The 115,343-nt window shown below is 37.6% G+C and carries 101 protein-coding genes, 4 pseudogenes and 1 riboswitch (2 of these 106 running past the window's edge); of the genes and pseudogenes, 16 read left to right on the forward strand and 89 right to left on the reverse strand.

What is annotated here, in order from left to right; genetic code table 11:
- Window positions 1–770, reverse strand: the 5' portion of a protein-coding gene (locus MKY46_RS14015) for a DNA polymerase IV (RefSeq protein WP_036119957.1). The gene continues 469 nt to the left of window position 1, outside the view; the window shows 770 of its 1,239 coding nt (coding positions 1–770); it begins with the start codon at window positions 768–770; the stop codon falls past the left edge of the window.
- A 48-nt stretch (window positions 771–818) separates the two neighbouring features.
- Window positions 819–2,216, reverse strand: a complete 1,398-nt coding sequence (locus tag MKY46_RS14020; protein ID WP_340834549.1) for an aminotransferase-like domain-containing protein — start codon at window positions 2,214–2,216, stop codon at window positions 819–821.
- Window positions 2,217–2,344: 128 nt separating this feature from the next.
- Between MKY46_RS14020 and MKY46_RS14025 the strand changes: the two genes are divergently transcribed.
- Window positions 2,345–3,508: an aminotransferase-like domain-containing protein gene (locus MKY46_RS14025; protein WP_036119952.1), complete on the forward strand. Its 1,164-nt coding sequence runs from the start codon at window positions 2,345–2,347 to the stop codon at window positions 3,506–3,508.
- 100 nt (window positions 3,509–3,608) lie between these two features.
- Here the strand turns inward: MKY46_RS14025 and MKY46_RS14030 are convergent, their stop codons facing one another.
- The 5 genes from MKY46_RS14030 to bioD form a co-directional block, all read right to left on the reverse strand.
- Window positions 3,609–3,731 carry a hypothetical protein gene (locus tag MKY46_RS14030; RefSeq protein WP_255358819.1) on the reverse strand — a complete coding sequence of 41 codons (123 nt, stop codon included), beginning with the start codon at window positions 3,729–3,731 and terminating at the stop codon, window positions 3,609–3,611.
- A gap of 371 nt (window positions 3,732–4,102) precedes the next feature.
- A complete protein-coding gene (bioB, locus tag MKY46_RS14035; RefSeq protein ID WP_058844505.1) occupies window positions 4,103–5,098 on the reverse strand; it encodes a biotin synthase BioB in 996 nt (331 codons plus the stop codon).
- On the reverse strand, window positions 5,095–5,655 hold the full coding sequence (locus MKY46_RS14040; protein ID WP_445299962.1) for a biotin transporter BioY: 561 nt from the start codon (window positions 5,653–5,655) through the stop codon (window positions 5,095–5,097). Before MKY46_RS14040 ends, bioB begins: the two co-directional genes overlap by 4 nt.
- A gap of 25 nt (window positions 5,656–5,680) precedes the next feature.
- Window positions 5,681–7,057 (reverse strand): adenosylmethionine--8-amino-7-oxononanoate transaminase, encoded by a 1,377-nt coding sequence (bioA, locus tag MKY46_RS14045; protein WP_340834555.1) that lies wholly within the window; start codon window positions 7,055–7,057, stop codon window positions 5,681–5,683.
- Window positions 7,038–7,742 (reverse strand): dethiobiotin synthase, encoded by a 705-nt coding sequence (bioD, locus tag MKY46_RS14050; RefSeq protein WP_340834557.1) that lies wholly within the window; start codon window positions 7,740–7,742, stop codon window positions 7,038–7,040. Before bioD ends, bioA begins: the two co-directional genes overlap by 20 nt.
- Before the next feature lie 264 nt (window positions 7,743–8,006).
- On the opposite strand from bioD, the gene MKY46_RS14055 reads away from it, so the two are divergent.
- Both MKY46_RS14055 and MKY46_RS14060 read left to right on the forward strand, forming a co-directional pair.
- Window positions 8,007–8,474, forward strand: coding sequence for a hypothetical protein (locus MKY46_RS14055; RefSeq protein WP_340834560.1), 468 nt, complete (start codon window positions 8,007–8,009; stop codon window positions 8,472–8,474).
- Between the two features lie 305 nt (window positions 8,475–8,779).
- Window positions 8,780–9,469: a response regulator transcription factor gene (locus MKY46_RS14060; protein ID WP_036119936.1), complete on the forward strand. Its 690-nt coding sequence runs from the start codon at window positions 8,780–8,782 to the stop codon at window positions 9,467–9,469.
- 30 nt (window positions 9,470–9,499) lie between these two features.
- On the opposite strand, the gene MKY46_RS14065 is transcribed toward MKY46_RS14060, so the two are convergent.
- The 3 genes from MKY46_RS14065 to MKY46_RS14075 all read right to left on the reverse strand — a co-directional run bounded on the left by MKY46_RS14065 (window position 9,500) and on the right by MKY46_RS14075 (window position 17,130).
- Window positions 9,500–14,635: an ATP-binding protein gene (locus MKY46_RS14065; RefSeq protein ID WP_340834562.1), complete on the reverse strand. Its 5,136-nt coding sequence runs from the start codon at window positions 14,633–14,635 to the stop codon at window positions 9,500–9,502.
- 473 nt (window positions 14,636–15,108) lie between these two features.
- Window positions 15,109–16,137 (reverse strand): beta-carotene 15,15'-monooxygenase, encoded by a 1,029-nt coding sequence (locus tag MKY46_RS14070; protein ID WP_340834565.1) that lies wholly within the window; start codon window positions 16,135–16,137, stop codon window positions 15,109–15,111.
- A 99-nt stretch (window positions 16,138–16,236) separates the two neighbouring features.
- Window positions 16,237–17,130, reverse strand: a complete 894-nt coding sequence (locus tag MKY46_RS14075) for an AraC family transcriptional regulator (protein WP_340834568.1) — start codon at window positions 17,128–17,130, stop codon at window positions 16,237–16,239.
- A 107-nt stretch (window positions 17,131–17,237) separates the two neighbouring features.
- Between MKY46_RS14075 and MKY46_RS14080 the strand changes: the two genes are divergently transcribed.
- Window positions 17,238–18,161, forward strand: coding sequence for a DMT family transporter (locus tag MKY46_RS14080; protein ID WP_271910221.1), 924 nt, complete (start codon window positions 17,238–17,240; stop codon window positions 18,159–18,161).
- 154 nt (window positions 18,162–18,315) lie between these two features.
- Window positions 18,316–19,368, forward strand: coding sequence for a Cj0069 family protein (locus MKY46_RS14085; RefSeq protein WP_340834570.1), 1,053 nt, complete (start codon window positions 18,316–18,318; stop codon window positions 19,366–19,368).
- A 28-nt stretch (window positions 19,369–19,396) separates the two neighbouring features.
- Here the strand turns inward: MKY46_RS14085 and MKY46_RS14090 are convergent, their stop codons facing one another.
- From MKY46_RS14090 to MKY46_RS14100, 3 genes are all read right to left on the reverse strand, one after another.
- Complete coding sequence (locus tag MKY46_RS14090) at window positions 19,397–20,029, reverse strand: LysE family translocator (RefSeq protein ID WP_036119920.1); 633 nt, start codon at window positions 20,027–20,029, stop codon at window positions 19,397–19,399.
- A gap of 117 nt (window positions 20,030–20,146) precedes the next feature.
- Entirely contained in the window at window positions 20,147–20,890 is a 744-nt protein-coding gene (locus MKY46_RS14095) for a tetratricopeptide repeat protein (protein WP_340834572.1), read from the reverse strand.
- Between the two features lie 87 nt (window positions 20,891–20,977).
- Entirely contained in the window at window positions 20,978–22,696 is a 1,719-nt protein-coding gene (locus tag MKY46_RS14100) for a methyl-accepting chemotaxis protein (protein ID WP_230593774.1), read from the reverse strand.
- Between the two features lie 202 nt (window positions 22,697–22,898).
- On the opposite strand from MKY46_RS14100, the gene MKY46_RS14105 reads away from it, so the two are divergent.
- The 3 genes from MKY46_RS14105 (at window position 22,899) to nspC (ending at window position 25,863) form a co-directional block, all read left to right on the forward strand.
- Window positions 22,899–23,105, forward strand: a complete 207-nt coding sequence (locus MKY46_RS14105; RefSeq protein WP_036119912.1) for a hypothetical protein — start codon at window positions 22,899–22,901, stop codon at window positions 23,103–23,105.
- A gap of 392 nt (window positions 23,106–23,497) precedes the next feature.
- Window positions 23,498–24,727: a saccharopine dehydrogenase family protein gene (locus MKY46_RS14110; RefSeq protein WP_036119909.1), complete on the forward strand. Its 1,230-nt coding sequence runs from the start codon at window positions 23,498–23,500 to the stop codon at window positions 24,725–24,727.
- On the forward strand, window positions 24,724–25,863 hold the full coding sequence (nspC, locus tag MKY46_RS14115) for a carboxynorspermidine decarboxylase (protein WP_036119906.1): 1,140 nt from the start codon (window positions 24,724–24,726) through the stop codon (window positions 25,861–25,863). Before MKY46_RS14110 ends, nspC begins: the two co-directional genes overlap by 4 nt.
- 331 nt (window positions 25,864–26,194) lie before the next feature.
- Here nspC and MKY46_RS14120 read toward each other — a convergent pair whose 3' ends face one another.
- The 5 genes from MKY46_RS14120 to mce all read right to left on the reverse strand — a co-directional run bounded on the left by MKY46_RS14120 (window position 26,195) and on the right by mce (window position 31,513).
- On the reverse strand, window positions 26,195–26,683 hold the full coding sequence (locus MKY46_RS14120) for a chemotaxis protein CheW (protein ID WP_036119903.1): 489 nt from the start codon (window positions 26,681–26,683) through the stop codon (window positions 26,195–26,197).
- A gap of 25 nt (window positions 26,684–26,708) precedes the next feature.
- The gene (locus MKY46_RS14125; protein WP_089934711.1) at window positions 26,709–27,824 is read right to left on the reverse strand and encodes a M20/M25/M40 family metallo-hydrolase; all 1,116 of its coding nucleotides are present in this window, start codon (window positions 27,822–27,824) and stop codon (window positions 26,709–26,711) included.
- Between the two features lie 661 nt (window positions 27,825–28,485).
- Entirely contained in the window at window positions 28,486–29,439 is a 954-nt protein-coding gene (locus MKY46_RS14130) for a hypothetical protein (RefSeq protein WP_141903615.1), read from the reverse strand.
- A gap of 107 nt (window positions 29,440–29,546) precedes the next feature.
- Window positions 29,547–31,094: an acyl-CoA carboxylase subunit beta gene (locus tag MKY46_RS14135; RefSeq protein WP_340809203.1), complete on the reverse strand. Its 1,548-nt coding sequence runs from the start codon at window positions 31,092–31,094 to the stop codon at window positions 29,547–29,549.
- 5 nt (window positions 31,095–31,099) lie between these two features.
- On the reverse strand, window positions 31,100–31,513 hold the full coding sequence (gene mce, locus MKY46_RS14140) for a methylmalonyl-CoA epimerase (protein ID WP_340834575.1): 414 nt from the start codon (window positions 31,511–31,513) through the stop codon (window positions 31,100–31,102).
- A gap of 125 nt (window positions 31,514–31,638) precedes the next feature.
- On the opposite strand from mce, the gene prli42 reads away from it, so the two are divergent.
- Entirely contained in the window at window positions 31,639–31,734 is a 96-nt protein-coding gene (gene prli42, locus MKY46_RS14145) for a stressosome-associated protein Prli42 (RefSeq protein ID WP_155273190.1), read from the forward strand.
- Window positions 31,735–31,756: 22 nt separating this feature from the next.
- On the opposite strand, the gene MKY46_RS14150 is transcribed toward prli42, so the two are convergent.
- From MKY46_RS14150 to MKY46_RS14195, 10 genes are all read right to left on the reverse strand, one after another.
- Complete coding sequence (locus tag MKY46_RS14150) at window positions 31,757–32,734, reverse strand: aromatic acid exporter family protein (protein ID WP_036122840.1); 978 nt, start codon at window positions 32,732–32,734, stop codon at window positions 31,757–31,759.
- A 184-nt stretch (window positions 32,735–32,918) separates the two neighbouring features.
- Entirely contained in the window at window positions 32,919–33,359 is a 441-nt protein-coding gene (locus MKY46_RS14155; RefSeq protein ID WP_036122837.1) for a BrxA/BrxB family bacilliredoxin, read from the reverse strand.
- A gap of 148 nt (window positions 33,360–33,507) precedes the next feature.
- Entirely contained in the window at window positions 33,508–34,605 is a 1,098-nt protein-coding gene (gene meaB, locus MKY46_RS14160) for a methylmalonyl Co-A mutase-associated GTPase MeaB (protein WP_036122834.1), read from the reverse strand.
- Window positions 34,605–36,758, reverse strand: a complete 2,154-nt coding sequence (gene scpA / locus MKY46_RS14165) for a methylmalonyl-CoA mutase (RefSeq protein ID WP_340834577.1) — start codon at window positions 36,756–36,758, stop codon at window positions 34,605–34,607. The genes meaB and scpA overlap by 1 nt, the downstream gene beginning before the upstream one ends.
- Window positions 36,755–38,458 (reverse strand): methylmalonyl-CoA mutase family protein, encoded by a 1,704-nt coding sequence (locus tag MKY46_RS14170; protein WP_271910236.1) that lies wholly within the window; start codon window positions 38,456–38,458, stop codon window positions 36,755–36,757. Before MKY46_RS14170 ends, scpA begins: the two co-directional genes overlap by 4 nt.
- A 121-nt stretch (window positions 38,459–38,579) precedes the next feature.
- On the reverse strand, window positions 38,580–39,917 hold the full coding sequence (locus tag MKY46_RS14175; protein WP_058844037.1) for a dihydrolipoamide acetyltransferase family protein: 1,338 nt from the start codon (window positions 39,915–39,917) through the stop codon (window positions 38,580–38,582).
- 170 nt (window positions 39,918–40,087) lie between these two features.
- Window positions 40,088–41,071: an alpha-ketoacid dehydrogenase subunit beta gene (locus MKY46_RS14180; protein ID WP_008179931.1), complete on the reverse strand. Its 984-nt coding sequence runs from the start codon at window positions 41,069–41,071 to the stop codon at window positions 40,088–40,090.
- Window positions 41,071–42,087: a thiamine pyrophosphate-dependent dehydrogenase E1 component subunit alpha gene (locus MKY46_RS14185; RefSeq protein ID WP_036122822.1), complete on the reverse strand. Its 1,017-nt coding sequence runs from the start codon at window positions 42,085–42,087 to the stop codon at window positions 41,071–41,073. The genes MKY46_RS14180 and MKY46_RS14185 overlap by 1 nt, the downstream gene beginning before the upstream one ends.
- Window positions 42,088–42,173: 86 nt before the next feature.
- A complete protein-coding gene (lpdA, locus tag MKY46_RS14190; RefSeq protein ID WP_036122819.1) occupies window positions 42,174–43,601 on the reverse strand; it encodes a dihydrolipoyl dehydrogenase in 1,428 nt (475 codons plus the stop codon).
- A 185-nt stretch (window positions 43,602–43,786) separates the two neighbouring features.
- Window positions 43,787–44,881, reverse strand: a complete 1,095-nt coding sequence (locus tag MKY46_RS14195) for a Leu/Phe/Val dehydrogenase (RefSeq protein WP_340834581.1) — start codon at window positions 44,879–44,881, stop codon at window positions 43,787–43,789.
- A 386-nt stretch (window positions 44,882–45,267) separates the two neighbouring features.
- Between MKY46_RS14195 and MKY46_RS14200 the strand changes: the two genes are divergently transcribed.
- Window positions 45,268–45,504, forward strand: a complete 237-nt coding sequence (locus tag MKY46_RS14200; RefSeq protein ID WP_004231186.1) for a DUF2627 domain-containing protein — start codon at window positions 45,268–45,270, stop codon at window positions 45,502–45,504.
- A gap of 46 nt (window positions 45,505–45,550) precedes the next feature.
- On the opposite strand, the gene MKY46_RS14205 is transcribed toward MKY46_RS14200, so the two are convergent.
- From MKY46_RS14205 to nusB, 15 genes are all read right to left on the reverse strand, one after another.
- On the reverse strand, window positions 45,551–46,279 hold the full coding sequence (locus MKY46_RS14205; RefSeq protein WP_101966989.1) for a glycerophosphodiester phosphodiesterase: 729 nt from the start codon (window positions 46,277–46,279) through the stop codon (window positions 45,551–45,553).
- Window positions 46,272–47,843 carry a DUF342 domain-containing protein gene (locus MKY46_RS14210; RefSeq protein WP_036122803.1) on the reverse strand — a complete coding sequence of 524 codons (1,572 nt, stop codon included), beginning with the start codon at window positions 47,841–47,843 and terminating at the stop codon, window positions 46,272–46,274. The genes MKY46_RS14205 and MKY46_RS14210 overlap by 8 nt, the downstream gene beginning before the upstream one ends.
- Before the next feature lie 314 nt (window positions 47,844–48,157).
- Entirely contained in the window at window positions 48,158–48,358 is a 201-nt protein-coding gene (locus MKY46_RS14215; RefSeq protein ID WP_058844033.1) for a hypothetical protein, read from the reverse strand.
- Between the two features lie 400 nt (window positions 48,359–48,758).
- Window positions 48,759–49,550, reverse strand: coding sequence for a sporulation transcription factor Spo0A (gene spo0A / locus MKY46_RS14220; RefSeq protein WP_036122798.1), 792 nt, complete (start codon window positions 49,548–49,550; stop codon window positions 48,759–48,761).
- Window positions 49,551–49,920: 370 nt separating this feature from the next.
- A complete protein-coding gene (locus tag MKY46_RS14225) occupies window positions 49,921–50,868 on the reverse strand; it encodes a SpoIVB peptidase S55 domain-containing protein (protein WP_036122795.1) in 948 nt (315 codons plus the stop codon).
- A 123-nt stretch (window positions 50,869–50,991) separates the two neighbouring features.
- Window positions 50,992–52,683, reverse strand: a complete 1,692-nt coding sequence (gene recN, locus MKY46_RS14230) for a DNA repair protein RecN (RefSeq protein ID WP_340834583.1) — start codon at window positions 52,681–52,683, stop codon at window positions 50,992–50,994.
- 33 nt (window positions 52,684–52,716) lie between these two features.
- A complete protein-coding gene (gene ahrC, locus MKY46_RS14235) occupies window positions 52,717–53,166 on the reverse strand; it encodes a transcriptional regulator AhrC/ArgR (protein WP_004231170.1) in 450 nt (149 codons plus the stop codon).
- A 100-nt stretch (window positions 53,167–53,266) separates the two neighbouring features.
- Entirely contained in the window at window positions 53,267–54,085 is an 819-nt protein-coding gene (locus MKY46_RS14240) for a TlyA family rRNA (cytidine-2'-O)-methyltransferase (RefSeq protein WP_141903606.1), read from the reverse strand.
- On the reverse strand, window positions 54,085–55,986 hold the full coding sequence (gene dxs / locus MKY46_RS14245; RefSeq protein WP_036122781.1) for a 1-deoxy-D-xylulose-5-phosphate synthase: 1,902 nt from the start codon (window positions 55,984–55,986) through the stop codon (window positions 54,085–54,087). The genes MKY46_RS14240 and dxs overlap by 1 nt, the downstream gene beginning before the upstream one ends.
- Window positions 55,987–56,149: 163 nt before the next feature.
- Window positions 56,150–57,031 (reverse strand): polyprenyl synthetase family protein, encoded by an 882-nt coding sequence (locus tag MKY46_RS14250; protein WP_036122780.1) that lies wholly within the window; start codon window positions 57,029–57,031, stop codon window positions 56,150–56,152.
- A 3-nt stretch (window positions 57,032–57,034) separates the two neighbouring features.
- A complete protein-coding gene (gene xseB / locus MKY46_RS14255) occupies window positions 57,035–57,268 on the reverse strand; it encodes an exodeoxyribonuclease VII small subunit (RefSeq protein ID WP_008179899.1) in 234 nt (77 codons plus the stop codon).
- Complete coding sequence (gene xseA, locus MKY46_RS14260) at window positions 57,265–58,623, reverse strand: exodeoxyribonuclease VII large subunit (RefSeq protein ID WP_058844031.1); 1,359 nt, start codon at window positions 58,621–58,623, stop codon at window positions 57,265–57,267. Before xseA ends, xseB begins: the two co-directional genes overlap by 4 nt.
- Before the next feature lie 232 nt (window positions 58,624–58,855).
- Complete coding sequence (locus MKY46_RS14265) at window positions 58,856–59,671, reverse strand: undecaprenyl-diphosphate phosphatase (protein WP_330493210.1); 816 nt, start codon at window positions 59,669–59,671, stop codon at window positions 58,856–58,858.
- 133 nt (window positions 59,672–59,804) lie between these two features.
- Complete coding sequence (folD, locus tag MKY46_RS14270; RefSeq protein ID WP_340834586.1) at window positions 59,805–60,659, reverse strand: bifunctional methylenetetrahydrofolate dehydrogenase/methenyltetrahydrofolate cyclohydrolase FolD; 855 nt, start codon at window positions 60,657–60,659, stop codon at window positions 59,805–59,807.
- A 31-nt stretch (window positions 60,660–60,690) separates the two neighbouring features.
- Window positions 60,691–61,074 carry a transcription antitermination factor NusB gene (nusB, locus tag MKY46_RS14275; RefSeq protein WP_036122758.1) on the reverse strand — a complete coding sequence of 128 codons (384 nt, stop codon included), beginning with the start codon at window positions 61,072–61,074 and terminating at the stop codon, window positions 60,691–60,693.
- Window positions 61,075–61,496: 422 nt separating this feature from the next.
- On the opposite strand from nusB, the gene MKY46_RS14280 reads away from it, so the two are divergent.
- The gene (locus MKY46_RS14280) at window positions 61,497–62,357 is read left to right on the forward strand and encodes a MerR family transcriptional regulator (protein ID WP_340834589.1); all 861 of its coding nucleotides are present in this window, start codon (window positions 61,497–61,499) and stop codon (window positions 62,355–62,357) included.
- Window positions 62,358–62,524: 167 nt separating this feature from the next.
- Complete coding sequence (locus MKY46_RS14285; protein ID WP_058844027.1) at window positions 62,525–63,694, forward strand: MFS transporter; 1,170 nt, start codon at window positions 62,525–62,527, stop codon at window positions 63,692–63,694.
- A gap of 99 nt (window positions 63,695–63,793) precedes the next feature.
- Here MKY46_RS14285 and MKY46_RS14290 read toward each other — a convergent pair whose 3' ends face one another.
- Window positions 63,794–64,204 carry an Asp23/Gls24 family envelope stress response protein gene (locus MKY46_RS14290; protein WP_330493209.1) on the reverse strand — a complete coding sequence of 137 codons (411 nt, stop codon included), beginning with the start codon at window positions 64,202–64,204 and terminating at the stop codon, window positions 63,794–63,796.
- Window positions 64,205–64,329: 125 nt separating this feature from the next.
- Complete coding sequence (locus MKY46_RS14295; protein ID WP_036122750.1) at window positions 64,330–64,656, reverse strand: nucleoside triphosphate pyrophosphohydrolase; 327 nt, start codon at window positions 64,654–64,656, stop codon at window positions 64,330–64,332.
- 105 nt (window positions 64,657–64,761) lie between these two features.
- Here MKY46_RS14295 and MKY46_RS14300 point away from each other — a divergent pair, with 105 nt between their 5' ends.
- On the forward strand, window positions 64,762–65,070 hold the full coding sequence (locus MKY46_RS14300; protein WP_230593833.1) for a hypothetical protein: 309 nt from the start codon (window positions 64,762–64,764) through the stop codon (window positions 65,068–65,070).
- Window positions 65,071–65,903: 833 nt separating this feature from the next.
- On the opposite strand, the gene MKY46_RS14305 is transcribed toward MKY46_RS14300, so the two are convergent.
- The 17 genes from MKY46_RS14305 to MKY46_RS14385 all read right to left on the reverse strand — a co-directional run bounded on the left by MKY46_RS14305 (window position 65,904) and on the right by MKY46_RS14385 (window position 78,618).
- Window positions 65,904–66,668 carry a hypothetical protein gene (locus tag MKY46_RS14305; RefSeq protein ID WP_036122747.1) on the reverse strand — a complete coding sequence of 255 codons (765 nt, stop codon included), beginning with the start codon at window positions 66,666–66,668 and terminating at the stop codon, window positions 65,904–65,906.
- A 269-nt stretch (window positions 66,669–66,937) separates the two neighbouring features.
- A complete protein-coding gene (locus tag MKY46_RS14310; RefSeq protein WP_036122743.1) occupies window positions 66,938–67,339 on the reverse strand; it encodes a hypothetical protein in 402 nt (133 codons plus the stop codon).
- Between the two features lie 372 nt (window positions 67,340–67,711).
- Window positions 67,712–68,212: a hypothetical protein gene (locus MKY46_RS14315; protein ID WP_036122740.1), complete on the reverse strand. Its 501-nt coding sequence runs from the start codon at window positions 68,210–68,212 to the stop codon at window positions 67,712–67,714.
- Window positions 68,213–68,782: 570 nt separating this feature from the next.
- Window positions 68,783–69,151: a site-specific integrase gene (locus tag MKY46_RS14320; RefSeq protein WP_051891660.1), complete on the reverse strand. Its 369-nt coding sequence runs from the start codon at window positions 69,149–69,151 to the stop codon at window positions 68,783–68,785.
- 289 nt (window positions 69,152–69,440) lie between these two features.
- Window positions 69,441–69,836: a hypothetical protein gene (locus tag MKY46_RS14325; protein ID WP_051891659.1), complete on the reverse strand. Its 396-nt coding sequence runs from the start codon at window positions 69,834–69,836 to the stop codon at window positions 69,441–69,443.
- Between the two features lie 87 nt (window positions 69,837–69,923).
- Complete coding sequence (gene accC / locus MKY46_RS14330) at window positions 69,924–71,282, reverse strand: acetyl-CoA carboxylase biotin carboxylase subunit (protein ID WP_340834594.1); 1,359 nt, start codon at window positions 71,280–71,282, stop codon at window positions 69,924–69,926.
- 14 nt (window positions 71,283–71,296) lie between these two features.
- Window positions 71,297–71,800, reverse strand: a complete 504-nt coding sequence (gene accB / locus MKY46_RS14335) for an acetyl-CoA carboxylase biotin carboxyl carrier protein (protein WP_036116828.1) — start codon at window positions 71,798–71,800, stop codon at window positions 71,297–71,299.
- Between the two features lie 200 nt (window positions 71,801–72,000).
- Window positions 72,001–72,555 (reverse strand): SpoIIIAH-like family protein, encoded by a 555-nt coding sequence (locus MKY46_RS14340; RefSeq protein ID WP_036116826.1) that lies wholly within the window; start codon window positions 72,553–72,555, stop codon window positions 72,001–72,003.
- Window positions 72,556–72,915, reverse strand: coding sequence for a hypothetical protein (locus MKY46_RS14345; protein WP_244504886.1), 360 nt, complete (start codon window positions 72,913–72,915; stop codon window positions 72,556–72,558).
- 267 nt (window positions 72,916–73,182) lie between these two features.
- Complete coding sequence (locus MKY46_RS14350) at window positions 73,183–74,094, reverse strand: stage III sporulation protein AE (RefSeq protein WP_036116822.1); 912 nt, start codon at window positions 74,092–74,094, stop codon at window positions 73,183–73,185.
- A gap of 12 nt (window positions 74,095–74,106) precedes the next feature.
- The gene (locus tag MKY46_RS14355) at window positions 74,107–74,484 is read right to left on the reverse strand and encodes a hypothetical protein (RefSeq protein ID WP_036116820.1); all 378 of its coding nucleotides are present in this window, start codon (window positions 74,482–74,484) and stop codon (window positions 74,107–74,109) included.
- Window positions 74,485–74,489: 5 nt separating this feature from the next.
- Window positions 74,490–74,699: a hypothetical protein gene (locus MKY46_RS14360; protein ID WP_012295089.1), complete on the reverse strand. Its 210-nt coding sequence runs from the start codon at window positions 74,697–74,699 to the stop codon at window positions 74,490–74,492.
- An 89-nt stretch (window positions 74,700–74,788) separates the two neighbouring features.
- On the reverse strand, window positions 74,789–75,793 hold the full coding sequence (locus tag MKY46_RS14365) for an NAD(P)H-dependent flavin oxidoreductase (RefSeq protein WP_036116814.1): 1,005 nt from the start codon (window positions 75,791–75,793) through the stop codon (window positions 74,789–74,791).
- A 203-nt stretch (window positions 75,794–75,996) separates the two neighbouring features.
- Window positions 75,997–76,554: an elongation factor P gene (efp, locus tag MKY46_RS14370; RefSeq protein WP_036116812.1), complete on the reverse strand. Its 558-nt coding sequence runs from the start codon at window positions 76,552–76,554 to the stop codon at window positions 75,997–75,999.
- Window positions 76,555–76,571: 17 nt separating this feature from the next.
- Window positions 76,572–77,633: a M24 family metallopeptidase gene (locus MKY46_RS14375; protein ID WP_036116810.1), complete on the reverse strand. Its 1,062-nt coding sequence runs from the start codon at window positions 77,631–77,633 to the stop codon at window positions 76,572–76,574.
- A 2-nt stretch (window positions 77,634–77,635) separates the two neighbouring features.
- On the reverse strand, window positions 77,636–78,070 hold the full coding sequence (gene aroQ, locus MKY46_RS14380; RefSeq protein WP_036116808.1) for a type II 3-dehydroquinate dehydratase: 435 nt from the start codon (window positions 78,068–78,070) through the stop codon (window positions 77,636–77,638).
- Between the two features lie 122 nt (window positions 78,071–78,192).
- The gene (locus MKY46_RS14385) at window positions 78,193–78,618 is read right to left on the reverse strand and encodes a hypothetical protein (RefSeq protein ID WP_036116806.1); all 426 of its coding nucleotides are present in this window, start codon (window positions 78,616–78,618) and stop codon (window positions 78,193–78,195) included.
- 111 nt (window positions 78,619–78,729) lie between these two features.
- On the opposite strand from MKY46_RS14385, the gene MKY46_RS14390 reads away from it, so the two are divergent.
- Window positions 78,730–79,701 carry a DUF1385 domain-containing protein gene (locus tag MKY46_RS14390; RefSeq protein ID WP_051891552.1) on the forward strand — a complete coding sequence of 324 codons (972 nt, stop codon included), beginning with the start codon at window positions 78,730–78,732 and terminating at the stop codon, window positions 79,699–79,701.
- A 52-nt stretch (window positions 79,702–79,753) separates the two neighbouring features.
- Here MKY46_RS14390 and MKY46_RS14395 read toward each other — a convergent pair whose 3' ends face one another.
- From MKY46_RS14395 to MKY46_RS14465, 15 genes and pseudogenes are all read right to left on the reverse strand, one after another.
- A complete protein-coding gene (locus MKY46_RS14395) occupies window positions 79,754–80,224 on the reverse strand; it encodes a hypothetical protein (RefSeq protein ID WP_036116802.1) in 471 nt (156 codons plus the stop codon).
- Window positions 80,224–80,430 carry a helix-turn-helix transcriptional regulator gene (locus MKY46_RS14400; protein WP_036116800.1) on the reverse strand — a complete coding sequence of 69 codons (207 nt, stop codon included), beginning with the start codon at window positions 80,428–80,430 and terminating at the stop codon, window positions 80,224–80,226. The genes MKY46_RS14395 and MKY46_RS14400 overlap by 1 nt, the downstream gene beginning before the upstream one ends.
- A gap of 380 nt (window positions 80,431–80,810) precedes the next feature.
- Complete coding sequence (locus tag MKY46_RS14405) at window positions 80,811–81,749, reverse strand: alpha/beta hydrolase fold domain-containing protein (RefSeq protein ID WP_036116798.1); 939 nt, start codon at window positions 81,747–81,749, stop codon at window positions 80,811–80,813.
- A gap of 329 nt (window positions 81,750–82,078) precedes the next feature.
- A complete protein-coding gene (locus tag MKY46_RS14410) occupies window positions 82,079–83,635 on the reverse strand; it encodes an esterase/lipase family protein (RefSeq protein ID WP_036116796.1) in 1,557 nt (518 codons plus the stop codon).
- A gap of 664 nt (window positions 83,636–84,299) precedes the next feature.
- Entirely contained in the window at window positions 84,300–85,247 is a 948-nt protein-coding gene (trhO, locus tag MKY46_RS14415) for an oxygen-dependent tRNA uridine(34) hydroxylase TrhO (RefSeq protein ID WP_036116794.1), read from the reverse strand.
- 301 nt (window positions 85,248–85,548) lie between these two features.
- Window positions 85,549–85,821 carry a hypothetical protein gene (locus tag MKY46_RS14420; RefSeq protein WP_155273161.1) on the reverse strand — a complete coding sequence of 91 codons (273 nt, stop codon included), beginning with the start codon at window positions 85,819–85,821 and terminating at the stop codon, window positions 85,549–85,551.
- A 526-nt stretch (window positions 85,822–86,347) separates the two neighbouring features.
- The gene (locus MKY46_RS14425; protein ID WP_340834600.1) at window positions 86,348–86,671 is read right to left on the reverse strand and encodes a histidine kinase; all 324 of its coding nucleotides are present in this window, start codon (window positions 86,669–86,671) and stop codon (window positions 86,348–86,350) included.
- 132 nt (window positions 86,672–86,803) lie between these two features.
- Complete coding sequence (locus tag MKY46_RS14430) at window positions 86,804–87,910, reverse strand: C39 family peptidase (RefSeq protein WP_036122975.1); 1,107 nt, start codon at window positions 87,908–87,910, stop codon at window positions 86,804–86,806.
- A gap of 478 nt (window positions 87,911–88,388) precedes the next feature.
- Window positions 88,389–89,071 (reverse strand): annotated as a pseudogene (locus MKY46_RS14435) (TnsA endonuclease N-terminal domain-containing protein); the annotation flags it as partial.
- Between the two features lie 122 nt (window positions 89,072–89,193).
- Window positions 89,194–90,321 (reverse strand): annotated as a pseudogene (locus tag MKY46_RS14440) (vitamin B12-dependent ribonucleotide reductase); the annotation flags it as partial.
- Between the two features lie 61 nt (window positions 90,322–90,382).
- Window positions 90,383–91,039: a restriction endonuclease gene (locus MKY46_RS14445; RefSeq protein WP_340834603.1), complete on the reverse strand. Its 657-nt coding sequence runs from the start codon at window positions 91,037–91,039 to the stop codon at window positions 90,383–90,385.
- A gap of 485 nt (window positions 91,040–91,524) precedes the next feature.
- Window positions 91,525–92,199: pseudogene (locus MKY46_RS14450) on the reverse strand (ribonucleoside-diphosphate reductase); the annotation flags it as partial.
- A 207-nt stretch (window positions 92,200–92,406) separates the two neighbouring features.
- Complete coding sequence (locus tag MKY46_RS14455) at window positions 92,407–93,288, reverse strand: endonuclease domain-containing protein (protein WP_340834605.1); 882 nt, start codon at window positions 93,286–93,288, stop codon at window positions 92,407–92,409.
- A gap of 93 nt (window positions 93,289–93,381) precedes the next feature.
- Window positions 93,382–94,179, reverse strand: a pseudogene (locus MKY46_RS14460) (ribonucleotide reductase N-terminal alpha domain-containing protein); the annotation flags it as partial.
- A gap of 197 nt (window positions 94,180–94,376) precedes the next feature.
- A complete protein-coding gene (locus MKY46_RS14465; RefSeq protein ID WP_036122964.1) occupies window positions 94,377–95,207 on the reverse strand; it encodes a lipoate--protein ligase family protein in 831 nt (276 codons plus the stop codon).
- A gap of 212 nt (window positions 95,208–95,419) precedes the next feature.
- Between MKY46_RS14465 and MKY46_RS14470 the strand changes: the two genes are divergently transcribed.
- Window positions 95,420–95,806 carry a rhodanese-like domain-containing protein gene (locus MKY46_RS14470; RefSeq protein WP_036122960.1) on the forward strand — a complete coding sequence of 129 codons (387 nt, stop codon included), beginning with the start codon at window positions 95,420–95,422 and terminating at the stop codon, window positions 95,804–95,806.
- Between the two features lie 543 nt (window positions 95,807–96,349).
- Window positions 96,350–96,426, forward strand: a riboswitch (glycine riboswitch).
- 164 nt (window positions 96,427–96,590) lie between these two features.
- Window positions 96,591–97,928, forward strand: coding sequence for an amino acid permease (locus tag MKY46_RS14475; protein WP_340834607.1), 1,338 nt, complete (start codon window positions 96,591–96,593; stop codon window positions 97,926–97,928).
- 33 nt (window positions 97,929–97,961) lie between these two features.
- Here the strand turns inward: MKY46_RS14475 and MKY46_RS14480 are convergent, their stop codons facing one another.
- The 12 genes from MKY46_RS14480 to MKY46_RS14535 all read right to left on the reverse strand — a co-directional run.
- On the reverse strand, window positions 97,962–98,927 hold the full coding sequence (locus MKY46_RS14480; protein ID WP_058844017.1) for a glutaminase: 966 nt from the start codon (window positions 98,925–98,927) through the stop codon (window positions 97,962–97,964).
- A gap of 84 nt (window positions 98,928–99,011) precedes the next feature.
- Window positions 99,012–100,427: a M20 family metallopeptidase gene (locus MKY46_RS14485; protein ID WP_340834609.1), complete on the reverse strand. Its 1,416-nt coding sequence runs from the start codon at window positions 100,425–100,427 to the stop codon at window positions 99,012–99,014.
- Window positions 100,428–100,443: 16 nt separating this feature from the next.
- Window positions 100,444–101,664 (reverse strand): MFS transporter, encoded by a 1,221-nt coding sequence (locus MKY46_RS14490; RefSeq protein ID WP_249646103.1) that lies wholly within the window; start codon window positions 101,662–101,664, stop codon window positions 100,444–100,446.
- 333 nt (window positions 101,665–101,997) lie between these two features.
- Window positions 101,998–103,299 (reverse strand): hypothetical protein, encoded by a 1,302-nt coding sequence (locus MKY46_RS14495; RefSeq protein WP_036122937.1) that lies wholly within the window; start codon window positions 103,297–103,299, stop codon window positions 101,998–102,000.
- A 162-nt stretch (window positions 103,300–103,461) separates the two neighbouring features.
- Entirely contained in the window at window positions 103,462–106,329 is a 2,868-nt protein-coding gene (locus tag MKY46_RS14500) for a hypothetical protein (protein ID WP_340834611.1), read from the reverse strand.
- Between the two features lie 180 nt (window positions 106,330–106,509).
- Complete coding sequence (locus tag MKY46_RS14505; protein WP_340834614.1) at window positions 106,510–109,569, reverse strand: hypothetical protein; 3,060 nt, start codon at window positions 109,567–109,569, stop codon at window positions 106,510–106,512.
- 217 nt (window positions 109,570–109,786) lie between these two features.
- Window positions 109,787–112,141: an ATP-binding protein gene (locus MKY46_RS14510; RefSeq protein ID WP_340834616.1), complete on the reverse strand. Its 2,355-nt coding sequence runs from the start codon at window positions 112,139–112,141 to the stop codon at window positions 109,787–109,789.
- Complete coding sequence (gene comX / locus MKY46_RS14515) at window positions 112,114–112,272, reverse strand: competence pheromone ComX (RefSeq protein WP_036125665.1); 159 nt, start codon at window positions 112,270–112,272, stop codon at window positions 112,114–112,116. Before comX ends, MKY46_RS14510 begins: the two co-directional genes overlap by 28 nt.
- A 278-nt stretch (window positions 112,273–112,550) precedes the next feature.
- Window positions 112,551–112,943, reverse strand: coding sequence for an SMI1/KNR4 family protein (locus MKY46_RS14520; protein ID WP_340834617.1), 393 nt, complete (start codon window positions 112,941–112,943; stop codon window positions 112,551–112,553).
- Window positions 112,944–112,978: 35 nt separating this feature from the next.
- A complete protein-coding gene (locus MKY46_RS14525) occupies window positions 112,979–113,920 on the reverse strand; it encodes an ADP-ribosylglycohydrolase family protein (protein ID WP_340834619.1) in 942 nt (313 codons plus the stop codon).
- Between the two features lie 644 nt (window positions 113,921–114,564).
- Entirely contained in the window at window positions 114,565–114,948 is a 384-nt protein-coding gene (locus MKY46_RS14530) for a hypothetical protein (protein ID WP_036125675.1), read from the reverse strand.
- A 372-nt stretch (window positions 114,949–115,320) separates the two neighbouring features.
- A protein-coding gene (locus tag MKY46_RS14535; protein WP_340834621.1) for an imm68 putative immunity domain-containing protein crosses the window boundary here: on the reverse strand, window positions 115,321–115,343 show its 3' portion. 532 nt of this gene lie beyond the right edge of the window; the window shows 23 of its 555 coding nt (coding positions 533–555); its start codon lies off the right edge, out of view; the stop codon is at window positions 115,321–115,323.

Genomic DNA, 115,343 nt, shown 5'->3' on the forward strand with positions numbered 1-115,343 from the left:
TCAGGTAAAGTTGTTGAATTTCCTACGCTTTTCGTATCAAAAACCGCTTCAGGATCGACCATACGTTGATCCACCCCATTAGCTCTTGCCCGCAGTCGCACACCATTCTTTCCTAAAATTTGCTTCATCCTAAACTCTTCCGTTTTCGCCAAATCACCAATCGTAAATATGCCATGTACATTTAATTTTTTGGCCGTACTAGCTCCAATTCCATGCATATCAACAACCTCTCGATGCCAAAGCTGCTGTTCAATATCCCGTATTCGTAGTACGGTAATTCCCAACGGTTTCTTCATATCAGAAGCTGTTTTTGCTAAAAATTTATTTGGTGCAATACCGATAGAGCAAGGTAAATCAAGCTCAGCTAAAATGCGCTCTTGTATTTCCTGGGCAATACTTAATGCATGTTGCTCCTTACTTAACGCTGTCACATCCATATAGCCCTCATCAATCGAAACAGGCTCCACTAAAGGAGTGTAGCTACGAAGAATGGTAAACATTTCTTTGGATGCTTGACGATATTTTTTAAAATCTGGAGGCAATAACAATAGTTCAGGACATTTACGCTTCGCTTCATGGACAGTCATTGTTGTATAAATGCCAAGCGCTCTTGCTTCATAGGAACAGGTTACTAAAATGCCACGTCGCTCTTTTGGGTTGCCCGCAATGGCGATTGGCTTCCCTTTTAAGCTTGGATCATGTGCTTGCTCTACCGAAGCATAGAAACTATTCATATCCACATGAAAAATAACACGCCCTTTATGCGTCATGTCCATCACCTCTTCTCTCTCTTAGCTTTATTATACGCTTGATGACCTTTAGTCAACAAATGCATAATCACCATTACTTTCTAGCAGATCCTTTAAAATAATTAAAGCTTGCTCCAGTTGAGCTTCTGGCGCTGCAATCGCTAAACGTACGGCATTCACTGGCTTTGTATTGCCTACAGCAAAACGTTCCGCTGCATAGACTTGTACGCCGGCTTTGGAGGCTAGCAATTCAAATTGAACTCCCGTAAATTTATCAGGCAAGTATAACCACCTAAAAATACATTCCTCCTCCCCTAAAATGTCGTAATCGCCTAAATATTTATTAACAAGCGCATTTTGCTGCTTCGCATATGCTCGGTGCTTTTCTAAAATCGTTTGTGCCACGCCTTCATGAATCAATCTTGCTGCTAGTTCCAGCATGAGCGGTGACACTGAAATATTGATATTATAGAGCGTTTCCATTATTTTTTTCCTTAATGCTGAAGGTGTCACAAGGAAAGATAAGCGTAAACCTGGCGAGAGCGTCTTGGACAGGCTAGCGATATAAATAACCTTATCGGGTGCAAAAGAAGCAATGGGTGCAAGTGGCTGTTCTTTAAGAAAGCTATAAATCGCATCCTCAATCACAAGCAAATCCTTCTGCCTAGCCACTTCAGCAATCATTTTTCGTGTCTCCACCGACATCGTATGTGTCGTTGGATTATGAAAATCAGGGATCACATAGATTCCTTTAATATGCTCATTTTTACAGGCATATAGCAATCCTTCTCTGGTCATTTCTCCTTGACATTGTTGAATAGCTACAAGCTGTATACCTAACATATTGGCTGCTGTTTTAATACCAGCATAAGTAATGGGATCTGTCCCAATACGGTCGCCTGGCTGAAATAAAGCTGCCAGTGTGCCCACAATGGCATTTTGTCCCCCTGCACCAAGCAAAATAGGCTGATCTGTTTGAAAATTCACCAATTCGAATAGCTTCATCACGGCTTCATTTTGCCAAGCATTGCCCTCAGGCCGACTATACTGAAATAGCTTGCTAAAACTAGGCTCGTTCAACATCTTTTTCATAAAGCGTGCAATATCATCATTGACCAGGTTGTCTGGTAAAACAGAACCCATTTCAATCATAGATGTTGCATGATTGGCTGGCAGTAACATTTTATTGCTAGCCGCATCTGTGGAAACAAATGTCCCGCTGCCAATCGAGGCATAAATGAATCCTTTTTGTCCACACAGCTTAAAAGCTCGTGTAATGGTGCTTAAATTCACATCTAAAAAATCAGCTAATTCGCGTTGTGGAGGAAGTTTCGTTCCTGGCATTAGCTTTCCATCTTTTATGTCTTGTTCCAGTTGGTGCGCAATAGCTATATATAATGGGGCAGAAATATTGCGAATATCTGGCTTCCAACTCATTGGATACTCGTCAAATGAATTAATAGGCATTCACTAAGCCCTTCTTTCTCTTAATTTGCATACAATAGTTTAATTGTCTTGCATACAATGATAATATTGTATGCACACGATGACAATGATATAATTTTTAAAAAATCAGAAAAAAAGGACCGATCATTATGCAATATTCTGAAAGAATCTTAAAAACACCATCCTCATTTATTCGAAATATTTTGAAAGTAACAGATGCAGAGGATGTTATTTCCTTTGCAGGCGGACTTCCAAATCCCATTTCTTTCCCTATTGATGCGTTAAGAGCATCCGTAGATCATGCTATTACGGAAAATGGTAGCCGACTATTTCAATATTCTTCCACACAAGGTTATGCACCATTACGTGAGTACATTGCCGCAAAGTACCAACGCGTGCATGGGCTTGATGTACAAGCTGAAGATGTCTTTATTACAACAGGCTCACAGCAAGCTCTTGAACTGATTAGTAAAGTACTCATCAATAAAGGCGATGGCATTATCATCGAAGAGCCTGGATACTTAGGAGCCATTCAAGCCTTTACATTAAGTGAGCCTACTTTCTATGGGGTAACACTTGAAAACGATGGTCTTAACTTAGAAGAGTTAGAACGTGCGCTACAACAACCAAATGTAAAATTCATTTATACGGTGCCTAACTTCCAAAACCCAACAGGGCTCACATACTCGAAAGAAAAGCGTGAGCAAATTTGCGAAATAGTGGCAAAATACGATGTTGCTTTAATTGAGGATGATCCATATGGAGAGTTACGTTTCCAAGGAGAGCCGCTTCCATATATCGGTGCTGGAAAATTAGATAATAGTATTTTACTAGGTTCTTTCTCTAAAACGGTCACACCTGGTATGCGACTTGGTTTTATCATTACAAAAAATAAAGAGCTTTTACAGCATATTGAAACAGCTAAGCAAGCGTCTGATCTGCATACAAATATTTTCTCGCAATATATCATCTACGATTATTTAGCAAGTAATGACTATTCGGAACATGTCAAAAAAATTATTACATTATATAAAAATCAATCCGAAGCGATGCTTGATGCGATGCAAGAGTTTTTCCCTGCCCATGTAGAATATACAAAACCTGAGGGAGGCATGTTCATCTGGGCAACAATGAAGGATGGTACATCAGCCCTTGATGTATTCCAGAAAGCGATGGAACAAAAGGTTGCCTTTGTGCCTGGAGATCCATTCTATACATCTAAAACGAATGTCAATACAATGCGTCTCAACTATACAAATGCAACACCTGAAGTCATCCGTGAGGGGATTAAACGTTTAGCAAGTATTTTATAAAAATAGTAGCCGTATAAACGCTTTTCATAAGCGCTTATACGGTTTTTTGTTGTTCATAAAAAACAGCCCTCTATCAGGAGAGGGCTGTCTCAAAAGCAATTTATTTTGTATATGTTAACACTGCATTTTTCTTAAATTTTGCTAATGCTTCTGTTGCCTCATTTTTGTTTGTATACTCAAAAATTCGGACATCCTTTTTATCAAATACTGTAATAACCCACATATGAAAAGCTCCCTTCTCCCATTATTTTTGTAATATAACAACCACCAAAATTTGTGAGACTACTTATCAACTGTTTTATAACAATTCCTTACTTGATTCTTATTTTACGCTGTTTTTTTCAAAAAGAAAGCTTTATGTGAAGTTCTTCACAAACTGTTCAATTTCAAAACGCTTTCATTGAACAATTTGTGAAAACCTTTCTTTTATAGGTATAAAAACAGCCAGTGATATCAGATTTATCCGGTACTTTTCAATTTGTATCCACTACTTTACGCTGCCTATCCACCACTTTTTGATTTCTATCCACCTAAAGCAAAAAAACCGCACAGAAGCACGGTTTTGCTGTAGTAGTAGATTTTTCTTTCATAAGCTTAACAAAATGCTTTTTCTTGCTGTTGCGTTAATTCAATCTCGAAGCCTAGATCCTCCAACATACGATAATCACTATTTGCTTCTTGACCAGCTGTTGTTAAATAATCCCCTACAAAAATACTATTGGCTGCATAGAGACCAAGTGGCTGAAGTGAGCCTAGATTGATTTCTCGCCCTCCAGAAATGCGAATTTCCTTTGTCGGATTGATGTAACGGAATAATGCTAAAACCTTTAAACAGTAGCGAGGATTTAATTCCTTTGTTCCTTCCAGCTTTGTACCATCTATCGCGTTCAAAAAGTTTACAGGAATAGAATCAGCATCTAATTGATGAAGGGCACGTGCAATCTGGACAACATCCTCCTTCGTTTCCTTCATCCCAATAATGGCACCAGAGCAAGGTGAAATTCCATGCTTTTTCACTATCTCCACCGTATTAACACGATCCTCATACGTGTGGGAGGTTGTGATGAAGGCATGATGGCGCTCTGATGTATTTAAATTATGATTGTAGCGATCCACTCCAGCTGCCTTTAATTGCTGTGCCTGCTCTTCTTTTAATAAGCCTAGACAAGCACAAACCTTCAAGCCATACTTTTCTTTAATTTCCGCAACTGCCTCGCTCACTACATTGACATCCTTACGTGTTGGCCCTCGACCACTTGCAACAATACAATACGTCCCAATTTTATTGTCAAACGCTCGTTTAGCACCAGCTAAAATTTCCTCTTTTGTAATAAAAGGATATTTTTCAATAGGAGCAGTTGATTTAGAAGATTGAGAGCAATAACCACAATCCTCAGGACAATAGCCACTTTTGGCATTCATAATCATATTCAGCTTTACTTTTTTACCGTAATAATGCTTCCGAATGACAAAAGCACCGTCCATTAGCTGTAATAGCTCATCATCCTTACTATTTAAGAGAGCAAGTGCCTCCTCATTGCTAATGATCTTACCAGCAATTACTTCTTGTGCTAATTGGTAATAATTCATCCTATCTTTTCCCCCTCCACGTGTGAAATGTTCACAGTTCTTGCCGAATGAAATACTTTATACATTCTTTCTGCCAATAGGGCTGATGTTATTGCTAAGCAAACATCAGCGATAATACTACTGAAAAAGCCGATGACAAAAACATGTGACCAGCTTGATTTCATATCTAACCAGAAATTTAATGCTATATATAAATAAGGAATAGCCACTACATAAATAATGATAAGTCCTGTAATCGTTGCTCCAATAAAATGCTTTTTCGTTGGGTTCTCTATTCTTTCAATGATGAACCCAATGACATAGGCAGCTAGGGCAAAGCCAATTAGATAACCAAATGTTGGCTGTAGGACATACGTAAAGCCACCGCCCTGTGTAAAAACAGGTAAGCCTACTAAGCCCACACCGATATAGACAAGCTGACTATAAAAACCATTCCGACTACCCAACAAACACCCTGCTAAAAATACAACAACAATTTGTAATGTAAACGGTACAACAGGCAATGGAATTTTAATAAACGCCCCAATCGCTGTTAGTGCTGCAAACATGGCGATCATGACAAGTGCTAATGTCTGATGTCGCTTAACCAACCTTAGCCCCCCTATCTTGGAAAAACTGTTCGATCGTTTCTTTCGTTGTTTGAATCATGAAGGACATTTCTTCTTCAGAAATAATATAGGGTGGCATAAAATATAAAACATTGCCAAGAGGTCTGATGAGTAGACCTTTTGCTAAAGCTCGCTGATAAATGTGATAGCCAATCCGTTCCTCACTAGCGAATGGTTCCTTTGTCTGTCGATTGGCGACAAGTTCAATAGCTCCCACTAAACCAACTTGTCGATACTCCCCCACATACGAAATATCATGAAAGGCTGCCATGGCTAATTCCCTCATTTGTTGTCCTTTGTGTTGAATCATCTCCATCACTTGCTCCTCTTCAAACATTGTTAACACTTCAAGTGCGACACGACAGGCCAAGGTATTGCCTGAATAACTATGTGAATGTAAAAATGCCTTCATCGTTCCATAGTCGTCATAAAAAGCGTTATAGATTTGATCGGTTGTTAAGACAACAGATAACGGTAAATAACCGCCTGTTAATCCCTTTGATAAACACATAAAATCTGGGGTGATGTCCGCCTGCTCACAGGCAAATAACGTACCTGTCCGACCAAAACCGACAGCAATCTCATCCGCGATGAAATGGACCTCATAGTGTGAACATAATGCTCGTAAGCGCTGCAAATAGATAGGTGGATACATTTTCATACCTGCTGCGGCCTGAATAAGCGGTTCAATAATAACGGCCGTAATTTCCTCATGATGTGCTTGAAGCTGTTCCTCTACAAATTGACTACATGGCGCTTGGCAGCTTGTTGGCTCTTCCTGAAATGGGCAACGGAAGCAATCTGGCCCTTTGGCACGAACAGTATCTAATAAAAGAGGTTGATATACTTCATTGTATAGCCCTACCCCTCCTACCGATAAAGCACCAATGGTTTCCCCATGATAGGCATCTGTCAAAGCGAGGAAGCGCTGTTTCGCTGGTTTTCCTGTCTGCATATGGTATTGAAAGCTCATTTTCAATGCCACCTCAATAGCAGACGATCCATTATCTGCAAAAAAGACTTTATGTAATCCCTGTGGTGCTAGCGCGGTTAATTTTTCAGCCAATTGTATAGCTGGTTCATGTGTAAAATTAGCAAAGATCGTATGCTCCAATGTAAATGCTTGCTCACTTAAAGCTTGGCTAATACGCGGATTGGCATGTCCAAATAAATTAACCCACCAAGATGATACAGCATCCAAATAACGATGATTATGTTCATCATAAAGCCACACACCTTGCCCCTTTTTTATGACGATTGGTGGAAATGTTTCATAGTCCTTCATTTGCGAGCATGGATGCCAAACATGACGTAAATCTCTTAGCTGTAAATCAGTTAATGCTTGTTTCATAGTTAAAAAGCCTTTCAAACAGTGTGGTGTGTGTCATGGCATAATCCATTAGCTGTGACTTGTCCTTCAGCTGTGGAATAATGGCATAAGGTATAGGATAGTACTGTAAAATTGTTTGTATATTGTCTTGTTCTATACTGCTACCCGTATCTCCATTAAAGACAATGCCAAGAATATCAATTTGACGAGCGCGCAATGCCTCCATCGTTAACAATGTGTGATTGATCGTCCCAAGTGATGTCCTTGTGACCAACACGACTGGCAGCTTGCTACTGACAATAACATCAAGCAGAGTCGTACCATTTGGGGCAGTGAAAGGAACAAAGAGCCCACCAGCCCCCTCGCATATCACGATATCGTAAGCATCTTGTAAAAATTGAATTTGCTGTAATAGCTCTTTGACATCAATTGACTGTCCCTCTAGCTTGGCAGCATAATGCGGTGATGCCGCTTCCTTCAATGAATAGCTATTAATATGCTCTTGTTGCAGCTTTTGTAAAGAATGCTTTTCATACATAGCTGTATCATGATAATAGCCATGCCCATTTTCGTATACCTCACCTGTTTGCACGGGCTTATAGGGTGTGACTTGCAAACCCTGCCTTTGCAAATGACACATCAACATAGTAGTGACCATCGTTTTACCAACATCCGTATCTGTGCCTACAACCCAAAAATGTCGCATTGTTAACCTCCCCCTCTTTGTGTTAACTAATAACAATATAAAAGTTAACACATTTAATTTCATTTTGTAAATGCCTATTTGCATTTTCTAAGAAACTCGTTTTAAAAAAGGGAATTTTGCGATAATTTATGTAAAACTAAATCATTATCTCCTAAATCCTACTCGAGGCTACTTATTCATAAAATAAAAAGGATTGAAAATAACGTTGATATTGAAAGGAGTTTCATCTCATCTTGTAGTATTACACTGTATGGGGGTGGTTGTATGTTTGGCATTTTTAAAGAATCCGAGAAGATCATCGATACATATGAACAAGTGCATTCAATTTTAAAATCTTTACTGACCTATGAACTAAAAGAATTACCGACCCGTTATGAATTTTGGTATCGTGTGGCGATACGTCTTGAGGAGTTTCGCACATTACAGATGGAGCATCGAACTAAGATTTCGATGAACTCATCTGTTGGACGCTTTCATCAAACACAATATGAGACCATCACACAAAAATTAGCAAAGTTTGAGCGATTAGCTGATATCTATAAGCTATTTTGTATCGAAGAAGAACGAGCAGGATTAAATCATCGCCTTTATTTTCATCAAGAAGCTATTGCTGCTCTGTATGAGCATATACAACATAAGGAGCTTTACACGTATTGTGACGATGTTCAACAGCAATTTTGGGAGGCCGTCCGTGATGACATGCTAAATGCAATCGCACACCTCGATTCATGATGTTGGAGGAGGCTGGGGCAAAAAGAAAAAATGTTAGACCAAGATACAATCGGTCTGACATTTTTTTGATTTAGGAAGAAATATTTAACTCAATGAGGCGAAAAAACTATTATCTATTTTCGCTATTTTTCAAAATAATGGAGTTCTGCCCCAGCCTCTTGCTGTTTATTAGCCATAAACAGTCCTCCTTGATTGCTTTGCTCTATAGGATATGGCAGTGTTAAAATGACACAAGCGCTAAACCTTCTCTTTCCCATCCGAGATAAAAGTTGGTATATTTTATAATAGGAAGGAGATTTAGTGATATGGTGAACGAGAAGATTTTAATAGTAGAAGATGACATAGATATTATGGAAGTTTTATCGCTAACGCTAGTGAATGCTAACTATACAGTATTAAAGGCACCCTCCCTATCCACTGGTTGGCATCTCGTTGGCACGCAACAACCCGATTTAATCTTGTTAGATGTTAATTTACCGGATGGTACAGGCTTTGAGCTAGCCAAAAAAATCCGAGAAGTATCGGATGCCATTATCATCTTTGTGACCGTCAATCATTTAATTGAACAAAAGCTTGAAGGCTTTGAGGTTGGGGCAGACGATTATATAACAAAGCCATTTATTCCGAAAGAATTATTGGCACGTGTTCAAGCCAATTTAAAAAGAAGAATCCCATCTAAGCAAAATCATGTTGTACATATTGATAATTTATCTATTCATTTTGACGAGAAAAACGTCTATAAAGATGGTCAGCTTCTAAACTTGTTCACAAAGGAAAAACTGCTCCTCTTTTTTCTAATGGAGCATGCGAATCAAGTGATTAGTGTTGACCAGCTCATTGACCATGTTTGGGGCTATGACGGTGTCACCGATTTGAAAACTGTCTCTGTCCATATTAGTACCCTTCGGCGCAAAATTGAAGATGTCCCCTCTAAACCAAAATGGATTCAAACGGTGAGAGGATTTGGCTATCAATTCGTCTATAAAAGAGAGTGATGAGCATTAAGATAAGGCTCATCACTCTTGTTAACTATTTACCAATACTTTCGCTAATGGTAATGTAAAGCTAAATATGCTTCCTTCATTTTCAATGCTTTCAACAAAAATTTCGCCATTATGCTGGTGCACAATTTGCTTACAAATGGCTAATCCGATCCCATGTGAATCGGGTTCATGGATATGGGTAGCTCGATAATAGCTATCAAAGATAAAAGGTAAATCCCTCTCAGCAATACCAACACCACTATCGGCTATCGAACAAATCAAATGCTTGTCCTCCACATGCATGGACAATTGAATACCACCACTTGATGTATATTTCATCGCATTAGTCATCATATTTTCAATCACCTGGTTGATTCTTGTCTCATCAATCAGTAGCTGTGCTTCCTGATGACCATAAAAGTGAGCACTATAGGTTAATCCTGACCGTTTGATGTCATCCTTATATCGATTTGCCATTTGTTGATATAATTCCTTTGCCTTTACCTCTGTATAAGAAAATTCTGCTCTACCCGCTTCTAGATTCGCTAAATCAAACAAGTCTTGAATTAAGCTGTTTAATGATAGTAGCCTTTCCTTACTTCTTAGTAAGTATTTCTCTTTAGCCGCTTCCTCCACGATAACGCCCTCAAGCATCAATTCTATATATCCTAAAGTAGAGGTTAGTGGGGAACGTAGCTCATGAGAAATACTATGCAAAAGTTTTTTGCGTTCCAGTTCATTTTTTTCTAAACGTTCATTCATTTTTTTCAAGTGCCGATTGGTTTCATCCAATTCCTTTGTACGTAGCTGTACTCGCTTTTCTAAATCCCCATATATTTTGGCATTTTCAAAAGATACGGCAATTTGAGCAGCTATGACTTTCAGAAGCTGGACATGAGATGGATGGAAGGCATTTGTCAGCAACGTATTCTCAAAATATAAAATCGAAATAATTTCATTTTGATGAACAATCGGTAAGCAAAGAATAGATTTCGCCGTTGAATAAGATAAAAGAGGATGCTGTGTCTTTTGAGCATTTTGAATAATCACATGTTCTTTGCTTTTAAGAACATAGCGTATAATAGACTGCATATTCGCACTAAAGTCCTCTATTTTTTGTTGCTCATACAGCGTAAAGGCATTTTCCGCAGCTTCTGCCTTTGCCAACACCAGTAGTTGCTGCTGCTGTTTATGAATAAAGTAACCACTATCTGCCCCTACATGCTTTAACAGGGAAAACAATATGTTATGCAGGAGATCCTCCATGCGAATGGCTGTTGCAAAAGATTGGGTCGTCTCAAATACAGTCATCATATCAAACGTGAGTGATTGTCTACGCTGACTTTCTGGTTGGCGATTTACTTGATAATCACTTTCCCATCTTCTAGCAATCGTTTCGGCTCCCCATGCTTGCATGCTTTGAATACCATTTAATATATAGTGTCTTGCTGTTTTCATTTGCTGTTTGGCGCGATAATAGTCTGCTGCTCGTTCATAAGCAAGTGCCACATCTTGGATAAAGCCATTCATTTTTGCTAATTGTATAGCTCGGTCATAATAGAGCTCAGCATCTTTTTCTTTGTTGTTGGAACGGTAATTTTCTGCCATTAATAAGATATAGAGATGCTCGTAATTGGCAGGAGAATAACTGGCCCATTTTTTAAATTTTTTTATGCTTTGCTGTATGTCAGATAGATATAAGCGTCGCTCTTGTGCTTCACCATTGAGGCGCTGCAGAAAATGAAATTGCCACATAGCCCGATAAAAATAATAAACGGTAGAAATCGGTAATGTATAGGTTTCTTTACTTAATTCCTTTAAGTCTATCAAAATCGCTTTTCCTTGCTTTTCATCGCCTAATAAAAAGGACATTTGTAAACGTACTGAATAATGCATGATTTTAATAGCAGGTTGATCCTGTATCGTAAAGGAGTACCCCCAATGTACAGGATGATGTGGATCGTGCAGAGCATTCATCCATCCTCCCATTTCAGCTAAAAAATCAATCGATAAAGTACTTGCATGTATGGAAAATTCATCTTGTTGTCGCCTAATTTCCTGCTGTAAATCTTGAATGGAAGCCCCCTGAATAAGTCGAATAGCGACAATAAAACAAGAGGCTGAGGATACTAAATGATATAAGCCGAGCTCTTGGCTTTTTTGTTGAGCCTCGTTAATATATTGAATGCTGGCTTCATACGGCTCTGTCCAATGGCTGATAAACACCCCATACACATAATAAGTATGTCCTTTGATATAAATACTCTCTTGCGTATCGGCAACGGTGATGGCCAGTTTTCCAAAGCGAGCAGCTTCTTTTATATTGCCAAATCCCGCATTTAAAAGCATGGCATAATTAATCAATACCATGGCACTTTTCGGTGTCGTACCATACTTCAACTGTAGGCGCATGCCTTTCATTAAAAGAATGCCCGTTAAGTTAGGATTTAACAGGAAAGCACTTGCCGTCATATTAATAATTAAATGAATTAATAGATCAATTTCCTTACTATTTGTTGCAGATTGTTGCAATAAATCCTGGTCAGACATATGTCGCAATGCTAATTTTAATAATAGATATTCTTTGAGAAGCTGTGATTTTTTAGGAGCTGCCGTAATTTTCAAATTTGCAACTTGTAACCCCGCCAAGCCTGCTTCTAGACCAATACTAGGATTATCAGATTCAATATATAATATCGTTTTTAAATTATTAATCATCAGCTTTTCTAACACTGTCTCTGAATGCTGCAAAGCTTCTGTTAAATGTATTTCAGAGCGTTCATAGTGCCCTGCAATATATTCACATTCTCCTAAGTTCGCATATAATTTAACAGACAGTTCTCTCCTAGTTATCCAATGATCCGGTGTTAATAGTTCTTTACTAGTTGTAAAAAATTTAAGCGCATTATCAAACAACCCTATTCTTTTAGCCTCTATTCCTAGTTGATAATTCCAGAGAGCCAACTTCTGTTTTTCTTCCCTCGTCAATAATTGCCGGCTGTAATTAAAATGCATAACCATTTCGTTTAAACGATCATGGTCTGCAATCGTTGGAGAATTCTCAGTTAGTAATTGGCCAATTTGATAATGCAGCTTGATGCGCTTTTGTAACGGAATTTCTTGATAGGCTACTTGCTGAATACGATCATGGACAAATTGGAATTTTGTCGAAAATGTATGCAAAATTCCTTCATGTTCAAATGTACTCGCCCATTTATAATGTGCATCTAACGGAATAATAAAACCATTTTCCACAAGTGTTTCTAAATATTTCAATAATGTTTGAGCAGGTAGAGAGACAAGCTTTAAGACATCACTAAATTCAAAACGCTGACCAAAACATGCGACAAGTCGTAAAATAGCATGGACATCGGTCGTTAAATTAGCCATTCTATTCTCAATGAAAGCAAGTAGCTCGTTATTTAAACGAGATAAATTGAATTTCTGACGATTAAACTGCCACTCTTTTGTTGTCGTATTAAAATAAATCGTGTTATCTTGCTGGAGTGAACGGTACGCTTCTTTTACAAAGAGTGGATTCCCTTTGGTCAAATTAAATAATTGTTTAGCAATGGCCTGTATCGTTTGCGGCTGAGCATTGAAAGATGCCTCAAGCCATTGCTGCACATGTTGTTCCTGAAGAAGGGGTAAAGGAATATGGTGACAATTGGAAAAAACAGTGGTTCTTTGCTCACTTTTTTCCTCTGTGCTGTCCTCATTCACTCGGAATGTCCCAATCATCATAAAGTACCCCGCTCGTTGCTGCTCATAAATTTGTGCCATAATTTCAAGCGTACTCTGATTGGCCCAGTGCAAATCATCAACAAACCATACAACCGGTTTCTTTTGCATTGCAAATGTTAATAAAATTTTTTGAATCGAAATAAACGTATAGGAATGGAGCTGTTTTGTATTTTGACGAACCTCCTTTTGAAAGCCTACTTCTTCCTTCACAAACCATTTGAGTTCAGGTAATAAATGAATAAGCTCATCTGTCACAACTAATTTGACTTCCCGGAATAATTTTTTCCATAATTGTACGGATTTTTCACCTTCCATATAAACCAATTTCAATAAATTTCTTAACGGATGAACCACAATGGTATAGTCATTTTCTAATTGTAATTGCTCATACTTCGTTGCAATAAAATAGCCCTTTGCCGCCGCAATTTCACCCTTCAGCTCTTGTACTAGCTTGGATTTTCCATATCCTGCTTGCCCTGAAATAGTGACCATTTTTTTATCACCTTTTGTGACCTGATAAAAGTGAGAGGAAAGCTCTGCAAATTGCTCTTCTCTGCCGTAAAGCTTAGTAGACAATCCCGAATTCAACTGTAAATCCTGTTGACCTAGTGGGAAGTCGTCAAGTGATTTATTTGCCGTAAGTCTATGTTGGATAAAGAGCAAATCCTCTTTCAAACCCATTGCACTTTGATAACGATCAACCGGATTTTTAGCTAAAAGCTTGTCAATAATCTTCCAAAGGAGAGGATGACAACTATTTTGAAGGTTCATCAAGGATTCTGGCTTTTTGGTTAAGATTTCGTAAATTAAATCTACAGCATCCTTTGCTTGAAAAGGTAATTGACCGCCCAATATTTCGTAAAAAATCATACCAAGTGCATATAAATCCGTACGATAATCCACATCTAAATGAAGTCTGCCCGTCTGTTCAGGTGCATAATAAGGTAACTGATCCCGTCTTTCATAGGGATTTTCAATTACAACTGGCGATTCTGCATCATATTTCGAACTAAACTCGGAGCTTAATAATTTTATTTTGAACGAATTTGGATTGATTAATATTTGATTAGGATGAAGGTGCAAATAAAGTAAATTACTTTGTTGCATTTTAATACAAATATTCACAAGCTCAATCGCTATTAGTAGAAATTGATGTAAAGAAATAAGGTTATTTCCGAGTTGCTTTAGGGGCACACCATTAAAATTTTCATAGATAATCGCATATTGTTTATCTATATAATCCATAGCAATCGGCTTCAATAGCCAAGGATTTTGCTCATTGGAAAACAAGGTAAATTCATATTGCAGTTTGGCTCTTGTCTCAGCAGAATTTTGATGAATACTTTTTACGAGTACCAGATTGTTAAATTTCTTCATATACATTCTTTGTAAGTGCCAATCTTGATTAGACTGCAAAAGGATACAATCATTCACAAACGAACCCCCTCTTCTATCTAGTTATACTACCTTCATTTGTTAATTAGAATTCCAACGAAACTAAATCACTATTTATACATTTATGCCAAAAATCGAGGTTGTTTTTCAAGCACATTAAAATGAGGTATACAAGAATGTAAATCTTTAAGATACATCCAGAAATTGTATATTAGTGTATAAGCTTATTATACTATTTTTCTATTGAAGGTTCTTCACCTTTTATTCAATACTCAGAAAATTTCACAAAGCTCTATCTAGTTTGGACACGACCTTTACATTCCCTTTCCTCCTACTTTTGTATATGAAATACTATAAAAAACGAAGGTTAAAATTTGGTTAAATAATATTATTATTTTTACAGGCTATACATAAGCCATCTTTATAGAATGGAACATCTTACTTTTACAGACTTACTTTGAGCGATTCATAAAACGGGTGCACGCATATTAGGAGCACCCGTTTTAGGATAGTTATTTTGTTATTCCTTGTTCAAGCATTTGTCTAAACTCTTGTACTTGATCAGCCTTGATGGCTACTTGATTATAGCGCTTTTTTATTCCTAGCATAAATGTCACTTCTACAGGCTCTTTCATTCTCAAAATGAATTGTGGGTAGGCTTCAGCAAAATCACGGGCTATAAAATCAATCGTATCTTTTGATAATTTTCCTTCTAGCTGCTCCTTATCTTCCACGATTGCTGCAATTTGAGCAAATGGAATGGCAGTTCGTTTCATTAGTCCAAGAGATAAATACAATGTATCATTTGTTACGTAAACAGGATTTAAACGAATGGCCTGCATATCCGCTAAAAAGAAAATCACTGAATACATATTAAAAAGGAGCAAAACAATGGAAAGTACTATTGATTTTTCGTGTAGCCACCAGTGAATACCAATCGTTTCAATGGCAATGCCATGAATAATCATGAGCTGAAAAGCGATGTAGCTCGAATTTTTATGTAAAGTTAAGCCCTGACGTTCTTGTCTTTTCCAACTTGCAAAACCATAATATAGCACTAGCATATCCGCACAAATCATCTGAATGATAGGATGCTTGGGTACATGATTTTCTACAGCTTTTGAAAATGAAAAGAGATCTGGCAATGAACTCCTACGCACTTCCATCAGGATTTGGGGCAAATAGCGCACGAGTGTTGCTAGTACGACAATTTCTAATAAAATAATAACTGATTCCATCACAAAACCTGCCCATGTCACAGCCACAAATGGCTGAAGATGCTCCATGGGAATCATAAAGCGTGCGGCAATACAGCCTGATGCGGCTAATAAAATGGCGTGCTTGAACGAAAACCTTCCTTTATAAAGCATCCATAATACGGGCATCACCACAATAAAGTCGATCAATGACCCCATGACAACCCCATTCGTTTCGATTGGTAAAATGGATACACCCAATCCAGTGTTATAGAGTGTATAATTGCTGGCTAACACGATTAATAACAAGCCTAGCCATATATTTTGCTTACTTTTTAAAACCATCCTTCCCTATCCCCCTCCTTATTGCTAATTTTACTTTATTTCAAATGGTTAATTTTGTATATATTTTGAGTATAAAAGATGATCTTTTTCCAAACATGTTCAATTATTTTTCACACTTAGAAACTTTTTACGGTAAACATGTGGCGAGTAGCCAGTGTATTCTTTAAATTTTTCGATATAGTAACTGACCGTACTAAAGCCTGTATCACCAGCTATTTCGGTTATAGATAGCTCACCATTCCGCAATAATTCTATACTTTTGCGCAGTCGGTATTGTAATAAATAGCTAAACGGCGTCATACCCACTATTTTCTTAAAAAAGCGACTGCATTCGGCGCGACTTATATAGACATGACTTGCTAAATCTTCTAACGTTACTTTTTGTTGATAACGTGCATGTAAAAAATCCAACATTACTTTTGCTCGTTCATGCTGTACGATGGAGGATTGATCCATCATTTCTTCTGTCAGCAAGGATTGAGTTAGCATCGATTCCCAAATGAATAGGAGCTCTCTCCAAAACTTTAATTCAAAAAATACGTCTTGTTCCCGCATCAATGCTGCAATCGATCCTATTTTCTGTGCTAACTCCCCCGTCAGCTTGACATAAGGCACTCGATTTTTTGTGATATAAGGCTCAACATATTTTGGGGCAAAGATACTGCCCTCATGACCAGCTATCAGCATTGGGTCCACATTGACACAATAAATCAAAGCTTGTTCAATTTCATAAGGCTTCGCTTCATGCAATACCGAGGCATTGATAAAGAGCCCCTCCCCTTGTTCTAAAATAAATGCATCTCCCCCTACTCGATACTGAGCTCGTCCACTTTTTAAATAAACAAATTGAATTTCCTTATGCCAATGGAGTGGTAGGAAATCCAACCTCTCTAATTGCATGACCGTTTCATACAAGGCAACGGGAAATTCTTTTGTCTCGTGCAGCGTTAATTCTTGTAAATCCTTTGCTATTTTAATATGCGTCAACGGCATCCTTAACACCTCAATATATTGATATTTTTATACGATTAAATCGATATTTATTTGCAATTCTCTCCTTTATAATCACCTTATATTGATAGTTTAGGAGATGTGAACAAATGAATCAAATCATCCAAAGAAATCGTACCATGGGCTTCCTACTTGTTATATTAGGGGCAAGTTTTTGGGGAATAGGTGGGACCGTTGCCCAAAAGTTATTCCAACAAGACGATATAGAAGTGGGCTGGCTTGTATCTAGTCGGCTACTTTTGGCTGGCCTACTGCTACTAGCTATTTATAAAATAACCTACCGTCATGACTCAATTTTTGTCATATGGCGCACGAAACAGAATGCTTTTAAACAAATTTTATTTAGTTTACTCGGCATGCTCGCTGTCCAATATACCTATATGATGTCTATCGCGATTGGTAATTCTGCAGTAGCCACCTTATTACAATATTTAGCACCGCTGTTTATCATGGCTTATTTTTTACTAACGAGGCAAAATCCATTGACAAAACAAGATGGGATTGCCGTCACACTTACACTTGTAGGAACATTTTTATTATTAACAAATGGCTCCGTTTCAACCTTATCAGTTCCTTTTATGGCTGTGCTGTGGGGCGTGTTATCAGGGCTTTCAGTTGCCTTTTATACTCTCTATGCGATTCCACTTTTGCAGCAATTTCATTCATTACTAGTTGTTGGCTGGTCAATGATTATCGGTGGGGCAGTAATGAGTATTTTCCATCCACCTTGGGCGATTGATGTATCAAATTGGACCTTTTCCACTGTTGCTTATTTTCTCTTTATCATTATTTTTGGCACAATGCTCGCTTTTTGGTTTTATATTGCTAGTTTGCACTATCTCTCCCCTAAGGAGTCAAGCTTACTAGGAAGCCTTGAACCATTAATGGCTGTTATTACGAGTGTCTGGTGGTTAAAAATTACCTTTGGGGGCTATCAGTTTATAGGCACATTACTCATTCTTCTTATGATTTTATACCTCACAGTCTTTCAGAAAAAACAGGTTGAAGCGTAACTTATTCAAAATGTCCCGAAAACAATAGTAAATACCTCCTAAAACAGGACTAGTAATATATAAATTTATACATAAAATTTACATATTTCATCTATCTTTTTTCCTGATTTGTCTACTATACTGAATTTAATAGCAGACAAAAGGAGGTATTTTTATGGATAAAAAAGTTATTTTTTTCGAGGTTGAGGGTGGCACAGATAAAGGACCCGACGGCTATCGCCCAGACACCCTACCGATGGTGGATGCCCTAAAGGAACGTGGGCAAGATGCAGAGGTGCTATTTTTTGATGTCACAAAAAAACAGCAAATCTTTGACTATGTGAAGGAACATGGTGTTGCCTATGTATCGCGTATAAACCCTGGTAACTTACAGCATGAGGAAGCGTATTTTACCATGCTACGAGAGCTGTGCCAGGCTGGAATTATCGGAATGCCACATCCTGATGCGATGATTAGCTACGGCTCGAAAGATGCTCTATCAAAGCTTACATCAACGAATTTAGTACCTGATGATACATATGCCTACTACACTATAGAAGCATTCAAAACGCAATTCCCTATCTCCTTAGCTTCGACAGAACGTGTGCTGAAGCAAAATCGTGGTTCAACTGGTGAAGGTATTTGGCGTGTACAATTGATGAATCCGCTTGCCAAGGGCATCACTGAAGTGCCCCTTAATGCACAAATCAAATGTACAGAAGCGAAAGATAATCATGTTGAATATTGGCAGCTTGGCGAGTTCATGACATTTTGTGAGCAGTATATTACAGGGATGAATGGTATGTTAATCGATATGCGATTTCTTCCGCGAATTACAGAAGGTGAAATTCGCTTATTCATGTTAAGAAACCGTCCTATTTATGTAGTACATAAAAAACCGGCAGATACTGAGGATGCCTTTAGCGCCACACTCTTCTCAGGTGCCCAATATCGCTATGACCAGCCTGCAGATTGGCAAGAGCTCGTACAAAATTTTTTAGCACAACTCCCACAAGTGACGAACCTATTAGGCAATTATGATTTACCATTGATTTGGACGGCTGACTTTATGTTAGATACGAATGAGGCTGGAGAAGATGGTTATATTTTAGGTGAAATGAATTGCTCCTGTGTGGGCTTTACTTCAGAACTATCGCTAGCGCATGAAGTAGCGGAAGAAATTATCGCCTGTATCCATGAGCATCAAGCAGCACTGATGGTACCATAAAAAAGTGCGATCTAGAAGATCGCACTTTTCATATATAAATCTTAATTGCTTGAATAAATTCATATATAAAATAACCAGCAAAACCAATCAATAAGAATCCTGCAACAATTGTAAATGTCTTAATCATCTTACGGTTCATAGCTTTTCGAGTGACTGACACAATGGTCAGCAAACCGATGTCGTGGAGTAAAATACCGCTAAGAACGCCAGCAGCAATAATTAAAAAGTTTGTCGGCTGTCCTTGTCCATAAGATTTAGCTAGCACTACACCAAATACATTGACCCAAAATACAAGATTACCAGGCGAAATTGCGACCAATAAGCCATTAAAATAAGAGGCAAAAAACGATTTGGTTACTTTTTCTCCTGCTAATGTAATATCATGGTCTGCATTCTTGATAGAATCATAGCCTAACAAGAATAAAAAGCCTGCTCCAATAATCCACATAGGAAGTTGGACCATCGGCATAGCCAAAATAGAGGCTAGTCCCATGTATAAAGCAAAAACTAATACAATGTCAATGGTCATGCCACCAAGCCCTACAGCCCAGCCATGCATAAAACCATTTTTGAGTCCTTGCTTTGTCATTTCTACAGTAATAGCTCCTACAGGCATGGCAATGGCAAGTCCTACCAATACATACGCTACATATAAACTCAAAAAAACACTTCTTTCATGTAATCGATAAGCTTCATACGTCCGTTTATCTTTTTATGATAGCATAAATATACTTAAAATCAAATAATTATTAATACTTTGCTAGACAGTTTTTAATCGTTATAGCATTTGCTTTTTCCATTGTGTTAACAGATCACGTGACTTTACAAGATCCATTTTCAATACAACTTGCTTAGCGCTACACCGTTTTTCAGCTTTGTTCCACGCCTCTTCTAAGGCAGGTAAATAGCTTAAATTTTTCGTCGCTGCTACTAGCTGTAAAAAAATATTGCCTTGAATATAGTGCCAACGTGGATTCATCCCATCTAGTAGAATAGCTTCTTCAATTAATCGTAATGCCAGATAGGGGCTGCCCTCCTGACGATTCAAAAACTGGGCAAAAGCTCCCCAATAGAGCGCCTTATTGGGCTGCAATTTGATTGCCTCTGCATACTGTGCTGTTGCCTTGTCTCGTTCTTCAGCAAGAACAAAGTATTCCGCCATTGTATAATAAGCATTCGCCTGTGCTTCAATAGACCCTGCTAATAATTCATCGATTACTTTTCCAAATTGCTCATCATCCTGACTCCCAATATAAGCCGTGAGAACATCTCGTTCTGGATAAGAACCATCTGTGCGTTCTACACTTTGTTTCACCTTTTCATCAGTGGGGTGAGGCATACTCGCATACCCGTTCGCCTCTAGCATGGCCACATGCTGTTGGATGAATTGATAGGCCTCCTCTCCAACCACTGCATGATTCATTATTATTCTTTTAGCCAGTTGATAGCTTTCCTTTACCTGTCCACTCAAAAATAAGTCATTAACTTGTTGAACTTGCTCATCCAGTTGTTTTACCACCATTTAAATCCTCCACTTCACAAAAGACAAATCTTATAGCTAGTGTACCATCTTCGCAATAGAAGCAAAAGACAACTTGTCCTAATCTTTCTACAATTCTTTTAATTTAAACGCTTTTACATGCTGTTCAAGTGTATGAGCCATATGATTTGTTTCATTAGAACCTTGTGCTACCTCATCAATACTTGCTGTTGTTTGCTGTGCTGCTACCGTAATCATATTCATCGTTTCTTCTATATCTCTAATGGATTCTGTTAATTGTTGAATCATTTGAACAATACGAGCTGATTTTTCATTTTCAGCGGTCATAGCATGAGAAAGCATAATCATTTCTTCTACCGTTGTGGCTACTGCTGTGGAAATATTGCCTAAAGATTGCGCGGTTAAACGCACTGTCTCTGTGCCTTTTTCGATATATTGCGTATTATCATTCGTAGATGTCATCACTTGCTGAACATGTTTCATAATGTCTTGAATTAGCTGTTCGACTTGTAAAACCTCTTGATTGGACTGCTCGGCAAGCTTGCGTACTTCCTCAGCAACAATGGCAAAACCCTTCCCATGCTCCCCTGCTCTAGCCGCCTCGATGGAAGCATTCAAAGCTAGTAAATTCGTTTGGGAGGCTATAGTGGCAATAGAAGTAGTAATCGTTTGTATTTTGGTTGCTGACGTGACCAAGTTTTCGACTGTTTGTCGAACTTCACCTGAACCGTTATGAATCAATGCCATATCATTACTTATATCCTTTGCTAGTCGCTCACCCTCTGTTGCTAATTTCATCGTTTGTCGAGCATTCTCAGCACTGTCATTGGCATTGTGCTGTATCATTTGAAGGTCCTCTGCTAAAGATGTCAGAACATCTGTCGCATTTTCAGCATGATGCATCCCTTCCGTCACAGCACTTGTGACCTCTTCGATATTGTTCGCAACACCTTGAATCGTATTACTCATATCGTGCAACGTGGAAGCGGTTTCATCTGAGTTATTAGCTAAAGTATTAGAAGTGGAGCGCATCGTCATAATCATATTTTGCAAATTAGCGGTCATTCGATTTAAGGTATTTGCTAAATCCTCTACTTCATCCTTACTATGAATTTTTGTTTCAGGTACAGCTAAATTCCCATTCGCAATTTCTTTAGCCTGCTGAATTAGCACACTAATCGGTTTCACTTTTCGACGAATTAAAAAGCCTGTAATGATCGAAGCAATAAGCATAGGGAAAATACTTATTAAGATACCATTTCGCACGACATCCCACGTTCGTTCTTTTACGATATTGGCATCAAAATCGATGACACTAATTGCAATGATTTCTTTACTAGAATCATGGTCTTTAAAAATAGGTGCATAGCCTGATAAGCGATCCATACCAGCAAAATTATAGGGCTGTGAGTATGTTGGATGCTTATGTGTAAGCAACATATCAATGGCTTCTTTATCTAAATAAAATGAATCGCCAGGTGCGAGACCTTCCTCAGCTAAATGTTCATCCAGCGCTAATAATGTGCCATCGAGTGCTAAAATATATTGCGTTTGAAAAATGTCCTTATGGCCCGTTGTCCAGTTTAAATCATGTCCAATACGCGCCTGTGCATCTTGATCGCCCTGAATGGCCTTGTCCATTAATGCTGGATCAATTAAACCTGTTGTGATATTGGCACAGCCATAGGCCTCCACGCCAGCAGCATCATATAGTTTATTGTAAGCAGTTATGTATGTAGCGAACGACGTAATCCCTAGCATCACCACTAAAATACCAGCAATAATCGTCCCAAGTTGAAAAGTTAATGAATTGCGTAATTTCACCATTCATCCTCTCCCCTTTCTAATAATCATCTATGAATATTCCCTATTATTCCTCAATCATACTACAAAAAGATGTATTTAAAAAGCATCTTTAATATTACTAATATAATAAAAGTGATGGATAAAAGTTCTGAATTATGCGATAATTGAAGCGAACTCTCTTCATCATGGAGCATTACCATATCATCTAATAGGAGGGCTTGCTATGAATAAACGCTTTCATTTTATATCGCTTGTTACAGGAAATTTGTTAACGATAGGAGCTATTTTTATTTATGCTATGCAAAGTCAAGTGCATGTAGCCCTCAGTACGTATGCTCTTGTGATGGGGTTTTTAAGTACATTACTTGTGGTTTTCTTTTATATATGGGGAGAAGAAAAACAACAGATACCCAATCGCTTTTTGAAATAATTAGCATAAAATTAGCCTTTTTTGACACACTAAAACGATTGAAAGCAGTTGATTTTATTATGCTGTACATCCCTTTTACCTTATAGGGTGAAAGGGATTTTTTATGTACAGCTCAAAAGGTGAGAAAAATAAAGCACATGAAATTCTATGATGAGAGGCTAGATTAGTTTGAACAACTTCATCTAACAAAATCTACAAATGAGCTCAATAAATTAGTTTTTTTCATACACAATTAGCTACTTTCTCGAGGTATTCCCCTCTGATTACGTCTAATTATTGTAGTAAAATAAAAATTTTTGTAGAAATTTTTAAAACAATGATTGAGTAGTATATCAATTTTCTGTATAATCAGCTTGTTTGACAATACTTTATATGAACTTGGGGGTAGACAATTGGGTAAAGCATTGATTATCGGAGCTGGCGGAGTTGCCAGTGTTGTGGTACACAAGTGTGTTCAAAATTCGGACGTATTTGAGGAAATTTGTATCGCAAGTAGAACTGTTTCAAAATGTGACGCTCTAAAAGAAAAACTAGACGGCGGGAAAACAAAAATTCATACTGCACAGGTAGACGCGGATAATACAGAAGAGGTTATTGAGCTTATTAAAGCTTTCGGACCGGATGTTGTGATTAACGTGGCATTACCTTATCAGGACTTAACGATTATGGATGCTTGCTTAGCGACAGGTGTGCACTATGTGGATACTGCAAACTACGAGCCACCTGAAACGGCAAAATTTGAATATAAATGGCAATGGGCTTATAAAGAGAAGTTTGAAAAAGCTGGCTTAACTGCATTACTTGGTAGCGGTTTTGATCCAGGTGTAACAGGCGTTTTCACAGCTCATGCTCAAAAACATGAATTTGATGAAATTCACTATATTGATATCGTGGATGCGAATGCGGGAGATCATGGCTATCATTTCGCAACAAACTTTAACCCAGAAATTAACATTCGTGAAATTACAGCGAATGGTCGTTACTGGAAAGAAGGCAAGTGGGTTGAAACAGCACCACTTGAGAAAAAAGAAGTGTATAACCTTCCAGAAATCGGACCAAAAGATATTTATCTTCTATACCATGAAGAACTTGAATCACTTGCAAAAAATATCAAAGGTTTAAAACAAATCCGCTTCTGGATGACGTTCTCTGAAAAATACTTAACACACTTAAAAGTATTAGAAAACGTTGGTATGACATCTATTGAACCAATCGAATTTGAAGGTCAAATGATTCAACCAATCCACTTCCTTAAAGCGGTATTGCCAGATCCAGCTTCTCTTGGACCACGTACAAAAGGTAAAACCAATATCGGTTGTATCATACGCGGTCTAAAAGATGGGCAAGAAAAAACGTATTATGTCTACAACGTATGTGACCATGAAGAGTGCTATAACGAGGTGGGTTCACAAGCGATTTCTTACACAACAGGTGTACCAGCTATGATCGGTGCTATGCTTGTGATGAATGGCGAATGGCGTAAACCAGGTGTTTGGAATGTAGAAGACTTCAATCCAGATCCATTCATGGATGCACTAAATAAATGGGGTCTACCATGGCAAGAAAGTCATAACCCAGAATTACTTGACCTTGATTTAGATGCAAAGGAATTAAGCCGATGAAACCAATTGATTTTTCAAAAGTTCCATCCCCTTCTTATGTAGTGGATGAGCGATTATTAACAAAAAATCTTGAGCTTTTAAAATCAATTCAAGATCGTACAGGCTGCCGCATTTTACTAGCCCTGAAAGGCTTTTCCATGCATTCAACATTCCCATTAGTTGGGGAATATTTAGCAGGTATTACTGCTAGCTCCTTGCATGAAGCACGTCTAGGCTATGAAAAAATGGGCAAGGAAGTACACGTCTATGCTCCTGCTTATATTGAGCATGAAATGGACGAGCTTCTAGGCTATGTGGATCACATCGTGTTTAACTCATTTAACCAATGGGCTCAGTTCAAAGAGAAAGTAAAATCTGCTGGAAAAACAATTGAATGTGGTATTCGTGTGAATCCTGAGTACTCTGAAATTGAAACAGCACTTTACGATCCTTGCTACACGAACTCTCGCCTTGGTACAACTTTGGCTAACTTCGATAAATCACAGCTTGACGGCATTGATGGCTTACATTTCCATGCGATGTGTGAACAAAATTCCGACACGTTAGAACGTATTATTGAAGTAGTAGAAGAAAAATTTGGTGATGTGTTACATCAAATGAAATGGTTAAACTTCGGTGGTGGCCACCATATTACGCGTGCAGATTATGATGTCGAAAAACTTGTTAACATCATTAACTATATTCAAGAAAAATACAACCTGCTTGTTTACTTAGAACCAGGCGAAGCGGTAGCACTTAATACAGGCTATTTAGTCGCTACAGTACTTGATATTCAAAAAAATGGCATGGACCTTGCTATTTTAGATACGTCAGCAACATGTCATATGCCTGATGTACTTGAAATGCCGTACCGTCCAATGATTATCGGTTCTGGTCAAGCAAATGAATTCGCGCATACGTATCGCTTAGGCGGACTTACATGTCTTGCTGGTGATGTAATTGGTGATTATTCATTTGATCAGCCATTAAAACCAGGCGATCGTCTTGTCTTTACAGATATGGCTCATTATTCTATGGTTAAAAACCATATGTTTAATGGTGTCAACTTACCTTCTATCGTTTCTTATAACGATGAAGAAGGCAGTAAAGTCATTCGTGAATTTAAATTTGAAGACTACAGTGGTCGACTGTCTTAATAACAAACGAAAAGCCCTTCCCAGTTTGCTGGAAGGGCTTTTTATTATGACCATATTGTCAACCTATGAAAAAAGACGATGTCCATAAACATTTGGTGAGACGAGAGGTTGATAGCCGTTCCGCCATGTTGCAAAAGTGTCTTTTCTTTATCTTATGCCTTTATTTAAATGTGAAGGGATTAGTCACAACAAGGCTACTTGAGTCCCGTGGAATAGCTAGCCCCTAGGTTTTGCTCTGCGCGAAAGCAATGCGTCAGCGACAAGCCTTTTCGCCGTACACAAAATCCTAGTGATTGTGTTGTTTTTTCAAAACTAAGAAAACTTAGAGTGCCTATGCCTCCACGTTTTCTTTTTCATTTTCAAGCATTTTGTGTAAATAATCGATAATCTCACGAATGCCATCTAATGAATTGACCAATATTTTTGGATCGACATAAGTAATCATACGGTTCTCAAGATTAGCTACAGCCGTAAAGTAGCGTGTTTTACTGTAATTAACAAGGCCCAATTGTTGAAGTACTGAATCATCAAAATCAAGAATTTCTCGAGCTTCTGTCACCAGTAATCCATAATTAACCACGTCTGTATTTAAAACAATAATACGAGCAGTTGCTGTATTAGATGAGCGGTTGTACAATATTCGTTCAAAATCAAGAACAGGTACAAGCTCACCACGAATTCTTGTAAAGCCTAAAAGATAATTAGGTAAATGAGGGATAGGTGTTACATGCTCTAATTTTTCAATTGAAATTGCTTGCTCCACAGGCACTGCGTATTCCTCTGTCCCACAAGCAAAAACGACTGCTTTCACACTTTCCATGCGGTCACATCCTTCTATTTGACTGTTAGTTTTTCGCCGATTCTTTGACGATTTCTACAAGTAAATCTGCTAATTTTTCTAATTCTTCTACTGGTATTTTTTCATTTGTTGTATGAATGTCTTCATAGCCAACTGATAGATTAACGGTAGGAATGCCAAAGCCTGCAATCACATTCGCATCCGAGCCGCCACCTGAAATACCTAATGTTGGTGTACGATCAATATTGCGTGCAGCTGCGATGGCTACTTGAACTACTTTATCTGTTTCTGTTACACGGAATCCTGGATACATCAGCTTCACTTCTACTTCAGCACGTGCGCCTAGTGAAGCCGAAACTTGCTCAAAAGTTTCCTTCATATGCTTTGTTTGTGCATCTAATTTAGCTTGGTCAATAGAGCGCGCTTCTGCTAAAATTGTCACTTCATCACAAACAATATTCGTCGCTTGTCCACCCTCAAAACGTCCAATATTTGCAGTCGTTTCTTCATCTAAACGACCTAGCTTCATTTGAGCGATACATTTTGATGCCACTGTAATAGCGGAAATACCCTTTTCAGGAGCCACCCCTGCATGTGCCGTTTTGCCAATAATCTTCGCAAAAATTTTCGCTTGGAATGGTGCTGCAGTCACGATGCCTCCCACTTTCCCATCACTGTCTACTGCAAAGCCATATTTCGCCTTAATCATGGTTGGATCTAGCTCTTTTGCTCCAACAAGCCCACTTTCTTCACCAGCCGTAATAATAAATTCAATATCTCCATGTGCAATATTTTGCTCTTTTAAACATTTTACCATCTCTAAAAGTGCTGCTAGACCAGCCTTATCGTCAGCACCTAAAATCGTCGTGCCATCTGATACGATATAACCATCTTCACGTAGAGAAGGTTTAATACCTTTCCCTGGAACAACTGTATCCATATGAGACGTAAAGTAAATTGGCTCCACATCTAATGTGCCTTTTAATGTAGCAATAATATTACCTGCTCCATGTCCATTACGCGTATGAGCATCGTCTTGGATAACTGTAAAACCAAGTGCAGTTAATTTTTCTACAAGAATTGGTGCAATTACTTGTTCATGTTTTGTTTCTGAATCAATTTGAACGAGCTCAAAAAACTCTTCTACTAAACGACTTGTCATGTTGTAAAACTCCCTTAGTTTACGTGTTTTGCCACGTTATAGTATATGTACTATTTTAGCACAAGGTCAGAAGAGTTGAAATCATTGAACAATCCTACCAAACTAAAAAGTCTGAGAAAAATTCTCAGACTTTCCCATATTGTTGAAAAAAGGTGATGCCAATAGCAGAAAAAGAACCTTTAGCAAGGTGAGAGGTTGATGTCCGTTCCGCCAGCGTCCTTTCCAGGGGGCGTCTGATGAGCCCCCGCTTCACTCACTGCGTTCGCTCCAGGGTCTCCTCTATGACGCTAAATACCCTAGGAGTGACGCTGGCTCCACTCCAATCAACCATGTGCAAAATTGTCTTTTCCTTAGCTCATTATTTGTCTTATTAGAGCAAGGATAGGCTCCTATTTTCAATGTGGAGAAGTGATGTGTGACAACCCCCCTCCATAAAGAGTAGTGAATACCTTCTCTTTAGTTGAAAACCTTTACTAAAAAGAAATATTTTTATGGATTGGAGTGGAGGGCTACTTGACTCCCGTGGGATAGCGAGACAGGCGAGCCTCTAAACGGAGCGGTAGCGAAGGAAGCGGCCTGCAACGGAAATCCACTTTCATCTTTCACAAAAGTTCTGTGGTAGTTTTATTTTCCAAAACTATGAAAAATTCTCAGACTTTCCTTAGGCATTGACAATAGCCTCTTTTTCTTTTTCTATAGCTTGTAGGTAGTTATTTGCTTTATTTTGTTTATCCTGTAAGCGCCAAATGGTATTATGTACATCGTCCTGAACCCGTGAAACTTGTTCTCTTGCTGTTGAAATTTTAGAATGGACAGACCATGCAGAAAAAATATCATCAAAGAAGTAGTCAGCAAACTTCACAAACCCATCTGTTTCTACATGCAGCGATTTCGTTGACATCTCATGAACATCCAATAATTCATTATGAAAACGTTGCAACGCGATTTGAGCCCGATGTAAATAGTTTTCTGACTGATCGAGTGCATCATGCTTTAAGTGAGTGGCAATCAGCCCGCCACCAAAGAAAGTATCCCAGGAGGAATAGCCACTAGCCGAATGAAGAGAGGCTGCTGCTTGCCCTAGCTTTGTTAGAGCTACTTCCCCCGCTTCCTCAGCCTCTTGAATTTCTGTTATGAGTTGCTTTGTTACCATTTCCTCATGTGCTAAATGCTCTAGCTTCTTTGCCTGAGCAACATCATGAAGCTGTAAGTACTTTTTCTTTTTCGCATAGATTTGTTGAAGTTCTTGTTGTAACGCCATTTCATCAAATTGAGCTAGCTTATTGGTTACTTGAACACTATCTTCTGTTAAATCCGCTTGCATTTTCTTCGCTTCACTAATCTTTAATTCAAGAACTGCTGCTTTATCAATTTTTTCAGCGCGTAGTTCATCTTGTTGTCCAGTCCACGTACGAATCATATTCATAAATGAGAAGCCATCCAATTTATCAAGTTTTGATCGAATTTGGTTGAGGGCTGTCGTATGTTTGTCTATTTCCTGTTGTGTATAGTGAATCTGCTTATGCAATAATTCGCTTTGCTCGTTTAATCTTGATGCCTTTCTTAGTTGTGCATGAATCTTTTCTTGCTCTGTTTGCAATTGCTTCCATTCCATTCATCTCAACTCCTCTTACTATATCAGTACGGATGGCAAGAAAAAATGTTTCACTTTTTAACAATGAAAAACCTAGCAACTCATTAGCTACTAGGCTTGTACTCATTTTATAGAGGAATATTCCCGTGCTTTTTCTCAGGACGTGTTTCGTGTTTATTTGAAAGCATATCCAGTCCTTGAATCAGCTTCATACGTGTATCTCGTGGATCGATTACATCGTCTACCATGCCGCGAGATGCTGCCACATATGGGTTGGCGAATTTTTCTTTATATTCTTCAATTTTTGCTGCACGTGTTGCTTCTGGGTCATCTGATTTCGCAATTTCACGGGCAAAGATGATGTTCGCTGCGCCAGCAGCACCCATAACAGCAATTTCAGCATTTGGCCATGCAAATACAAGGTCAGCACCGATTGATTTAGAGTTTAAAGCAACGTAAGCGCCTCCATAAGCTTTACGTAAAATCACTGTAATTTTTGGTACTGTAGCTTCTGAATACGCATAAAGAATCTTTGCACCATGTCGAATAATACCGCCATGCTCTTGTTTAACGCCTGGGAAGAAGCCAGATACGTCTTCAAATGTGATAATTGGGATATTGTACGCATCACAAGTACGGATGAAACGAGCTGCTTTATCAGAAGAATCAATATCTAATCCACCAGCAAGTACTTTTGGTTGGTTACAAACAAGCCCTATTGATTCACCAGCAATACGTGCAAAACCAACTACTACGTTCTTCGCAAACTCTGCATGTACTTCCATGAATGAACCTTCATCCACTACCTGCTCAACTACTTTGCGAACATCATATGGACGTGTTGTTTCGATTGGCACTGTATCCACGATTTCTGGACGGTAGTCATCCCCTTCAGGTCGAGCTTGTCGAGGTGCCTTTTCTTTATTGTTTTGTGGTAAATAGCTTAATAGTTTTTTAATTTCTTCAATTGCCTCTTCTTCAGATGGCGCACGGAAATGAGCATTCCCACTTACCGCATTATTTACTTTTGAACCACCTAAATCTTCAGCAGAGATTTTCTCACCTGTTACAGTTTCGATGACTTTAGGTCCTGTTATGAACATTTGAGATGTTTTATCCACCATTAAGATAAAGTCTGTGATAGCTGGCGAATAAACCGCTCCACCAGCACAAGGTCCCATAATAACAGAAATTTGCGGAATCACGCCTGAATAAATCGCATTGCGGTAGAAAATATGACCGTAGCCATCTAGAGACAGAACACCTTCTTGGATACGTGCACCACCTGAATCATTAATACCGATAAATGGTGTACCGTTTTTAGCAGCTAGATCCATCACTGTCGCCATTTTTTTGGCATGCATTTCACCAAGCGCCCCACCAAACACTGTGAAATCTTGGGAGAATAAGTATACTGGACGTCCGTTAATTTTACCGAAACCAGTAACTACACCATCACCAGGGCCTTCCATTTTATCCATCCCAAAGTCTACTGTACGGTGAGTAATAAATGGGTTGATTTCGAAAAATGTCCCTTCATCTAGTAGCAAATCAATACGCTCACGAGCTGTTAATTTCCCTTTTTCATGCTGTTTTTCGATGCGCTCATAGCCACCACCAAGTTCAATTACAGTCTTACGGTCATACAAGTCATTGATTTTGTCGAACATATCCATAATGATCACTTATCCCCTTTTCCACTTTTATCACATAATTCATATAACACCCCGAATGAGGATTTAGGATGCATAAATGCAACCTCTGCACCTCCAGCACCAGGTCCTGGCTCTTCCGATAATAGACGTACACCCTTTTCACGAAGCTCTGCCATACGCTGACGAATTCCTGTTACACCGAAGGCAACATGGTGAATTCCCTCTCCACGTTTTTCAATAAATCCATAAATGGCACTTTTATCACTCATTGGTTCTAATAGCTCTAATTTCACGTTACCTGCGTCGATAAATGCCACACGAACCTGTTGAGATTCTACTTCTTCTACTTTCATCAACTTTAAGCCTAAAGTTTCTGTATAATATGTAATGCGTTCATCAAGATCGCGCACTGCAATCCCAATATGGTCTACTTTCTCCATGGTGACATCTCCTTCTGTTATGGTACATACTCTATTTTACAGATTTTTTTGTCAAAACTCTACTACTTGAGAAATTTTTCAGATTTGCTAAACTATTTATAAGAAAAGAAGGAGCGAACGAGCATATGAGTAATAAAAAATTTCAAAAAATCGTTGTTTATAGCATGATCGCGATTATGCTAATCTCATCTCTAGCATTCGGATTATCCATGTTAGTTTAAGGCAAAGCCCGAGGCGTCCACGTTACTGTGGGCGCTCTTTTTTAGCCTTTAAGCCCTTAAATGACTGCTTTATTTCTAAATACCTGTCCATCTCCTCGATAAACTGATAGAGAGCGGCTTGAGCGATAAATTGTTCATGGTTTTGCGGTAAAGGCAGCTGAGAAAAATCACGTTTTACATGTTCTAATTTTTCTCGATAATGACTTGCCGTATTCCCCGAATGAACATGCTCACCGAGGTCTTGTAAAAAATCTGCCACAATTTCAGCCTCTTGTACTATAACAGGTAGTGTCGTCACTTTTGGCAATACTCGTTCGATAATTTCTAGCTGCTGCTCACGCATATCAAAATACACATAGTAATCATTTTTAAGTCTCATAAAATGGTTTTCAACATCTTTAAACGCCAATGATTTTGCCTCTTCTAGCGTTCGGATTGCTTCAATGATTTCATGTCCATTCCATAGCGTGTCTCCTTGACGTAAATAGGTGGCAATTTCTAAAAAAATCTTGCTGTATAGCTCTTCAATTTTAACTCTGTAGTAATTTAATTCCTTTTGTATGTCTGGCATATACATATTAATGGCAATCCCTGTGCCATAACCGATTGCCATCAACGCTAATTCATTATAAACAAGTGCTAATGAAAAACCTTCAGCAGCATAAATATGCATTATAATTACAACACTAGAAATAAATCCATCTGCTACCTTTAATGATACAATGGTTGGAATGAATAACAGGAGCATGCCTGCTAATGTAAGCGGATGATAAGTAAAAAATTCAAAGCTTACAAAGGCAAAAAGCATTGCCACAATACTCGCGACCAATCGTGTATAAGCTGCATGAATAGATTTTTTTTTCGTTGGCTGCACACATAATATGGTTAGAATACCAGCAGATGCATACGAGGCTAAATCAAAATACTGAGCAATGGCAATAGCGATGGCCGCACCAATTGCTGTTTTTAAAGTTCGATAGCCGATTGAAAATTTCTTCAGGCCGACTGCCTCCTATCGTTTAGTACTCTTCACTCTTTTAGCTAATTATTTAGCCAATATTACAAAAATTTTAGTAATAATGAAACTATCTATACATGATGATAGTAGGAAGCCTACATAGATTCTGTGATCTATGAGGCTTTTCTACTTCATTTGAATTCATTTTTGTTATGCAAGAATAGAATTAAAGCTCATCACAATATTCTTCAAAGTTTGCTTGCAAGTTTGTCACAACGGACATTGGATCATGCCCTTCAATTTCATAGCGACCAACTTCTGCAACTACTTGTCCATCTTTTAATAGAACGAAAGATGGTGAAGAAGGTAGGTGATCTTCTCCAAAATGATAACGTGCCGCTGCAGTCGCTTCTTTATCTTGCCCTGCAAACACTGTAACTAAATGATCGGGACGTTTATCGTAATGAACACATTGTGCCGCTGCTGGACGAGCGATACCACCCGCACAACCACATACTGAGTTCACCATTACTAATGTTGTACCTGGGCGAGTAAACGCCTCTTCAACAGCTTCTGGTGTTTGTAGTTGTTCGTAACCCGCTGCCTCAATTTCAGCACGTGCTGTTTTTAAAATTTCCTGCATAAATAAATCGTAATCCATATTCATATAGCGATAGCTCCTTTCAAGTTCGCGTCCATTCAGCATGATTGCCTATAAAAATTTTTTGACGCTCATCCATCTCTTATCATAGCAGTTTGCAACGAATTTGTGCACCTACTTGCTCATCACAATTCAGTTGAATACTAAGATTCGTTTACTTGTCTTCCTGCTCTTCGTTAAATAAACGATCGACACCTTGTGTGACAGTCAGTTGTCCACTTAAAATTTGACGTTCAAGTAGCAGTACCTGTGCTTTACGCTGTGGATTCCCATAAAATTGATCAATTAAATGGTCGGTAATCATCGATTGAAACCACTCTTTTGTTTGTTGTTGTCGACGAGTAGCCCAATAGTGATTGGCTTCAACAATTTGCTTGAAATCTCCAATTGTCTCCCAAACCTTATCAAGTCCCCGTTTTTCTAATGAACTAACAGGCATTGCTGTAGACATCCAACCGAGTGTAGCGGGCTGTAAAAAATGCAAAATTTGCTTATACTCTGCAACCGTTTTTTTGGCTAAACGAACATTATCGCCATCTGCTTTATGCACGACAATGGCATCCGCTAATTCCATGATGCCTTTTTTCATGCCCTGCAATTCATCTCCTGCCCCTGTTAACACAAGGAGTAGAAAGAAATCAACCATCCCACGGACGTAGGTTTCGCTTTGCCCTACACCAACCGTTTCAATTAAAATCACATCATAGCCTGCCGCCTCACAAACTAACATTGTTTCACGGGTCTTTTTGTGAACACCCCCAAGGGTACCTGCCGATGGAGATGGGCGAACAAATGCAGTAGGCTTCTTAACGAGCTCTTCCATGCGTGTTTTATCGCCAAGAATACTCCCACCTGATAAGGAAGAACTTGGATCAATCGCAAGAACAGCTACTCGTTTCCCCATGTCACAAAGCATTGTTCCGAAAGCCTCAATGAATGAACTTTTTCCCGCTCCTGGAACTCCGGTAATGCCAATTCGAATACTATTTCCTGTATGCGGAAGAAGCTCCTGTAATAATTCTTGTGCTTGCACTTTATGAGTAGCGTTGGCACTTTCAATGAGGGTAATGGCTTTTGATAAATGTGTGCGAGAGCCCACACGTACTTGTTGAGCAAGCTCTCCTACATTCATATTGTCTGCCTTTTTCTTTCGGAATTTTTTAGGTGTGCCATACTGCATACCGTCGTGAGTTGCCTCGACTCCGTCCATGACAAATAGCGCACTGTCTTCCATTCCTTTGTTTTTGTCCATTATTCAGACACTTCCTCATAGCCTAAACGTTTGTAGATTTCTTCAATAATTTTTTGTGCAGATACAGGAATCACTGTACCTGGTCCAAAAATGGCTACTGCACCAGCATCGTAAAGGAAGTCATAATCTTGGGCTGGAATAACACCACCAACAATAATGATAATATCTTCACGACCTAGCTTTTCAAGCTCCGCAATTAATTCAGGCACTAATGTTTTATGACCTGCTGCTAGTGAAGATACACCAATGACATGGACATCATTTTCAACAGCCATTTGAGCAGCCTCAGCAGGTGTCATAAATAATGGTGAAATATCTACGTCAAAGCCTAAATCAGCATAGCCCGTTGCGACCACCTTGGCACCGCGGTCATGTCCATCCTGTCCCATTTTTGCTACTAAAATACGTGGACGACGTCCTTCATTTTCAAGGAATTCTTCTGTCATTTGCTTCACTTCCGCAATTTGCTCCTCATCTGAGAAATTGGCAGAGTAAACACCTGAAATAGAACGAATCACGGCCTTATGACGACCAGAAATCGCCTCGATAGCATCAGAAATTTCACCTAAAGAGGCACGCGCACGCGCTGCATCCACCGCCACAGCTAGTAAGTTCTCTTCACCATCTTGAGCAGCTTTTGTTAAGCGAGCTAAATGTTTTTGAACTTCTGCTTCATCACGTGCTGCCTTCATCGCTTCTAAACGTTCAATTTGTTTTTGACGAACAATTGTATTATCAATATCCAAAATGTCAATTGGCTCTTCTTTTGCTAAGCGATATTTATTCACTCCTACAATGGTTTCTGTTTTAGAGTCAATTTTTGCTTGGCGTTTGGCTGCGGCTTCTTCAACCTTCATTTTCGGAAGTCCTGTTTCAATCGCTTTGGCCATCCCTCCAAGTGCTTCAATTTCTTCGATCAATGCCCAAGCGGATTGCGTAATTTCTTCTGTTAGTTTCTCCACATAGTACGAACCGCCCCATGGATCAATCACTTTCGTCATCGCTGTTTCCTCTTGTAAAAATAACTGTGTATTACGCGCGATACGTGCCGAGAAATCTGTTGGAAGTGCAATCGCTTCATCCAGTGCGTTGGTATGGAGGGATTGTGTGTGTCCCATTGAAGATGCATTCGCTTCGAATAATGTACGAGCCACATTGTTAAATGGATCTTGCTCCGTTAAAGACCAGCCCGATGTTTGAGAATGGGTACGTAATGCTAATGTTTTCGGATTTTTCGGATTAAATGTTGACATCATTTGTGCCCAAATACGACGTGCTGCACGCATTTTAGCTACTTCCATGTAATAATTCATACCGATTGCCCAGAAGAACGATAGACGAGGTGCAAAGGCATCGATATCAATTCCTGCTTTCAATCCTGTACGTACATATTCCAAGCCATCTGCTAACGTATAGGCAAGCTCAATGTCATTTGTTGCGCCAGCTTCTTGAATATGGTAACCAGAAATTGAAATAGAGTTAAATTTTGGCATATATTTCGCTGTATATTCAAAAATATCTGCGATGATTTGCATTGACATAGCTGGTGGGTAAATATATGTATTACGCACCATATATTCTTTTAAAATATCATTTTGAATTGTACCTGCTAATTTGTCTGGTGTTACCCCTTGCTCTTCAGCTGCCACAATATAGAAGGCAAGAACTGGTAAAACTGCTCCATTCATTGTCATAGAAACGGACATTTGATCTAACGGTATTTGGTCGAAAAGGATTTTCATATCCTCAACAGAGTCAATAGCAACACCAGCTTTCCCTACATCCCCTGTTACACGTGGGTGATCTGAGTCATAGCCTCGGTGCGTCGCTAAGTCAAACGCTACAGAAAGACCTTTTTGCCCCATTGCCAAATTTCGTTTATAGAAGGCATTGGATTCCTCAGCCGTTGAGAAACCTGCGTATTGGCGAACGGTCCAAGGACGTGCTACATACATAGTAGGGTATGGTCCACGTGTATTAGGTGCAATACCTGCTACATCGTTTAAATGTTTCACATCTTTAATATCTTCCTTCGTGTAAATATCTTTAATTTCAATCCCTTCATTTGTCATAAACTTGTCGTCAGACGCTTGTGGGGCTTCAGCTGTTAACACTTTTTCTATTTCTACTACATTAAAATTAGGCTTGCTCATCGTTGGACCTCCTTCATGCTCGCAAACACGGACTGTAATTTTTCAATGATGTTCTGTCCTGCGAAAATAAAGCCGTTTAAACCATTTGCTAACCATGCTTCTTCTTCATCTTTAAATTTACCTGCAACATCTATAAGCACATTTGCTGGTTGTGCAGCTAAAATAGCCGGTACAAGTGCCTTTGTATCATCGTCACTGCCTGCAATTACAACATACTTAGCCTCTGTAGCCTGCAACCAAGCAATCGCCTCTTCAGCAGTTGCCACTGGCTCACTTTTTTCTGGAACAAGACCAACTGTATTTAAGAAACCAGCTACAAAATCTGCACGTGGCTTAGAGCTTTTTAATGACCCTAATGCTAAAATACCTGTTCTCACATTAGCTGCTGTCATTTCTGCACGCAACTTCTCAAATGGAACAGCAATACGTTTGATATCAGCAAATAATGGGTTTGTATCCTGCTCAAGTACATCTGCTGGATTTGCATAAATATTCGTTCCAATTAATGATTGCTTACGTGTTGATGCAGCTTTGATTCGAGTATGATAAGTGGTTGCCACTTCTTCCGCAAGCTTGCCAGACGCTATATATTCATCCATCCCGCCAGCAGCCTCGATATCTAAAAATAATGCCCATGCTTCTTTTACAAAGTCTGCTGTTAACGACTCAATAAAATAAGAGCCTCCTGCTGGATCTGTCACTTTCAAGACATTTGTTTCTTCTTTTAATATTAATGATACATTCCGAGCGATACGAATCGATTGTTCCGTAGGCTTCGTTAACACATCATGCGGATGAACAGTAAAGAGATCAGCTCCACCAATTAAACCAGAAAGCGCTTCATTGGAAGAACGTAATAAATTGACATACACATCTAATTTAGAAAAGCTTCTTAGTGATGTTTCAGCAACCGTTGGGATTTTTACACTGTCTGTCACACCATAAGCGGATGAGAACGCTTTCCAAAGTACTTTAAAAGCACGAAGTTTGGCAATTTCCGTAAAGAATTGTGTATCAATGGCAAAGATTACAAAAAACTTCTTCGAGAATGCTTCAAAGCTTTCTTCCTGTTCTGCAAACTTGGCTGCTAATGCAAGTGCATAGGCTAGCTCTTGTACTGCGTTGGCACCTTCATTGTGATAAACGGTCGTGTCAGCACTGACTGAGCGCACGTTCGGAAATGCGTTGAAAGAGATCGGGTCCTTAGAAACAATGAAACCTTTAACTGCTTCACGTTGATCCTCTGCAATATTGTCAAATAATGCTAATAATGGGTCTTTTGTATTTTTAATAGTAATTTTAAATGAATATTCTGAGAAATATGATGCTAATTTGACCAATACTTCTTCTGTCCAATCAAACTTCACACGACTATCCACTGTAATCACTTCATTGCCTCGCGCTAAACTATCTTCAAGCTGTGCAAAAAATGCTTCACTTGTATCAGCGTGAATTTGCTGTGCCACCTGAAACGCTTGACTATTTTGTAGGGAACGGATTGTGGCAACTTGTAAATCAAGCTCTTCTCCAAGCTTAGCTACTAAACTTTCTTGCGTGTAAAGCGGCTGTAATGTAACACCTTCATTTGTTTTGGAAAATAGTGACTCAAATGGTTTCCCTTTTAAAGCTTTGATTGCTGCATCTTGCCAGTCTGAATAGGCTGGTTTTTCAAATTCAATATTTTTCATGTTGTTTGACATGCGGACGCTTAATCAGCTTCCCCCCTTAGTAGTTTCTATTTGTTATTCTACATGACAAATTGCGACTCGAAAAGCATAAAAAAAATCGGAAACCCTTATACAGCAGGTTTCCGACGAGTCATCAGTAGACTGACGTTGAAGATTTATTTGTATTTTCGAGTATTTCTTTCACTCTATTTAGGAATTTACCACATACAAGTCCATCCAACACACGATGATCTAATGATAAACATAAATTCACAATATCACGTGCAGCAAACATTCCACCTGGTAAAACGACTGGTTTTTTTACAATGCTTTCCACTTGAAGAATCGCTGCTTGTGGGTAATTAATGATCCCCATCGATTGAACAGAGCCAAATGCTCCCGTATTATTAACAGTAAATGTACCACCAGTAATGTCACCCATTGCCAATTTACCTGTACGAACTTTATTGGCAAGTTCATGGATTTCTTTAGCAATTCCTTTAATGGATTTTTCATCTGCGTGTTTTATAACAGGCACAAATAGGGCATCATCTGTTGCTACTGCAATCGAAATATTGATGTCATGCTTTTGGATAATTTTATCTTCCGCCCACATTGAATTCAGCATTGGGAATTCCTTTAATGCTTGAGCAACTGCTTTTACAAAGAAGGCGAAATATGTAAGATTAAAGCCCTCTTTTTGCTTAAATTCATTCTTTAAGCTATCACGATAAGACACTAAATCTGTTACATCCACTTCCATCATCATCCAAGCATGTGGTGCTTCATGGACACTTTTTACCATATTATTTGCAATCGCACGACGCACTTTTGTCACTGGAATTTCAATATCTCCAGGATGAACAGGTACAGGTGCAACTGCTTTTTCCACTTGTTGCTGTGGTGCTGTCGGTGCTGGCTCAACTGTAGGTTGCACCGTTGATGAAGTTGGTGCGACATCATTTGCTGTAGGGATATTGCCAGTTTCAATTAGCTTTATCAGGTCTTTTCTTGTGATACGACCACCTTCACCTGTGCCCGTCACTTGATCGAGTGCAATATCGTGCTCCTGTGCAAGTCGAAGAACGGCTGGTGAGTAGCGTACTTTATCTTTACGCGCCTCTTTTGGTGCAGCTGCTGGAGCTGCCACCTGCTGTGGTGCCTCCTGTTTCTTTTGAACACCAGCATTTAAAATAGCTGTGCTTACTGCTGATTTTTTTTCAGCTGGTGGAGGTGGTAATTCGCCCTCTCCTGCTATTTCAATCGAGCATACGACTGCCCCAACTGGCAAGGTTTGACCTTCTTGCGCAAGAAGCTCCGTAATAACCCCTTCAAATGATGATGGGATTTCAGCATTTACTTTATCTGTAACAACCTCTGCTAATGAATCATATTTTTTAACTGTATCTCCAGGCTTAACAAGCCATTTTTCAATTGTACCTTCTGTTACACTTTCGCCGAGCTGTGGCATTGTAATATTTTGAACTGACATCCTTTATTCCTCCCATCAATTAAGCCTAGGCGTCCTTGTACCTGATGCAGCGCTAAAATCATTAAACGTAGATAGGCAATTAGACAAATTTTGACTTACCTACACGTAAGTCAAAATCTGTTCATCCGTCTGAGGCTTTTCGTTTTTTCATTCAGCCTTATTGTGATCTGTTAGAACGCAGCAAGTTCTCGCATTGCACGTTCAACTTTATCAGGATTAATCATAAAATATTTCTCCATTGTTGGTGCATATGGCATGGCTGGCACATCAGGTCCTGCTAGACGTTGAATTGGAGCATCAAGCTCAAATAAACAATGTTCTGCAATAATCGCGGCAACTTCACTCATGATACTGCCTTCTTTATTATCCTCTGTGACAAGTAATACTTTGCCTGTTTTACTTGCAGCCTCAATAATCGCTTCTTTATCAAGAGGATAAACCGTACGCAAATCAAGGATATGAGCGGAAATACCATCTGCAGCTAGACGTTCAGCCGCTTGGAGGGCAAAGTGAACTGCTAAACCATACGTAATTACTGTTACATCGTCCCCTTCACGTTTCACATCTGCTTTACCAATTGGTAATGTGTAATCATCTAGCGGTACTTCACCTTTTATTAAGCGATACGCGCGTTTATGTTCGAAAAATAATACCGGATCTTCATCACGAATCGCCGCTTTCAGTAAACCTTTTGCATCATATGGTGTTGATGGTATGACAATTTTCAAACCTGGTGTCCCAGCAAAAAGTGCTTCAACGGATTGTGAATGATAAAGTGCACCGTGGATGCCTCCACCAAAAGGAGCACGGATGACCATTGGACAAGTCCAATCGTTATTGGAACGGTAACGAATTTTCGCTGCCTCCGAAACGATTTGATTGACAGCTGGCATAATGAAATCAGCAAATTGCATTTCTGCAATTGGACGCATACCATACATTGCAGCACCAATTCCAACGCCTGCGATGGCACTTTCTGCAAGTGGTGTATCTAGCACGCGATATTCGCCGAATTGATCGTATAGTCCATTTGTGGCTTTAAATACCCCACCTTTACGACCAACGTCCTCTCCTAAAATGAAAACACGCTCATCACGTTCCATCTCTTCTTTCATTGCTAATGTAATCGCATCAATATAAGACATAACTGCCATTACATGTCACCTCCGTCCACTGGTGCATAAACATATTTAAGTGCATGCTCTGGTTGTGCATATGGAGCCGCTTCTGCATAATCTGTTGCTTCATTTACTTCAGCCATCACACGTTGTTCCATTTCAGTGCGAATCGTTTCTGTCATAACGCCAGCATCCATCAGATACTTTTCAAATAATAGAATCGGATCTTTTGCTTTACCTTCTGCAATATCTTCAGCCGTACGATATTGACGATCGTCATCATCTGAAGAATGGGCTGTTAAACGATATGTCACCGTTTCAATTAAGCTTGGACCTTCTCCATTACGTGCACGGTCTGCTGCTTCTTTTACCACTTTATACACTTGTAATGGACATTTACCATCCACCGTCACACCCGGCATACCGTAACCAATACCACGATCAGATACTTTGGCACAGCCTAATTGACGTTCAACTGGCACAGAGATAGCATATTGATTGTTTTCTACCATAATAATAACGGGTAGCTTATGAACACCAGCAAAGTTTGCTCCTTCATGGAAATCTCCTTGGTTAGATGAACCTTCCCCAAGCGTAACGAAAGAAACAAAATCTTCTTTTTGTAGACGTCCAGCAAGCGCAACACCAACTGCGTGCGGAACTTGCGTTGTGACAGGAGATGATCCTGTTAGAATACGATTTTTCTTTTGACCAAAGTGACCTGGCATTTGACGACCACCGGAGTTTGGATCTTCTGCTTTTGCAAATGCAGACAACATCAGTTCTCTTGGTGTCATACCAAAATGTAAAACCACACCCATATCACGATAATACGGTGCAATATAATCCTTATTATTATCAAGTGCAAAGGCTGCTCCAACTTGTGCTGCCTCCTGGCCTTGACAAGAAATAACAAACGGAATTTTACCAGAGCGATTTAATAACCACATACGCTCATCTAATCTTCTGGCCATTAACATTGTTTCGAACATAGCAAGTACATCTTCATTTGACAAACCTAAATCTTCATGTTTGATTTGTACATCTTGCATACGAACACCCCTTTCGTATTATAGAGAAATAACTATCTTATCCTATATCCCCACATTTGGATACGTTAGTTATGAAATTCAGAAAATTAAAAATGGATAGCACGATCATCAACCGCTAAAGCAGATTCCACTAAAACCTCATTTAACGATGGATGTGGATGAATAGCCTGACTAATTTCCCATGGCGTTGCATCTAATACTTTCGCTAATGATGCTTCCCCAATTAAATCGGTCACATGAGGCCCTACCATATGAATACCCAAAATATCATCTGTTTCTTCATCCGCAATAATTTTGACAAAGCCCTCTGCCTCACCATTAACTAATGCTTTCCCAATAGCCTTGAATGGGAATTTACCAATCTTTAATGAAAATCCACGTTCTTTTGCAGCACGCTCTGTCAAGCCAATGCTGGCAACCTCTGGATATGAGTAAACACATTTTGGTACTTTCAAATCATCCAATTTCTCTGTTTTACCTGTTGCAATATGTTCAATAGCTGCCATTCCTTCATGAGAAGCAACGTGTGCTAATTGTAAGCCACCAATCACATCTCCTATAGCATACATATGGGATTCCTTCGTTTGATAGGAATCATTCACCTTAATAAAGCCATTTTCAACTTCGATTTCTGTATTTTCTAAGCCAATACCTTGCGTATTCGCCTCACGTCCTACACAAAGTAATAGTTTATCTGCTTCAAAAATTTCTTCTTTATCATCCACCGTCGCTGAAATGAAAACGTTATCATTTTCAATTTTGAATGTACTCGCATCTAGTCGAGCATTTGTCACAATGCGAACACCTCGTTTTTCAAGCTGTTTCGTCACTTCTTTGACGATATCTGCATCTTCTGCTGGTAAAATCGATGGACCGTATTCGACGATCGTTACATACACACCAAAATCGCATAGCATAGATGCCCACTCAATTCCGATGACACCGCCACCAACGATTAATAATGATTTTGGTAATTTTTCTAACGCTAAGGCATGATCTGAATTCAGCACATATTGCCCATCAACCGTTAAGCCTGCCATTCCACGAGGCTTTGAACCCGTTGCAATGACAACGTTTGTAGGAACAAGCATTTCATTTTCATCACCATTGGACATCTCTACAGAAATCGTGCCTGGCATAGGAGAGAAAATAGATGGCCCTAAAATTCGCCCTGTACCCTGATAAACATCTATTTTGCCTTTTTTCATCAGTGTATTCACACCTTGACTTAATTGCTCAACGATGGCTTGTTTTCTAGCCTGAACTTTGTCAAATTGCAATGTCACACCTTCAATATCGACACCATAGTCACTAGCTGTTTTATTAGCCATGCGGTATACTTCCGCACTTCGAAGTAAGGCTTTACTTGGGATACAACCTTTATGCAAGCAAGTTCCGCCTAAGCGTTCACGTTCTACAATAGCTGTTTTCAAGCCCAACTGCGCAGCTCGAATGGCAGCAACATATCCGCCTGTACCTCCACCTAAGATGACAACATCATAATTTTGAGCCATGTTTATTCCCCCTTTTGAGAAAAATGCTAAAGTAATCTATCTATTAAACAACCAACTTACCAATTTTCCAACGGTTAGTTCTTGCTTTAGAAGAGCTTTAGCTTCACTTCATCGAGATCCTTATTTCTGGTTGAAAATAGAAGAAGTCGACAATGCGACTTCTCATAATGTATCAACCATGTCGATTAGCGACCGTGTAAAATATTTTTTTCATTTTTTAAGAATTGGCTGCGAGATTTCGCTACACGAGCGATACGTTCCTCAGCTAAGCGATTCGCTGCCACATATGTTGGAATGCCATCCCGTTTAGAAATAGCAAAGATTTTTTCAATACTATCATAAATACCATCAACGCGTTTCATTGCACGTTCACGATTATAACCATATAATTCATCTGCAACGTTTATCACGCCACCAGCATTAATCACATAGTCTGGTGCATAGACGATACCTAATTCATGCAAATAGTCACCATGGCGAGAATCTTTTAATTGATTGTTAGCAGATCCAGCAATCACTTTCGCTTTTAGTTGTGGAATTGTTTCATCGTTTAAAATAGCGCCTAATGCACATGGTGAGAAAATATCGACTTCCTGCGCATAAATTTCATCGGGTGCCACTGCACTAGCGTTGAAGTCATTAACAACTCGATCAATGGCTGCCTGATTGATATCTGTTACAACAAGTTTTGCCCCTTCATTATGTAAATACTCGCAAAGCTTGTAGGCTACATTTCCTAGACCCTGTACAGAAACTTTTAATCCTTCTAATGAATCGGAACCAAATGCTTCTTTTGCCGCCGCTTTCATACCACGGTAAACGCCATACGCTGTTACTGGAGATGGGTTACCTGAAGAACCAAATGCAGGAGAAATTCCTGTTACATAGTTTGTTTCTTCATGGATTAAATCCATATCCGATACCGTTGTACCTACATCTTCGGCTGTAATATAACGGCCATTCAATCCTTGGATGAAACGACCTAATGCACGAAACATTTCTTCATTTTTATCTTTAAATGGATCACCTATAATGACCGTTTTTCCACCGCCAAGGTTTAAACCAGCTGCAGCATTTTTGTAAGTCATACCCCTTGCTAAACGTAACGCATCTTCAATAGCATTTTCTTCTGATGCATATGTCCACATACGTGCTCCACCTAGTGCTGGTCCAAGTGTTGTATCATGGATAGCGATAACCGCTTTTAACCCTGATGCTTCATCTTGGCAAAATACCAATTGTTCATAATCATACTTTTCCATATACTTGAAGATTTCCATGAAACTCGCCCCTTTGCTTTGGAAAGTGCATCCCCAAATGCCCATCCAATCAAGTTTTATCTAACAATCCTGTCTCCATCGCGTTGCCATCTCAGTAAGACTGAGCCCCTCTTATTCAGTAGGTGTTTAGACCCCAATGTATGAAGAAAAAATTGTTTAGTAATGGATAATATTGCTCCACTTATTTTTACAATACTGACAAATTCACAATTTCGCAACTATTATTACATATTCTTATTTAAGTAAGAATTTTCTAAACATTCTGTTACAGCGGCTACTTTATGTCCTTCCTCGTTTTTATTTAAAAATATTATATTGATTTCTCCCTTCCTTGACATTCCATCATCCACAGGTACAATTAATCATAGGAATAAGGAGGGGTATGCATGGCCCGTTTAGCTGCATTTATTGTAATGCTTATTCCAGGTCTTATGGCTGCAGGTGGCATTAAATTTATGCGTGATACATTATTTGGTAAACTCATTTCACCATTCCCATTTTTATGGCTACAATTTGTAGTAGGTGTTATTTTCTTTGTAATAGGCTTTGGGTTTTTCGCAGGATTTTTACTACATCGCGACCGAAAAAATGGAAAAGTAGCACCACGCTTTCAGAAAAAATAAAAATAGCTATCCACATAAGTCTCACCGACTTACTGGATAGCTATTTTTATAGACGCTGCTGTGCTGCGATGACTCTATCAGGATAATCTGTAATCCAACCAATCACAGCATGGTGTGGATTTGTTAAGAAAGGCTCCGAGCCATCTATTGCATAAAAACGGCATGCTTTCTCACTTGTGACACAAGCCTCTAAGTATCTTGGTTTATAATATCTTTTATGCATATGGACACAGTCAGCCGCTTGATAATCAGCTAGCAAATCCCATTTTATTTTTTTCGTAGCAATAAAAGCTGTTTCATATTCAGGTCTATGCGCTTTCACAATCTCTAGAAGCTCGTAGTGAAAGGACGAAAAATGACTTCCCGTTGGCAGAACTAAGCCTCGAAGGAAGTTAATCAGACCACTCCTATTGTCCAGGATCGTTGATTTTAATTCAATATTCAATGGTAGTTGCTGTTGATTTGCCCATGCTAAAACCGCATCAAATGCTGGTATTTTATACGATGAAAATAGACGTCTCCAAGGCTTTCCTAGTTTAAAGCGCAGAAGCTCCTCTATCGTACAATCACTCACCAGTTTATTGGTGCCGACGAGTCTTGATAACTGTGGATCATGATAGATTACAGGTAATCCCTCTTTTGAAAATTGAATATCTAATTCAATCCCGTCCGCCCCTAGCTCTAATGCTTTTTCAAAAGCCTGAAAGGTATTCTCCAATGCATAAGCAGATGCACCTCGATGTGCAAAGACAGGGATACATGATGAATTAGACATTTAGCTCACCAAATTCGAGCAGGAATTTACCATTCGTCATTTTGCTTAATAACGATGATTTTCTACCAATTTGAATATACGTACCAGGATGTGCCTCTTTTGTTACAATAATTTCTTCTTTTCCGACATGACGCATTTCATCCATTAATATTTTAACTTCACGATCTAATGTTAAGGCTTCAGCCTTTAATTTTGTTAAAGCTTGCTTTGTCTCTTCAAATGAAGCCGTTTGTTCTTTGGACATTTGATTGAGAAATGGCAATAAGCTTTTCATTTTCGTCTCATGGGCAGAAATTTCTGCTTGAATTTCTTTTAGCTGCGCTGCTTTTTCTTGCATGACAGAATTATTTTCTTGCTTATTGATGCTTTCAATTATCAAATCAGTTCGGCGCTCTAAGCGATTGCCTGAAATGGCCGTAACAATAGTATTTTTAGCTACCGCACGTCCCCCAATAATTTTACCTTTTCGTTCGTCCACATAAATGGAATGGGCAGAAAGCTGTGAGCCTAGCGCATAAAAACCAATATGAATACTATCACCTGCAAATAAATTCGCTTCATTCACATGCTTTACAAATATATTGCCCCCTGCTTCCACTATTGTTGAACCGAGTCCAAAAATGCCCCCACGAATATAAACGTCACCCTCAATGGATTTAATAAGCTTGGCACCGCTTACACCCTCTGCACCATCGATGGAAATATCACCAGTCGCAATCACTGTATAGCCACTTGTCACCGTTCCTTTAATACTAAGTGAACCATTAAATTCGAGATTGCCTGTTTCCACTCCAACATCGCCGTTTATAGGAAGGTGTCGGTTTACACCAATCATCCCCTTAACATCATCTAAAACACCGGCAATTTTCGAGCGGATTACAACTTTTCCGTCCTCTTCCACTTCATAGGCAGATTTTGTATCGTATTTTATAGGAAAATCTCGCCCCGGTACAGCAGCAACTACTTCACCTAGCACATTTTTCCCTGCTTTACCTAATGTAGCAGGAATCTTTTCACCTAGCCATGAGCCTTCTGAAATTTCTGAAATGAAATTCATATCATAGTAATCTGCTTTACCGTCGTCACGAATGACCGGCTTTCTCTCTGGTTTAGGTAAGTATGTAATTTGTGCATCCATTCCTGCTACAGGTGGTTCTCCTTGAGCAATTAAAAATGCTTTTCCTGGCTCAGCCTTCGAAATATCAAAATCTAATATTCCATGTACAATGCCTTTTTCTTCAAGTGTTTCATGTACTTGTTGTGTCAATTTTTCGTGATTATTTTGAATATATTCGAGCGTTTCATATATAAAAATAGAGGCTGACATTTTATCACGTGCTATTTCAGCTTCCACATTCGGAAGCCAGCGACCAATTTCAACCAGGCTTGTATTTTGGGTTGACAACACGGTTTTTAAAATTGAAAAATTAGATAATTTAAGTCGTGGATGACTACGTAGAATGCTATCAAATTCTTTTAATGGGAAACCGGCATTAAAAGTAAGCATAAATACCTTGCCATTTTCTTCAGAAATTTCGAAGTTTTCATTTCGAACTAGAATCAAGCTACCTCCTCCTTCCCTCTACATGTAAGTATATACAATCACCTTCCATTTGTTTAGAGACCATTGTCACTACCTAGAAAGAAAATAGTACTACTAAACCATTAATGTATCCGACAATATTTTATTTTTTAAAAAATAAATTAGTTATTTAACACTATTTTTCTGCTTGTTTTTGTGTTTTTTTATTATAATTGCTGATATTTTCTAAGTTATTCCATTAGATTAGATTGAACAATCGTATTCCTAGAACAGGTAGTAAGGGGTTGCATCGCACTTAATCATAGTTCTTTTTAGTTCTTTTATACTACATTTTTTTAATTTTTCAATAGGTCATCAATACATATTTGGCTATTTTCAATATAGTAAGTGGAACCAATTTGTTTCAATTGCTCACGATTCATATAATTCATACTTATTTTACCATCTAATGCGACACGCACCTCAAATAAATTTTCCTCTATTTGTGTGATTTCTAGCGAATTCATTCCATCCAGTTGGAAATTTACAGTTTTCATTTTGAACACCTACTTTATAATTACTTCTCAATCAATGAATGCAATAAAAAAATACCCCAAACGGACGGGGTAGAAAAAATAAACTATTACCAAGCAGTATAACCAAAGTCATAAGTAAAATCTACTGTTGCCTTATTTGCCTATATTTTTATTTGATGTTTATGAAAAGGCGTAGCATTATCTTGAGTCATTATAGATTTTGCTGACTTAAGGTATCTGAAATATTCCCTTTTGCTTTTTTGCGGAACAATCCAACATATAACGGTCCATTTCGATTATAAGAAACATAAAAATACGCCTTTCTAAACAGTGGTTAAACTGTCTAAAAAAGGCGTTATAAAAATATGCAGTATAATTGCTATAATCAGTTTTTCTGTCAATGTCCGCTAAGACTAGGCGTTTAGCTAGCCATCATATCAATGCGGATTTTGTCTGCGATCATGGCAATGAATTCACTATTTGTTGGTTTGGATTTTAAGTGATGCACAGTGTAGCCAAACATCGACGAAATGGATTCATAATTGCCACGATTCCACGCAACCTCAATGGCATGTCGGATGGCACGTTCCACGCGAGATGGTGTCGTATTGAATTTTTTCGCGATTTCCGGATATAAAATTTTTGTCACAGATCCTAGTAGCTCAATATCCTCAAAGACCATTTGAATGGCTTCACGTAAATAAGAATACCCTTTAATATGTGCAGGTACACCGATTTCTTTAATGATGGCCGTAATCGTGCTGTCTAATTGATGCTGATTTAATTTTTGAGGTACTGTCGGTTGTAACACGCTTGTCTTTTTCGGAAGTGTCGCCTTCTGTCCAGCACAATGTAGAATTTTTTGTACCAATTGATCGAATTCAAATGGTTTTAGCATGAAATAGGAAGCCCCTAAATCGACCGCTTGTTTCATGACATCTTCCTGGCCAAAAGCTGTTAGCATAATGACTTGGATGGATGCCATTTTCTCATTTTGATACATGGACTCTAATACAGCTAAACCGTCAAGATGAGGCATTATTATATCTAGAAGTAAAATATCTGGTGTGAATTCCTCAAGCATTTGTAGACAAACTTTCCCATTTGAAGCAGTTGCAATAATTTCTATTTCGGCATGTCCTTGAAAATACTGCTCCATTGTTTTTAATAACTCACGATTATCATCTGCAATCGCTACTTTTACCTTTGTCATTTCAATTCCTCCTTCTGGACTTGCTTTGAACACCTCAAAGCGTTAACCTAACCCCTAAATGCCGTTTTTGGCACACTGTGGAATTTTCGACATTTTTGTTTTAAAAACCTTTTCTATTTCCAAAAATGAGTATGTAGTCCGATACTTTCTTTTTATATCGACAAGTTACGCTAAATAGCTGCAACCTGTCGAATGCTCTTATTACTTATTTTAGATAAAAAATGTAGATAAAACTACAGTTTTTTTAAATATCATGACTCCTTCAGGAAGTTATCAGAAATACTTGTTGAAAAGGTAAAAATCCGCGTAGCTTCCTGCGGCTCTTGCTATGCTCACGGAAAAAAGCGGATTTTTACCATTCATCATTTTTTTAGGAAGATCTTCTTAACATTTCTGCTACAGTTAGTGCTGCTCCTTTTTTCGGCTCCTCAACAAACATATGTGTCACAGCACCGACAAAACGTCCGTCTTGAATGATAGGACTGCCACTCATTCCCTGCAAAATACCACCGGTTTTTTCGATGAGCTTTTTGTCAGATACTAAAAATTCAAGGCGTTCATTTTCAACTTTTGTAATTTCTATTGTAAAGGATTCCACCTTACTGCCTTCAATGGCTGTATAGATTTCAGCTTTCCCAGCTTTTATATCTTTTTCATGCATAATTTCTATGGCTTTGGGCAATCTTTGTTGATAACCCTCTTCCCAACGGCCAAAAATACCATAAATAGTATTTTTATCTATACTGCCTAGTCGTTCTTGGTGCTTTTCAATGGAGGAAATTTTATAGCCTGGTTGACCCGGTGTGCTTTTACGAATTTGTTGGATGGAAGCTAAAAATATGGAGCCTGCTTTAAAAACAGGGGCTTCTTGTAGGGTTGAATCGACAATTTGATGACCTAGTGCACCGTAATTTTTTGTCTCTGGATCAATATAAGTCAGTGTTCCTACTCCATCTGTTTCATCTTTTAAAAAGGAAATGACATGCTCTGCTTCTTGGTCTTGTAACTCCAGTGTAATTTGTTGGCCACCACTATTGATCGTCCATTTCTGTTGGCCATCCTTTGCCACAGCTTGTTTGGCATCAGCAAGAGATTTTACTGGGACATCATTTATTTTTTCAATCACAGCACCTCCCTTCATCCACTGATTGGAAGCTAACAGTACATCATGTGCTACAAATACATGTGATAATTGAAGTTGAATTCCAATCGCTTCGCCCATTGGTATAAGCTTTTTGGCGGCAAAAGCTTGTATAGGCAACACTAACAAAAAGATGAGCATAGGCAAAATGACTAATTGACGCCAATGACGATTCATACGACACCTCCTTTTCATTTTTGTCTTTTTACTATGTGTTGTTGTGCCATTCTTATAAGCGGTAAATATTTGTGCAAAATGAAAAAAGCCAGAAACAGCAGACTCTGTTCCTGACATAAAAATTTAACGCATCTGTTTTTTTCGTTCATCCGCCATTTTTAAAAGTTCCGTTGCATGCTGTAATGTTAAGGCGGTAATTTCTGTTCCGGACATCATGCGACTTACTTCTTCAATTCGAGCATCTTGATCAATCTCTGATAAAGATGTAAATGTTCGATCATGCTCCACTTCTTTTTTTATAAAGTAATGATGATCAGCCATAGCAGCAACTTGCGGTAAATGTGAAATACATAAAACTTGAGAATTAACGGAAATCGCGGCTATTTTTTCTGCAATGGCTTGCGCCACACGGCCACTGACACCCGTATCAACCTCATCAAAAATAATGGATGTAATGCCATTAGAAGAGGAAAAAATGGTTTTTAATGCAAGCATCATGCGCGATAATTCTCCGCCTGATGCAATTTTTGGTAAAGACTTCGGCGGTTCTCCAACGTTTGTAGAGATATAGAAAATGATCTGATCTTTCCCGTTAGCATCAAAATATGGTAATTCATCGAAATTGACAATAAATTTTGCTTTTTCCATATGTAATTCACGTAACTCTGCCATAATTGCTTCACTTAATTGCTGGGCGGCAGCTTTACGTACAGTTGAAAGTTCACTCGCCAGCTCACTGAGCACAGCTTCCATTTCTAACACACGTCGTTCTTTCACTTGCAATATTTCATCACGATTCAACAGCTCATTTAACTCTGTTTTAATTTTTTCGTAATACGCTAAAATTTCTTCCACTGTTGAACCATATTTGCGCTTTAAATTTTGCAATAACGCTAAACGTTGCTCAACCTCATTTAAACGAGCTGGATCAAATTCTAATTCATCTAATACATTTTTGACCTGATAGGCTGCATCCTGCAAGGCATAAAACGCAGTTGTCACCGCTTCAGAAGCTTCTTTAAATTGTTCGTCAACTGTTGCAGCATCTTCTAGCGCGCCCATAGCAGCACCAATCCAATCGAGTCCTTTCGATTCGCCTTGAATGGCCTCATAAGCTGCACTAGAGCGTTCAAAAATTTTATTGAAGTTCATAAGACGGCGACGTTCATCTAGGAGCTCGTCTTCCTCACCTAGCTTTAAATTAGCTTCCTCTAGCTCTTTTATTTGGAATTGATACAAATCAATCCGTTGTGCCATCAATTGTTCATCGATGGATATGGAGGCTAAGTCTTTTTTGAGTAAACGGTATTCCTCATAGTGAGTACTATACGTTTTTTGAATGGGTGACAGCTCTTCCTCTGCAAACTGGTCAAGCAAATTAATATGCTGTTTTTCATCCATCAACTCTTGATTTTCATGTTGACCATGAATATCAATGAGACTTGCCCCAATATCTCTTAAAACGGATAAGGGCACAAGCTTTCCATTTACACGGCAAATACTTTTACCAGATTCATTTAAATCACGGCGTAAAATAACGGTATCTTCTTCTATTTCAATGCCTGCTTCTTCTAATTTTTTCAGAACGGGATGAATGGAACTCGAAATTTGAAATAAGCCACCCAATTCTGCCTTTCTTGCGCCATGACGAATAAATTCAGTATTGCCTCGTCCCCCCGCAAGTAAATGCACAGCATCAATGATAATGGATTTTCCAGCACCCGTTTCCCCTGTGAGTACAGTTAAGCCTTCTGAAAAACTCACTGTCAAATCCTCAATGATAGCAAAGTTTCGAATACTAAGCTCTCTTAACACAAATTGTCACCTCTGAATCAAATTCCCCATTTTTTAAAGCATGTCTAATAAGCGATTTTTTGTATTTTCACGCTCATTTTCATTTCGACAAATAATTAAAATGGTATCATCTCCAGAAATTGTACCTAAAATTTCTGGCCAATCTAAATGATCAAGTAAGGATGCAATCGCATTCGCATTCCCTGGGAGAGCTTTCATCACTAAAAAGTGAGATGCGCCATCAATACTTACAAATGCATCTGCTAATGCACGATGTAATTTTTGGACTGGGTTGAAACGCTGATCTGCGGGCAGACTATATTTATAGCGACCATCCTGTAATGGTACTTTTACTAAATGTAGCTCTTTTATATCGCGTGATACCGTAGCTTGTGTCACATTATAGCCTGCTTCTTTTAAAAAATCGACTAAATCATCTTGTGTTTCAATTTCATGATTGGCGATAATATCCCGAATCCGTATATGTCGTTGTCCTTTATTCAACGAAATCACCTCTTATAAATAATAGTATATGTGTATAATCACCCTACCATTTTCAACAAAAAAGCACAAGAAAAAACACGGCTCAATAAGCGAGCACGTGTTATTTTAAAGAATTATGCGCTTCTTCAACGAGTGCATTAAAAGCTGTATATGCAGGGATGACTTCTTCTCCAATAGGATTCACTAAATGGAATAAAAATTCAATATTTCCTTCTCCACCTGTGATTGGAGAGAAAGAGGCATCCTTCACGACAAAGCCAAGCGTTGTCGCCATAGCGGCCGTCTTTTCTAATACTTCTAAATGTACTTTTTTATCACGAACAATCCCTTTTTTACCAACCTTATCTTTCCCCGCTTCAAACTGAGGTTTCACCAATGCCATAACATCACCACCTGGCAGCAATAATGTTTTTAAGACTGGTAAAATCAGTGACAACGAGATAAAGCTAACATCAATTGTGGCAAAAGCAGGTAAGCCTTCTGATAAATCAGCTGCCGTGGTATAGCGAAAATTCGTTTTTTCCATGACCGTGACACGTTCATCCGAGCGAATTTTCCAAGCCAATTGGTTCGAGCCAACATCCAGTGCATAGCAATGTCTTGCGCCATGTTGTAAGGCACAATCTGTAAAGCCGCCTGTAGAGGAGCCAATGTCAAGCATTAGCTTCCCTTCTACAGACATATCAAAAATTTGCAGGGCCTTTTCTAGCTTCAGACCACCACGACTTACATATTTTAAATCAGAGCCCTTTACTTGTAGCGGTGCATCGACGGCAATTTTCTCGCCTGCCTTATCAATACGTATTTCATTCGAAAAAACAAGTCCTGCCATAATGGAACGTTTTGCTTTTTCTCGTGTTTCACATAATCCACGCTCTACAAGTAAAATATCTACTCGTTCTTTTGGTTGTTTTGTCATTATTTATTCAAACCTACTTGCTGTTTTTGTTGAAGTAATACATGCATACGTGCAACCGTATCCTCTGCAGTCATATGAATTTCTGCAAGAAGCTGATCGACGTTACCATGCTCGATATATTGATCTGGAATTCCCATACGATCAATGAGCGCATTTAAATAACCATGGTCGTGAGCAAATTCTAATACACCACTACCGAACCCACCTTGTAGAACTGCTTCTTCAATCGTTAAAATCGGTTTATGATCGGCTAATATACGGTGCAGCATATTTTCATCCATCGGTTTGATAAAGCGAGCATTGACTACTTCAATGTCGATCCCTTGCTGTGCTAACATGTCAGCCGCTGCCATTGCCATTGGAATCGTTGTTCCAAATGTCAAAATCGATGCATCTTTCCCCTCACGCAATACTTCCCAACTACCAATCGGTAATGCGACAAGCTCATCATCTAGTGGCACACCTATACCGTTTCCTCGTGGGTAACGAAGAGCAATAGGACCACCATCATAATCAATCGCTGTTTTCACCATATGCTGCCCTTCATTTTCATCCTTTGGCATCATAATCGTCATGTTTGGAATATGACGAAGGAACGCAATATCAAATACACCTTGATGTGTTTCTCCATCTGCTCCCACTAAGCCAGCACGATCAATACCGATAAAGACATTTAAATTTGGGCGAGCAATATCATGCAATACTTGGTCATAGGCACGTTGCAGGAATGTAGAATAAATTGCTAGAAATGGCTTCATCTTCTGTGTGGCTAGACCTGCTGCCATTGTTGCTGCATGTTGTTCAGCAATTCCTACATCAAAGAAACGATTTGGGAAGTCTTTTTGAATGCCTTGTAGCTTGGAGCCAACAGGCATAGCGGGTGTAATGGTCACCACACGCTTATCCTCATGAGCAATTTTACGTACCGTCTCAGCAACTAAACTACTCCAAGCTGGCCCCTTGGCCTCAGACTTGACAAAGGCACCGTTTTCAATTTTATAAGGACCTGTCCCATGCCAATTGCCAATAGTATCGTCCTCAGCAGGTTTATAGCCTTTCCCTTTTTTCGTAATCACATGAAGAAGGACTGGGCCTTTCACTTTTTTCGCATAAGATAAAGTCGTTTCAAGAGCCTCGAAATCATGTCCATCAATCGGACCAAGATATTTAAAACCTAGCTCCTCAAAAAACACTCCAGATACCACTAAATATTTTAAGCTGTCCTTCAAACGTTCAGCTGTAGAAGCAAGCTTACCACCTAATACAGGAATTTTATTAATGAGTGATTCTAGCTCTTCTTTCGCTTTGGAGTACTCCTTGGCTGTACGCAAACGACCTAAAACACTGTGTAAAGCACCAACATTTGGTGCAATCGACATTTCATTATCATTTAGTATGACAATCATATTCGTTTTCGCATGCCCAATATGATTTAAAGCCTCCAGTGCCATACCACCAGTTAAAGCGCCATCACCAATGATCGGGATAACATAGCTTTGTTCTTTTTTAATATCACGTGCTGCTGCCATACCCATGGCTGCTGATAAGGAAGTCGAGCTATGACCTGTTTCCCATTCATCATGTTCACTCTCCACGCGCTTTGGAAATCCACAAAGCCCTTTGAACTGACGCAGGGTGTCAAATTGACTCGCACGACCTGTTAAAATTTTATGCACGTAAGCTTGGTGGCCAACATCCCACAAAAACTTATCTTTTGGACTGTCAAACATTTTATGCAGCATTATCGTTAGTTCAACTACGCCTAAATTCGGCCCGATATGCCCGCCTGTGACAGAACATTTTTCGATTAAGAAGGTACGAATTTCTTGAGCAAGTTGCTCAAGCTCCTTCCTATTTAAGTTTTTTAAAAAGGATGGACTAGTTATTTTATTTAAATCCACCTTTCTCACACACCTTTTCAATAAAATATTCACCGCAATTGTGTTTCCACCATTATAACAGTGTTATCAATATGCTAAAAGTACGAACACTCCATTGTTTGCATATTGCAAACGTTCCCACCTATTCTAGCATATTCTTTTCCTTCAACGCCTTAATTTTCTCTTAGTTTTTACGATGAACAATATACGCAGCAAAGTCACGTAACAAGCTGACATCTATTGGTAATTGATCAAGTGCATTAATGGCATGTTGATAATGCTCAGCAAGCTTTTCTTTTGCTCCCTCTAACGTTAATAGTGCTGGGTAGGTGCTTTTATCACTAGCTACATCTTTCCCAGCTGTTTTTCCTAGTTCTTCTGTCGTTCCTTCAATATCTAAAATATCGTCTTGAATTTGGAAAGCAAGACCGATATGATGCGCATATTCCTTCAAAGTAGCACGGTCCTGCGCTGATACATCTGCTAATACAGCTCCCGCTTCAATACTAAAGCGCAATAAAGCACCTGTTTTATTGACATGGACCTGTTCCAGTTCAGCTAAATTCAACTGACGTTGCTCCCCTTCCATATCAAGTACTTGACCACCAACCATGCCTTCTGCGCCTGCTGCTACGCTAAGCAATTGGACAAGTTCAATGCGTTTTTCAGCAGACACTTCCATACGTGCTAAAATGCCAAATGCCAATGTATTTAGAGCATCTCCAGCTAATGTAGCCAGTGCTTCTCCAAACACCTTATGATTTGTTGGCTTGCCTCTTCTGAAATCATCATTATCCATGCTCGGTAAATCATCATGGATTAATGAATATGTGTGAATGATTTCAATTACAGAACCGATAATCAAACCGTCCTGTAGATTTTTACGGTAAAGCTCAAGCACAGCTAAGACAAAAAGTGGACGAATACGTTTACCGCCTGCCTTTAATGAATAAAGCATGGATTCCTTTAAATCCGCTGGTGCATCAATTTTTTCAACAAGTGCATACATGGTTTCTTCAATTTGTGGTATATTGCTTTCGATAAAGTACTTTAATGGCTCATTCATTTCCTAATTCTCTCCCTTTAGTGGATCAAATGCTGTTGTTTCACCAGTTTCTTGGACAATCGATACAAGCTGCTCTTCTGCATGTTGCAGCTTACTATGGCAAAACTTTGATAGCTCCATTCCTTGCTTGTATAAATCAATCGCATTTTCCAATGGCACATCGCCTTGCTCTAGCTGGCGAACGATTTCTTCTAATGCCGTCATGGCTTCTGCAAATGTTTGTTGTTTTTCTGTCACAACGATTCCCCCTCATTCTTTGGCAAGATATTCGTCACTTCAGCCACTACCTTTCCATCATGGAAAGTGAGCGTAAGCTGATCCTGCTTTTGCACCTCAGTGGATGATTTAATCATTTGCTGATCTTTATATGCTACTGTAAAGCCTCTAGTTAGAATGGATAGTGGATTTAAAGCTTCTAATGTTCTAACAGTTGCCTCGAATTGTTGTTGCTGCTTCGCCACATAATACGTCGTAGCACGAGATAATTGTTGGATGCGTGCTTCAAGCTCCCGTTGATGGAAGGCTAGTGCTTTTTTTGGTGAATGTTGCTCCACCGTACTATGTAATTGTTGAAGCTGGGCGCCTTTCTTCATCAAATCCACTTGCATCGCTGTCTGCAATCCGGACTCAAGCTGTGCTAATCTTTCCGTAAAAGGTCGATAAAGTCTTTCGGGCATGGACAATGGATAAGACTGTTGGAGTTTATTTAGACGTTGACGTTCAGCCATAAGTTGCGACCTAACCATCTGATGAAGTTGTGATTTTTGCGAAAGCACACGTTGAAATAATTCCGCCTGATCTGGTACAGCCATTTCGGCGGCTGCTGTTGGTGTAGGTGCACGTAAATCAGCAACATAATCAGCAATTGTCGTATCTGTTTCGTGACCAACTGCGCTAATAATAGGGATTCGACTGTCGAAAATAGCCCGTGCGACTATTTCTTCGTTAAATGCCCAAAGATCCTCGATTGAGCCTCCCCCTCGTCCGACTATCAACACGTCACAGCTTGCCTCCTGATTAGCACGTTGAATATTTTGCACAATATTCGGGGCTGCTTGTGCTCCTTGAACAAGTGTTGGATAAATTAAAATCTCAGCCAGTGGGTATCGTCTCTTTAACGTCGTACAAATATCTCGAATGGCAGCACCGGTTGTCGATGTTAACACACCAATTTTTTCAGGAAACTTTGGAATAGGCTGCTTCCACTCCGGTTTAAAAAGCCCTTCTTTTTGCAATTGCTCTTTTAATTGATTAAAGGCTACAAATAAGCTTCCAATGCCATCAGGTTGCATTTCCTGCACATAGAGCTGATAGGTTCCATAGCCTTCGTAAACGTTTACATCACCGCGAATAAATACTTGCATACCTTCCTTTGGCTCAAATGCTAACTTCGCGGCCGCTGTTTTAAACATGGTAGCCGCTATTCGGGCACCATCGTCCTTTAATGTAAAGTAAATATGACCTGATTGATGAATTTTAACATTCGATAATTCACCCTTTACATATACTTCGCGTAAATGTGGATCGGCATCAAATTTTCGTTTAATATATTTTGTTAACGCTTTTACAGTTAAATAAGAAGCAGAGGACATGTTTTCGGCTCCTTTACTAAAATCAAGTTTTTCACAAAACTACACCTATCATAACATTTTTTACGGTCGTTGACGTGACTAAAATGCAGTTTCGCTAGAAAAAACGACGATGTTTCCTCTATCGAAAAATAACTATAACACATTCCTACACGTTCTCACTATTAGAAACCGTATATTGTAATACATTACAAAACAAAGTCCCATAACATGAGTCGTTATGAGACTTTATATTTTAATAGAATAGTAATAAAAGGGTCCCTACAATAAAGCAATAGTACGTAAAATAGCTAAGTTTACCACTTTTCATAATGCCCATAAACCAACGCATCGCAAAATAAGTCATAATGAGTGTTGCTAGGAAAGTAGCTGCATAGGGCAACGCTAATGTACCTTTATTCGGTTCGTCTAAAAAATCTGTAATCCCTAGGACAACCCCACCCAAACTTACAGGAATATAAAGCATAAAGGAGAAACGTAAGGCAGTATCCTGCTTCATCCCTACGGCTATTGCTGAAATAATTGTTGCTCCTGAACGGCTAATACCTGGCGTTAAAGCAACCGCTTGCCCTAATCCAACAATAATGGCATCTTTTGCACGTAAATCTGCATCTTTTTTCTTGCCACGCATATTACGTATTAACCATAATGCGGCCCCTGTGACAAATAACATGAGCGCAATCGTTGTCATACTGACGTTATCAGCTATGACATCACTTAATAACATCCCTAAAACGCCAGCAGGAATCGAACCAATCACGATATACAAAGCAAAGCGAAAATCTGCATGATACCGCTTTTCACGTGTCTTCATATAAAGAAAAAAGTGGGTAATAAGCCGAACAATATCCTCACGATAAATATACATAATAGCAAGTAGCGAAGCTGTATTTGTTAAAATGGCAAACGTAAAACCTTGCTCCCCAAGTCCAAGTATTTCACTGGCGATCATCACATGTCCACTCGACGATACAGGAATGGGTTCTGTGAAACCTTGGACAAGACCAATGATGATATGTTTGACAATTAACACAATATCGATATTTTCCATAAAAACCTCCTTCTAAGTATGTATGTCCCAAACGTTACATTAGACGTCAAAAACAGCATAAAAGTTCTGAATTTACGTCACATAAAAAAGGCATCTCAAAACAATGTTGAGATGCCTTTTTTCGTAAGGTTATTTATTGTGCAAGCTTATTTTCAGCTGCTTGCACAGCGTTGAATAGTAACATAGTGATGGTCATTGGGCCTACGCCGCCTGGTACAGGCGTAATATGAGACGCAATTCCATCCACTTCTACAAAGTTTACGTCACCGCATAATTTATTGTTGTCATCGCGATTAATCCCTACATCAATGACAACAGCCCCTTCTTTCACATGCTCTTTCGTAATAAAGTTCGCACGTCCAACAGCGGCAATTAAAATATCTGCTTGTTTTGTAAATGAAGGCAAATCTGGCGTTTTAGAATGCGTATAGGTCACCGTTGCATCCTTTTGCAATAATAGTTGTCCCATTGGTTTACCAACGATATGACTACGTCCTACGATGACTGCATGTTTTCCAGCGATTTCAATTCCTGAATACTCAAGAAGCTTCATCACGCCAAACGGTGTACAAGGTAAAAATGTTTCTTGGCCAAGCATCATTTTCCCAACACTGACAGGTGAGAAACCGTCGACATCTTTCTCGACAGCTATCGTTGCAATGACTGTATCCTCATCAATATGTTTTGGGAGTGGTAATTGTACTAAAATACCGTGAATATCCTCACGTTGATTTAAACGTTGAATTTGTGCTAATAATTCCTCTTGCGTTGTTTCTTCTGGTAATTTAATGAGTTCTGAGAACATACCAATTGCTTCACAAGATTTTTGTTTATTTCTCACATATGTAGCTGAAGCTTGGTTGTCTCCAACTAATACAACCGCTAAACCAGGTGTTAACCCTCGTTCTTTTAAACGAATGACACGCTCCGCCACAGCATTACGAATTTCTTGACCAATCTCTTTACCATTAATAATTGCACTTGACATAAACCTTCGTTACTCCTTCCAATTCAACACATTATTCTTGTTCTGTAAATTTAGAAAGTACACCATTGACGAATTTAGATGAACTATCTTCGCCAAATGTTTTACATAACTCGATTGCTTCGTTTAGTACTACTCTTTTTGGTGTTTCAGGCATGTATAACAGTTCGTATACAGCTAGGCGTAATACCGTTCTTTCAATTTTGGGTAGACGGGCAAGTGACCACTTTTCAAGATGCTGTTCTAATGTAGCATCGATTTCCTCCAAATGTTCAGCTGTTCCATTCACAATCTTTTCATAGAAGGCATTGGTAGGTTGACCTTTAATATGGCCCATTGCTTCTTCAACTGTTAGATCCGTGTTGTCTAGCTGAAACAAAACTTGCAACGCTTTTTCGCGTGCTTCATGTCGTTTCATGTAAAGCTCTCCTTCTTAAGTGGCATTAAGGTTTATAATAGCATAAAATCGCCCGAGAAACACGATTTCAAGCAAGTTTTCAATAATCTGAAACCTTTTCCAAGGAACTTTTTGCTTCATTTAGCCTTTCATTCAATTGGAGCTCTCTTCTAATCAAATATGGTTATTCAAAAATGAAGGTTTCATTTCCATAATGGTATACTAAAGAAGAAAATAAAAAGAATCTTCAGAGGTGTTGACAATGCAATATGAGGCTGTATGCACGAGCTGTAAAAAACCATTTAAATTGATGGAAGGTGAGGAGCAATATAAACAAATGAAGGAACGAAAATCTCGCCTATTTTACTGCGAGGATTGCAAGCATAAAATTCGATTTGATGCCATTCGAAACTTCTTTAGCTATTACTAGTGGAGGCCATTTTATGAAGGAACATTATTATACCATTGGTGAGGTTGCCAAACTTTCAAATTTATCGATTCAGACGCTACGTTACTATGATCAAATTGATTTATTTAAGCCTGCTTATACTGATCCCTACACCCATTACCGTTATTATAAAGGCAATCAGCTTTTCTATTTAGACATTATCAAATCGCTTAAATATATCGGCGTTACGCTCGAAGATATAAAAAAAGCACTGACATTAACTTCCGAAGAATTGCTTGCTTTTTTAGCACAGCAAGAGCTACGCATAAACGAAAAGATTTCACGTTTAAACGAAGCCAAAAATACGTTACTGAAAACGAAAAAACAATTACAGGAGCAAATTGATATCCCGATTTTTGGTGAGGTCTATATGCAGATAGAAGAAGCTATGCCCGTTCTGCAAGTGACAACAACTGAATTAACACCAACATCGAGCACGAGTACATATTATGCAACATTAACTAAAATCATCGAAAAGGAAGGCAGTGTCTTAAATAGTCGATATGGTTGTACATATCCTCTTGTGCCCTATAAAGATGTCAATGATATTATTTATGATGCTGTCTTCACTCCTCTTTTAACGGAGCGCACATTTTCGAAGCTTTCACCCAATGTACAGCAAACCATCATCCCTGCTGGTAAGTATGTATGCATTGCCTTTATTTATGACCCCAATACTTATTTTTCGTTCTATGAAAAATTGAGAAATTATGTGTTGGCACAGCAAGAAATTTTTGAATCACAAGTGTATGAGCTATATATGCCAGCAACTCTAACGATGGAGAAAGAAAAGAAATTTATTGTAGAATTAAAGATTAGGCAAAAACAAGAAACAATGATTTCTGCGAAAAAGTAGCTACGGATTCGTATAACTCCTCATGAAAACTTCCAAACTAATAAAAACTTTTAAAAATGAAAACAAATCTTTTGACCCTATAGTTACTATAGGGTTTATCGTATTACATGGAAATAATCTAGTAGATTTAATACAAATGTATCGTGAACAAATAGAAGGAGTACTTTATGAGCAAGAAACAAAATATAACTTTAGCCATTTTACTGTCTAATCTTTTCATTGCCTTTTTAGGGATTGGTTTAGTCATCCCTGTTTTACCAACGATTATGAATGAGCTTCATATTTCGGGCTCTGTCGTTGGTTATATGGTGGCAGCCTTTGCTATCACACAATTAATCGCATCACCAATTGCTGGTAAGCTTGTCGATAATATTGGCCGCAAAATTATGATTGTTGCAGGTCTTTTTATTTTTGGACTTTCAGAGTTTTTATTCGGCTTTGGTCGTTCAGTTGAAATACTCTTTGTCTCCCGTATGCTAGGTGGCGTGAGTGCAGCTTTCATTATGCCAGCCGTAACTGCCTATATTGCCGATATTACAACATTGGCACAGCGTCCAAAAGCACTTGGTTATATGAGTGCAGCCATCAGCACAGGGTTTATAATCGGTCCTGGCATCGGTGGTTTTTTAGCTGAATATGGTACACGTGTACCATTTTATGCAGCTGGAGTACTTGGTCTGTTCGCGGCTATCCTGTCATTTATGTTTTTAAAAGAACCGACACGTGCTACAGACAATGAAGAATCGGCACCATCTATTGTTGGTAGTGTCAAGCGAGTTTTTAGCCCGCTCTACTTCATTCCATTCATTCTTATTTTCGTTCTGTCATTTGGCCTCGCTGCATTCGAATCGCTATTTAGCTTATTCGTCGATCACAAATTTGCGTTCACACCATCTGATATCGCCATTATCATTACAGGAAGTGGTATTGTAGGTGCCTTGGCTCAATTAATACTATTTGATTGGCTGACAAAGAAAATGGGCGAAATTAATGTTATTCGTTACTCACTAATCCTTTCAGCAGTTTTAACATTCGCCATGACGATAGTGAATCATTATTTTGCCATCTTATTTGTTACATTCTTTATTTTCGTAGGCTTCGATTTAATTCGTCCTGCAGTTACTTCCTATTTATCAAAAATCGCCGGAAATGAACAAGGATTTGTTGGTGGAATGAACTCTATGTTTACAAGTCTTGGTAATATTTTCGGCCCTATCTTAGGTGGTATATTGTTCGATGTGAATCTGAACTATCCATACTATTTTGCCACAATCGTCTTAGTGCTTGGCGTCATTCTTGCATTATTCTGGAGAAAGCCAAAGCATATTGAATTATAAAAATGAACGATACACATCTATACAAATGAATCCTAGAGAATCCTCCTAAAAAAGGATTGCCCTTGCGATGAACAAATCATCGTTGGGCAATCCTTCTTTTTATTCATGTACTACAGTTTCTTCTTTTTCGAAATAAATTCCTGTAATATGCACATTCACTTCTGCTGTTTCTAGTGCTGTCATATTCAAAATAGCTTGTCGTATTTGGGTTTGAACTTCCTTCGCTACCTTAGGAATGGCATATCCATATTTCACAGAGCAAAATACATCAATAGCAATTTCGCCAGTTTCCGTTACACCTGATTTAATGCCTTTATTGTGTACTTTTTTACCGAAACGTTCAGCGACACCCGTCGCAATATTTCCACGAGTTGCAGCAATGCCTTCAACTTCATTGACAGCAATCCCAGCTACAACTTCGATCACCTCTGCTGCTACCTCAATTTTTCCAAGCTCTTCTTTTCCAGAAGGTGTTGGTTGTACGAAAGATTGTCCTACTTTCTCTGCCATACAAATATCATCCTTTCCCTTACACATCACAAACAAGTGCTGTACTTACGTTCATTATACTATAAAAAGGAAGGTTTGGCTGTCGAAAGCCGTTTTAATTTATCGATAGAATCGTTGAATTGGAATTATTGATCCTCGACATCTATTAGGTAAACCCCATTTTCAAATCCACCACGTATTATTTTCTTATACTCACGAGTCGCATCTAGCTCTTCATAGCTTACACCTAACACTCTTATGGCTGCATGAATAAGCTCAAGTATATCCGCTAGCTCCTCCATATTTGCTTGTCTATCTTTTGCGTCATGAAATTCTGATGCTTCTTCTATCATCTTAGCTTTTATTGCATTCAATAGCTCATTAGATTCTAGGGCTCGCGCATGATAAGATAAACCCTTCGCTTGAATAATGTCTAAAATCTTATCTCTCACAAGCTTATTGTATACAGGCATCTATTGATTAACTCCCATTCATCCAAAAGTTTTGTACTATCACCAACTTCTATTATATAGTATCATTTCTATAATATAGAAATAGTTTCAGAATAGAGGTGTAGGATGTTACGAAAATGGTTGTTGGGTATTGGGGCGGCTGTCATTATTTTTACAATGCTTATTTTATTATTAGGAAATAGAGCTACTGAAGATACCTTGCTCGCAAAAAATATAATGGAGCAAGCTAATGGTGGCTCAAAAATCGTTTCACTAAATCAATTGACTACTTTTGATTGGGAAAAAGCACAAGTTTATGGACCTTATTTTAAAGTTCCCATAAAGAGAATGAAATTTAGTGTGACAACCATTACACAACGTTACCCCATTTGCTACATTTGTTCTTCCCTCATTATACCAATGATAACCGTCTAAATGATGCGCAACTGGATTTCCACCCTTATTATCAAAACAACATTGGCATGTGTAATTGTCACGACTATAAACATACTTTCTCCAAATTCCGTATCCCTCTATTAATCTTCCTTTCTCTCTTTCTTCCTCCGTTTTATATGGCTTGTAGTTCGGGTTTTCTTCTCCAAATCTTCGCCTGCCATACATAGGATTTTTTTCCCTCTAAAATCTCTTTCTTTATTAATGTACGATGATGGTTAATGAAACGTACATTAAATTCTTCTAAAACTTTTTCTTTATTACATTTAGCGCAATACTTGTAACCATCTCTAGGTTTCAATGGTAAGGGTTTTTTCGTCTTGAAGTGTTTAAACAATCCTTACATATAGTAGAATAAGTTGCTTTTGTTTACTTGACCATTCTTACAAGGGCTTTTGTTTCTCCGCATTTATTGCATTTCTTTGACATTTCAAATCCCCTTTAACATCAAATTAATTCAAAATATATTTTTCTCATATAATACAAAGTTACTATTTTTACCACTCGCAATCAACAAGCAAACCATTAATTAGGTTTGCTGATAAGAAATCATATATCAAATCTGTTCAATCAATGTACGCTCATTCTATGTCGTCATGACATGCTTCGAAGTGCGTGCGGAATGTTTTCCTTTGCTCCTATCCACCTCTAGTATGGCTCTCATGAAGTCCCATTGAAACTGTCAACCCCAATATGTCATTGCTTCATCAAAGTATCTTGTAGCGTGACTATGGACTTCTAACAGGAAAAATAAAAAAGATAGAGCTGTTTGCTCTACCTTCAAATCATTTTAATACTATGCTAATTCCCAAACCTCAATCTTGTATTGTCACCAATATTCCATCTTCAAAATATAAATATTTCCCGTAAGCTGAATACACCCATTGTTCCGATGTTCCATATGAAGTAATTGTTCTGTTAATATCATCGGGTTCACCCCAATTTGTAGCAAGTACCTGCTCTTTTGTCATTCCTATGTATACTCGATTTTTGCTTTCTTCAATTCTCTTAGCTTGTTCTTTTGCTTCTCGCTCAGCACGTTCAGCTTTATAGTTTGCAATTCTTTCACGAGTTTCATCTTTCCCTTTTTGTATAAATGCTTCAATTTCTTCTATATCTGTTGAGAACTTTTGATATATAAGTGATGTAACATTTTCATTTAACTTTTCCATATCTAAAGATAAAAGGATGTAATCGTAATAATCGAACGTTTCGGCTTTTTCAAAATATTTTTGAACAGCAAGATTATATAGTTCAATTGTTTTTTCTGTTGGTTTGATTTCACTATCAGCAGTTTGAATAAACGTATTTTTATAATGAGTAATTGCATCTAAGTAATTTTCTTCTTCGATAAGCTTAACAATGCTTTTTTCTACTGTTTCAGCTTTTTCTTGACGCTTTTGGTCTTCGACTGAAATTTCTTCTGTTTGCTTAGTTTCAATTAATTCTTCATTTTCTTCTAACTTTTTTTTAGTTTCTTCATTAGTACAACCAACAAGAGTTAATAGGCATAATGTTAACATTATAAGCTTTTTGTATTGATTACTTACTTTCACAACATTTACTTTGTTTTTCCGCAATTTAATTCCCCCAAAACTAATACTATGGACTACAAGACTATTTTACTACACTTATTGCCATATAAGTATTAAAATATCAAAATAGTTCCATCTTTAATATCGATAACCTAAGTTCATCAGAATATTTCGGTATAAAACTATGCGAAATCATTTAGCTACTAGAAGACGAACGACCTTAAAGCAATCTATGTAACCAAGTATCTATCTAGCTGTTTCTCGAATCGTCTAAGAGCAGTTCTGAGAAGTTGGCAACAGAAAAAGTACACCAATTAATGATGTGCCAACTGTTCTTGATTAAACTCTACCTGTCCATGGTTACCAAAACCTGAAGGAATTAGCTCACTAATAAAAGCTCTTCGAACCATTGCTTCGTATTCTTCATCTGTTAGGTTAGCACTTTTAGTAGCCTCATGCTCGGCTACTAAAAGTGTGTATTCATCAGGATAATCCTTATAATATTCCTTAAGCTCTGATACCTTTGAATTAACTTTACTCCATTCATCGTTTAAAAGTTCATCATACTCAATAGTTGGATTCATTACCTTCATAAAGACCAAATGAGCTAGATAATGAAATTTTTTATCATAAGAAAGTCCATTTTCATAAGTCGGTTTCTTCACTTTATCGATTAACAGCCTTGAGAAACGCTCTAAACATGCTCTTGCTATCACACTATCGCTTTGAGACTCACATGAAATGAAATCACCAAGAATTTCAATCTCAATTGCTTTATAATACCGCTCAATTCCTAAATTTTCCTTAACAGCTTCAGAAACTTCTTCTCTAACTGCTAAGATTTAATCAGGTACATGATATAAGACAAAATACTTTTGATAAGCTTTATACTCCATTCCATAGGATTGTACTACCTGCTCCTCTAGACTTTTTAACTCCTTTATTTCCAAGGGACTTAAAGTATAGTAAGCATAATCTTTCTCTTTACCTACGGAAACATATCTAGCTTTGTATATTGAAGTTATTGAGATATACTTTTGTTTTTTCAAAGAATCCAAAAGATTTTTAAGAGTGCTGACAAGATTTAATTAATACGATTCCCAAAGTTTGTTAGCAATTCCCCTTACCTTCTCCTTTGGAATAATTGTATCTTTTAGTGTGGAAAAAAGCTCATTTACGAAAACAAGTTTCTGTTGACTATTTTCTGTTAAAAAGAATTTTTGTTTTGCTAACTCTTTATAGGTAGTCTCATACTTTCCACTTGAAGCTAATTCATTCAATTGCTTAATCACGTAAGGCAATAAAATAGCTTCCTCTTCCATTTTGCGTCCATTACGATTATCTATTTTTGGTAATGGTGTATCCCTAAGCCCAATTAATGTATATCTGCGTTTTTTCCCCCTATGCCCGTTAGATTTCACTTCTTCAAAGTAACGCTCTAACTTACTTATTAATGACTTCAGCGTGTTATCAGGCTTTAGACACCCACGATTTTTCCAAGAAGCACTATCAAACTCAGAACCACTTTCCCCTAGTTCTATTGACAGCTTAATTGCTTCTTCTTTAATATCATAATAATTCTTTTGCAAACTCCAGTTGCCACTATCCTTTCATTGTTTATTCCGATTGACGAATTAAACAGTATTGCCTTGACTTAGTGCCTACGCTTCACTTCGTCACTGCAAATGCAACACTATTGTAATTCATCAATCGGTTTCTAGAAGCATCATGAAGCAGCGAACAAGTCCGTTACTCCACTCTTGCTCTTCGAAAGCGAAAATATCTTCACTAAATCACTTTGTCACATTTCAAAAATACAATTAATTTATTAATATATTGTGTTTTAGAAATGTGACAAAACTATCCATTAATAAAATATAAGTGCAAGTTAAAACCTGCACTTATATTAGGGTTTATTTGTCATTCTCCTCTTAGTTGATATTTTTATTCATTTATCAAATAAGAATGTTATTAAAGTAATTATATCACACAAATTACAATACTCAAACATTTTTATAGTTCTTTAGAACTTATCATCATCTACTTTTATACTACAAATAGTCCTTTACACTCATACAAATAATTACTAACTATTAAATGAATTGCGAAAAGGTACTCCCCTAAATTTGATTCGATTACATGGATAACCCGTAGTAAGTCTACAAGTAATCCCTCAGCCCCTTCAATACATCATCAGAGCTTATCCCTAAGTACCTCGTTGTGGTTGATAATGATTTATGAGAAAGCGCCTTACTAATTAAAACAACATCCGCCCCCTTCTTCCTTAAGTTAATTGCATACAACCTTCTAATAGCATGAGCACTGATATTGTTTAACTTGTATTTCTTAGCATAGTAAGAAAGCCTCTTAGTAATTGCACATGGGTTTGATTCAACATCTAGAGAATCACCAAACTTACTTAAAAACACAACTTCATTTCGTTTCTTATAATGTTTACGAATAATATTATTTTGAGTTATCAAACGTTTCAAATACAGTGCTAATTCCTCATCGAAAGGCAATTTCAATACATCACATCCTGGTTCTTCATAATGTCACCTGTCAGTAGCGATGAGTTAGTCTTAAAGTTAATATGTTTCTCTTCTAGCTGTATTAACGTATTCATTCGAATGCCCGTCTTGTATATAGTCAGTATAGCTACCGCATCACGAAACTGAATGAAATTCGTCATATCAAGTAATGACAATAAAATTGACAATTGCTTCTCGTCAGCAGGAAGTTTAATCTTGGTATCAACACGTATACGAACGTCTTTCCAAAAGTTTCTCTCTATACATCCGTTATCGTAAAGCCGATTTAAAACAGCTTTAATGACACGTAGACGGCTTTGTTTCGATACATCTGAAATATCCCTAAGCTCGCAAGCCAACCAAATATAGACTCCAATTTAATGTCATCTACATATTCAATTTTCATTGCATCTACTAAACGTTTAAAAGTATAAATATATTCACTGATCGTCGCTTTACGAACGCCCGACAGACGCATTTGCTCTTTAACAATTAAAAAAGCGCTATTAATTTCTACACCTTTCTTACCATCATGTAATTCAGCTACATCAATCATTAGCTTTGGTGGAGTAATCAGTATCGTGTCTTCCTCTTTAAACGTACCCTCAAAACTTGGTAGCTGTATAGCTTCTGTCACATCTTCTAAATCAAAAATTCCTGTACGCTGACCTTTTCTAGCCAAATAAAAAACCTCCTAACAATTGAATGTTAGAAGGTAATTTTATTGCGATATTTGGAAAGCATTCTATTCCCTAAATCCACAAATCAATTACTTGCTTGTCCCTAAAACATCATTCTCTTCAAGGAACTTCGTATTGAATTGTGCTGATTTGAAGACGTCATTGTTCATTAGTGCTTGGTGGAATGGGATGGTTGTATTGATCCCAGGACCAGATACTTCGAATTCACTTAGCGCGCGGTTCATTTTCGCAATCGCTTCTTCACGTGTATCCGCATGAACAATGAGTTTTGCTACCATTGAATCATAATATGGTGGGATTGTATAGCCTGCATAGACAGCAGAATCAATACGTACACCATAGCCGCCTGGCGTTACATACGTATCTACCGTTCCTGCTGATGGCATGAAGTTTTTATAGGCATTTTCTGCGTTAATACGGCATTCAATAGCCCAACCATTTAATTGAATATCATCTTGTGTGAATGGAAGCTTCTCACCAGATGCGATTTTTAATTGTTGTTGTACAAGATCTACACCAGAAATCATTTCTGTAACTGGGTGCTCCACTTGAATACGAGTATTCATTTCCATGAAGTAGAACTTGTCTTCTTGATAATCATAAATGAATTCGATTGTACCGGCACCTTCGTAGTTACATGCTTGTGCCGCTTTTACTGCCGCAGCACCCATTTCAGCACGACGCGCAGAAGATAGTGCTGGAGATGGAGCTTCCTCGACTAGTTTCTGCATACGACGTTGAACTGTACAGTCACGTTCGCCTAAATGCACTACATTGCCATAGCCATCTGCTAAAACTTGGATTTCACAGTGACGGAAATACTCGATGAATTTCTCTAAATATACGCCAGGGTTGCCGAATGCAGCAGCTGCCTCTTTTTGCGTAATATCAATACCTTTCACAAGGTCTTCTTCTGTACGAGCTACACGGATTCCTTTACCACCACCACCAGCAGTTGCTTTAATGATGACAGGATAACCAATTTGAGCAGCCCATTCTTTACCTGTTTCGATATCTGGCACAATACCAGTACCAGGAACAAGTGGAACGCCTGCTGCTTCCATTGTTGTACGTGCAACGTCCTTGATACCCATAATTTTAATTGAATCAGAGGATGGACCGATAAATTTAATGCCAGCGTTTTCACAAGCTTCAGCAAAATCAGCATTTTCCGATACGAAGCCATATCCTGGATGGATACCATCTGCACCTGTTTTTTCAGCTACACTAAGCAGCGCTGGGAAGCTAAGATAAGAATCTTTTGATAGCTTTGGTCCGATGCAATAAGCTTCATCTGCTAATTTCACATGTAATGCGTCCGCATCTGCTTCAGAGTAGACAGCAACCGATTGAATGCCTAACTCTTTACAAGCACGAATAATACGCACAGCGATTTCGCCGCGGTTTGCAATTAAAACTTTTTTCATTTGTTTTGCACTCCTTACTCAGCTTTTACAAGGAATAGTGGTTGGCCATATTCTACTAAGTCGCCATCTTTCACAAGAACTTCAACGATTTCCCCTTGCACTTCTGCTTCGATTTCGTTGAATAATTTCATTGCTTCTACGATACATACGATTGTTTCATTTCCTACTTTATCACCTGGTTTTACGTAAACTGGTGAATCTGGGTTTGGTGCTTGATAGAAAGTACCGACCATCGGAGATACAATTTTATGTAGCGAAGGGTCGTTAGTTGCTGATGTAGCTGCAGCTGGAGCTTCTTCCACTTTAGCTGGTGCAGGTGTTACTGCTGGAGCTTCTGCTGGTGCAGATTGTTGTACAACAGGGGCTACTACTTCTTTTTTAGGTGCTACAGTTTCTGTAACAATAACATTATTCTTTTTTAGTTTTACTTTTGCGCCATCTACTTCGTACACAAACTCGTCAATTGAAGAAGAATCTACTAATTTAATAATTTCACGAATTTCTTGAATTTTGAACATTTCTAACTCTCCTTATGAAATAAAATCTACTACAATAACTATTCTATATTTTTTCGTATCAATTTGAAATAGTTAAATGAAAATTAAGTAAATATGAACAAAATAAAAGGCTTTCCTTTACTAAACGAAAGCCTTTTCATAACGCTGATATATAACAACTATTTTCAAATTAACTAAATATTTATTTTTTTCTATATTTTTTAATAATTATTTGCACTAAACTTTACTTGCACATCATTTGCGCCTTCCATCTCTGTTTTCACCAAGTAAATAATTTCGTTTGCTTGTGCTTTTGACAATTCTTCAGCCATCACTGTAACAGAAACTTTTTCCCCTTCAGCGCGAACAAACGCATCTGAATAACCTAATGATTTAACAAGCATTTCAAGCATTGCTTCGGCTGATTCACGTTTAATCAGACCATCCATTTCATTAAATGCCTCATTTTTTTCTTCAGCAGAGGATTCCTCTGCAGCAATTTTTTGCGTTAACTGTTCACGTAGCTGACTTCTCTCATCACTTACCTGCATACGCATTTCTTCAAATAAGTGACTCGGTGAAGATACTTCTTGTGTGATATCATTTGTCGCTTCTTTATCAGTAACGCCTGTGACAGCTGTCTGTTGTAGTGTATCATCTGTAAAAATAGTTAGACCATTGAACTGTTTTGCTGGATCAACCAAATAATACACTGAAATGACTGCTACTAAACTTAATAATGTCATAAACCAAACTGTTCTTCTACGTACGCGCATTTACTTTTCCTCCTTATTTTCCATCGGAACGATTATGATTCGATGAATCGGTAACTGCATCACTTGACTGACGACTGCACGAATTTCATTTTTCACAAAGATATCGGATGCACCTTCTGAAACAACTAGCATTCCTGTTACGTTTTTCGCGCTTTGCTCAGTCCCTCGAAAATATTGGCTGAATAGTTTATTGGCCTCTTGGTCATTTGTCATCTCTCCATAATAAAAATAGACTTTAACCTCCCCAACACCTTGCATTGACTTCAAAGTTTGTTCAAGTTTTTCTTCATTGGTGAGTGGTGAACCTTTATCGCTTGTTGAATTCGTCTGATACATAGGTAAAATGATGAATATTCCCATGGAGGCAGCTATCAAAATTAAAACCATCAATGACGTTGTTTTTTTTCGTGTCTTTTCCACATCACTTGTACATTGCCTCCCTTCATCTTCTCTTTTTCAAGTGTATGTACGCTTGTTTCTTCCTATGAATTGATAAATGGAATCTTTAATAGCAATTGCAAAAATACTAACGTGATGACCAATTTTGTTAGTGAAATTATTTCCTTATCATCCGTTAGAAACACAAATATCTGACATACAAAGAGCAATGCCAATAAAAGAATCAATCTATCTCCCCCCTGCCATCACTTGTACGAATACAATGAGGAAAAAACAAGAAAACATAAATGAAAAAGCAATGAGAAATGATACAGCACATAATGTAAATAGCGATTTACTAATTTGTTCTAGTAGTCTACAAATATCATCAAAGGCGATTGGTTCTAAAATAGCCGCCAACAATTTTAATGAATAAGCACTGACAACGAGCTGTACGGTTGGGATAAAGGACACTGTAATGACGGCGATAAAGGCACTAATACTAGTAAGTGAAGATGTAAATTGTGTCATATGCTGAAACATTGAAAAGCTGTCTACAATAAAAGACCCAACAACTGGAATATTTTCCTCAATTAATTTTTTGACGGGTTCCGCTACAGCAGCATTGACACTAAATGCTGCCACACCGCCTGCAGTCATCAACAGAATATAGCAAATAACGGAGGCAGAAACGATACTCATAATCGTAAAACGAATCAACTCAGCGATTCGTGTAAAAGAAATTTCCTTGACTATGACACTGCACACATCAAAGACAATGGCTAAAAGCACACCTGGAATAAGCCACTTACTACTAATAATGGTCAGGACTTGTACAAAAAACAGTAAAAAAGGCTGCCAGGAAGCAATCGCTGTAATACTACTTGATAGAAGAAAGCTTGAAGTTAAAATGGGATAAAATGCTGTAAATAGATGGGCTAGTCCTTGTGCAATTTCATCAATTAATGTAAAAGACTTAACTACAACTGGACCAATCGTTGCTAAAACAATCAGAAAAAAGAGTATCCTTGTCCCTTTTTCAAATTCTGGTAATACCATGTTCACAATCAAAACAATGATGACGTAGCTGCAAAGCATGAGCGTCATCTTTAGCAAGAGAAAGAATGGGTCGATTAAAAACGATAGTATTTGCTCCTGCAATGGCTTCGCTCCTTAGTTTAGCCTTTTTAAAATGGCCGACACCTCCTGTAAAACAGCCAAAAATTCTTTGAACCAATACAACAAAATCACGATTTTTACTGCAGCAAAAACGATGTTCCCGAGCACCTTATAATTATGTTCTGCCAGCAGTAAAGACATCCACTGCCCGACATAGAACATACTTGCACTGATTAAAATAGCTTTCGCATAAGGTAAAAAGGCAAGTGTTTCTAACAGCTGTTTGACGAAAGGCATTAAAAGTGTCGAGAACAACATGCCAAAAAGCAAGAACGAAAACATCACACTTATTAGCGCATGGAGTGGCTGTATAACTTCTTTTATCAGCAATAATAAAAGCAGCATGACAACAGCAACAATCACAATTTCCATTTACATTACCCGGAAGATGTAAGCCATTGGAAGAATGTTAAAATCTCATTAAAAAATAGACGTAAAAATCGAAGTAATTCTGCTGTCATATATAAGTAGGCAATGAAAAAGAGAAAAAATGAAAACTCCTTCTTCCCTGTTTGATCAAAGAAAACATGAAGAAGCGCAACGACTAGTCCCACTCCAGCAACTCTTAATACGTCTTGTAATTCCATTCCTACGCCCCCTCGTGTACAGCAATATATGTCGCTCTACCAAAAAAAAGACCTCTATACATATGTATAGAGATCTTTATTGATAAAATTTATAGAAGCTTTTCTACAATGCTTCTGACAGTGCCAGTTTGCTGTACGAGATAACTCTTTTCGCCCATCCACATCGATAAATATTCCGCATTACCTTGCTCGGCACTTTCTTTACGAATGGTAGTCGTTAAATAGTTTTGTAATGGATAAGGAGCTACTATCGCATCTTTCATACGTTTTGTAAAATCATTCATTAAGCCTCTTGCTGGTTTACCCGTAAAGGCGAGCGTAATCGTTGTTTGCTGTTCTTTCGAAGCTAACACAGCATTTTTATAAAGTGGCGAAATTTCGCATTCATCTGCCACTAGTAACGCTGTACCAATTTGAACAGCCTGTGCCCCGCCCTTTAATGCCCTTTGAATATCCTCTTTCGTCACAAGTCCACCTGCTGCGATAATAGGAATCGCAATTTGTCCAGCTACTTGTTGTAGTAAATCATATAACGGTATTAATTGCAGTGGGGCCGAAAAGGAGCCTCGATGACCGCCAGCCTCTCCTCCTTGTAGTACAACTGCATCCATTCCTGCTTGTTCTACTAGTATAGCTTCCTCTACTGTCGTAGCGGTACCAACCGTATAAATACCATTGTCTTTTAATTGCTGCAGAACCTCTGGAGAGGGCAACCCAAATGTAAATGAACAAATCGCTACCTGTTCCTCGATCACCGCCTGAATTTGACCTGCAAACACTTCCTTCGAAACAACACTTTGTACAGGTGATAATCCTAGTTCATCGTAAAAAGGTTGTAGTGCCATACGGGCTTGTTGTAAAACCTCGATATCAATTTTTGGTTCTTCTTGAACAAACAGATTGACCGCAAAGGGCTTTGCTGTTAACTTCTTTACTTCCTGAATAAATTGCTTTGTTTGTGCACCATCTAAGTAGCCCGCTCCTATTGAGCCTAATAGCCCAGCCTCAGCGCAAGCCGCCACAAATTTCGGGGATGTCACGCCTGCCATTGGTGCTTGAATAATGGGATATGTCATATCAAATGTTTGTAGCATACCTTTCACTCCTTACGATTATTGTAAACAATTCTCCCAGCAATGACCATCTATCTGATGATAGAATCTTGATGGACTCTTAGTAAAAAAGAGTACGTGCTTCTATCTATTATCACATTAAATGAAATGTTTGGCAGGATATGTATAAGAAAAAAATAAAAACCTACCCTTTTTTTAAAGAGTAGGTTGGCTATTATTAATTATTAAGCACGAGAAACGTAAGAGCCTTCTTCTGTGTTAACGATTAAAACATCACCTTGGTTAACGAAGAAAGGTACTTGTACGATTAGACCTGTTTCAAGTGTAGCAGGTTTTGTACCGCCTGAAGCTGTATCTCCTTTGATCCCTGGTTCTGTTTCTGTAACTTCTAATTGAACAGTATTTGGTAATTCAATACCTAACATTTCACCTTGGTAAGATTGAATATGCACTTCCATATTTTCTTTTAGGAATTTTAATTCATATTCAATAGCAGCTGAAGCAAGTTCAGTTTGCTCGTAAGATTCTAAGTCCATGAATACATGCTCGTCGCCTTGTGCATATAGGTATTGCATTTTACGGTTATCAATTTGTGCTTTCTCTACTTTTTCACCAGCACGGAATGTTTTTTCATTCACTGAGCCGTTACGTAGGTTACGTAATTTAGAACGCACGAACGCAGCACCTTTACCTGGTTTAACGTGTTGGAAATCTAACACGCGGTATAATTGGCCATCAACAATAATTGTTAGACCTGTACGGAAATCGTTTACTGAAATCATTTGTGTTCCTCCAAAGTTTATAAAATAATGAGTTCTTTTGACGAATGTGTTAGTAGTTCATTACCCGTTTCAGTGATTAAAATATCATCCTCGATACGGACACCACCGATTCCTGGTAAGTAAACACCAGGTTCAATCGTCACGGCCATACCTGGCTCTAGCACTGTCTCTGAACGCATCGATAAGCCAGGGCCTTCATGTACTTCAAGACCAATACCATGTCCTAAAGAATGACCAAATGCGTCGCCATATCCTTTTTCTTTTAAGTAGTCACGTGCAATCGCATCCGCTTGAATACCTGTTAATCCAGGACCCACTTTTTCAAGTGCTAACAGTTGAGAAGCAAGGACTGCATTGTACATATCTACTAATTTTTCAGATGGTTCTCCAACAGCCACAGTACGTGTGATATCCGAAATATAGCCATTATATAGCGCACCAAAGTCTAAAGTAACAAAGTCGCCTTTTTCAATCACTTTATTCGTTGCAACGCCATGTGGTAATGCTGAACGAAGACCAGACGCAACAATTATGTCAAATGAAGACTGAGTTGCTCCTTGTTTACGCATGAAAAATTCTAATTCATTCGAAACCTCAAGCTCTGTTTTACCAGGCTTGATGAAGCCTAAAATATGTGTAAATGCGTGATCTGCAATTTCACACGCAGCCTTAATAATATTAATCTCTTGTTCCGTCTTAATCAAGCGAATTTTTTCAATTAGCCCAGAAATCGGCACTAAATCTGCTTGAATGTTTGATTTATACAGTTCATATGTGCCATAACTTACAGTATCTTTCTCAAAGCCCAATAATTTGATGCCCATATTGCTTACTTGTGTAGCAATTTCTTCAATGATTGTTGCTTCATGTTTGACAATGCGGAAGTCCTGAATTTGTGCAGCAGCCTGCTCTGTATAACGGAAATCTGTAATAAACACAGCATCATTTTGAGACACAATTGCTACGCCTGCTGTCCCTGTAAAACCAGTCATATAACGTCGGTTATACCCATTTGTGATTAAAATGCCATCGATGCTTTGTTCTTGAAGTGCTTTACGTAGCTTTTGTAATTTCAACATAATCAATTCTCCCTCTCAATAAATGTACGTAGTGCCAGTTCATAGCCTTTCGTACCTAGTCCACAAATTTGACCAAGGCAGGCCGGAGCAAGATAAGAATGATGACGGAAAGCCTCACGTTTGTGGATATTGGAAATATGTACTTCGATAACCGGCACAGAAATTCCTGCAATCGCATCATGTAACGCGATGCTCGTATGGGTATACGCACCGGGATTAAAGATAATACCATCATATTTTTCGTCCTCTGCTTCATGCACCCAATCTACTAGTACCCCTTCGTGATTGGATTGACGAAATTCAACCGTAGCACCTAAAGAAGCCGCAAGATTTCGAACATTTTCTCTAACATCATCCAATGTTTCATATCCATAAATATGTGGCTCTCGTTTGCCAAGTCGATTTAAGTTCGGTCCATTCAAACATAATAACTTCACGCTTCTATTCGCCTCTTTCTATGTACTTGCCATTTATTTTATCATACACCGTGCATTCAGCAACTAATTTCAATTGATGGTTTCATAAATATCCCCTCAAACAAAGGGGATATTTTGTACCATTAACTTCCTTTTTGTGCTGTATGCTCCTTCTGATGAAAATTGGCCGTTTCCAACAAGAAACGTAATAGACAGACAACAATCACTATAAATGGAATGGACAGTTTTTTAAAGGACGTCAGTTGTAATGGTAGATCTAAAGCAATCCACTCCAATGTAATAGTCACAAGAAGACCTAGCAGCAGTGACGAAAAGAAAGCTGGAATGATATAGACATAGCGCATGGTCATATATAAAAATAAGCCGATGATAAACAGCAGAAAGATAAAGAAGGTCCATTGAAATAATTTAGAGCTATCTTCAAACCAATTCCACTTTTTATAAAACCCAATCGGATGCCATTTAATAAGATGGAAATAATGTAAACCCTTTAAGCACAGCGCTAAAACAAGCGCATTTACAAGTGCGGTAATCGTCGCTACTTTCATCATCTAACCTCCTTTTTGCACACTAATGTTTTCCTGAAATGTACGATTAGTGTAGCCATATAGAAAATTTACTATGCGTAACTGTAGAGGTTTTTCACTAAATTTAGTACAATGGTACAGTTGAAATATATAAAGAGAGTGGTGTTAGCCTTGAGCAATTCACCTGTATACGGGGGACAAGCACAATTAGAAGGTGTGATGTTCGGAGGAAAGGAACATACTGTTACAGCCATTCGTCGTAACGATGATTCCATTGATTATTATCATTTTAAAAAAGTTCAAAAGCCTATTTTACAAAAGCTCAAAAAAATTCCATTTGTACGAGGCGTTGTAGCGCTCATTGAGTCGGCTGGCTTAGGCTCTCGTCACATGCAATTTGCAGGGGATCGTTATGATGTGACACCTGGCGAAGAAGAAGATCATAAAGAAGAAGGTTCTAAACTTCAGATGATACTTGGAGTTGCTGTAGTAGGTATTCTTTCCTTTTTATTCGGAAAATTTGCCTTTACATTAATTCCTGTTTTTATAGCAGATTTTTTCTCAAAATGGATTGAAGGGAAAACGGGACAAATTCTACTAGAGAGTGGTATTAAACTCCTTTTACTGCTAGCCTACTTATACTTTATCTCATTAACCCCTCTGATTAAGCGAGTATTTCAGTATCATGGTGCCGAGCATAAAGTCATTAACTGTTATGAGGCTGGCTTAGACATCACAGTAAAAAACGTTCAAGCTCAATCACGTCTGCACTATCGTTGTGGCAGTAGCTTCATTCTGTTCACAGTGTTTGTCGGCATGTTTTTATATTTCTTTGTACCAACTGACCCACTGTGGCTTCGTATTTTAGATCGGATTCTATTAATTCCTGTTGTACTCGGTATTTCATTTGAAGTATTACAAGCGACAAATGCTTGCCGCAATATCCCAGTGTTGCGTTTCCTTGGCTACCCTGGCTTATGGCTTCAATTACTGACAACTCGTGAACCAAAGGACGATCAAGTAGAAGTAGCAATTGCTTCCTTTAATATGCTACGTCAAGTAGAGCAGCAACCTGAAATTGCTGCAACATTGAACCATGAATAATAGAACAGGCAGTCCCAACAAGTGTTGAGGCTGCCTGTTTTATATTATTGCTCTATTTAGTATAAATAAGTGCAGTAAACAGCCCTATTAAATTTGGTAAGATACTGAAAACTAAAAACAGCCAATTATTCGTCATGATGGAGATGCTTGTAAAAATAAGAATGGACGCAGCAATAATACCTATGCCCAGCTTCACTCGAGAAAGCTGAAACGGGATGGGACTAAACATGTTGATGGTCAAAACTCCCCCAATTATCCCCCAACTCCCTAAGTGCACTAAAAGAATACTACCTAAAACCATTGCTGCATTCAATTCAATGCCAAATACAATGAGTGTAAAGAAAATATAAATCGCCGCTAATGTCACATACCACGAATAGGATTTCGCTTTTTGCCAAATATAGTCGTGTAGCTCATCTAAACCTCTATTTTTCTTCGCCTTACTCCGTCCTAACCACCAGCCTAAAATTCCACAAGTCATTCCCCCATACAATCCGATAATTCCTCCGATAGAAATCTCCATCACTCCGTCCCCTCCTCTTCGAATATAAACACTTCTTCAATTGTGCAATTGAAAGCTTTTGAAATATTGTAGGCGAGTTCTAAAGATGGATTGAATTTCTCCGATTCAATTGCAATGATTGATTGTCGCGAGACGCCAACTACTTTAGACAACTCCTCCTGCGTAATCTTTTTCGATTTCCGCAATTCACGAATTCTATTTTTCATAAAGCCTCCTCGTTAAATGTAAAGTAAACTGTACATTTTTTTGATAAGTAAAGTTTACTTTACACCATTTCATATGTCAAGTTGACTTTACAATTTAGTTTTCGTTTAAACAATACAGGAATTCTTATGAAGAACGATCAGGAGACATAGTGAGGGCTATAATTAGAAAAGACACCACATGCTAATTTTGAAAAATGTAGTCAGTTTGTGAAGAAAAGCATCCACCTCCATTTAATAGTTCCACCTCTATCGTACCTATCTACACTGTGAAATAAAGTTAAATTCCAAAATAAGGAATATAAAAAGCGTGTTTTGAATGATGATCAAAACACGCTTTTTTATAGGATTTTTCCGCACCTTTTCCTTTAGCGTTAACCCGCCTATTTCAACACTCGACTATGAATTATATTCATAATTTTCTGTTGAGCATCTAGAGCTACAGGGATAGGCATCACAACAAACACATGATTCATTTGAGGATAAACAAAGGTAGTGATGTCAATGCCTTGTTCGGTTAGTTGTTCATCAAATTTTATGGCATCTGGATATAAACTTTCATGTGTTCCAATAAAATGAGTAATCTTCCCAAGTCCTTGAAAATCACCGTAAATAGGACTAATCAATGGGTCCTTTAGATCTTTATCAGCAGCCCATATCTTTGTAATGACTTCCATTCCTGCACTAGCTAACATTGGGTCCTTTTCTTCATATTCAAGTATCTGAGGATTTTCTAAACTCATATCAACACATGCTGATAGTAAAATAATATCTTGGGGTTGAGGTAGATGATTCTGCTTCAAAAGTTGGACCAGACCAAGTGCTATATTTCCACCTGCCGAATCTCCGATAATGGTCAATTGATTAGAACTTTCAACCGTTTTTAAAATTTCTTTATAGAAATTGAGCATTTTTTGGAAGGTGTCATGATGGTTAAAATGAGGCACTTTCGGATAAATGGGCGCAATAACTTTTGCATTTAACAATTGTGCCATCTTATCCATGAATAACCAATGTAAACTTAAAGGCTGATTCGTCCAAGCACCACCATGTATATAGAGAATAACTTTTTGCTTCAAGGACTTTTGGTCATTTAAAGTGAAGACCTGCATAGCCTCAAAGGTTTGCTCCTCCATATCACTTATAAATTGAACATCTTCCCCTATAACATAAAGCTGACTATTTTCAGTTCCCCTCTCCTCAATAAACTGTTTAGCATTTTCAATACTAGAAAAACTCTTTTTATTACTTTGCGCAAATAGCCATTTTTCAAATTGAACACTTTCTTCAGAACGATCTCCGCTAAAAATTTCTACAGTCATTTTTTTCTCCCCTTTAAGTTTCATCACGCACATAGATTGATAAGAGCCATGTATCAGAAGCTTTCACACGTACTATAATCTATACCGTATCATAGAGACAAACCTGCATCCGTTAAATAAAATATTTTTTTCGTACTCTATGTTAATTCCACAGTATGTCGTATACTCCTTCAACATCCATCGTATTTAAATGAAAATAAAAAATACCATGCTGATTGCCAACATGGTATTTTCATCTTTATTTAAACAAGTAACTCATTAATAATTTTTTAACTGTCTGATTATCAATTTGGCATCCAGCCGTTGCTAAAGATATGTTTTCAAGTTTTTTATTTTATATACTTAGAACGAACAACGGTCCTTTTGTATGGCTCACCTTGTAACGTTTCACCTGAAATATTTAAAGTTATATTATATACACCCGACTTTTTATTTTCTGGAAAATTCACCATAAAGTTTTGCTGATTAACCTTTTGCGTCTGTAGAGAAGAAGCAATATCTTTCCCTGTTGGATCCAGTACTCGTACATCGAAGGTAAGTTTTTGTAATTGGTCATTAGCTTGCATTGTCACGATATTATTCGTTTCTAATGATACTGTTGGAATACTTACCTTAATCAAAGATGGGCCCCCATGTTGAACTGCCAGTAAAAACGCATTATCTTCTGCCTGCGTGCTTATATTTATCTTCCATTCACCAATCTCAGAAATAACGCCGGTAAATGTATGAGGTACTACGCCATTAAAGAAGGAGGCTTCATCCAATGATTGGATTGTTTGGTTGGTATATTTTTTTTCTGAAGGAGATACTAACTCTATCTTATCACTAGTTAACCCTGTCCATAATTTCACATTATCGAGCGCAGTATCCACATAAAAAGAATGTGTCACATCATTTGACGATTGTAACTTCCCTCCGTAAAAATAATGAGAAACATCCAACTCTTGAAACATATCAGATTGAGAAAGGTATTCTTTGTTCATCATGATACGATCTGTAGAAGCAGACTGTAGATACTGTTCCAATCTTGAAAATACCGCAGATCCCATTCGAATATTGTCATGATCAAGTGAGGGATCGGTAAATAAATGTGTTCCGTAAGATAATTTAGTGCTTGCCTCTTTGACTAATCCATCATTTGGATCGGAAAGATATAGACCTCCCATCCAGAGTGCAGATAGAAATGGTCCTGTATTAGTACCAGCAATTGTATAATAGTTGTTCTTGCTAACATTGGGGTGATTGTCTATTAGTGAGCGAAAATATTCCATTTCCCCAACTTGAAGTGAATAAGTTCCATCATCTTTTTCACCGAGTAATGTAGCTAGCCAACCTGCCCACCAGCTATATGCAAGATCAGCTAACTCTGATCCATAATGAGGGGATCCTAAAGTAAACACCCTCCCAACGTACGGATGAGCATTATGAAGAACTAATGCTGCTTGGGTATCAGGCCCACCCTTGCTATGGGCAATTATATTTAATTTTTTTCCGTGAAAATGTTGACTGATTTCTTTTAACATAGAGGCTAATAATTTTCCATTATCGTATTGACTATAAGAACCTTTACCTGCCGAATCGTATAATTGAACAAATACCGTTTGATATCCTGCTTCATAAGCTTTTGTATACATATCATTAAGACCGTGATATTCTGTATTGCCATACCAACTTGTAGAGTTACCGTTTTTCCCTTGAACGAAAACAAGAGGTGGCTTATTCAAATCAACATTAGGTGGAGTATTTCCTAGAAACCACTCTCCAGGTGTAAAGCTTTCACCTGGTGGCTTCAATCCATAAGGTTCAATCGTGTTTGAGGCAAAAACATCTGGAGTAGAAAAAAGCATAATTGTAACCATTACTAATAAAGAAAGTATTTTTTTCAAATTGTTTTCCTCCTAATCATTATAGATCAAGTGCGTAAAGCTGTAGAAAAGCAATTTATAATTGTAAAAAACTGGTGTTGAATAACAGCTATTAATGCTAATTTTCAAGCAGCAACCAACTAACCCCACCTTCCCTTTATACTAATATTCTATAAAAAGGAAAAGACTTCCTTCTAATTTAGACAAAAAAATATCATTATCTTACTTCGGTTAAGCCTCACTTAGAGAAGCAGCGAGATAGATTGTGTTAGCAAATAAAATAGCATAGAGCGAAATGGCCAATATTCAACACCATATGTTCATATAAACAAACCTAAGTCCTTAATTCTCATTTATGAACACCCTCTTCTCGCGCAATATGATGGATGCTTTCTTGTCCATTTATATAACGTAGTACGGTTTTTATTTTCTTATTGATCATCAAAACACCCCGTAAAAGCTAGATTTTGTGTCTAGCTTTTACGGGTCAGAAGGTACTAGATTGTATTATTTCAACATATATGTACCAGTTAATAATAAACCTCCATCAAAGAATAAACACCCTATGTAAGCAAGCAAACTAGTCCAATTTTGAAATGGCTAGTTTGAACACTTACATAGAGTGCTTTAGGTCCCTCTAAATAGTTGGTTGAGGTTATGGAAGCTATTTAATTTAGAGAGTTTTTCATGCTAATTCTTGTAACGCCTCAATTGCTTGAACTACTTGCTCTTCTGTTAAATTGTGACGCACGATGTAGCGGTTGCGCGCATGCTTTGTACATTCGATTGTACAGCCACCTAAATGCTTTGCTTCATTTTCTTCAGATGCAATGATTTGTTTGTTACATTCAGGGTTTGCACAGTTAATGTAACGTTCACAAGGTTCACCGTCATAGTGATCACGACCGATAATCACATGCTCTACTTGATTGATTGGCACCGTTAAACGCTCATCAAATACATACATTTGACCGTCCCATAATTGTCCTTTCGCAACAGGGTCTTTTCCGTATGTTGCAACACCGCCATGTAATTGACCAACATCGCCAAAGCCTTCACGTTTCATCCAGCCCGAAAACTTCTCACAGCGAATCCCGCCCGTACAATAGGTTAAAACATTTTTCCCTTCGAACAGCTCGCGATTTGCACGTACCCATTCTGGTGTATCACGGAAGTTTTGTACATCTGGTCGAATCGCACCACGAAAATGGCCGACATCGTACTCATACGTGTTACGCACATCTAATACTACTGTATTGTCATCTTGCATTTCAGCAAGAAATTGTTCTGGTGACAGGTAGCGACCTGTTAATTCATGTGGGTTCACGTCTTCTTCTAAGCCTAAGTTTACTAACTCAGGTCGTGGGCGTACGTGCATTTTTTTGAATGCATGCTCTTCTACTGCATCAATTTTGAAGACTATACCTTCAAATAATGAGTCAGCTTGCATGTTTGCCATGTATTGCTCTGTTTGCTCAATCGTACCTGAAACAGTACCGTTAATACCCTCGTTAGCTACTAAAATACGACCTTTTAAACCGATTTCTTTACACATGGCTAAGTGCGTTGCTGAAAACGCAGCTGGATCTTCAATCTTCGTGTAATGGTAATATAATAAAACTTGATAATTCATTGTTTTCCACCTATCATTTCAATATTTGCAGGATATTCCTGATAGTGTCTTTTACGACCTATTAACCATAAAGGATAATCATTGAATATGCTATCGGTAATTAGACTGAAATGGGTATAAATATTATTTTTAAAGAATTTGTGAATTGGTCAGTGGACTTTTTTTATAAAAAAGTGTTATTCCACAATCTGGTCCTTAAATGGAAAAAGACACACTCCTTATGAAAGAAATGCACCTGTTAACGGAGGATTGTTAGCCAACTTCAGTACTAAATAACTGAGAAATTGAGTAATGCGTGCTTTTATTCAGGGAATCCCCAAATAGAATACATCGCGTATATACTCAAAATTATACCAAGTAAAAAGAATCCCGATTTTATGATATTTTCCTTTTGGAAGGACATTTCACTGTATTCGGCATAGCTTAATATCATATAGACAATGGCTGGTGTAAAGATGACTATTGCCACCCAATGTTGCTGAAAATTAACTCTTAACGCAGGGTTAAATACAGGCAAAAAGAATAATAAACCTAATAAAGCCCCTAAAGTATAGCCTTTTAAATATTTTTTCATCAAAGTTTGTCCTTTCTTAGAGTAATTTTTAATTGCACCTCCACAATCTAGATGCTTTGCTTCAAGTAATGTAGTAAAGCCTTTTTCTACTTAAACTAAACCACTCTTTCTATAGCAAGTAAAATTCGGCAGCTATAATTTGATAATTACTTTTCAATTTTGGGGATGAAAATGCTAAAGAGAAAATATGCACAAGCATTTCTTAATGTAAAAGTTTGATCAAAAACACCTCTTAAACCGACATCTTACGTTAAATTAATAGAACCCGTTTTGAAAAAAGTTTGATCATTTTCTGTGATCTAATCTTCAACAAATACCTATCCCTTTTCCTCTCTTAAAATGCAGGTATGGATTTAGTAGCCTTCTAAAATTTTGAAAAAGATGATTTATGAAATTGATTCAGTTAATTTTAAATATAATAAAAAAGCACTCTCTCAAGAATGCTTTATAAGTCAGGATATATTTTTGTATTGTATAATTATATCTTTCTCAAAATATTGCTGCTACCTGTTGAAATAAACTTTCTTTAATTCGCTTGATTTTTACGATGAAGCTCAGTAAGATCTTTTATATAATATAATGAATAGTCATCGTTAATATCCACTTCAAAAAAGTAATAATTTTTAGTTTCTATATCTTTAACTTCTATTTCAAACAAACCCATTCCTCTCATGTAATCGATTTCTTCACATTTTAAATTTTCTCTTCCAATGCCATAGTTAGTTTCAATATAGTTTTCCACATAATTGTATACGATAGCGTTTCGAGATTTAGAATTAAAATAATTGTAATTAACAAAAATAACTACTATACAAAATAATAGATTAAATATAATTATTTTTTTTTTCATTTTCCTCTCCTTCCGCCGTATTAAGTATCAAGATCATATTTATTAATAATTACAATTTTTCAAACTATAAAAATTCGATTTTAGTGTCTTTACCTACAAATTTAACAATAAAGAAATTTTATAATAATACAATTAATTATTAATTGAAAAACTTACCATTGTTATAATTCCAGAGTGAACGTCATAGTTTATATCACGTACATAACTATTAGAACCTAATGTTTGAACTCTTAACAGTGCACCTGAGGATGCAGAATAGATATATCCAAGTCCAGGTGTCCAGTGATAATCATAATCATATTTTGCATTAGGTTCCCATTTAGAAAACCATTTATCGAACTTTACTGCAACCGGTCTATTATCATCTATTTGAGTCTTATATGAGAAAAAATTATTAAAACTACTTGTTGTAGCTGAATATCCTCTTGCAAACGCTTCATTTTCTAGACCTGAACGCATACCATTTACACTCATACCATAGAAAGCACCACCACGATTAGCATACATGCTATTAATAAAAGCCCCTTTAGTTGTATAACCACTGTTCCAAACTTGTAATTTTGATTTACCTTTTGAATCATGCCAGTACTGTAAAATAACCGCTATTGTAGTTGGACCACATGCAGAACTTTGGTAACCTGATTTAACATCTGGATCTTTTTGAGAAAATATAGGAGATGACAATAATTTCGAGCCGTATCCATCACCCATAATAGAAGCTTTAGGATTCATCAATTGAATGTCTAAGTTTTGTATAATTTCATATGTCGAGAGGTCTTCATCTTCTGATTTAATATACTCTATAATTTGATTTGTATCATCAGCACTAACTATACTATAACCACCAAAATAGTAGTAATTTTCATCCCCTAATTCAAAGACATCTCCATTACCTTCTCCACCTAAAAGAACAGTTGAATTTTCTTGTGTATTGGAAATAATAGCAAAATATTCTTGACCACTTAAATTTTCTACAACATAATATTTCGCAATGTTTCTTCCATTAATATCAAAAACTTCTCTTTCCGACGTAATATTGAAGTCTGAAGCCTCTAAGAAATATCCATTTTTCATATAATCATTCAATACAATAATCGATTCAGACGAAACTACTGACTGATTTTGTTCTTCAACATAGGTATTCTCATTTTCTTCAGCATTTGCAGTAGATACTGTTAACATTGAAAATAATAGTAAAACCAAAAATATTCCTATATATTTCTTTGAATTATGCAACATTTTGAACCCTCCACCTTATAGATTTTTTTAAACCTTAACTAAAATCGAATTTAAATATTTACATCCATAATATTACTTATTTAGCAATTATAAGTAAATAATCGTTTATTATATTTATGTTCTCTTTTTTCAATCACGATCTCCATTCCAACACTGATAAGAATAGAAAAAGATGTATTAGAAGCTTTAAACATGCTATCCAAACGGTATCAAAATGACAAGAGTGAAAGATAAAGGGATTTCCGTTTATTAGCTTGCTGAATTTCCCATTATAAGTACTTAATAAAAAAATGACTTTATTATTCGTCTACCCGTAAATATAGGTAATTAAAAAGACAGGCACATTTTAGCAGTCTGTCTTTTTCAACACCCATACTTTACTGTTCATTTTTTAATAAGGTGTTGTTCAAGAAAGTCAATGCTTTTTATGTAGTAGGAACTTGTCTGATGACTTCCGAAAATACTTAAAATATAAAGACATATGTGTCTCTTTATCAAAAACATTTGTAACTTCTCTAATGCTTTTGCTTTCGTTTAATATTCTTTGTAACAACGCTATTGCTAAATCTTCAATATGCTGAGAACTTATATTTTGAAAAGCATGAATATCGTAATAGTCATGAATATAACTAATATTCTGAGCCATTTCTTTAGAAATCTCTAACTCAGTTACAATACCCCAATCAATTTGTCGGCGTTCCCAGTAAACTCGTTCTATTTCAAATTTCTCAATAACTCGCTCCTTTAAAAGCCCTTCTTTCATTTTTATTGTTCGTGCAAGCTCTACTAAACCGTTTCCTTTATCTACCATTAATAAAAAATCCGTTGTCATTACAACTGGCTCATTCGTTTTAGGGTCTATAGGATGTTTTAGACCTAACCTATCAGCAATGACAATTGTTTCTTCCAACGGCAATAAAGGAAATTGTTCTCGAATATCAACAATTAAAACTGAATATTCAGTTAAATGAAAGTAATTTCGCTCCAAGTCTGATAGAAATTCGTGTTGTCTGTGTGTTTTAAAACCTTTTAAACGTGTAGATCGACCTTTTGAAGAAACATCTTGAATGTTTAACCATGGTTTATAATTCGATCCCACCCCTGAGCCACGACCTCGTTAATCCATTTTTCAACTTTAGATGTTCTAGTTCTTTTTGACATAAAAACACCCCTTTAGACCAATATAATCTAAAGGGGTATTTCATCGCAACTTTTTTACAATCGTCGCGACTTTATTTTAAATTTTGTATCTGTTTGATAAATATCGTGACTTTAATTCAAATCTACAGACCACATTTTAACTGTGCACCACAGTTTGTACATGTATTACAGCCACCCATTTCTTCGACTGTTCCTTTACGACAAACAGGGCATGTATTCCCTACATCTGAGCCGATAACCGTTGTAGACTCTAATGCTTGAATTGTATCTACTAATACGACTGGACGTTTTGTATGCTCTTCTACTAATTCTTCTTCAAATGATAATTGATCCATATCATTTTCTTCCGCTTTTAGTGTAAGAACTTGTGAATCACGGCTACCATCCACATAGACCGTGCCACCTTTAGCGCCACCTTTATATAGTCGCTCGTATACTTTTTCTACTTGCTGTACTGTATAGCCTTTTGGTGCATTCACTGTTTTAGAAATGGATGAATCAATCCATTTTTGAATAATACATTGAACATCGGCATGTGCTTCTGGTTTTAGCTCCATTGCTGTGACAAACCATTCAGGAAGCTCTTGCTCATTTACTTCAGGATGACGATCTAAATACTCTTTTACAATTTCAGCCTTGACCTCAATAAATTTACCTAAACGACCAGAACGGTAGTACGTGAAGGAGAAGTATGGTTCAAGACCTGTCGCTACGCCTACCATCGTTCCTGTCGAACCCGTTGGCGCAACAGTTAGTAAATGCGAGTTACGAATACCAGTCGCTAGAATTTGTTCTTTGATGTGAGCAGGCATTTTTTGCATAAAGCCTGTCTCTGTAAAGGCTTTACGTAAACAAGCTGTTTCTTCGTCAGTAGCACCTACTAAGAATGGGAAGCTACCACGTTCCTTCGCAAGCTCTGTAGACGCCTCATAGGCTGTTTCCGCAATTGTTTTAAAGATTTCATCGACTAAAGCATTACCTGCTTCTGAACCGTATTCCTTTTCACAGTAAATAAGTAAGTCTGCTAAGCCCATAACCCCTAAACCAACACGACGCTCGCCAAGGGCTTGTACACGGTTCTCTTCTAGGAAGTAAGGAGTCGCATCAATAACGTTATCCTGCATGCGAACACCCACACGAACTGTTTCACGTAGTGCTTCGTAATCAACTGATTGATTTTCTTTATTCGCAAACTGTGCAAGGTTCACAGCTGCTAAGTTACACACAGAGTATGGTGCAAGTGGTTGTTCCAATAATTGTTATCCTAAAGGCTTTTTATCCTTTAGTTCTTACAGTTCAATTCCTGCAAGTTCAGCATACATTTTCATTACACATTTTTTTCATAAACCTTAGTAATTCTTTTCTTCCTCTATCTTCACCAAAGACTGCTTTTGAAATTACTCTAAAATCTTTAACACCAAATTCTTGATAAATTTGCTCAATTAAAGGATTGAGCGCTGATTTTATCTTATTCAAGGGTGTTGTAGTTATTAATTCAGTATGGTCGATTGCCCATTGTATGACAGTTTGTTTGATTTCTTGATGTATACTTGCTCGATTTTCAACATAAACTTGTGTGGCGATTTTTATATTTGAATTTCCAGCGCACACTTGAGTACAAAACAATTTGGATGAAGTAACAATACCTTCAAATTCGCGCCCACAACTTTTGCAAATTCTTTGCTCTCTGGGCTTCTTATGCTTACCTTTTTGTACCAAGCCAGATTTTCTTAAACCTTCAATCACTCTGGCTTTTGCTGGACTACTGGATTCCCACAACTTGTTAGTATGCTGACCAATTCTTCTTTTTGTTTGGTCAGTATGTTTTTGATTGAAATGTCCATTATATTTACCATATACAGCTTTGTTTATTGTTGTGTTATTCGACTCTATCCATTCTGTAATTGTTGATGTGAGTGAAAATGGAACAAGTTTATACATATCGAGCAATTCTTCATAAGAAATCAATTCGCAATCAATACCATAAGTTGTTTTAATAACATTTAGAGCCTTTAGAGCTTTCTCTTTTGCCTCATTATCGCGAGACTTAAATATCTACAATCTTTATAAGATTGCCGGCATTGTTATAAAAGAAAAAATTAGGTTTATAAAATTTGTATCCTATATTAAATACTCTATCCTCATAGCCCCAAGAAATACAATGATAATCTAGAAATTTGGCGTATGCATACTCATAAGAGCTTCTTAAATAATGTAATTTATAAAAGCCTGCATAACCTCTATTCATTTCTATCACAGCCTTTCTTACATTAGGCAATTTTGAATTTTTATGAATGTGTAATGTTGCGGTCTCGTGCCCGGGTTATAGTCTACTAAGTAGGATCACCGGGTATGCGTTGCCCCTGACTAAAGCTTTACCATTAGCCTTCGGTTCGGATTAGCATCTCAGCCTTCCCGCTTTATCCCGCAATTTTTAACGTGAGGCGAAGTCCACCACACGGATTTGTTGCTACAACACTTTGACCATATGCCTTTGCATTTGTCATATCATTCGCGTTGTCGATGAAGAAAATACCTGGCTCTGCTGAGTATGTTGCACATACGTTTATTAAATTCCATAATTCTTTTGCTTTCATTGTACGGTATGTGCGGACTTTATAGCCCATTTTTTCCCATTCGCGAACATCGCCCACTTCATGCCATTTCGTATTGTACACGTTCATTTCTTCTTTTGTATATTCCTCCACAGCTGGGAAACGAAGCTCAAAGTCAGCGTCTTTTTCTACTGCTTCCATAAATTCCTTCGTTAATGTCACGGAAATGTTGGCACCTGTTAAAAACTCTGGGTTATGAACTGTGTATGTGCCACCATCACGTAATTTATTTTCAGCCTCACGAATAATCGCTGTATCGAATCCACCTAAGCCTTCAATGCTTTTATAGTTCACGATGCCTTGATACATCGCTTCTTCTTGCATAGAAAGTGGCTTGAAGTTTAATTTTTCTTTTGCTAGACGAATGATTGTTTCATCCGTTGTATTTTCGATCAGGTAACGCAGAATACGTGGATTTTGCATTTTCGAAATAATAAATTCCACAATATCTGGATGCCAATCTGCTAGCATAATCATTTGTGCCGATTTCTTACGCGGGTTCGCTACACCCACTCTCTATGTCACCATAGAAGTTGAGACCATATCTTACATCCAATTAGATGCCCTCGCACTTCGGAGTGGCTTCACTCCTACTCTACTCACTTCCGCTAACTTAGCGTGCTTTCGATGGTCGTTGAACCTTCCCCTTTAAAAGGAGCTTGGCTGCTGATTGTCTTTATCCCACTGCTATTTTCAAGCATTCACGTTTACCGTTTCCGATTACGTTGTAGCTAGCAGTGCATTTATAATGCGTTTTTTAACATTTTCAAAATCATTTTTTATCTCATCTTCCCAAAAACGGAGTAAAGTGTATCCATTAGCTGCTGCAATTTGATTTTTTTCGATATCCCTAGCTTTTATTCTCTTTTGTACCTCATAAAAAGAGGAATAAAATTTTGGATTCCCATGCCAAAAATCACCATCACATTCAATTAGAATATTTGTCCCAACTAGTAAGAAATCAAATTGTGCACCTTCAAATATAAAGGAATATTTGTAGGTGATTGATTGTTCAACTAAGAAATTCTCTAAAGCTGTTTCAATACTAGTTTTTCTAAACGTTTCCCTCTCTATTTGCTTTAATGCAGCTTGTCGAATCTTTTCAATGGTTTCTTTACTATAAACCCCTGTCTTACCGCTATTCCATGAAGGCGTTCCATTTATTTTTCTAGTTTTAGCTGTTTTTGAAATGGTATTTTTAAAATGAAACTTTTTTTGTTCATTTGGCATGTCATTATGCCACTTACCTGTATTTTGTGATCGAAGTCTACTCGCACACTCTTTACTACAAGTTTTAGTCTGCCGATGTTTTTCATCGAATAGTTTTCCACAAATTACACAAGTTAAAGGCTCACCTTTTCCTCGACAGCTTCTACTACAAAATTGATTTGGAATACCTCGCCTCAGTTTAACCTTTTTATTACATAAAATATATTGGCAGATCACCATTTCTATTGGATAAAAATAAGATATTAAATAATTATCTAATGTTAAGTTATGCTCATTTTTCAAATGAGACGTAAACCATCCTTGTTTATTATGATTTATTGTAAAGCCACATATTAAACAAGTTTGTGGTTGTATCGCATCATAAACATCCATATTTCCCACCTCGATTAAAGTGACAATATTTCCGTTAAAGAGTTCCCAGCAATTCACGAGGTTTGTTTACGCAGAAGCACCTAGATTATGCTTACCTCTGCGGCTACCACCTTGTTCGACAAGATGAGTCAGCTTCGCAATATCATCTAACCATGAGACAGAACCAGATGATTTACCATTTACACCACGTGCTAACGTGTTGCGTGGACGTAATGTTGAACCATTTGTTCCTACACCACCACCACGACTCATAATTTCCATTACTTGCTTACGGTGATCACTGATGCCTTCACGTGAATCTGCGACAAACGGCATTACGTAACAGTTAAAGAAGGTTACATCTGTTTCAGATCCAGCTCCATAAATGACACGTCCTGCTGGAATAAATTTCAATGAAACTAATTGCTTATAAAACTTCTCAAACCACTCTTGGCGTTTCTCTGGAGTTTTTTCAACAGCGGCAAGGCCTGTTGCATTTCGTTTTGCGATTTGTTCATAAAAAATTTCAAGAGGCTTTTCTAGCACGTCAATTGAACGCGTAATTACACCCGTTTCTTGCTCTTGCGGATCGTCTAATGCACTGCGGTAATCTTCCTCAATCAAAATATCTGCTGTTTTTGCAGACATGTCCAGCTTTTGAATTGTCCCTAAACCACGTGCAGGGAATTTTGGATCAGCTTTTACTGTTAAAACAACAAAGTCACCGGCTTTCAGTGTTTTCTTTTCTGTGTCTTTAAACGAGTAGCGATCGATCATAACAAGTCTAGATACGCCTTTATGCGTAATATGCATATCAGGCGTTACTGGGTGTACTTGTGGGAATTGTTCGATATCTTTGTTTAACTGTTCAAATTGATTGTTTACTTCGGGTTGATGATTTGTGATTACCATCGTTTTGCCTCCCTTGTTATCTTCATTACAAAATAAATACACAATATCATGTGCCGTTAAACACTACATATTGTGTACATGTCTTTAAAAAGATACTATATATAGTTTTTTAATTCAACTCTTGCTTTTTTAAATAGAATCCGAACTACTTGTTATTACTAGGGTCGAACGTTAAAAAATTTTTTTCATACCATTTTTTACTTTTTAAAGTTCCATTCATCATTTGCATATTTTTTTTCTTCTAATGCACGAACATATTCTAACTGCTCCTCAGAAAGTGTAAATGGTTTTAATTCAATTTGCAACGATTTTGCAAACCCATCACGAAAAGCTGTTACACATTGTTCAACTGTTACTGGTTCTTTAACAAGACTGTTGATGGCAACCGCCTTTTCCGGTAACTTTCTGCGCATACGATTCTTCGCTTCTTCGCTTGAGAAATTAAATACGGATAATAGTTTCTCCTGGTCTAAATCTAATAAAATGGCGCCGTGCTGTAAAATAACACCCTTTTGACGTGTTTGGGCACTTCCCGCTATTTTTTTTCCTTCAACGACCAGCTCATACCAACTTGGCGCATCAAAGCAAACAGCACTTTTCGGACTCTTGAGGTCAGCTCTTTTCTCCTCTGTATCAGGTACACTAAAATAAGCATCCATCCCAAGATTATGGAAACCTTGCAAGATTCCCTCACTTAATACACGGTATGCCTCTGTCACAGACTCTGGCATATCCGGATAGCTTTCCGTAACGATGACACTATATGTGAGTTCATGCTCATGCAAGACAGCTCGTCCACCCGTTGGACGACGCACAAAGCCTAAGCCTTGCTCACGTACAGCATCTAAATTAATATCTCTTTTAGCCTGTTGAAAATAACCAATCGATAGTGTCGCAGGCTCCCACTCGTAAAAACGAATCACTGGTGGAATTAACCCCTCACTATGCCAGTCAAGTAATGCTTCATCTAGTGCCATATTAAAAGAAGGACTACATTTCCCTGAATTTAGAAAATACCAAGTTGTCATATGTTCATCTCCTACAAATATAAAATGATCCCTCAGGCCCCACCTGTGGTTCAAACCTCTCAAAAATTAGCTACAGTGTAAGTTGCTAACGATGTACTTTCGTAATGATATAGCCGAATTCGCCACAACCTAGTTAATTTTATCAAACTCATTGGACTATCGCTAGCGCATCTTTTATAATAATAGAGAAGATAGAAAGGGGTAAGAAAATCTTGGACATACTTATCACAATCGGTGTCGTTTTAGTAGTCATAATTGCATATATCGGTATTAATGCACTACGACTCAAAAAAGCCGTAACCAACTTAACACAAGAGCAATTCATAGAAGGCTATCGTAAAGCCCAGCTAATCGATGTACGTGAACAAAAAGAATTTGATGCTGGTCATATTCTTGGTGCACGAAATGTTCCTTCCACAACACTACGTCAACGTTATAAAGAAATCCGCCCAGATTTACCAGTATATCTATACTGTCAAAATACAGGCCGTAGCTCACGTGCTGCACTATTTCTTAAAAAACGTGGGTACAACCAAATTTACCAACTTCAAGGTGGATTCAAAACTTGGACAGGTAAAATAAAAGCAAAAAAATATTAATGTCTATATGACAAAAGCCGTCTCAAAGAACTATGAGACGGCTTCTTTTTTAAAAAATTCAGAGTTTCTACTATATTATATCTATTGCAAATGATTAAGTACTAGCTTTTTGTTCACCAAGTCTCTAATCATGCATTGGACAGAAAAAAGGATAGCGACGAGAGACAAAATATATAGCTCATTCTTACTAACAATTCCTGACTGTAAATGATCCGTTCTTTGAGCGAATTAATGTCACTTAGGAATCGGTTCCCCCATAGCCCCCCTTCTACACGTTAGGAGTGAGCTCCCTACAAAATCAACCACGCCACTGATTCATTTTCACCTCATTTTAAATGGCATCCCATCAAATATTTTGTATGTTCAAAAATACTATTTTTCGTTAGAGATTTAGCATATTGCGTCCTATTCTGCTATTTTTCTGAAAATAGTCAGAATTTATTATTGAATAATGGGACGAGCACTGATAGGATGTATAATATCTTACAATAATAATTGATTATGAAGTTAATAAGCTATGAATGCTATGGATTAAACTATAGCAGGAGCAGTTCTGGAGAGAGCGCCATGTGCGTCGCCGAAGGGTTCACTATCTCAGGCAAAAGGACAGAGGAGTAATATCAGCTTTTATTAGCGATGTCACACGAATAGTACATCTATTTCGTGTAACATTCGTGACTAAATGGTATTTGTTATTCTGACGTTTTTCCGAGACTAGTGTCACAACTAGTCTCTTTTTGTTTTTCCAGTCATAGTTTTTTATGTATCTTTGAGGGGGATTAACGTGGAACAGCAACAATTAAAACGAGATTTAAAAAATCGCCATGTGCAGCTTATTGCCATTGGTGGAACAATTGGGACGGGTTTATTTTTAGGCTCTGGCAAAGCCATTGCCCTTGCAGGCCCTTCTATCATCCTTGCCTACTTAATTGTCGGTACCGCCTTATTTTTTGTGATGCGTGCATTAGGTGAGCTGCTATTATCCAATGCAGGCTATACATCATTTACGGATTTTGCATCCGAATACATAGGTCCTTGGGCAGGTTATGTGACAGGTTGGACATATTGGTTCTGTTGGATTATGACAGCTATGGCGGACATTATCGCGGTGGGGGTTTATACACAATATTGGTTTGATATCCCCCAATGGATGCCAGCCATTGGTTGCTTAATGTTGTTATTACTACTCAATTTATTAACTGTTAAACTTTTTGGTGAATTGGAATTTTGGTTTGCCATCATTAAAGTGATTACGATTGTGGTTCTTATCATCATCGGACTGATTATGATTGTAACAGGCTTTCAAACTAGCTCAGGAACGGTAGCAGTGGAAAATCTTTGGGCACACGGTGGTCTATTTCCAAATGGAATGTACGGCTTTTTAATGGCTTTCCAAATGGTTGTGTTTGCTTTTGTTGGCGTGGAATTAGTGGGGGTTTCAGCAGCTGAGACAGCAGATCCTCAAAAAAATATTCCCTCTGCCATTAATAAAATTCCATTTCGTATTTTACTCTTTTATGTAGGTGCATTGTTTGTGATTTTATGCATCAATCCATGGTATGAAATGTCTGCCTCAAGCAGTCCTTTTGTACAAGTATTTACACTGGCTGGTATTCCGATTGCTGCGGGTATTATAAACTTTGTTGTACTCACTTCAGCCGCTTCAGCAGGTAACAGTGGTTTATTTTCAACAAGTCGGATGCTCTTTAATCTTGGAAAAAATAAACAAGCATCACCTACATTTGCCAAGCTCAACAAAAACAGCGTGCCAAGTAATGCACTCGTTATTTCTGCTATTGTTGTATCAGTAGGTGCATTGCTAAGTAAGCTGATGCCAGAAAATGCCTTTAGTATTGTGACGACGATTAGTGCGATTTGTTTTATTTGGGTGTGGAGCATTATCGTTATTTCTCACATTATTTATCAACGAAAAAACCGTGCCTTACATGAAGCATCGAAATTTAAAGCACCACTGACACCTTTTATCAACTATGTAATTCTAGCATTCTTTGCCTTTCTCTTACTTATAATGTTTATTTCTGAGGCTACACGTACAGCTCTACTATTAACACCAATTTGGTTTATCGCCTTATTTATTCTTTATAATATGAAAAAAAGATGACCTCAGCCTAAGTGCTGAAGTCATCTTCACGCATTAAAAAATAGTCATATCCCATTCTGTCGCTAAATGCTTTAGTAACTGCACACCAGCCACACTGTTTCCTATTGGATCGATTGCCGGCCCATAAATACCGATACCACAACCAGTAGGAAATGGGGAATTCAAGCCTGCATGACCTGGAACAGCTGTAAGAATCGCACCGGAAACACCACTTTTAGCAGGCAGGCCAATAAAGGCTGCAAACTTCCCTGAAGCATTGTACATACCGCATGTCACCATCAAGGCCTTCGCTAATTTCGCCACTTGTTTAGGAAATAGCTGTTTCTTTAACAATGGATGGTAGCCATCATTGGCAATGACTAAGCCAATCATCGCTAAATCTGATACATTGACTTCAATTGCACATTGCTTCAAATACACCTCAAGTGCCGCCTCTACTGGACAATCTAGGAAGCCTGAATCCATTAAATAGTAGGCCAATGCTCGATTACGATTGGCGGTTTGCCATTCTGATTGAAATACCTCTTCATTAATACTTAATTGCTTGCCAATGATTTGTTCTAAAAATTGTAGAATTTTTATGACCTTCTCTTGCGGTGAATGACCAGCCAGCATCGAGGACACCGTAATGGCCCCAGCGTTTATCATTGGATTAAACGGTTTCCCTGGTTGATGGCTTTCTAAGCGAATAATAGAGTTGAACGTATCCCCTGTTGGTTCCACATCTACTCTTTCTAGTACATAAGGTAAACCTCGATCCATACAGGCTAATATAAATGTGATCACTTTAGAAACACTTTGAAGTGTAAATAGTTCTGTGGTATCTCCTGCTTTGATTTCGCTGCCATTTGAACCGATTATCGCAATCGCTAATTGGTTCGGATCTTTTTTGGCTAAAGCAGGGATATAGCTAGCACATTGACCTTCTTTAGCAGCAGTGCGAAACTGCGATACCCATTGTGTCATAAGGTGATCCTGCTGATGTGGTTGTATTGACATGTTTGTGTTCTCCTTTCAAAAATGAGGCAAAAACAGAGCCTTCATAGTTCTCCTATGAAGACTCCATCCAATGTCGCTAGCCTTTTATAGCTTAGGAGGCTGTGTTCCCTCTGGAATTAATGATACATATGTTTCTCCATCAAGACGTTCCTGCCATTCCTTTTTCGCTTCCTCGATATAGGCTGGATTATTAAGCACCGCAATAGCCGTACAAGCCATGATTTTAGCCGCCTGTAGCATCCCTTTATGCGCGATTGGCATAACTCCTTGAGAGACAACCTGCCATGTATGTAGTGGTGTTCCTAATGCCATACATACCGTTGTACATTGTACAGTTGGTACATTCCAGCTGACATCTCCTACATCTGTTGAGCCACCCATAATAAATTCGGGTAGCATGCCTGGAACGTGATCAGCAATCACTTTTCCCTGTAATTGCTTGATATCTTCTTTACGCAAGCCTATTAATGAGGCGGCTTGTACTTCAGGAGTAAACGTATTGAAAATAGCCTGCGCATACTGCTCATCCTCTATTGTATAGTGTGGCATGCCAATTTCAAGTATTTGTTGATACATCACATCATAAAGCGTTTTATTAGTAATCAGATTTGAAGCAGCACCGTCAAAATCAACTTCCACTGATGTGCCTGTCATCAGTGTGGCACCCTTAGCAATATTTTCAACGCGCTGATAAATTTCCTGCACTTGCTGCTTTTTAGGTGCTCTGATCAGATACGTTACCTCTGCATATGGTTGTACTACATTCGGTGAAGTTCCACCTGAATTCGTAATAGCATAATGAATACGAGCTTCTGGAATGATATGCTCTCGTAAATAGTTTACCCCAACATTCATAAGCTCAACAGCATCTAAAGCGCTTCGCCCAAGATGCGGTGCGGCTGCTGCATGTGCACTTTTGCCTGTAAACTTAAAAGTTGCGGCATAGTTTGCTAGAGAGCTACAAGTCATAACCGTTGAAAATGTACCTGGATGCCAAGAGATTGCAATATCCACATCGTCAAAAAGACCAGCTTTCGCCATATAAGCTTTACCAGATCCATTTTCCTCTGCAGGACAGCCATAAAAACGGATTGTTGCCGATTGATGATTTTGCTCTAAATAATCCTTCACTGCAACAGCAGCTGCAAATGCACCTGTTCCTAATAAATTATGACCACAGCCATGTCCGCTTCCACCATTCTCAAGAGGTTCATGTTGTGTAACCCCACCTTTTTGACTCAAACTGGGAAGTGCATCATATTCACCTAAAAAGGCAATTACAGGCTTTCCACAACCATAAGTCCCAACAAGCGCCGTTTCAAGCCCAGCAACGCCAACCTCTGTTTGAAAGCCCTCTTTCTCTAACGCCTCTTTCATATATTGCATGGATTTTTTCTCTTGAAAATGAAGCTCAGGCACAGCCCAAATAGCATCACTTAATGCTACACTTGCCTCTTGTTTGGCTTCAATTAACGCAGAAATTTTTTCATGAAAACTCATTTTTATCCCTCCAATTTTATGCTTTCAACAATATTCCTTTTTGGTCATTTAGGGTGACAAGCGACACAATACAGATAAGCGCAAAGCCAATTAACATCCAAAAGGCTGCATCAAAGGAGCCATTAAAGGCATCGACCATAAATCCAATCGCCATTGGCGTGACAAAGCCCGCTAATTGCCCCCCTGTATTCGCAATCCCCATTGCCGAGCCTGTAATAGAAGAGGGTAATTTCTTCAGTACAATAACAGGTAGTAATGTAATGACAAACGCAATAAAGATAGAAACAACTGTTTGATAACCAATAAATAACGTCACTGTTTTTGCAGTAAACATTAAATACAATAAAAGACCAATAACTGCACAGGAGATGGAGCCTAACACTTTCTCCATTCCTTTTGGTAACTTATCAATGATATATCCACTACCATACACACCAATAATCGTTGTAATGGCAGGAATTGTTTGTGCCCAGCCAATGGACATTAGATCCAATCCGCGATTTTTTTGCAGATAAGTCGGAATCCAGGAAACCAAGCCCCAGTTCACGGCATAAATACAGAAATAAGCAATAATTAAATTCCACATCAACGGTGTTTTCAATAGTTCTTTAAAGTTCACTTTGTGTGCAGGATTTTCTGTACTAGCATCTTCTGCTTCATTTTGTGGAAGTTTAATATATTTCCAATATAAAAAGGCAATAATAGCGCCAATAGCTCCAATAATGATAAACATCATGCGCCAGCCAATCGTCCCTAATAAATAAGCTGCTAGCAGCGGCACGATGAGTGAAACAATGCCACCAGAAGTAAGCATGATGGACATCGCTCTGCCTCTTTCCTCTTTTGGGAAGATTGTGGCAATAATTTTAGAGCTTGCTGGCTGAAATCCACCCTCGCCAATCCCAAATAAAAATCGAATCACAATCATCGCTGTTAATGACCAAGCAATCGCTGTTAGACCCGTAAAAATAGACCACATAATAACAGCCATCAATAAAATTCTTTTAGCGCCAAATTTATCTGCCAGCCAGCCACCTGGTATTTGCATAATGGCATAGCCTAAAAAGAAAGCGCTTAAAATGATACCCGTAGAAGATGCATCCAGTTGCAAATCACCCGTAATCGATACAACTGCATAGTTCATAATGTAGCGATCTAAATTACCTAAAGACCAACCTAAAAATAATAGTGCAAGGATGACATTTCTAGATTTTTTCGTTACTTCATTTGCTGTCATTCATATCCCTCCCATTGATCAGAAACATTTTCTTGATTGCAATGTTTGCTTCATTGCTCTTATTGTTCTTGATGATCTTTGCCCCCTTGCCATAACTAGTAAAATCAACACCCCTTTTATATACCGACATTTTCGTTATATATTCGTATAATAATCAAAGTTCTATGAAATGACAATATTTTTTTGAAAATTTCTAATAGATAATCGTCTTTGATTTACTAAAAAGGTGTACAATTCGTTGATGTAGCTGGGTTGCTCAAAAAATGCCTAATTCTAAAAATAGCAAAAAAATGCCCCAAACCATTTAATGGTTTGGGACATTTTTGCAAGATTCTAAACAAGCTGATACATTTTTATTGGTCTACCACGTGTATGCTGTAACTCTTCTCCACAGATTCTCGCTAAATCTACATTACATAAATCAGCTACGATCCGTTGGGCATTTCTTTCGCTCATTTGAAGCTGTGTCGCTAAATCCTTTGTTGTGAAATGCTTCCAGTGCATTTTCTGCACGAGTGCATTTATTTTCATATACGTTTTAATACTAATATTACCCTTTTTTAGTTTTTCTAAAATATAAGGATCTTCTGCTCGATAGGAATAAGCAAGCTCTTCTACATTCCCAACCGATTCAATAATCGTGCCATCATCCTGAATCATGACAATATCAATCGCTTCATTTTCCTTTGTCTGTCTTAGTCCTCGATGTGCATGTAACTCAGCATTAAATACCGTTTGAGCAAAACCAATGCCTGCTGTCACCTTTGCTTCCATTTCGATCGACAGCTGGTACATTTTTTCTTGTAAAAATTTTATTTGTCCTTCGATGGCTCCCCTTGTACTAAAAATAGTATACTTTCCATTTCCCTCTTCAATAAGAGAGCCATCTATCTGTTCACAAAGCTGGAGCAAATATTCCTTCGTGCGCAATTCTAAATATTGAATGCGATAACCTTGCTTCATGCGCTCTTTCAATGAATCGAAGTCCTTTATTTCAAGCATAACTGCACCAATTTGTGTTTCTTTATAGTAGGATGTTTTGATTTTTTCAGTAAAAAGCTGAACGGTATGGTAAATTTCCGTTTTCGTCGGTGAAACCCAATAAGATGGAACACCCTGTTTCCTCAGCTCTTCATCAACAGAAGGATAGCAAGTAATGGCAAAATCAATCTTTCCTTCCTGCCAGAGACTATAGTGGAAATTAAATAACTCCTGCGGATCAATGGCCACATCGAATTCCTTTAAATACATGTGATTTACATTGTGCTGAATCTCCGCGAGACTCTCTGACGCCATTTGAGAAGGGGATGGGATGATATCGATACTAACATTTTCAATAAACTTTTTTTGTTGATAGGACTGCTCTAAAAATCCACGATAAATGGCAGCCTCTGAAAAAATAATATGAGCCAATTTCTCCTGAGAAACATTCGTTTGACGAGCAAGCTTATAAGGGATATAGCCAGAAAATAGCCAGAAATCCACGTCCTGATTATGTTTCTCTACTAGATGCTTTGTTTCAGTTGCTACTTCATAAACATACGGAATAAATTCCATATCCTGTTCAATTTCCCGTGCTAATGCAATAATTCTTTCAACGGATTTAACGGGACCAACAACACCTATTTTATACATCTTTCGTTCCTACCTTCTTTGTGCAACTGCAATCGTTATGTAAAAATTTTCTTTCTCTGTTGTACATAGTATAGCGGACAATTTAATGACAAGACAAATAAAAATGGCTTCCTGTATAAAGAAAAGCCCCGAAAACAGTTCGGGGCCATCTTTGAATAAAAATTATTTTTCAGTTGGATACATTTTTGTATAAAGTAATTCTAATTTTTTGGAAAGCTTACCATAAGCAGTTTGCCATGCCTTCCGAGCCGCATCATCGCCATCTGCTTTGTATAAAGCATGGACTTCTGCTACCTTTTTCAAATCATTTTCAGCCTGAGTTAGCTTCGAATAATTTTTAACAATTTTCTTATCAGTAGCACTTAATTCATCATACTTGGCACGAATTTCTTTCACTTTGTCCTCTAAACCATCCACATACTCGCCTTTTACAAGGAGAGAATTTATGGATTCAATTAACATTAAAGCATTTTCATTCGTTTGTTGCTGACCTTGTTGCTTCTCCATAATTAATTGTCTAGTCGCCGCATCAATAAGACTCACTTGTTTAGACGTTAGCTTTTCAAATGCCTTAATGACTGTGCTCGGATTACTACTAAACGATTTTTCATAGGTCTTCATAAAGGATTCTACTTTTTTCACATCAGCTATTGCAGCTTTTAAAATATCATAATTCGTAATCAGCTTTTTATCACTTGAGCTAAGACTACTATATTGTGTAGAAAGATTTTGAATTTTTTCCATTGAAACGGTATAGAGATCATTTGAAACGATTGTTGCAATTTCATTATTTAGCTGTGTGATATTCGGTGCATTTTCATCGATAATTTGATTATTTAATAAAGCTTCATACTGTTCTTTTGCTAAATGCTGCTGATTTGCAGGTAATTTTGCATAAGCCTTTTGCACCGTTTCAATTTTTTTAGCTTGTTTCGCAGCATCTGTTTCTTCTCTAGCTGTCTGTACTTTTTTATGGAATGATTTTACACCTGAAATATCCTTCTTCGCCGCTGTTAATAAGTAATAATTCGTCACGTATTTTCTTCCACCAGAAGATAGTGCTTTATAGGATTCTGATGCTGTATCAACAGCAGATTCTAATTGTTTAAATGTAAATGTAGTAACATTTGCCAATTTCGCGATATTCGCCTTTAAAGCCTCAGCTGCTGCCTTATCAGCAGGCACTTTACCATTGTCATCAATCGAAACTTTTGGCGTATTCAGTAAAAAATCATCTGCATTATATACAAGAGACTGTTGTAATGTCGTCAGCTTATTATAAGCTTTTAACGCACTGGAATAACTTGAAGTCAATTTACTTTCCTTAACACCTGTTATGCCCATCAACTTCTGATAAGCGTCCATATCTTTTATTACTTTTTCAGCCGTTTTCAAATCCTTTTGTAGCGTGACAAGATTATCATATCCAATAATTTGTGCTGCTGATGCTTTCGTTAAGCTCTTATATTCTTTAATCATTCGATTAACATTATTGACATGACTTTGCCATGAACTAGCCGATGGATTGATTGGATAGATATCATCGCCAATATAGCTGTCTATATCATGATTTAGTGCAGCAATTTGACTTTCTTCAGCACTTTCCGCAACCGTTAAACGCTGCAAATACGTATCTGATACTAATTTTAATTGCTTATATGTTAATTTTTCATAGGCAGAACGAATGGACTTGGCAGCCGTAACTTGCTTATTCGGCGTATTATTTGGTGATAATTTATCAAATGACTTAATAAATTGCTCAACCTTTTTAATATCCGCTTTAGCTTCCGTTAAAATAGTCTGATTTTGAATAGCGCCTCGGTAATTTTGGGATAGCTTTGCGATATCCGCTTCAATGCTAGTAACTAGCGTTTGTAGGGCATCCTTATCTGAAGGTACATATTGCGCGAGAGAATTCTCGTAGGATAGTAAATGAACAATTGCTTGATTTAGTCTTCGTACTTCTGTTATTTCCTCAAGGTCATTTGGCTCATTTAAAAGATCTTTAATGTTCGTATATAGGGTATCATTCACATCTAAGCTACGTTGTAACTGATCGAGCTTATTATATGCCTCTTCAATTTCTTGAATATATTTAGGTCGGTCTTTTTCATTAACGTCCTTTATTTTATCGACTTTTTCTTCTAATTTACTGACTAGTTCCACATCAGCAAGTGCTCTCTTTAGGACTTCATAATTGGACACATTTGCTTTAGCTGGTACTGATAAGGCTTGATATTTACTTTCTAATGCTGTTAGCTGTCCCTTAAATGATTCTAGGCTCGATACATTGTATTGATTATCATGCACCAGTAAGGCCTTAATATCATTCATTAACGTATCCGTTGGTTCTTTAGATACAGTAATAGCGGTAGAGAAATCTGACTCCACAAACGCAGTACCTACCTGTGCTTTTACTTTGACAATAATATCTTTGATGCCCTTTTCAATGGCATCCTTTGGTATTGTATATGTGCCACCAGTGGCTCCCTCAATAATGGTAAAGGAACTATCACCAAGTTTATAAAACCATTGATAACTATATGTAATTTGGCCACTCTGTAATTTCGCGCCTGCTTTATCCGTTACAGTAACACCTGCCACTTTAACGGTTTCCCCAGGTGCAACAAAATCAGAAGCGGAATAGCCCTCCAGCGTTGGAGCTGTTATCTCAAGATCTAATTGATTAATCTTACGTGTTTCACTTTGAAACTTTTTACCATCAGTTGTAGTAGCCTCCACGAAAATTGATTTTCCAGCCGCTTCAACCGGTACTTTTAAAGTAGACGATGTAGCACCTGAAATTGGCTTATTCGTCGTATTTTTTGAACCATCTTCACCATCAATTTTCTCTAAATAATACCATTGATAAGCATTAACTACTGTATTTTCTGGCAATTTATCAACTGTTAATGTTTCATTGACAATATTTTGTCCAGTAATGATAACCGTTTCTGCTGCACCTGCTACGGTTGGTACAATAAGTGCTACAGGAATAGCTGCTGCTGTTAAAAATAATTTCTTATTCAAATCGATTAACCTCCTCTATCCATCTAATGAATTATATCGACCATAAAGCCATAATTTCCTTTGTTCTGCAGAAAGAATTCTAAAAAGTGTATTTTCTCCTGAATTAATATTAAGACAATAATAATATTTTGATTAAACAATAAAAAATCTAGCAGAGATTGTCTGCTAGATTGCTGTTTATTATAAGTTTATTGATTCATATAGCTGTTCTAATTTCTTAGATAATTTATTATATGCCTTTTGCCATGCTTGCTCATCACCCTCAAGTAATTTTACTTCTCTCACTTTTTGTAAATCACTTTCAGCCTGTGTAAGCTTGCTATAATTTTTGACAAGTTTTTGTTGCATAGCTGTTAAGTGATTATATTTGTTCTTTATATCAATTATTCGATTTTCTAAGTCCGACACATAATATCCATCTATTTGTAATTCATTGATTGAATCAATCGTCTCTAATACAAGATCATTGGCTGTTTGCTCACTTGTTTCCATTTTTTGAATCTCTTCCAATAAACTCGTTAACTGTCCATTCATCTCGGCCTCATAGCCCTCTAATAAACTAATCTGTAGCGTTGTGAGCTTTCGAAAATCTTTCATAATCGCCGATGGATTTTTTTCTAGATTCGTCTGGAATTTCTTAATGAAGGACTCAACAGCTTTGACGTCACTTATTGCTTGTTTAAGATCCTGGGCATTGGTAATTAGTTTTTTCTCAGCAGAGGAAAGAGCATTGTACTTGTTAATCATATCCTTTACTTCATTTAGCGAAAAAATATAGCCATTTGCATCCATAAGTTCTTTATTTAAGTCATTATAATTCTCTGTATATTCTTCGATTTTATTGCTGATTTTTACATAAAGAGGTTGAGCTAATTCTTGCTGAATGGCATTTAATTTGCTGTATGCTTTTTGAACAGTCTGTAGCTTCGAATATTGTTTAGTGGAATCTGCTACAGATAATGCCTCATTGACCTTCTTATCAAAGGATCTGACCGCTCTCACATTGGCTTCGGCAGCTTTTAAGTCTGCATAATTTATCACATATTTCTTTACGCCCTTAGGCAACTCTTTATATTTATTGACTAATTCGTCCACAGCTCTAGCATAGCTTTCAAAGTCAGATGAATCGTTAAGAGCATTTTTAATGTCATCACTGAATTTCTTACCTACAGTTGCATCGTTACTTGTCTCACCAGGAATCTCAGTATTCGTAGGAATTTCATTCAAAAGAGTAGCATTATAAACATACTTTTGCTGAGATATGGTTAATTTATTATACGCTTTTAATGCAGAATGAAAGGCCGACTGTATTTTGTTAAATTTCGTTTCAGGTTTTAATAGCGCATTATATTTTTCTATTTGGATAATGACTTTTTCAGCTGCCTTTAAATCCTTTTGCATTTGAAGCATTTCGTTTTTTGTCGCCATATCATTATAGGACTTTAAACTTTTTTGCAGTGAGATGATGGTATTAACTTTCGATTTAAGTGTTTCCCATTCATTCGCTAATCCTGCTGCCCCTTTCACCTCGGCTAGCAATTGCTCCAGCTCTTCGATTGTCGTACGTTCTGCGTTTTCAGCTTCCACTAAGAGGGGTAGCTTATATTCTACCAATCCTTGCTGACGTAAGTTCAGCTTCAAATAGGCTGACCGAATGCTTTTAGCTGTTGCTACCTTTTGTTTAGGCGTCTGTCCTTGCAATTTATCAAATAGCTTTTCAAATTTTTGTGCACTTTTTAAATCCGCTTTTGCCATTGTTAAAATGGCTTGATTTTGCACAACCGTTTTATACTCCGGTAAAAGGGCATTAATTTTAGCATCTATATCTGCTATTTTTTCCGCTAAGACATTCGTTGTTTCTGGAGCGTATTGTGAGATCGGATCCATACCGCCTCCCAATAACTCTGTAATCAGTCTATTGATTTCACCAAGCTTTGCAAGCTCCTTTTGACTATCTGGATTTTTCAGCAATAAATCTACTATTTGCTGATATATATTACCAGCATCTAAGCTTCGTTGTAAATAATCCAGTTGATCATATTCAGCCTTTAGTTGTTGAAGCTGTTGGAGGCTACTCTTTCCATCTAATGCTTTTATTTGCGCTGCAAGACGCTCTACTTTGGCAATATCAGCTACAGCACGCTGCAATATCGAGTAGTTTGTCACCTGTGCCTTTGCTGCTGGTGTTAATTTTTGATATTGATTGTCTATCTGAGATAGAACTGACTTTATATCTTCTCTATAGATAACACGTTTTTGGGTATCCATTGTGAGCAACGTGGCAATTTGTTTTTCAATAGCTTTTATGTGATTGTCTGAAATACGGATTGGCGTTACGGCAATACCAGAAATCACTTGATCTCCCACTTTTGCAGTAACCTTCACCACAATATCCTTCATTGCTGAATCCTGTGTATCTTTAGGAATCATATAGGAAGGAGTGGATGCATTGGGGATGATAGAATAACTACTCCCTACCTTATATAGCCATTGATAGGTAAACGAAATTTGTTTCGACTCTAACGTGATTTTTTGTGAAGTATCCGTTTCTGTTGTAACGACAGGGATTTTCACTTTAAGCGTATCTCCAGGCACGACAAAATCTCCACCTGTGAAGCCTTCAAATTCAATTGCTTCTATACTTAAATTCAGCTTCTGAATCTTTTTATTCGGACTTACATACACCAAACCATCTTCTGTTTTGGCCTCCATAAAGATCAGTTTATCAGCAGCTAAAGGTGGTATAACGAGCTCTAATTTCGTTTCATTTGCAATGGGTTTCGCCTTATTATCTTCTAGGACATACCATTGAAAATTTGTAAATACAGTCGGTTTATTTGTGTTACTTGATAAACCTTCAATTTTAGCGACTAACTTACCATTCACATAATCATTGCCTTCAGTCAAAAGAGTTCCTTTAACAACGATTTTTTTACTTTCATACATTTTCCCACGGTCATCTTTAACCTTAACAATAATGGATTTTCCTAATGCATCTGAAGGTATTAAATAGACGTTGCTAGTTTGTGAAGAAAGCAGCTCCTCTACGCCCGCTTTCACAAAATACCATTCGTACTGATAATGAGCATCTTTTGGTAAGGAGGTGATATCAGCCTTTAATTCTGTCCCTACCATACCACTTCCTTCAATAGTTACCTGCTCTGAAGCAGCATGTGCACCGACAGGCATAATAATAGCTGCTGGGGCTACTGCCATTAGTAAGAATTTTGCCTTAGTCATTCAAAACCCGCTCCTTACATTATGTATATATCACATATTATAGCAATACTTTCCACCTACTAGCAATGACACTTCAAATAATAGAATCTCTAATGAGAGCGTTTCACTAGTATAAAATGTTATGAAAAAACAAAAGCCTTCTAATCCACATTCGTAGCATCGACGAAGAGATTAAAAGGTGAAAAAAAGTATGCCTATGTGCTTCCGCTTCATTTGCTTATCCACGAATCATATAAGTTGGACGGTTCAGGGTACTGTACGTATAAGAGTGTGTATGATTCGTTTCACTTACGATAATTCGAATGGTCATCCCTTCTCCTACTTTGCTGTCTAAGGTGAATTTCCCATTAAAAGCCTGAACTCGCTCTTGCATACCTTGAATGCCCATAGAATCGGCAAGTAAAATATCATCTATATGACAACCCACCCCGTCATCGGTATACAATATTTCAAAGCCCTCTTCGGTGCCCAATAAATAAATTTCTACTGTATTGGCATACGAATGCTTTAAAGCATTGTTTAATAATTCTTGGAACAGTCGATAAATCATTAAATTCAAACGCTCATCCTCTAAATAAAGACGGTCAATGGTATAGATCAAGACAAAATCAGCGCGTTTATGGATTTTTTGTATAAGCTTCTCAAGTGCTGCATTTAAACCCAATGTATCTAAGAGTGGAGGCTTTAAATTTTCACAATAGCCCCTTAAATCATTCAATGAGGTAAGCATATGTTCATGAAGCTTCACAAGTTTTGTGGGGATCTCCTCTTTTTCCTTTGTATGCATGAGAACACCCATTTCTCTCGCAATATGAAGCTGTTCTTGTAAAATCGTATCATGAAGTTCTTGAGCAAGCTGATATTTTTCTTCCTCGAAACGTAGCCAAAGTAATTTGTTGAGCCATGGCAGCTGTCGATTATCAGCCTCTTTCATATGCTTTAACTGATTTAAAAGCTCCTCGACCATTTTTGTATTTTCGATAAAATTATTTAAATAGAGCAGCAGCAATTCGAGCCATAACAATTCCTCATCCTTCAGATAAATCGATTTATTATGATCCACAACAAGAATGCGTTTATAATTTGCATCTTGATGAATAAAGGCGATATAGAAATGATCGGTTTTTTTAATATCCCCTAAACCTAATCGTTCGACTAGAACCTCATCAATCTGATGCTGCGTGTATTCCTTGGATTTGTTCGTCAATGTCACTTGATGTGTTTGAAAATCATAGGTTAAAACATATACCCTTTCCATTTCAAGCTGGAGCACAACCTCCTGCACAAATTTCTCCAATAAATCCTCAATCTTTACAACTCTCCCAATACTATCGACGGTTGTATACAAGCGGTGGATGTAATCCCCTTTTGTAGAAAATAAAATTTTCCGCTTACGATAATCAATCCGCTCTTTTATATAAAACAAAGCCATTAACGATAGAAAGGCAAAAAAGAAAATCTCCGTCATGCGCGTAATGGATAGATCGGTCAATAAATATAAACCGGCTAATAACCAAATTGTAAAGCCAAAGGAAAAATTAAAATAATAACGTAATCGAGAAATAAAATACTCCATATCGAAAATACGTTCAGTTAGCTGTGTGAATATGAAGCTAAATGGAATAAGCATTAAAAAAAGTGAACATACATCGGCGGATAATAGTTGTTTATGAAATAGGATTTCAGGTAGTGCGTAAAGAAATAAAAAAGGCAAAAATGGGATGATGATACTACTTAATAGTATTTTTAATTGTGGAGTTCTATATTTGAAATATCCTTCTATTATAATTCCAAGAATTAATAGTAATAAGAAGAAAAATAACCCCAAAATGATATATGAATTTTGAAAATGAGTTGAAGGATACAGAACACTGAAAATACTAAGTAATACACCAAAAATAGGAATGACATAAACAGTACTAATTCGCTTTATAAACAACCATTTTATATCTATGAATTCAAAATATATCTTCAAAAAGTGCATTAATATCACTAAACATAGTAACATGCTGCTACGGTTGATTATAATACCTACAATATTTAATCTACTAGAAGCTCCACTACTAACATAAGCCAATGAAACTGTTAAAATAAAAAGAATTAACAAATTAATAAGAATCGTATTTTTTTGTTTATATTTTAAATATAAAGTGATAAGCAAAGTTAGTATAAAATAACAAAAAGGGACTATTAAAACATAATAAAATTGTTGAGGTATATCAGATAACTTTATTTTTAAGTTTATAACAGTCCCATTACTTTTCATTACAGTCAATTCTCTAGCAGATCGAACTACAGGTTCATACGCTAAATCTTGAATATTGTCTATTTTCATACCATTAACTTCTAAAATTATATCCCCTGTAGTAAGTTGCTGTTTTTCAGCCCACTCTTTGTAATATGGCTCCGTTAAAATCCATTGTCCATCCGCTTTTTGTACCTTCAAACTCAAAACAGGCTCACTATATGTAACATTTAGTAAATATAGACCTAATACCAAATAAATACTTATAGTGAGCCAAAACCATTTTTTTTTATTTAAATTTAATACCAAATTGTGCTTTCTAAACATATATCTTCATCAAACGAATCCAAGATTGCCTTTTGTTCAAGTGCTGAAATACCAATAAGAGAAGCTTTTTTTTCTTTTAACAATGTTACCAACGACGGATTTTGCTCTAAATATTGAATAACGTTAATCATTAAAATCTCCTCATTTCATTAGTTTTTTTAAGATTATAGTTACAAGTATTTGCCAATAAGTTCTTTATCAAAGTAATTATTAACCATATATGTAACTACATTTTCATTATACTATCTCCCTCCAATAATTCAACATAATTTTCTAAAAAATACAAAAAATTAATAGGATATGTAATAATTTTGCTATATTTCTCAAATTAAATTCTCCAAAAATATACATAAAATCAAATAAAAAGCCTATTCCCAATAGCAGGAATAAGCTTCTAATAGTTGCATAGCTATACTGTTTCTAACTGACAGCCATCTTGTAGCCACTTGTTTAAATCGGATGTGATTAACGTAGCATGTTGGGGATTCATATCACCACAATCCACCGCAAAAACGTGACCATCCTCTCCTTGTCTATTCATTAGAAAAACCATTCCACCTCCATCATCACCAATGGCTATATAGCCCTTCGCATATTCTGCTACTTCCCAAGTCTCGTTTCTTTCTAGCAATTCTACTGTACCGTAAATTAACACGCCGTTAGTGAACGATAAACCATTCATCTCTTTTAAGACATATCGATAAACTTGAGGGAGATGGAAAGTCAGGCCCTTCTCCACATGTAGAATTTCGTGCTCTGTAGCAGGTGGATTGGCCGCCGCACTATTATGTAGTGGGTACATTTCGTCACCATCCTTTCATTTGAAATAGCTTACACCTAAGCTGCACAAAATTCGTAAAATGCCATGATTAAGTGGTCAATCTCTTCTTTCTTAATCATTTTATCTAACCATTCATGTGGAATTTCATCCATATTCTTATACATACCCGCAATAGCGCCCGTAATGGCTGCAACGGTATCTGTATCTTCTCCCAGATTTACAGCCCTTAGAATAGCCTCTTTAAACGTTGTAGAATTACCTACACACCAGATTGCGGCCTCTAGTGAATGGACAATATAGCCACTTGAGCTAATATCACGCTCTGCAATCTTTAAAAAGTTTTCCTCAAAAATCCTTGCATATGCATTTAGCTCCGCTCGCAGATCATCCTGTAAATGACTTTGGAGCAATGAATATACCTCCTTTAAGGCTGCTTCTAGCGTATTATTTCGATACAAGCTTAATAGCAATTCAATATAAATGATGGACCCAACGATTGAACGTGGATGGGCATGCGTAATTTCTGTATATTGTTGTACCCACGCTTTTCTTTTATCAAAATCTAACTCATTCATCACCACAAATACGATAGGCGCTATCCTCATAAGGGTGCCATTGCCATTATCAAACTCGCCCGTTTTCCCACAATGCTCAGGTAAAACACCATTTTTATAGTTCGTAACGGCTTCAGCAGTCGTGATGCCTATATCAAACATTTCTCCAAATGGTGTAAGATAGCTCTGCTCCATGTATCGTACAAACTTATTCATTAAGGTTTTCGTATCGCCTTTTTCAATGATATTTTCGACTAAACATAACGTTAAAGAAGTATCATCAGACCAAGTACCTGGTGGCTGATTGTAAGTACCATACCCGGTCACATCCTGCACATGAAAAGTCCCTCTTTGCTTAAACTCAACAGGTACTCCCATTAGATCACCGATAATTCCACCATATAATGTTGCAAACACTCGTTCCTTCAAATTTGTATCTACCATCGGATGTCACTTCCCCTTTCTATGTCAAACATAATACAAAAAAGACGATAATTGAAGATGTGAATCTTCCCCCATCGTCTGTCCTATAAAGTGGACTCTATTGATATTTTTTCATAAATATTTATGTTTAAACTAATACCTCAATTGACTTTAGCAAAAACATATCTTTTATCTTCGTGTGGACACAAACAGAAGAGCATTTAACTGTTTCCAACAAACTACTTGTAATAAATTATAAAATTTTCGATAGTTTACTACCGACAAACGAATGCCCCCACCCGTTATTCGAGCCTATTGAAAATATAGTGTTTTTCTATGCCAAATTCCATATATGTAATATCCAAACTTTCTTCTGAAACCTGATATTCAATATAGTAATAATCAAATCCAATTTCTTTAAACAGCTCACTTTTGTCATCAAAACATGCTGGTCACATTTCTACCATTCCATCCATTACCAGTATCATTTTCGCTCGTTTGAAAAAGCATACACATTTCTCGTTCTTTAAGAACCTTTAAATCTCTTAATTATAGTATTACTGACCCTAAGTGTCTCCTATTGCTTTTACACGAAAACCAACGAAACATAAAAAAACTATTGGTAGACAGTTAAGTAGTATACAAGCACCTCTGAATTCAAAACATTAAAGCTCTACTTCACCTGCTTGATCTTGCTCTAGATGAACAAGTGGAACAGGAGAGTAAATAAACGTATCCCCGTCGTCTTCAAGCTTATACATGATACAAAACAAAGCTGAACCTCGCTGATTGCCACTCGGTATAGAGAAAATCATAGCTGGACAACGCAGCTCAGCAGAATGAACGCTTGCACAAAGATCTTTATAAGTAATAGTAGCAAGGTTATCGATATCTACAAGATGCTGTTGACAATCTCCCATAACTAGCATGTAATACTCTATATTCTGATTATACTTATTCACAAAGCTCTGCTTATACTCCTCAATGCTAAGAAAGCAGCACTCCCAATCTAAAGGTGGGAAACTTAACACATAACGATAGAACTTCAATTCCTTATTCCTCCTCTTTTTGAAATCAAGCTATTGAGAATAATTGAAAAGGGGATTTTTTTGATAGCCTTTTTAATCTTTTCAATTTCTTTCTTCAATGGCATTTTGTTTCCTTTGCTCCTTTACTCTAAAATATTCATCATAAAAGTTCTCGTTATGAAGTTGAGAAATTAAATTTGCTAACTCAAACTACCTAGTATATTAATTGAAATATTCAACATGTTTTCTGGACTAAAATCTTCAAGATCATGATTATAAAAAACACTGAACCCTTCCTACTACCAGTAATTTACATATCCAATCCCAGCCTCAGACTCTTCTATGTAATCTTAAAATGGTTCATCTTATAATACACTTGCCGCATCTAAAAAATTATTCCTGGAACTTCACTATAT

The sequence above is a fragment of the Lysinibacillus sp. FSL M8-0355 genome (assembly GCF_038008985.1).
GTDB lineage: Bacteria > Bacillota > Bacilli > Bacillales_A > Planococcaceae > Lysinibacillus > Lysinibacillus fusiformis_D.

What these genes read in the sequence shown, in the direction of transcription:
- MKY46_RS14020 (WP_340834549.1), bottom strand. Translation starts at nt 2,216, where the DNA reads ATGCCTATTAATTCATTTGACGAGTATCCAATGAGTTGGAAGCCAGAT.
- MKY46_RS14025 (WP_036119952.1), top strand. Translation starts at nt 2,345, where the DNA reads ATGCAATATTCTGAAAGAATCTTAAAAACACCATCCTCATTTATTCGA.
- MKY46_RS14030 (WP_255358819.1), bottom strand. Translation starts at nt 3,731, where the DNA reads ATGTGGGTTATTACAGTATTTGATAAAAAGGATGTCCGAATTTTTGAG.
- bioB (WP_058844505.1), bottom strand. Translation starts at nt 5,098, where the DNA reads ATGAATTATTACCAATTAGCACAAGAAGTAATTGCTGGTAAGATCATT.
- MKY46_RS14040 (WP_445299962.1), bottom strand. Translation starts at nt 5,655, where the DNA reads ATGATCGCCATGTTTGCAGCACTAACAGCGATTGGGGCGTTTATTAAA.
- bioA (WP_340834555.1), bottom strand. Translation starts at nt 7,057, where the DNA reads ATGAAACAAGCATTAACTGATTTACAGCTAAGAGATTTACGTCATGTT.
- bioD (WP_340834557.1), bottom strand. Translation starts at nt 7,742, where the DNA reads ATGCGACATTTTTGGGTTGTAGGCACAGATACGGATGTTGGTAAAACG.
- MKY46_RS14055 (WP_340834560.1), top strand. Translation starts at nt 8,007, where the DNA reads ATGTTTGGCATTTTTAAAGAATCCGAGAAGATCATCGATACATATGAA.
- MKY46_RS14060 (WP_036119936.1), top strand. Translation starts at nt 8,780, where the DNA reads ATGGTGAACGAGAAGATTTTAATAGTAGAAGATGACATAGATATTATG.
- MKY46_RS14070 (WP_340834565.1), bottom strand. Translation starts at nt 16,137, where the DNA reads ATGGTTTTAAAAAGTAAGCAAAATATATGGCTAGGCTTGTTATTAATC.
- MKY46_RS14075 (WP_340834568.1), bottom strand. Translation starts at nt 17,130, where the DNA reads ATGCCGTTGACGCATATTAAAATAGCAAAGGATTTACAAGAATTAACG.
- MKY46_RS14080 (WP_271910221.1), top strand. Translation starts at nt 17,238, where the DNA reads ATGAATCAAATCATCCAAAGAAATCGTACCATGGGCTTCCTACTTGTT.
- MKY46_RS14085 (WP_340834570.1), top strand. Translation starts at nt 18,316, where the DNA reads ATGGATAAAAAAGTTATTTTTTTCGAGGTTGAGGGTGGCACAGATAAA.
- MKY46_RS14095 (WP_340834572.1), bottom strand. Translation starts at nt 20,890, where the DNA reads ATGGTGGTAAAACAACTGGATGAGCAAGTTCAACAAGTTAATGACTTA.
- MKY46_RS14100 (WP_230593774.1), bottom strand. Translation starts at nt 22,696, where the DNA reads ATGGTGAAATTACGCAATTCATTAACTTTTCAACTTGGGACGATTATT.
- MKY46_RS14105 (WP_036119912.1), top strand. Translation starts at nt 22,899, where the DNA reads ATGAATAAACGCTTTCATTTTATATCGCTTGTTACAGGAAATTTGTTA.
- nspC (WP_036119906.1), top strand. Translation starts at nt 24,724, where the DNA reads ATGAAACCAATTGATTTTTCAAAAGTTCCATCCCCTTCTTATGTAGTG.
- MKY46_RS14120 (WP_036119903.1), bottom strand. Translation starts at nt 26,683, where the DNA reads ATGGAAAGTGTGAAAGCAGTCGTTTTTGCTTGTGGGACAGAGGAATAC.
- MKY46_RS14125 (WP_089934711.1), bottom strand. Translation starts at nt 27,824, where the DNA reads ATGACAAGTCGTTTAGTAGAAGAGTTTTTTGAGCTCGTTCAAATTGAT.
- MKY46_RS14130 (WP_141903615.1), bottom strand. Translation starts at nt 29,439, where the DNA reads ATGGAATGGAAGCAATTGCAAACAGAGCAAGAAAAGATTCATGCACAA.
- MKY46_RS14135 (WP_340809203.1), bottom strand. Translation starts at nt 31,094, where the DNA reads ATGGATATGTTCGACAAAATCAATGACTTGTATGACCGTAAGACTGTA.
- mce (WP_340834575.1), bottom strand. Translation starts at nt 31,513, where the DNA reads ATGGAGAAAGTAGACCATATTGGGATTGCAGTGCGCGATCTTGATGAA.
- prli42 (WP_155273190.1), top strand. Translation starts at nt 31,639, where the DNA reads ATGAGTAATAAAAAATTTCAAAAAATCGTTGTTTATAGCATGATCGCG.
- MKY46_RS14155 (WP_036122837.1), bottom strand. Translation starts at nt 33,359, where the DNA reads ATGAATATGGATTACGATTTATTTATGCAGGAAATTTTAAAAACAGCA.
- meaB (WP_036122834.1), bottom strand. Translation starts at nt 34,605, where the DNA reads ATGGACAAAAACAAAGGAATGGAAGACAGTGCGCTATTTGTCATGGAC.
- scpA (WP_340834577.1), bottom strand. Translation starts at nt 36,758, where the DNA reads ATGAGCAAGCCTAATTTTAATGTAGTAGAAATAGAAAAAGTGTTAACA.
- MKY46_RS14170 (WP_271910236.1), bottom strand. Translation starts at nt 38,458, where the DNA reads ATGTCAAACAACATGAAAAATATTGAATTTGAAAAACCAGCCTATTCA.
- MKY46_RS14175 (WP_058844037.1), bottom strand. Translation starts at nt 39,917, where the DNA reads ATGTCAGTTCAAAATATTACAATGCCACAGCTCGGCGAAAGTGTAACA.
- MKY46_RS14180 (WP_008179931.1), bottom strand. Translation starts at nt 41,071, where the DNA reads ATGGCAGTTATGTCTTATATTGATGCGATTACATTAGCAATGAAAGAA.
- MKY46_RS14185 (WP_036122822.1), bottom strand. Translation starts at nt 42,087, where the DNA reads ATGCAAGATGTACAAATCAAACATGAAGATTTAGGTTTGTCAAATGAA.
- lpdA (WP_036122819.1), bottom strand. Translation starts at nt 43,601, where the DNA reads ATGGCTCAAAATTATGATGTTGTCATCTTAGGTGGAGGTACAGGCGGA.
- MKY46_RS14195 (WP_340834581.1), bottom strand. Translation starts at nt 44,881, where the DNA reads ATGGAAATCTTCAAGTATATGGAAAAGTATGATTATGAACAATTGGTA.
- MKY46_RS14200 (WP_004231186.1), top strand. Translation starts at nt 45,268, where the DNA reads ATGGCCCGTTTAGCTGCATTTATTGTAATGCTTATTCCAGGTCTTATG.
- MKY46_RS14205 (WP_101966989.1), bottom strand. Translation starts at nt 46,279, where the DNA reads ATGTCTAATTCATCATGTATCCCTGTCTTTGCACATCGAGGTGCATCT.
- MKY46_RS14215 (WP_058844033.1), bottom strand. Translation starts at nt 48,358, where the DNA reads ATGAAAACTGTAAATTTCCAACTGGATGGAATGAATTCGCTAGAAATC.
- spo0A (WP_036122798.1), bottom strand. Translation starts at nt 49,550, where the DNA reads ATGACAAAGGTAAAAGTAGCGATTGCAGATGATAATCGTGAGTTATTA.
- MKY46_RS14225 (WP_036122795.1), bottom strand. Translation starts at nt 50,868, where the DNA reads ATGAATCGTCATTGGCGTCAATTAGTCATTTTGCCTATGCTCATCTTT.
- MKY46_RS14240 (WP_141903606.1), bottom strand. Translation starts at nt 54,085, where the DNA reads ATGACAAAACAACCAAAAGAACGAGTAGATATTTTACTTGTAGAGCGT.
- MKY46_RS14250 (WP_036122780.1), bottom strand. Translation starts at nt 57,031, where the DNA reads ATGAATGAGCCATTAAAGTACTTTATCGAAAGCAATATACCACAAATT.
- xseA (WP_058844031.1), bottom strand. Translation starts at nt 58,623, where the DNA reads ATGTCCTCTGCTTCTTATTTAACTGTAAAAGCGTTAACAAAATATATT.
- MKY46_RS14265 (WP_330493210.1), bottom strand. Translation starts at nt 59,671, where the DNA reads ATGGAAAATATCGATATTGTGTTAATTGTCAAACATATCATCATTGGT.
- folD (WP_340834586.1), bottom strand. Translation starts at nt 60,659, where the DNA reads ATGTCAAGTGCAATTATTAATGGTAAAGAGATTGGTCAAGAAATTCGT.
- nusB (WP_036122758.1), bottom strand. Translation starts at nt 61,074, where the DNA reads ATGAAACGACATGAAGCACGCGAAAAAGCGTTGCAAGTTTTGTTTCAG.
- MKY46_RS14280 (WP_340834589.1), top strand. Translation starts at nt 61,497, where the DNA reads ATGAAGGAACATTATTATACCATTGGTGAGGTTGCCAAACTTTCAAAT.
- MKY46_RS14285 (WP_058844027.1), top strand. Translation starts at nt 62,525, where the DNA reads ATGAGCAAGAAACAAAATATAACTTTAGCCATTTTACTGTCTAATCTT.
- MKY46_RS14290 (WP_330493209.1), bottom strand. Translation starts at nt 64,204, where the DNA reads ATGGCAGAGAAAGTAGGACAATCTTTCGTACAACCAACACCTTCTGGA.
- MKY46_RS14295 (WP_036122750.1), bottom strand. Translation starts at nt 64,656, where the DNA reads ATGCCTGTATACAATAAGCTTGTGAGAGATAAGATTTTAGACATTATT.
- MKY46_RS14300 (WP_230593833.1), top strand. Translation starts at nt 64,762, where the DNA reads ATGTTACGAAAATGGTTGTTGGGTATTGGGGCGGCTGTCATTATTTTT.
- accC (WP_340834594.1), bottom strand. Translation starts at nt 71,282, where the DNA reads ATGAAAAAAGTTTTAATTGCAAACCGCGGCGAAATCGCTGTGCGTATT.
- accB (WP_036116828.1), bottom strand. Translation starts at nt 71,800, where the DNA reads ATGTTCAAAATTCAAGAAATTCGTGAAATTATTAAATTAGTAGATTCT.
- MKY46_RS14340 (WP_036116826.1), bottom strand. Translation starts at nt 72,555, where the DNA reads ATGCGCGTACGTAGAAGAACAGTTTGGTTTATGACATTATTAAGTTTA.
- MKY46_RS14345 (WP_244504886.1), bottom strand. Translation starts at nt 72,915, where the DNA reads ATGGGAATATTCATCATTTTACCTATGTATCAGACGAATTCAACAAGC.
- MKY46_RS14355 (WP_036116820.1), bottom strand. Translation starts at nt 74,484, where the DNA reads ATGGAAATTGTGATTGTTGCTGTTGTCATGCTGCTTTTATTATTGCTG.
- MKY46_RS14360 (WP_012295089.1), bottom strand. Translation starts at nt 74,699, where the DNA reads ATGGAATTACAAGACGTATTAAGAGTTGCTGGAGTGGGACTAGTCGTT.
- MKY46_RS14365 (WP_036116814.1), bottom strand. Translation starts at nt 75,793, where the DNA reads ATGCTACAAACATTTGATATGACATATCCCATTATTCAAGCACCAATG.
- efp (WP_036116812.1), bottom strand. Translation starts at nt 76,554, where the DNA reads ATGATTTCAGTAAACGATTTCCGTACAGGTCTAACAATTATTGTTGAT.
- MKY46_RS14375 (WP_036116810.1), bottom strand. Translation starts at nt 77,633, where the DNA reads ATGTTGAAATTACAAAAGCTACGTAAAGCACTTCAAGAACAAAGCATC.
- MKY46_RS14385 (WP_036116806.1), bottom strand. Translation starts at nt 78,618, where the DNA reads ATGAAAGTAGCGACGATTACCGCACTTGTAAATGCGCTTGTTTTAGCG.
- MKY46_RS14390 (WP_051891552.1), top strand. Translation starts at nt 78,730, where the DNA reads ATGGTACAGTTGAAATATATAAAGAGAGTGGTGTTAGCCTTGAGCAAT.
- MKY46_RS14395 (WP_036116802.1), bottom strand. Translation starts at nt 80,224, where the DNA reads ATGGAGATTTCTATCGGAGGAATTATCGGATTGTATGGGGGAATGACT.
- MKY46_RS14400 (WP_036116800.1), bottom strand. Translation starts at nt 80,430, where the DNA reads ATGAAAAATAGAATTCGTGAATTGCGGAAATCGAAAAAGATTACGCAG.
- MKY46_RS14405 (WP_036116798.1), bottom strand. Translation starts at nt 81,749, where the DNA reads ATGACTGTAGAAATTTTTAGCGGAGATCGTTCTGAAGAAAGTGTTCAA.
- trhO (WP_036116794.1), bottom strand. Translation starts at nt 85,247, where the DNA reads ATGAATTATCAAGTTTTATTATATTACCATTACACGAAGATTGAAGAT.
- MKY46_RS14420 (WP_155273161.1), bottom strand. Translation starts at nt 85,821, where the DNA reads ATGAAAAAATATTTAAAAGGCTATACTTTAGGGGCTTTATTAGGTTTA.
- MKY46_RS14425 (WP_340834600.1), bottom strand. Translation starts at nt 86,671, where the DNA reads ATGAAAAAAAAAATAATTATATTTAATCTATTATTTTGTATAGTAGTT.
- MKY46_RS14430 (WP_036122975.1), bottom strand. Translation starts at nt 87,910, where the DNA reads ATGTTGCATAATTCAAAGAAATATATAGGAATATTTTTGGTTTTACTA.
- MKY46_RS14455 (WP_340834605.1), bottom strand. Translation starts at nt 93,288, where the DNA reads ATGGATGTTTATGATGCGATACAACCACAAACTTGTTTAATATGTGGC.
- MKY46_RS14465 (WP_036122964.1), bottom strand. Translation starts at nt 95,207, where the DNA reads ATGACAACTTGGTATTTTCTAAATTCAGGGAAATGTAGTCCTTCTTTT.
- MKY46_RS14480 (WP_058844017.1), bottom strand. Translation starts at nt 98,927, where the DNA reads ATGTCAATACAACCACATCAGCAGGATCACCTTATGACACAATGGGTA.
- MKY46_RS14485 (WP_340834609.1), bottom strand. Translation starts at nt 100,427, where the DNA reads ATGAGTTTTCATGAAAAAATTTCTGCGTTAATTGAAGCCAAACAAGAG.
- MKY46_RS14490 (WP_249646103.1), bottom strand. Translation starts at nt 101,664, where the DNA reads ATGACAGCAAATGAAGTAACGAAAAAATCTAGAAATGTCATCCTTGCA.
- MKY46_RS14495 (WP_036122937.1), bottom strand. Translation starts at nt 103,299, where the DNA reads ATGTATAAAATAGGTGTTGTTGGTCCCGTTAAATCCGTTGAAAGAATT.
- MKY46_RS14505 (WP_340834614.1), bottom strand. Translation starts at nt 109,569, where the DNA reads ATGACTAAGGCAAAATTCTTACTAATGGCAGTAGCCCCAGCAGCTATT.
- MKY46_RS14510 (WP_340834616.1), bottom strand. Translation starts at nt 112,141, where the DNA reads ATGTTTAGAAAGCACAATTTGGTATTAAATTTAAATAAAAAAAAATGG.
- comX (WP_036125665.1), bottom strand. Translation starts at nt 112,272, where the DNA reads ATGATTAACGTTATTCAATATTTAGAGCAAAATCCGTCGTTGGTAACA.
- MKY46_RS14520 (WP_340834617.1), bottom strand. Translation starts at nt 112,943, where the DNA reads ATGTACCCACTACATAATAGTGCGGCGGCCAATCCACCTGCTACAGAG.
- MKY46_RS14525 (WP_340834619.1), bottom strand. Translation starts at nt 113,920, where the DNA reads ATGGTAGATACAAATTTGAAGGAACGAGTGTTTGCAACATTATATGGT.